The following is a 115,343-nucleotide window of genomic DNA, read 5'->3' as shown; positions in this document are numbered from 1 at the left end:
CCACGACGACGGTGTCCCCGATGCGGACCATGTCGCCGAAGGCGATCTGCAGCCCTGCGAAGAGGTTGCCCAGAGTGGACTGGGCGGCGACACCGGCGACGATGCCGAGCACGCCCGCGGAGGCCAGTAGCGAGGTCCCGGCGGTGCGCATCGCGGGGAAGGTCAGCAGCATCGCCGAGACGGCCACCGTCCCGACGATCGCCGTCACCACCCGCTGGATGAGCGTGACCTGGGTACGGACCCGCCGGAGCCTGGCCGGATCGCGGGTGGTGGCCGCGTAGCGGGCGTACGAGGAGTCGACGACCGCTGTGGCGATCCGCAGGGCCAGCCAGGCGGTGGAGCCGATCAGCACCAGGCTGAGGATCTGCCCGATACCGGTGGTGTGGTGCTCGACCGCTCTGAGCCGCACCTCCTGGTAGCTGCCGCGCAGCAACGCTGTGATCAGCACCGACTGCAGCGGTACCCGGCAGCGCCGCAGCAGTCCCCACAGCGGGGTCTCGTGGTGGCGTGCGTCGGTCCTCCTGAGCGCGCGGTCGACCAGCCAGCCCACCGCGAGCGTCAGCAGTACCGAACCACCGATGACGATCAAGGGACGCAACACGGTCTCCATGCTCCCGACCGTAGCTGGCACCATGGCCACGTGAACATCATCCTTTTCCATTCGACGTACGGGCTGCGGCCTGCCGTCCACGCGGCGGCCGACCGGCTGCGGGCAGCCGGTCATCAAGTCCGGGTGCCCGATCTTTTCGACGGCATTACTTTCGGGACCGTCGAGGAGGGCATGGACTTCAAGGAGGAGCTCGGCTCCGATGAGCTCCTCAAGCGCGCGGTCGCGGCCGCCGCTCCCCACTCGGACGAGGGCCTCGTCTACGCCGGGTTCTCGCTCGGCGGCTCGCTCGCGCAGAATCTGGCCATCGCCGACGACAAGGCGCGCGGCCTGCTGCTCCTGCACGGCACGTCGGACATCGCGGACGGTGCGTCGGTGGACGAGCTGCCCGTACAGCTGCACGTGGCCGACCCGGATCCGTTCGAGTCGGACGACTGGCTGAACGCCTGGTACCTGCGGATGCAGCGGATGGGCGCCGATGTGGAGGTCCACCGCTACGCGGGAGCGGGCCACCTCTACACCGACCCCGAGCTGCCCGACTACGACGCCGAGGCCGCCGAGCGGACCTGGCGGGTCGCACTCGGCTTCCTCGAATCGCTGTAGCGGTCCGCCGCACAGTGTCGTGTCGTGGGCCCGCTCGATCGTCCGGGTCCGGGTGCGGGTGCGACGCGCTGCAGCGTCCTCGATCATGTGTGCGGTGCTCGGGCTGCGTTGTTTCGTCGCCGGTATCCGGCGGATCCAACCCGCCCGCGTATCGCGGCACCGGCCGTCCGTCGCTGCCTCCAGGCCGGTCTGACCGCACCGGTCACGAGCGCGGTCTGTCCATCGCGCCGGGTGAGCGCACCGGCCGGGCGACCGCCGCTTCCAGTGGCGCGGCCCTGAGGTGGTCCGGGATGCTCCATTGCTCCTGGTGCGCACGGTCCGGTCACAACGGGTCACGAGGCGATACCGGGAAGGGCTCGTCCGGCTGACCGGCCTCGGGCGGCGGACCCGGGCCGCCTGCTCGGACGGCCGGGGCCTGCCTGTTCAGCTACGACTACTGGCTGTTTCGATCGTCGGGAACCTCATCCCCGAGTCCCGGCAGGGCCAGAGGTCAGAAGCACTCCTTGGGCGGGTGGACCAGCGATTCGAAGTGCCCGGAGTACACCCAGGCCGTCGGCTGCGAGTCGTAGATCCTGAACCACCGGGCCCCCGAGGCTGTCTTGGTGGTGGAGCATTCAATCCGTTCGACCGTCTTGTACTTGTCCGTGCGGTATTTCTTCGACGAAGAAACGGGCTGCGCGTATATGGGAGCGCCATGGACGTCAAGGACAGTCAAATTGACGTAGGCCGCTGCCGCTGTGTTCTCCTGCGCCTGGGCGGAGGTGGACGTGAGCCCGGCGAGGGCCAGGGCGGCAGTAACTACTGCGCACTTCGTCAGGATGCGTGCGGGGCTGGCCATTTGAATCCAATCATGAGTACGTATTGACGGTCCGTCAATGCAGCAAATATTACCAGCGCGCCCCGGGGGTGTGGCGGAATTCCGTGTGCACCAGGAACTCGACGCCGTAGCGGTGACTCGACGTCAGGTCACTCAGCGCGCCTGGGGGTTGATGAAGATGAATCGGAACCCATCGGTCCGGGGCGCTGGTCCGCTCGACCTTCTGTGTGCCGGTGTACGAGCGGTGCGAATGCTCCCCGGCACGGTCGCGTGGAGTGGTCCGTCTGCGCACGTGCGGCGGCAATGCCGATGACGCCGCAGCTGTGGGGTCGATGTCGGCCCAGGGGACGTGCCGTTGGTGGTACTGATGATCGGTGCTGCGATCGCGGAGCCGGCCCCGCCGGGGGCCCTCACGATGTCGTCGAGGCCGATCGGGATCACCGAGGTGACGAGGAACTCCGTAGCGGCCGAGGGTGACTGTGAGTACGTACCGACGTCCACCGGCAGGTCCTTGCCCGAACACCATGGGACGCCTCCGCCGAGAAGGACGGTGTTGCGGATCACGCCGGCCGGGTCCGTAGTCCGCGGTGGCCGGCGCCGGTGGGGCGTTGCAGTCGGCCGAGGGGCCGGAACGGGTGTGCGGTGGCCGGGTCCGGGTTGCGGACGTCGGCCCTCACGGCATGGCCGGAGACGAGAAAGTGAAGGCCCACTGGGAATTTCGTGGCGGCGAACGGGCTGACCGGTATGTGCGAGGGCGGGCGAACCCGGAAGGTTCGCCCGCCCTTTGTGCGGAGACTGGTTTCCCCGTTACCTCAGGCCTTGAGAGCCGCGCCCACCACCCTGTTGAAGTCGGCCACCGTCCGGATCGGGGTGTCCTTGCCGTCTGCGGTGAGCTGCTTGCCGTTCATGACCAGGCCCGGGGTGCCGGTCACGCCGTCCTTGTTGTTGTCGAAGGTCTTCGACATGGCCATCGCCCAGGCGTCGTAGGTGCCGTTCTTGACCGCGGCCTGGAATTTCGCGTTGCCCTTCAGCGCGGGCACGGTGTTCGCGACCTTGACGAGGTAAGCATCGTCCTTGAACGTGTCCGTCGTCTCGTCAGGGTGCCACTTCGTCGAGTACAGCGCGGTCTTGTACTCAAGGAACGCCTCGGGGCTGACGTTCAGCGCGGCACCCAGGGCGCTCAGCGCGTTCTTGGAGCCCTCGCCGTTGTCATGGTCGTCGATGAACGTGGCACCGATGTACTGGACCTTGAACTTGCCGTCGTCGATGTCCTTCTTCACGGTCGGGCCGACGACACGCTCGAAGTCTGCGCACACGGGGCAGCGCGAGTCCTCGTAGAGCTTGAGTGTCTTCTTGGCGGACGCCTTGCCGAGGACGACCGTGGTCCCCTTGGTGCCCGACGTGTTCTTCGGCGCGACGACCTTGTCGCCCTTGGCCGCCTCCCAGTGGGAGGGCTTGTTGAGCTGCATGACGCCGTAGCCGACGCCGGCGGCTATCGCGAGGACGACGACGATGGACCCGGCGACGACGACCTGGCGGCGGGTCTTGTCCTTCTTCGCCTGGCGCTCGCGCTCGGCGCGCAGCCGCTCGCGGGCCGCTGCCTTGTTGGACTGGTTGTTGCGTGCACTCATGGCGGTTCTCCGTGGGGGACGTGATCGGGCAGGGCGGAACTGCGTACTCAGCTCGGGAGGGGAGCCGGGTACGGAGGTCCGCGCAGTCCCACGGAGTGCGCGAGGAGGAGGGTGCGCGAGGCGCGCGGCCGGTGCACGGGGAGCGCCGCGCACCGTACGGAGGCGCGGAACGCACCGGCGACGGCCACCGCGACGAGCAGCGGCCGGAAGGCGAGGGCGCCGACCGAGCGGGCCACCGACGCCAGCGCGCTCTCGCCGCGCCGCAGCCAGAGCGCGGCCAGCAGCCCGACGGCCACATGCGCTCCGAGCAGCAGCCAGGGCAGCGCCGGTGCCGGGGAGTCGGGCAGCGTCATCGCACCCTTGCCCGGGCCGGTCATGGAGGCCAGCGGTGTGCCGACCTGGCCGCCGCAGAGCACGTCCACCCCGACCGAGCGCAGCGCGCCCGCGACGGGGCCGCCCGACGCGCCGTAACAGAGGTGCTGCCCCGTGGTGAAGACGGTGTCGGCGGCGAGCTCCAGCGGGATCAGCACACCCGCGATCGCGCCGAAACCGCGCTCGCGGCCGGCCAGCGCGAAGGCGGCGGCGAAGACGGCGCAGGCGAGTGCCGCCACCGTGACCGGTGGCAGGGGGACCCGCGAGAGCAGCACATGGGACGCAGTCGAGAGCGTCACGACCAGCGCTGTGAAAAGCGCCGCGCGTACCGCTCTGAGCTGCGTCCCTGATATGTCCATCGGCCCCGAGTTTGCCATGACCGCAGGTAAGGGACTCTTAAAGGTCCGTGAGACTGCGGGGACGCTACAGGCCCGGGATCCTGCCATTGCGGAACAATTCCACGAATATCGCGTGGTCGCGCCGGGTCTGCGCCCCGTAGGTGTGCGCGAAGTCCACCAGCATCCTGGCGAAGCCGTCCTCGTCGCCCGCGATGGCCGCGTCGATGGCCCGCTCCGTCGAGAACGGCACCAGCGAGTGGCCGCTCTCGTCGTCCGCGGCCGCGTGCATGGTGGCTGTGGCCCGCCCGAGGTCGGCGACGACAGCCGCGATCTCCCCGGGGTCGTCCAGATCCGACCAGTCGAGATCCACCGCGTACGGCGAGACCTCCGCCACCAGCTGTCCGGCCCCGTCCAGCTCGGTCCAGCCGAGCCACGGGTCGGCGTGCGCCTGCAGGGCGCGCTGGGAGATCACCGTGCGATGCCCCTCGTGCCGGAAGTACCCCCGGACCGCGGGGTCGGTGATGTGCCGGGAGACCGCGGGGGTCTGCCCCTGCTTCATGTAGATGACCACGTCGTTCTCCAGGGCGTCGCTGTGGCCCTCCAGGAGGATGTTGTACGAGGGCAGCCCGGCCGAGCCGATCCCGATGCCCCTGCGGCCGACCACGTCCTTCACCCGGTACGCGTCGGGGCGGCCCAGACTCTCCTCCGGCAGCGTCTCCAGATACCCGTCGAAGGCGGCGAGGATCTTGTACCGCGTCGCGGCGTCGAGCTCGACGGCGCTGCTGTCGGCGGTGAAGCGGCGCTCGTGGTCCCGGATCTCCGTCATCGAGTCCAGGAGCGCGAACCTGGTACGCGACCTGGCCACCCGCAGCGCCCCGAGCAGCGGCCCCTCCGCGGTGTCCAGCGTGAACGGCGGTACGTCGTCGTCCCGGGCGCCCGAGGCCAGGACCCGGACGCGCTCGCGGTACGCGGCGGCGTAGGTCTCCACCAGGCCGGTGATCTGGTCGTCACTGAGCGCCTTGGCGTGGCCGAGCAGGGCCAGCGAGGCGGCGAAGCGCTTGACGTCCCAGGTGAACGGGGCCACGTAGGCCTCGTCGAAGTCGTTGACGTTGAAGACCAGCCGGCCGTTGGCGTCCATGTAGGTGCCGAAGTTCTCCGCGTGCAGATCGCCGTGGACCCAGACACGGCTGGTCCGCTCGTCCAGATAGGGGCTGCCGTCCGCGGGCTCGTCCAGGTCCCGGTAGAAGAGGCAGGCCGCGCCGCGGTAGAAGGCGAAGGCCGAGGCGGCCATCTTCCGGAACTTGATCCGGAAGGCGGCCGGATCGGCGGCGAGGAGCTCGCCGAACGCGGTGCCGAAAACGGCGAGGATCTGCTCGCCGCGCTCTTCGGCGCTGGACTGCGGGACCGACATCGCGTGTGCCTCCAGGTGCATGACATATGGGACAGCTGTTCCACCGGGCTCAACGCACGGAGCCACCCCGGAGTGCCCCTCGGCTGTCGGTGGGCCGACGTAGACTCCAACGCTGTTCCCCCACTCGTCCCGCAGGAGGCATCCCCGTGACCAAGCCGCCTTTCACGCACCTTCACGTCCACACGCAGTACTCCATGCTGGACGGTGCCGCGCGGCTCAAGGACATGTTCGACGCCTGCAACGAGATGGGCATGTCGCACATCGCCATGTCCGACCACGGCAACCTCCACGGGGCGTACGACTTCTTCCATTCGGCGAAGAAGGCGGGTGTGACGCCGATCATCGGCATCGAGGCCTATGTGGCTCCCGAGTCGCGGCGGAACAAGCGCAAGGTCAAGTGGGGCCAGCCGCATCAGAAGCGCGATGACGTGTCCGGTTCGGGTGGATATACCCATAAGACGATCTGGGCGGCCAACAGCACCGGCCTGCACAACCTCTTCAAGCTGTCGTCCGACGCGTACGCCGAGGGCTGGCTGCAGAAGTGGCCGCGGATGGACAAGGAGACGATCTCCCAGTGGTCCGAGGGCCTGATCGCCTCCACCGGCTGTCCGTCCGGCGAGGTGCAGACCCGGCTGCGGCTCGGGCAGTTCGACGAGGCGGTGCAGGCGGCGTCCGACTACAAGGACATCTTCGGTGAGGGCCGGTACTTCCTGGAGCTGATGGACCACGGCATCGAGATCGAGCGCCGGGTCCGCGACGGCCTGGTGGAGATCGGCCGGAAGCTCGGCATCCCGCCCCTGGTGACGAACGACTCGCACTACACCTACGCGCACGAGGCCGGCGCGCACGACGCCCTGCTCTGCATCCAGACCGGCAAGAACCTCTCGGACCCGGACCGCTTCCGCTTCGACGGCACCGGCTACTACCTCAAGACGACCGACGAGATGTACGCCATCGACTCCTCGGACGCCTGGCAGCAGGGGTGTGCCAACACCCTGCTGGTCGCCGAGCAGATCGACACCTCCGGCATGTTCGAGAAGCGCGACCTGATGCCGAAGTTCGACATCCCGGAGGGCTACACCGAGATCACCTGGTTCCAGGAGGAGGTCCGGGTCGGCATGGAGCGCCGGTACCCGGGAGGTGTCCCCGAGGACCGCCAGAAGCAGGCGGAGTACGAGATGGACATCATCATCCAGATGGGGTTCCCGGGGTACTTCCTCGTCGTCGCCGACTTCATCATGTGGGCCAAGAACAACGGCATCGCGGTCGGCCCCGGCCGTGGCTCGGCGGCCGGTTCGATCGTCTCGTACGCCATGGGCATCACCGACCTCGACCCGATCACGCACGGGCTGATCTTCGAGCGGTTCCTCAACCCGGAGCGCGTCTCGATGCCCGATGTCGACATCGACTTCGACGAACGCAGGCGCGTCGAGGTCATCCGGTACGTGACCGAGAAGTACGGCGCCGACAAGGTCGCCATGATCGGCACCTACGGAAAGATCAAGGCCAAGAACGCGATCAAGGACTCGGCCCGCGTGCTGGGCTATCCGTACGCGATGGGCGACCGCCTCACCAAGGCGATGCCCGCCGACGTCCTCGGCAAGGGGATCGACCTCAGCGGCATCACCGACCCCAAGCATCCGCGCTACAGCGAGGCGGGCGAGATCCGGGGGATGTACGAGAACGAACCGGACGTGAAGAAGGTCATCGACACCGCCACCGGCGTCGAGGGCCTGGTCCGGCAGATGGGTGTGCACGCGGCCGGCGTGATCATGTCCAGCGAGCCCATCGTCGACCACGCCCCGGTCTGGGTCAGGCACACGGACAACGTCACCATCACGCAGTGGGACTACCCGCAGTGCGAGTCGCTCGGCCTGCTGAAGATGGACTTCCTGGGCCTGCGCAACCTGACGATCATGGACGACGCCGTCAAGATGGTGAAGGCCAACAAGGGCGTCGACCTGGAGATGCTGTCCCTCCCGCTGGACGACCCCAAGACCTTCGAACTGCTCTGCCGCGGCGACACGCTCGGGGTGTTCCAGTTCGACGGCGGTCCGATGCGCTCCCTGCTGCGCCAGATGCAGCCCGACAACTTCGAGGACATTTCCGCCGTCTCGGCCCTCTACCGGCCGGGCCCGATGGGCATGAACTCGCACACGAACTACGCGGAGCGCAAGAACAACCGCCAGGAGATCACCCCGATCCACCCGGAGCTTGAGGAGCCGCTCAAGGAGGTCCTCGGCCTCACCTACGGCCTCATCGTGTACCAGGAGCAGGTGCAGAAGGCCGCCCAGATCGTCGCCGGCTACTCGCTCGGCGAGGCCGACATCCTGCGCCGTGTGATGGGCAAGAAGAAGGCCGACGAACTGGCCAAGAACTTCGTGCTCTTCGAGGGCGGAGCCAAGAAGCAGGGCTTCTCGGACGCGGCGATCAAGGCGCTCTGGGACGTTCTGGTGCCGTTCGCCGGATACGCGTTCAACAAGGCGCACTCCTCCGCGTACGGCCTGGTCACCTACTGGACCGCGTACCTCAAGGCCAACTACCCGGCCGAGTACATGGCGGCGCTGCTCACCTCGGTGCGCGACGACAAGGACAAGTCGGCGATCTACCTCAACGAGTGCCGCCGCATGGGCATCAAGGTGCTGCCGCCCAATGTGAACGAGTCGGAGTCCAACTTCGCGGCCCAGGGCGACGACGTGATCCTCTTCGGCCTCTCCGCCGTCCGCAACGTCGGTACGAACGTGGTGGAGTCGATCATCCGTTCCCGCAAGGCCAAGGGAAAGTACAGCTCCTTCCCCGACTACCTCGACAAGGTCGAGGCCGTGGCCTGCAACAAGCGCACCACCGAATCGCTCATCAAGGCGGGCGCCTTCGACGAGATGGGCCACACCCGCAAGGGGCTCAGCGCGCACTTCGAGCCGATGATCGACAATGTGGTCGCGGTGAAGCGCAAGGAGGCCGAGGGGCAGTTCGACCTCTTCGGCGGCGGCGAGGAGGACAGCTCCGAACCGGGCTTCGGGCTCGATGTGGAGTTCTCCGACATCGAGTGGGAGAAGTCGTATCTGCTCGCGCAGGAGCGGGAGATGCTCGGGCTCTACGTCTCCGACCACCCGCTCTTCGGTCTGGAGCACGTGCTCTCGGACAAGAGCGACGCCGCCATCGCCCAGCTGACCGGCGGGGAGCACGCGGACGGCGCCGTGGTGACCATCGGCGGCATCATCTCCGGCCTCCAGCGGAAGATGACCAAGCAGGGCAACGCCTGGGCCATCGCGACCGTCGAGGACCTGGCGGGCACCATCGAGTGCATGTTCTTCCCGGCCACCTACCAGCTCGTCTCGACCCAGCTGGTCGAGGACACCGTGGTGTTCATCAAGGGCAGGCTCGACAAGCGCGAGGACATCCCCCGGCTGGTGGCGATGGAGATGCAGGTCCCCGACCTGTCGTCGGCCGGGACCAACGCCCCCGTGACGATCACCATTCCCACCGTGAAGGTCACCCCGCCGATGGTCAGCAGGCTCGGTGAGATCCTCTCGCACCACCGGGGCAACTCCGAGGTGCGGATCAAGCTCCAGGGTTCCCGCAAGACCACCGTGCTCCGGCTCGACCGGCACCGGGTGCAGCCCGATCCGGCGCTCTTCGGTGATCTGAAGGTGCTGCTCGGTCCGGCCTGCCTGGCGGGCTGACCGGCCGGCCGGGCTGCCCGGGGGCGTCCGGGTGCCGACCGAGGGGCGCGCCGTGCACGGTGCGCCCCTCGAACATCATTACGGTGAAGATCAGTTGTGACCGAAGCGCTTCTGGTGCTTGCGGGCAACATCGGACGGGCTGCCCGGCATCGACTGCGGCTGGGACTGATTCTGCGACTCGAACGAGCCGGACTGTGACTCCTCGCCGCTGCTCCTGGCAGCGGACGAACGGTCCTGCGGACTGTCGTGCTTGTTCCGGTTCTTGTGCTTGGCCATGGTGATGCCTCCTTGAGGGGGACTAGGGGCCAGGGCCGCGACCAGATTCACATATCGCACAAGCTGCCGCATTTTGGATCATTACCGTGCGTAATGAAGCCTTGTCCCACGGCACTTCGGACCAACTTCACGTTGCGCCACGCCGATGATCGAGTTCCGGCCGTTAACCCTCCTGCGGTCGGGCAGACTCGAAGGAACCCGAAGCACTTCCCCTTCTCCCGAGGTACCCGAAAGAGGGTGGATCGCGTGGACCGCTGCGTCGTCCTGGTGGACGCCGGATACCTGCTGGGCGCCGCCGCGAGTCTCCTCGCAGGAGAGCCGGCCCGCTCCCGCATCACTGTCGACCACGCGGCACTCATCCAGGGGCTGCGCGAGCGCGCCGAGAGCGACACGGAGCAGCCGCTGCTGCGGATCTACTGGTTCGACGGCGCCCCGGACCGGGTGCCGCAGCCGGAACACCGGCGGCTGCGGGTGATGCCGCGGGTGACCGTCCGGCTGGGCGCGCTGACCAGGAGCGACGGCCGCTGGGCGCAGAAGGGTGTCGACGCCGCGATGCACGCGGAGCTGACCGAGCTGGCCAGAAATCGCGCCTGCTCGGACATTGTGCTGGTCACCGGTGACGGGGATCTGCTGCCGGGGCTGATGTCCGCGAAGGAGCACGGCGTCGCCGTCCACCTGTGGGCCGTCCAGGCGGCCGACGGGGACTACAACCAGTCGGAGGACCTGGTCGCGGAGGCCGACGAGCGCCGGGTGCTGGACCGCGCCTGGATCACCAAGGCGGTACGGGCCAAGGAGGCCGGCGGGGTCTGTGCGCCGTCGCCCGCTCCCCGCCCGGAGATCGCCGCGATCCTCTCCGCCCCGCTGCCCGAGTCGGCGCTCGCCGCGTCCGCCGAGCGGGCGGCGCGGGCCGCCGCCGTGCACAGCATCGCGGCACAGGACGCCGCCGGGCAGCAGCAGGCCGACGAGGAGCACGAGCACGCGGCGGCCAAGGGGGCCGTGCCCACGCCCAAGGACCTCGCGGGCCTGCGCGGCCCCGGATCGCAGCCTGCCCAGCACCCGGCCGGCGCGACGCTGCGCTGGTCGTCGGAGCGCGGCTGGATCGAACGCCCCGGCGGCCAGGCCGGTGAGCCGGCGGAGACGGCGTCCCTGCCGACGCTCGCCCAGCTCACCACGGCGGAGCAGCGCTGGGCGGACCGCGAGGAGGACATCACCACCGTCGGCGGCGACCCCTTCGAGGTCGGGCAGGTCTTCGCCAGGCGGTGGATGGAGCGGCTTCCCGACCCGGGCCATGTGCAGAAGCTGTCGGCCATGTATCCGCGGATCCCGCACCGGATCGACGGTGAGGTGCTGCGGTACGCGGCACGGTTCGGGCTGCTCGCCCACAAGGACGACCAGATCGACGAGCACGACCGCTACGCGATCAGGGCCGGATTCTGGCGGGAGATCGACGTACGGGCCGCGGAGCCCGCGCCGGCCGGGGAGCAGCCGGGACGCTGACCCGTGCGGACGGCCGCCGCGGGAGGCGGCCCAACCGGCCCCGGCGCCCTCGGAAGCCGCTCAACCCCGTAGGCTCGTCCCTCGTGAGTACGGGCAATGTGTGCGTGGTGCGCGAGCTGGTGAAGACGTACCCGGCCGCGCGCGGCAGGCGGGGCACTCCCGGCACGCCCGAGGTGCGGGCCACCGACGGTATCTCGCTGACCGTCCGCCGGGGCGAGATCTTCGGACTGCTCGGACCGAACGGTGCGGGCAAGTCCACCCTCGTACGCCAGCTCACCGGACTGATGCGGCCCGACTCGGGCCGCGTCGAGGTGCTCGGCCACGACCTCGTACGCCACCCCGAACGCGCCGCCCGGCTGCTCGGGTACCTGGGCCAGGAGTCCAGCGCACTCGACGAACTGACCGTCTCCCTGGCCGCGGAGACCACCGGACGGCTGCGGGGCCTCTCCGTGCCGGACGCCCGCCGTGAGCGGGACGCCGTGCTGGAGGAGCTGGGGATCACCGAGCTCGCCGGACGGCCGCTCAGGAAGCTCTCCGGCGGTCAGCGCCGGCTCGCCTGCTTCGCCGCGACGCTCGTCGGCGACCGCTCGCTGCTCGTGCTCGACGAGCCCACCACCGGAATGGACCCCGTCGCACGGCGTGCGGTGTGGGCCGCGGTCGACCGGCGCCGGGCCGAACGCGGTGCGACCGTCCTGCTCGTCACCCACAACGTCATCGAGGCCGAGACCGTGCTCGACCGGGTCGCCGTCATCGAACGCGGCCGGGTGATCGCCTGCGACACCCCGGCCGGGCTGAAGGCCCAGGTCGCGGGAGAGGTCCGGGTCGAGCTGGTCTGGCGTGAGCGGGCGCCGCTCGACATCCCCGAGGTCGCGGCGCTGCGCGAGTCCGCGCAGGAGTCCGGACGCCGCTGGGTGCTGCGCCTGGCGCCCGACGAGGCGCGGGCCGCCGTCGCCGCGGTGACCGGCGGCCCCGCCTTCACCGCGCTCGACGACTTCACGCTGTCCACACCGAGCCTGGAGGACGTCTACATGGCGCTGGGCGGCCGTACGAAAGGGCTGGTGAAGGCGTGACCGCAGTGGTGTCCGCACAGTCGCAGCCGTATCCGGGGGCCCCGGCCCGCAGTGAGCCGGGCCTGCCCGGTTCCGGGAGCTCAGGCGAACCTTCGGGACCCGACGACGGTGCGGTCACGGTGGCCGAGCCGCTCGCGCCGCGGGCCCGGCTGCTGCCCGCGCTCGCGGCCGTCTACCGTGCCCAGCTCTCGCGGGCCAGGGTGGCGCGTATCCCGCTGCTCTTCGTGGCGACCTTCCAGTCCGTCGGGATCATGATCCTGATGCGCGGGGTCGTCGACGGGGGTGACGAGGCGCGCGCCGTGGTGGCGGGCTCGACCGTGCTCGTCGTGGCGTTCGTCGCGCTCAATCTGCTTGCGCAGTACTTCGGGCAGCTGCGCGCCAGCGGGGGACTCGACCACTACGCGACGCTGCCGGTGCCGCCCGCTTCCGTGGTGCTGGGAACCGCCGGTGCGTACGCCTCCTTCACCGTGCCCGGCACCGTGGTCACCGCCGTCGCCGGGTCCGTGCTCTTCCAGCTTCCGCTGGCGCACCTGTGGGTCCTCGCCGCCGTCGTCCCGCTCGCGGGAGCGGCGCTCGCCGGGCTCGGCGCGGCCCTGGGACTGCTCGCGCCGCGCCAGGAACTGGCCACCCTGCTCGGGCAGTTGGGCATGTCCGCGGCGCTGCTGCTGGGCGTGCTCCCGGCAGGCAGGCTGCCGGGCCCGATCGCGTACGCCCGTGATCTGCTGCCGTCCACCTACGGGGTCGAGGCGCTGGCCCGCACCTTCGGCGACCACCCCGACTGGTCCGCGGTCGGTATCGACCTCGCCGTCTGCGCGGCGGTCGGTGTCGTCTCGCTTGCCGTGGCGACCTGGGCCTACCGCCGGGCGGCGGTCCGGTGAGGCGGCACACAGGGCCGCCTGGCACGATGGCAGGGTGACCGCGCCACTGACACCTCCGCACCAGCCGCCGCCGAACGACGACCCGTGGCAGAAGGGCCCCTCGGGATCCACCCCCTGGCCGGGTCCCGACGGGACCGGTGACGAGGGCCCCGGGCTCAGGACCGAGCTGGTGCAGGCCGCCGTCGTCGCGGTGCTGACGGCGGTCGCCGGCGTACTGCTCGGCCTGCTGTGGATGTGGCTGGCGCCGCGCGTTCCGCTGATCTCCGACGGCAAGGCCGTCTACCTCAAGGACTCCGAGGGCGAGCAGGCCATCGGAGGCGACGGGACGTTCGCGCTGCTCGGTCTGGCCTTCGGCGCGGTGAGCGCGGCTGCCGTCTTCCTCTTCCGCAGGCGCGGCGGGGTGCCGCTGGTCCTGGCCCTCGCGGTCGGCGGCCTGCTCGGCTCGCTGCTCGCCTGGCGCGCCGGGATCTGGCTCGGCCCCTCGCAGGACGTGGTCGCGGCCGCGAAGCACGCGGGCAAGGGCGTCACCTTCGACGCGCCGCTGAAACTCTCCGCCAGGGGCGCACTGCTCGCCTGGCCGGTGGCGGCGATGATCGTGCACCTGGGAGTGACCGCGGTCTTCGGGCCGCGAGACCCCGAGCCGGTGTGGGCCCCGCAGGCCCCGCCGCCGTACGGGGGCGCCGCCCCTGCCCCGGAGCCGGGCGACGGGACGACGGGCCCGCGGCCGGACGACCGGGCGTAGTCCTCCGCGCCCCCTCCCGCAGCTCCCCATGCCGACAGGGCCGGCCCAGGACACCCTCCTGGGCCGGCCCTGTCGCTGCCGGTACGGCCCCGGGCGGGTCAGGTGCCCCCCCGGGCCCGCCGCTCTACTCCCGTCCCACCGCTGCCACCAGCGCCCCGGTGAGCCCGGCCAGGTCAGCCGGGGCCAGCTCCACCTCCAGGCCCCTGCGCCCGGCCGATACACAGATCGTCCCGTGCGCGGACGCCGACGCGTCCAGCACCGTGCGCAGCCGCTTGCGCTGGCCGAGCGGGGAGATGCCGCCCAGGACGTACCCCGTGGTGCGTTCCGCCACGGCCGGGTCCGCCATCGTGGCGCGCTTGCCGCCCACCGCGGCGGCCAGGGCCTTGAGGTCCAGGCTGCCCGCCACCGGGACGACGGCCACCGTCAGCTCACCGTCCACATCGGCTACCAGCGTCTTGAACACCCGGCCGGGGGCGACGCCGAGCGCCTCGGCGGCCTCTCCGCCGTAGGAGGTGGCGGCCGGGTCGTGTGCGTACGCGTGCAACGTGTAGGGCGTGCCCGCCGCGGTCAGTGCCGCCGTGGCGGGCGTGCCGCCCACCTGCTTCTTCGCCTTCTTCGCCACGGAGGCGCTCCTCGGGTCCTGTCGGGCCGGGCGTCCGGCCCGGGGGTCAGTTGAGGTGGGTCGGGGCCCGCGTCAGGTCGGTGGCGGGCAGCGAGGGCAGGTGCCGGATCACCGCGGTCTCCGCGCGCAGCAGCCTCAGCTCCTCGCGCAGCCGCGCCGTCACGTCCGTCGCCTCCAGCAGCCGCTGCTTGGCGGGTACGTCCAGCACGGCCGCCGCCGCGACCAGGTAGGAGACCACCGACGGCTCGTCGGGGAGCTCGGCACCGGTGGTGAGTGTGCGTTCGCGCGCACCGGCCAGCCGCTTCTGGTAGGAGCGGAAGGCGCGCAGCACGCCGTCGGCGAGGGCGCCCGCGTCGTCCCCTGCGTCCTCGGGCAGCTCCTCGACCTCGGCCGTCAGATACGGGCCGCTCGCGTCCAGCGAGTGGATCCTCACCCGCGCCGTACCGGTCGCCAGCACCTCGAAGCTGCCGTCGTCGCGCTGACGGATCGTCGCCGCGTCCGCGATGCAGCCGATGCTGTGCAGGGCCGTGGCCGGGTCGTCGCCGAAACCGGCGGCCGGGCCCGGTTCGGGCAGCTTGGCACCGCCCGGCAGCCCGGGCAGCGTCGGGGCGACTTCGAAACCGTCACGGATGGCGACGACGGCGAAGCGCCGGGGCTCGACCTCGTCGTCCACCGTGAGCAGGTCGCGCATCATGGCGCGATAACGCTCCTCGAAGATGTTCAGCGGCAGCACGAGGCCCGGGAACAGCACCGAGTTGAGCGGGAAGAGAGGGAGGCGCGCGGTGGTCACAGCGGTCAAGCGTAATGGCCGCGGCCACGGGCGCGCCCCGGCCGGTCGCGCCGCGCGCCTTCCGGGGCGGCCAGCGCGCGCGCCGCGCCGCGAAGTTCGAGGAAGCGGCCCAGCGGATCGTCACTCAGCCGGGCCCACGGGAACGAGGTCACAGCCGGTCCGATCAGCCGGAACTGCTCCAGCGCGTCGGCCCACCTCTCCCGGCTGATCAGCACGTACACCAGCAGGTTGCGGACCTCGGCGGGCAGCGCGTCGCCCGGCCCGTAGCCGGCGGACAGGGCGATGGCCCGGTCCGCCGCCGCGTCGATCCGCCCGGGGACGGCGGCGGGCTGTCCGCCGCCCAGCAGATACGCGAAAGCCGCCCGTACCGGCAGCGCCCGCACCAGCGAACCTGGCGGGGCGTCGTCGGCCGCCTGCTCGGCGAAGTCGAAGCACTCACGGTGCGAGCCGTGCCACTGCGCGGACAGGTACCGCAGGGCCGCCACATGGCAGCCGTAGTGCCAGCGGGAACGGCGCAGCGCCTGTTCCCAGAGGCTCTCGAAGGCGGTGTGCGTCGCGTGCACACCGCTCGCGTGGTCCAGGGCGATGCGCCACGGCACCGGGTCCCGTGGGTCGCCCGCGGCTGCCGCGCCGACCAGCGGGCCGACCTCCCGCAGCAGTTCGGCGCGGGCGGGGGAGTCCCAGGCCCTGAGGACGGCCAGGCCGGCCGCGACGAGCAGCGCGTCCGGGTCGCGGGGCGAGGACGCGAGCCAGCCGGAGAGCCAGTCGTCCCTGTTGAGGGCGAAGGCGGCGAGGCCGGTGAGGTAGCGGTCGCGGGCGTCCCACTCCGCCGTCGCACGGGTGGCGGACAGCAGTGCCGCCGCCGGCCCGTGGTCCCCGTCGGCCGCCGCGACGAGCACCGGCGCGAGCCGGGCGTCGGGGACGTCGAGGAGCACTTCGTCGTCACGGTGGCGGTCGGCCTGTCCGGCGGCGGGCCGGTTCGCGGGCCGGCGCGCCGTTCCGGTCAGGGAGCGCAGGGAGGGCATGGCGCGGAGGGAAGGCAGAGAAGTAAGGAGGGACATGGTGCAGACCATTGAAAACCGCAGGTGAGGACGGCGCCAGAGGCAGAACGTGAAGCTTTCGTATCGGGGTGATGGTTGTACGCGCTGTGGTCAAGGGGTGGCAAAGAGGTACGGGCGCGGACCGCCCGCCCGGACGCCCGGGCCCGCTCGCGAAACGGCGCGCCGCTGGCCGCGCCCGCGTCGCGTCCGTCAGCTCCTGCGCAGCAGCCGCGTGGCGCCCGTCGCGACCGTCGTGGCCAGGATCCAGCCGAGCACGATCAGGGCGGCGGCGGCCCACTGCCAGCCGCCGTACAGCTTCCAGTAGCCGTCCTGGCCGAGGTTGATCACCGGGATCAGCAGGTCCAGCGCGTACAGCGCCGCGTTCCACTGCGGATGCCCGTCCGGGCTGATCGGCTTCGGGTCGTACCGCGAGAAGGCGAACGCGCCCGCCGCCCACAGCACCGCCATCCACAGGGCGGCCCGGCCCGGCCGGTAGCCGTACGCCACCGTCCAGTCCTGGAGGTACCCCCAGGTCTTGGCGGCCAGCGGCAGCGTCTCGCGGCGTCTGCGCTGCTTCGCCAGCAGCACCTCGCGGGCGTCGGCGTCCTCGCCGCTGTTGCGCAGTACCGACGCCAGCCGTTCGTACGGCTCCGGCGCGTACTCGGGGGTCGCCGCCGTCACCCACTCCAGCCGCTGCTCCAGCGGGAAGCTGCCGACCGGGATGAGGTTCTCGTAGCTGAAGCCGCCCATCGCCAGACCGCCCGGGCCCGGCCAGCTGGCCGAGGCGTCGACCAGATTGACGACCTTGGCGCCGGAGAGCACCACCCGGCCCTGCTCCGGGCGGTCCCCGAGGAAGCGCAGTTCGGGGGTCTGGATGCGGCGCAGTGACAGCTCCTGGTCGCTGCGCATCCGGAACTTCGCACTCCGCAGATCCAGCGCGTCCCCGAACCGCCCGTCGTCCAGGCGTATCCCGCCGACGCACTCGAAAGGCTGGAGTCTCGTCCCGTACGGCGGGGTCGGTCCTGTGCCGTACGGGGGAGTGGCGCCGCCGCCGTCCGGCGCCACCCCGGCCGCCGACAGATAGAGCGTGCGCTCCACCGAGAGCTGCGGGGCGTTCAGCGCCCGCCGCCCGTCCGGATTGAGCAGCCGGCTCCCGTTGAAGCTCAGGGAGACACCGATCCGTGCCGAGCGCAGACTCACCTCGCCGTGCGACTCGATCATCTCGGCCTGCAGATCCTGCGCCACGTACAGCCCGTCGGCGGCGATGGAGCGGCCCTTGCGGTCCGGGTGCACCACGATCATGTTGATCAGCAGATCCGTGCCGATCTGCGCGTCGGTCAGCCGGATACCGCCCGCCACCCGGCAGCGCGGCAGATGCAGATCGCCCTCGCTGTGCAGCCTGGCCGCCTCCAGCCGCGGCATCGAGCAGCCGACCATCCGGACCGTGGTGACCCGGCACTCGGGGAGCAGCACCTCGTCCTCGAAGCGGCAGCCGGTCAGCTCCACGTACGGCGTGACCGTGCCGCCCGCGAGATCGAGCGCGCCGGTGATCTGCACCCCGGTCAGTTTGAGCGAGGAGACCCGGCCCGCCAGTGCCGGCGGGCCGCTGAGCAGCAGCAGGGCCACCACACGGGCACGGACCGTCCGCTCGGGGCCCCAGGTCCTGGCCGAGAGCGGATCGTCCATGACGGGGTTGCGGGTGCGCAGGTCGTACGTACTGCCGTTGCGGAAGGCCTCCCACATGCCCAGCTCGGCCCCGGTCAGCCAGTCGGGCGCATGCTCGTCGTGCTGCGCCTCTGTCACTGCCGCCCCTCCCTGCTCATGAGTGATGAAGTGAACGCTAGCGGTCACCATGAGGGGGCCGGTTGTGTATCAGCCACTGATACGGGCGTCCGACGGGCGTAACCGGTCTGAGAGAATTGGGCCCATGATCTCCCGAATCGATCTGCGCGGCGACGCCCTCCCCGAGGGTGGCGCCCTGCGCGACCTGCTGCCCCGTGCCGACTTCGACGTACAGGCCGCCCTGGAAAAGGTGCGGCCGATCTGCGAGGACGTGCACCATCGCGGCGACGCGGCGCTGATCGAGTACGCGGAGAAGTTCGACGGTGTGCAGCTGACGCGGGTGCGGGTGGACGCGCAGGCACTGGCCGACGCCCTGGCCGGGCTCGACCCGGCCGTCAGGGCCGCGCTGGAGGAGTCGGTCAGGCGGGCCAGGCTTGTCCACCGGGCCCAGCGCCGCACCGAGCACACCACTCAGGTCGTGCCCGGAGGCAAGGTGACCGAGAAGTGGGTACCGGTCGAGCGTGTCGGGCTGTACGCGCCCGGCGGGCGCTCCGTCTATCCCTCCTCCGTAGTGATGAACGTGGTCCCCGCCCAGGAGGCCGGGGTCGAGTCGATCGCCCTCGCGTCCCCCGGGCAGAAGGAGTTCGGCGGCCTGCCGCACCCGACGATCCTGGCCGCGTGCGCGCTGCTCGGTATCGACGAGGTGTACGCGGCGGGCGGCGCCACCGCCGTCGCGATGTTCGCCCACGGAACCGAGTCCTGCCCCCCGGTCAACATGGTCACGGGCCCGGGCAACATCTGGGTCGCTGCCGCCAAGCGGTACTTCACCGGCCGGATCGGCATCGACGCCGAGGCGGGCCCCACCGAGATCGCCGTCCTCGCCGACGCCACCGCGGACCCCGCACACGTCGCGGCGGACCTCATCAGCCAGGCCGAGCACGACCCGATGGCCGCAGCCGTCCTCGTCACCGACTCGGCCGAGCTCGCCGACGCGGTCGAGAAGGAGCTCGCTCCGCAGATCGCGGCCACCAAGCACGTGAACGACCGCATCGTGCCCGCCCTTGAGGGAAAGCAGTCCGCGATCGTCCTGGTCGACTCCGTCGACGACGGACTGAAGGTCGTGGACGCGTACGGCGCCGAACACCTGGAGATCCAGACCGCCGACGCCGCCGCGGTCGCCGCCCGGGTCCGCAACGCGGGCGCCGTCTTCGTCGGCCCGTGGGCCCCGGTCTCGCTCGGGGACTACTGCGCGGGTTCCAACCACGTCCTGCCCACCGGCGGCTGCGCCTGCCACTCCTCGGGCCTCTCGGTCCAGTCGTTCCTGCGCGGCATCCACATCGTCGACTACACGCGGGACGCGCTCGCCGACGTGACCCACCACGTGGTGACGCTCGCCGAGGCAGAGGACCTGCCCGCACACGGCGCGGCCCTCAAGGCCAGGTTCGGATGGCAGGTGCCCACCGCATGACCGGTATCGACGATCTGCCCGTCCGCGACGAGCTGCGCGGCAAGTCCCCCTACGGCGCGCCCCAGCTGGACGTCCCCGTCCGGCTGAACACCAACGAGAACCCGTACCCGCTGCCCGAGGCGCTGGTCGACCGGATCGCCGAGCGCGTACGGGAGGCGGCCCGCTCCCTCAACCGCTACCCCGACCGGGAGGCCGTGGAGCTCCGCACCGAGCTGGCCCGCTACCTCACCCGGACCGCCGGGCACCCCGTCGCCATGGCGAACGTCTGGGCGGCCAACGGCTCCAACGAGGTCATCCAGCAGCTGCTCCAGACCTTCGGCGGCCCCGGCCGCACGGCCATCGGCTTCGAGCCCTCGTACTCGATGCACGCTCTCATCGCGCGTTCCACCGGCACCGGCTGGATCTCCGGACCGCGCAACGAGGACTTCACCATCGACGTCGCCGCTGCCGAGCGGTCCATCGCCGAGAACCACCCGGACGTCGTCTTCATCACCTCGCCCAACAACCCGACGGGCACCGCGGTCGACACCGCGACCGTCCTCGCGCTGTACGAGGCGGCGCAGGCGGCGGGCCCCTCGATGGTCGTGGTGGACGAGGCGTACGGCGAGTTCAGCCACGCGCCCTCGCTGCTCCCGCTGATCGGGGGCCGCCCCCGCCTGGTCCTCTCGCGGACCATGTCCAAGGCGTTCGGCGCGGCCGGACTGCGGCTCGGCTACCTCGCGGCGGACCCCGCCGTCGTCGACGCCGTCCAGCTCGTCCGGCTGCCGTACCACCTGTCGTCCGTCACCCAGGCCACCGCGCTCGCCGCGCTGGAGCACACCGATACGCTGTTGCAGTACGTCGAACAGCTGAAGTCCGAACGCGACCGGCTCGTCGGTGAACTGCGCTCCATCGGGTACGACGTGACGCAGTCCGATGCCAACTTCATCCAGTTCGGCCGCTTCCAGGACGCCCCGGCGGCCTGGCGGGCGATCCTCGACCGCGGTGTCCTGATCAGGGACAACGGGGTCCCCGGATGGCTGCGGGTCTCCGTGGGCACTCCGGCCGAGAACGACGCGTTCCTCGAAGCGGCACGCGCACTGCACAAGGAGATCACCGCATGACTCGCGTGGGCCGCATCGGACGGGTGGAACGCACCACCAAGGAGACCTCGGTCGTCGTCGAGATCAATCTCGACGGCACCGGCAAGGTCGACGTGTCGACGGGGGTCGGCTTCTACGACCACATGCTCGACCAGCTGGGCCGCCACGGCCTCTTCGACCTCACGGTCAAGACCGACGGCGACCTGCACATCGACTCGCACCACACCATCGAGGACACCGCCCTGGCGATCGGCGCCGCCTTCAAGCAGGCGCTCGGCGACAAGGTGGGCATCTATCGCTTCGGCAACTGCACGGTGCCGCTGGACGAGTCGCTCGCCCAGGTCACCGTCGACCTCTCGGGCCGCCCCTATCTGGTGCACACCGAGCCGGAGAACATGGCGCCGATGATCGGCGAGTACGACACGACGATGACCCGGCACATCCTGGAGTCGTTCGTCGCACAGGCCCAGATCGCCCTGCACGTCCACGTGCCGTACGGGCGAAACGCCCACCACATCGTGGAGTGCCAGTTCAAGGCCCTGGCCCGCGCGCTGCGTTACGCGTCCGAGCACGACCCGCGGGCAGCGGGCATCCTTCCTTCGACCAAGGGCGCGCTGTAAGCATGACTGGCCTCAACACCATCCTCATCGTCGTCGGCCTGTTCCTCGCCGGCGGTGTCTACTCCTTCGCCAAGCAGAAGATGCCCGCGAGCCTCATCGTGCTGCTCTCCATCGGAGCCGTGATGTGCCTGGTGGCGGGCGTCATGCGCGTCCAGGGAATCTGGACATGACCGGCCGCAAGAAGGTCGTGGTCTTCGACTACGGCTTCGGCAACGTCCGGTCGGCAGAGCGGGCCCTCGCGCACGCCGGCGCCGACGTCGAGATCACCCGTGACTTCGACCGCGCCATGAACGCCGAAGGGCTGCTCGTCCCCGGCGTCGGTGCGTTCTCCGCCTGTATGAAGGGGCTCAAGGAGGCCCGCGGCGACTGGATCGTCGGCCGCAGGCTGGCCGGCGGCCGCCCGGTCATGGGCATCTGCGTCGGCATGCAGATCCTCTTCGAGCGGGGCATCGAGCACGGCGTGGAGACCGAGGGGCTCGACGAGTGGCCCGGCACGGTCGGCCCGCTCAAGGCCGACGTCGTCCCGCACATGGGGTGGAACACCGTGGAGGCGCCCGCGGACACCGAGCTCTTCGCCGGGCTCGACTCCGGGGCGCGCTTCTACTTCGTGCACTCCTACGCGGCGCACGACTGGTCGCTCGAAGTCACCAACGCCAACATCCGCGCCCCGCGCGTCACCTGGGCCACGCACGGCGAACGCTTCGTCGCGGCCGTCGAGAACGGTGCCCTTTCGGCCACCCAGTTCCACCCCGAGAAGTCCGGCGACGCCGGCGCCCAGCTGCTGACCAACTGGATCGGAACCCTCTGATGTCCGCCTTGCAGAAGAAGCTCGAACTCCTCCCCGCCGTCGACGTCCGGGACGGCCAGGCGGTCCGCCTCGTCCACGGCGAGTCCGGCTCCGAGACCTCCTACGGCTCACCCCTGGAAGCCGCGCTCGCCTGGCAGCGATCGGGCGCCGAGTGGCTGCACCTGGTCGACCTCGACGCCGCCTTCGGCACCGGCGACAACCGGAAGCTGATCGCCGAGGTGGCCTCGGCGATGGACATCAAGGTCGAACTCTCCGGCGGTATCCGCGACGACGCCTCACTGGCCGCCGCCCTCGCCACCGGCTGCACCCGGGTCAACCTCGGCACCGCCGCCCTGGAGACCCCCGAGTGGGTCGCGAAGATCATCGCCGAGCACGGCGACAAGATCGCGGTCGGTCTCGACGTACGCGGGACGACCCTGCGGGGCCGCGGCTGGACCCGGGACGGCGGCGACCTCTACGAGACGCTCGCCCGCCTCGACTCCGAGGGCTGCAGCCGTTACGTGGTCACCGACATCGCCAAGGACGGCACACTCCAGGGCCCCAACCTGGAGCTCCTGAAGAACGTCTGCGCGGCCACCGACAAGCCCGTCGTCGCCTCCGGGGGTGTCTCCTCGCTGGACGACCTGCGGGCCATCTCCTCGCTCGTCCCCTCCGGCGTGGAGGGTGCGATCGTGGGCAAGGCCCTGTACGCCGAGGCGTTCACGCTGGAAGAGGCCCTCGAAGCGGTGGCGGCATGAGCGAAGGCGCTGCGACGGGCGACGGCGTACGCCGTATCGCGTCAGGCGGTCCGCGGGAGGAGTCCATCGGCTGCTCCCGCGCCGTGGAACTGCCCAACGGCCTGGTCCTGGTCTCCGGCTGCACCTCGGTCGCCGGCGGACGGATCGCGGAGGGCGGCCCGTACACCCAGGCCGTCACCGCCTTCGGTGTCGCCGTCGACGCGCTCAAGGAGCTGGGTCTGGGCGCCGAGCACGTGGTCCGCACCCGGATGTACATCACGCACGCCCGTGACGTCGACGAGGTCGGCCGGGCGCACAAGGAGCTGTTCGGCGCGGTGCGCCCCGCCGCATCGATGATCATCGTCTCCGGATTCGCCGACCCCAGCCTGGTCGTCGAGGTCGAGGTCGAGGCGTACAGGGGGGAGCGCGCATGACACTCGCCGTACGGGTCATCCCCTGCCTGGACGTGGACAACGGCCGCGTCGTCAAAGGCATCAACTTCCAGAACCTGCGGGACGCGGGCGACCCCGTGGAGATGGCCAGGCTCTACGACGCCGAGGGCGCCGACGAGCTGACCTTCCTCGACATCACCGCGTCCTCCGGAAACCGCGAGACCACCTACGACGTGGTGCGCCGCACCGCCGAGCAGGTCTTCATCCCGCTCACGGTCGGCGGCGGTGTCCGGACCACCGAGGACGTCGACAAGCTGCTGCGGGCCGGCGCGGACAAGGTCGGCGTGAACACCGCGGCCATCGCCCGCCCGGAACTCATCAGCGAGATCGCGGAGCGCTTCGGACGCCAGGTGCTGGTCCTGTCCGTCGACGCCCGCCGCACCGCCGCCGGCACGTTCGAGGTCACCACCCACGGCGGCCGGCAGGGCACCGGCATCGACGCCGTCGAGTGGGCACAGCGGGCGGCCGGGCTGGGGGCGGGCGAGATCCTGCTCAACTCCATGGACGCCGACGGCACCAAGGACGGCTACGACACCGAGATGATCGCGGCGGTCCGCGCCCGCGTCACCGTCCCGGTCATCGCCAGCGGTGGCGCGGGCACCCTGGAGCACTTCCCGCCGGCCGTCGGCGCGGGTGCCGACGCCGTGCTCGCGGCCTCGGTCTTCCACTTCGGTGACCTGCGGATCTCCCAGGTCAAGGACGAGCTGCGGCAGGCCGGCCACCCGGTGCGGTAGGAGCGGCGGCCACGGACGGGACGGGGCGGGCGCCTCCACAGGGGACGCCCGCCCGGCCGCTCACATGCCGAGCTGCGCCTCGATCGCCCTGGCCGACGCCTCCGGGTCCCCGTCGACCTCCACCTTCGCCGCGTCCTGCCGGCCGGAGGCGAACATCGTCAGCTCACCGGGCTCCCCGGTGACGGTCACCACCGGCGTACCGCGGTGCGCGACCGCGGTCTGGCCGTCGGGCCGCCGCAGCACAAGACCCACCGGCGCCTTGCGCCCCATCAGCCTGGCCGCCTTCTCCAGCCGCCGCCACAGCGCCTCGGCGAAGACCGGGTCCACCTCGCGCGGTGACCAGTCGGGCTGCGCCCGCCGGACGTCCTCGGCGTGCACGAAGAACTCGACGGAGTTGGCGCCCTCGTCCACCTGCTTGAGCGAGTAGGGCGAGAACTTGGGCGGCCCCGTACGGATCAGCTGGATCAGCTCCTCGTACGGCTTCGCGGCGAATTCGGCCTGCACCCGGTCGAGGCGCCCCCTGAGCGCTCCGATCATGATCCCGCCCGCCGCGTCGAGCCGGCGCTCGCGTACGACCACATGGGCGGCGAGATCGCGGGTCTTCCAGCCCTCGCAGAGCGTCGGGGCGCCGGGGCCCGCTGCCTCCAACAGGTCGGCGAGGAGAAGTCGTTCGCGCTTGGCATGGGTCGACATGCCCGCCAGCGTACGACCGCGCGTGCCGTTCCGCCCAGTGGACGGCGGCCCGCGGGACCCCGGCCGGGCGGCACAATGGACCCATGAGCAGCACGCCGCAGTCCAGCAACCTCGACCCCGCGATCGCCGCACGCCTCAAGCGCGGCACGGACGGGCTGGTGCCGGCCATCGCCCAGCAGTTCGACACCGGCGAGGTACTGATGCTCGGCTGGATGGACGACGAGGCGCTGCACCGCACCCTCACCACCGGCCGCTGCACCTACTGGTCGCGCAGCCGCCAGGAGTACTGGGTCAAGGGCGACACGTCGGGTCACGTCCAGCACGTCAGGTCGGTCGCCCTCGACTGCGACGCCGACACGGTCCTGATCAAGGTGGACCAGATCGGCGCGGCCTGCCACACCGGCGAGCGGACCTGCTTCGACGCCGACGTCCTGCTGGGCTGAGCCCGCGCTCCCGGCGGGCGCCGGCCCAGCGGAACGGGCCCTGTGGGGGGCCGGAAATCCGTCCGCCGGCCGGTCTAAGCTTTCGGCCATGGACCTGGAGACCTTCCGCAAGCTCGCCGCCGACCGCCGCGTCATCCCCGTGAGCCGCACCCTGCTCGCCGACGGAGACACCCCGGTGGGTCTCTACCGCAAGCTCGCCGCGGAGCGCCCCGGCACCTTCCTCCTGGAGTCCGCCGAGAACGGGCGCACCTGGTCCCGCTACTCCTTCATCGGCGTACGCTCCGCGGCCACCCTCACCGAACGGAACGGCGCCACGCACTGGGAGGGCGCCCCGCCCGTCGGTGTCCCGCTCGACGGCGACCCGCTGCAGGCCCTGCGCGCCACCGTCGACGCGCTGCACACCCCGCGCGACCTGTCCGGCGGACTGCCGCCCTTCACCGGCGGCATGGTCGGCTACCTCGGCTACGACATCGTGCGCCGGCTGGAGAAGGTCGGACCCGGCGAGCGCGACGACCTGAAGCTCCCCGAGCTGACCATGCTGCTGACCTCGGACCTCGCGGTGCTCGACCACTGGGCCGGCACGGTCATGCTGATCGCCAACGCGATCAACCACAACGACCTCGACACCGGGGTGGACGAGGCGCACGCCGACGCCGTGGCCCGGCTCGACGCCATGGAGGCCGACCTCGCGCGCCCCTCCGGGACCGCACCCGCGCCGCTCCCCGCCTCCGAGCTGCCCGAGTACACGGCGCTCTGGGGCGGCAAGGACTACCAGGACGTCGTGGAGGACATCAAGGAGCGCATCAGGGCGGGCGAGGCCTTCCAGGTCGTCCCGTCCCAGCGCTTCGAGACGGCCTGCACGGCGAGCGCCCTGGACGTCTACCGGGTGCTGCGCGCCACCAACCCCTCGCCGTACATGTACCTGTTCCGCTTCGACGGGTTCGACGTCGTGGGCTCCAGCCCGGAGGCGCTGGTCAAGGTCGAGGACGGGCGCGCCATGGTCCACCCCATCGCCGGGACCCGGCACCGCGGCGCGACACCGCGCGAGGACCAGGACCTCGCCGACGAGCTGCTCGCCGACCCGAAGGAGCGCGCCGAGCACCTGATGCTGGTCGACCTCGGCCGCAACGACCTCGGGCGGGTCTGTGAGCCCGGCTCCGTGGAGGTCGTCGACTTCATGTCGGTCGAGAAGTACTCCCACGTCATGCACATCGTCTCGACCGTGACGGGCCGGGTCGCCGAAGGGCGCACCGCCTTCGACGTCCTCACCGCGTGCTTCCCCGCCGGCACCCTCTCCGGCGCGCCCAAGCCCCGCGCGATGCAGATCATCGACGAGCTGGAGCCGACCCGGCGCGGGCTCTACGGCGGCTGCGTGGGCTACCTCGACTTCGCGGGCGACTCCGACACCGCCATCGCCATCCGCACCGCCCTGCTGCGCGACGGCACCGCGTATGTGCAGGCCGGGGCCGGTGTGGTCGCCGACTCCGACCCGGTGTCCGAGGACAACGAGTGCCGCAACAAGGCGGCCGCCGTGCTCCGCGCCGTCGGTTCGGCCAACCGCCTGACCCGGCCGTCGCAGGCGTAGGGGATAGTGGAGGGCGTGAGTGCCGTACCCCAGCCCCGATCCGAAGCAGGACCGGCCGCAGCCTCCCCGGGCAGCCGCCGCAGTCTTGCCACCGCTCTGCTACTCGGCGCAGTCGGCGCTGCCGTCGTCCTCCTCGCCTCCGGGCAGACCTGGGCCCGGGGCAACGCCCCGGTCGGCGGTGGCGTGCTGCCGCTGACCGCTGACGGAGGCGATGTCACCGGAGTGCCCACGGCCCTCGCCATCGTCGGTCTCGCCGCTCTCGTCGCCGTCTTCGCGGTGCGCAGCGCGGGCCGGATCTTCGTCTCAGGGCTGCTCGCGCTCTGCGGGGCCGGCGCTGCCGCGGCGGCCTTCGCCGGAGCGGGCGACAGCTCGGCGCTGGACGAGAAGGCGGCCACCAGCGCCGGGAACACCGCGACCACCATCGAGGCGCTCTCCCACACGGCCTGGCCCTACGTGGCCGCGTTCGGCAGTCTGCTGATCCTCCTCGCGGGCCTGCTCGCCCTCCGCTACGGCAAGCAGTGGCCCGCCATGTCCAGCCGGTACGAGCGTGACGGCACCCCGCGGCCGCGCAAGCCCCGCACCGCCCCGGACCCGGAGCGCCCCGAGGAGATCTGGAAGGCGCTCGACCGCGGCGAGGACCCCACACGGGAAGCGTGACGGACAGCTCACCCCCCAGCTCACTTCCCGGCGCGGCGGTGCGCGACAATGGCTCTGAGCTTCCGGCGCCCGCCGAGCCACGGCTGGGACGGGCGACCGTGGAACACTCGGCCCGAATCAGGGCCTGGACACACACCAGCGAGGAGCAACTCATGGCGGGCACCAGCCACGGACACACCCCGGCCGCCTGGACCGGCGTCATCATCGCCTTCATCGGCTTCTGCGTCTCGGGCGCCTTCATGGTGATGGCCAGCCCGGTCGGGTTCGTCGCCGGACTCGTCGTCGTGGCTCTCGGCGGCGTCGTCGGTCTCGGTATGAAGGCCGCGGGGCTCGGCATGCCGAAGGAGTCCGAGGCCAGCATCGCGGCCAGGGCCCAGGCCGCCCAGGCTCAGGCGCACTGACGGCCCTCCCCGCGAGCACCGTCCTGTGGGGCGCAGTCCGGAATCCCGGGCTGCGCCCCCTTGTACGAGCTGCGCCTTCCCGTACGAACAGGGAGAATCGCCGGGTGGATCCCAACGCGGCCCCTGCCGCCCCCCGCTCCCCGGCCCCGGCTGCCGCCTGGCCGCCCGCCCCCGGACACCAGGGCCCCCCGGCCCCCGAGACGCGCGGGCGCAGGCTTCTCGTGCCGCTCGGCACCCTGGCCGCGGTGGGCGCCGCCTTCACCTACGTCGGGTCCGTCGACCCCAACCACCCCGGTCACTACCCGGTCTGCCCGCTGTACGCGCTCACCGGCGTCTACTGTCCGGCCTGCGGCGGACTGCGCAGCGCCCACGCCGTCGCGCACGGCGACTTCGTCACCGCCCTCGGTGACAACGCCCTCGCGGTCGCCGGGTACGGCGTCTTCGCCGTGGTGATGGTGGTATGGCTGATTCGCGCCGTGCGGGGGAGGCCCACGCGGTACACGATCCGCCCGGCCCTCTGGTGGGGGATCGGTACTGTCGCCCTGGTCTTCAGCGTGCTGCGCAACCTCCCCGTGGGGGCCTTCCTGGCGCCGTGAGCGTCCACGGACCGGAACTCGCACCGACCGGATGTGGGGCCCGGGGGCTTCTGCGGATAACATCGTCCTGGCTGATCCTGATCCATCCACACGTCCCGGAAGGGGGCCGCTCGCGTGAGTGTGCTCGACGAGATCATCGAAGGCGTACGCGCCGACCTCGCGGAGCGGCAGGCGAGCGTCAGCCTCGACGAGCTCAAGGACCGCGCCGCGAAGGCCTCCCCCGCCAAGGACGGAGTCGCCGCGCTGCGCGGCGACAGCGTCAAGGTCATCTGCGAGGTCAAGCGCTCCAGCCCCTCGAAGGGTGCGCTGGCCGCCATCGCCGACCCCGCCGCGCTCGCCGCCGACTACGAGGCGGGTGGTGCCTCGGTCATCTCCGTGCTGACCGAGCAGCGCCGCTTCGGCGGATCGCTGGCCGACCTGGAGGCCGTCCGCGCCAAGGTCGACATCCCGGTCCTGCGCAAGGACTTCATCGTCACCGCCTACCAGCTCTGGGAGGCGCGGGCGTACGGCGCCGACCTGGTGCTCCTGATCGTCGCCGCCCTGGAGCAGGAGGCGCTCGTCTCGCTGATCGAGCGCGCCGAGTCCATCGGGCTGACCCCGCTGGTCGAGGTCCACGACGAGGACGAGGCCGAGCGGGCTGCTGCCGCCGGGGCCCGGATCATCGGGGTCAACGCGCGCAACCTCAAGGACCTCAAGGTCGACCGCGGCACCTTCGAGCGCGTCGCACCCGAGATCCCCTCGCACATCGTCAAGGTCGCCGAGTCCGGTGTCCGCGGCCCGCACGACCTCATCGCCTACGCGAACGAGGGCGCCGACGCCGTACTGGTCGGCGAGTCCCTGGTCACCGGCCGCGACCCGAGGACGGCCGTCGCCGACCTGGTGGCTGCGGGCGCCCACCCGGCGCTGCGGCACGGGCGGGACTGACCTCCCATGGCCATAGCCGTCCGACTCGCACGCGGGTGCCGGCCCCGCGGGTGCCGCGCGCCCGCGCGGCGGGTGCACGGACGGCGGGTGCGGTACCACATCGGTTCCGAACCCGGTCAGACCAATGGCATGCGATGGCGGCGCTGAACAGCTGCCCAGCCATACCCTGCACTCCTGCGTACCACTACTTACGTACCTGCGGAGATCACGCATGTCTTCTGAGTTCTTCATCCCGGATCCGGACGGCCGGATCCCCAGCGCCGAGGGCTACTTCGGCGACTTCGGCGGCAAGTTCATCCCCGAGGCGCTCGTCGCCGCGGTGGACGAGGTCGCCGCCGAGTACGACAAGGCCAAGGCCGACCCGGCCTTCACGGCCGAGCTGAACGACCTCATGGTCAACTACACGGGCCGGCCGAGCGCCCTGACCGAGGTGCCGCGCTTCGCCGAACACGCGGGCGGCGCCCGGGTGTTCCTCAAGCGCGAGGACCTCAACCACACCGGCTCCCACAAGATCAACAATGTGCTGGGGCAGGCGCTGCTCACCAAGCGCATGGGCAAGACCCGGGTCATCGCGGAGACCGGGGCCGGCCAGCACGGCGTCGCCACGGCGACCGCCTGCGCCCTGTTCGGTCTCGAATGCACCGTCTACATGGGCGAGATCGACACCGAGCGCCAGGCACTCAACGTGGCCAGGATGCGGATGCTCGGTGCCGAGGTCGTCGCCGTGAAGTCCGGCAGCCGCACCCTCAAGGACGCCATCAACGAGGCGTTCCGCGACTGGGTCGCCAACGTGGACCGTACGCACTACCTCTTCGGTACGGTCGCCGGGCCGCACCCCTTCCCCGCCATGGTGCGCGACTTCCACCGGGTGATCGGTGTCGAGGCGCGCCGGCAGATCCTGGAGCGGGCCGGCCGGCTCCCCGACGCTGTCGCCGCGTGCGTCGGCGGCGGCTCGAACGCGATCGGGCTCTTCCACGCGTTCATCCCGGACGCCTCGGTCCGGCTGGTCGGCTTCGAGCCCGCAGGACACGGCATCGAGTCCGGCGAGCACGCGGCCACGCTCTCCGCGGGTGAGCCCGGGATCCTGCACGGCTCCCGCTCGTACGTGCTCCAGGACGAGGAGGGCCAGATCACCGAGCCCTACTCGATCTCCGCGGGGCTCGACTACCCGGGTATCGGCCCGGAGCACGCCTATCTGAAGGACACCGGGCGGGGCGAGTACCGCGCGGTGACCGACGACGAGGCCATGCAGGCGCTGCGGCTGCTGTCGCGTACCGAGGGGATCATCCCGGCCATCGAGTCCGCGCACGCGCTGGCCGGTGCGCTCGACCTCGGCAAGGAACTGGGCAAGGACGGGCTGATCGTGGTCAACCTGTCCGGCCGCGGCGACAAGGACATGGACACGGCTGCCCGTTACTTCGGGCTGTACAACGCGGACGCGGAGGTGGCAGCCAAGTGAGTGGCAACAGAACGCTCCTGAGTTCGGTCCTGGCCGGGGCGAAGGCGGAGAACCGGGCGGCGCTCATCGCGTACCTCCCGGCCGGTTTCCCCACGGTCGACGGCGGGATCGCCGCTGTGAAGGCCGTCGTCGCGGGCGGCGCCGACATCGTCGAGGTCGGGCTGCCGCACAGCGACCCGGTCCTCGACGGGCCCGTCATCCAGACCGCGGACGACATCGCGCTCAAGGGCGGGGTGAAGATCGCCGACGTGCTGCGCACGGTACGCGAGGCCCACGAGGCCACCGGCGCGCCCATCCTCGTCATGACGTACTGGAACCCCATCGACCGGTACGGCGTCGAGCGTTTCACCGCCGAGCTGGCCGAGGCGGGCGGCGCCGGCTGCATCCTGCCCGACCTGCCGGTCCAGGAGTCCGCGCTCTGGCGTGAGCACGCGGAGAAGCACGGTCTCGCGACCGTCTTCGTCGTCGCGCCGAGCAGCCGGGACGAGCGGCTGGCGACCATCACCGCGGCCGGTTCTGGCTTTGTCTACGCGGCCTCGCTGATGGGGGTCACCGGCACCAGGAACTCCGTGGGCGAGCAGGCTCAGGAGCTCGTACGGCGCACGCGCGCCACCACCGAGCTCCCGGTGTGCGTGGGGCTCGGGGTCTCCAACGCCGAACAGGCCGCCCAGGTCGCGGGATTCGCCGACGGAGTGATCGTCGGATCCGCCTTCGTCAAGCGGATGCTCGACGCGGAGGACGAAGCCGCCGGGCTGGAGGGAGTCCGCGAACTGGCGGGCGACCTGGCCAAGGGCGTACGCAGAAACTGACGCCGTCGCTCGTACGGGTGGATCTGGGACCGGGGAGGCACGCTCGTGCCTCCCCGGTTCGTTGCTGCGGGTGTGAGCGAGAAGAACCGAGACGCGAAGAGGGCCGCCCGAGAGCGGCTCATCGAAGAGCGCGACAAGCAGAAGGCCCGAGACCGGCGCAAGCGGGGAATGATCGTCGGCGGCTCCGTGGTGGGGGTGCTGGCGCTGGCCGCTGTGATCGGAGTGGTCGCGGCCAACTCCGGCAAGGACAGCGGCGATTCCCGTGCGAACAGCCCACTCACCGTGCCCAGTGGCGCGACCGGGAAGGACAGCCTGGCGGTCCCGGTGGGCGCGAGCGACGCACCGTCCACGCTCACCGTCTGGGAGGACTTCCGCTGCCCGGCGTGCGGCCAGTTCGAGAACGGCTTCCGGAGCACGATCCACGAGCTGGAGAAGTCAGGTCAGCTGAAGGTCGAGTACCACCTCGCCACGCTCATCGACGGCAACATGGGCGGCACGGGCTCGCTGCGTGCGGCCAACGCGGCCGCCTGCGCGCTGGACGAGAGGAAGTTCCCCGCCTACCACGACGTGCTCTACGAGAACCAGCCCGAGGAGACCCAGGACCCCTATGCGCAGAACAGCAAGCTGATCGAGCTGGCGGGGAAGGTCGAGGGGCTGAGGACCGCCGCCTTCACCTCCTGTGTGAACGACGGCAAGCACGACAGCTGGGTGAAGCGTTCGAACGCCGCGTTCCAGAAGGGCGGCTTCGGCGGCACCCCGACGGTCGAGCTCAACGGCTCGCCGGTCTTCCCGAAGAAGGGGAACGAGCAGATCTCGCCCGCCAATCTGAAGAAGTGGGTGACCGAGGCCAACCAGGGCAAGAAGGCGGGCACGGTCTCCCCGGCGCCCGCTGCCTGAGCCCCGCGGGGGCCGGCCTTGTTACGCATACGTTGCCGGGTGGGTGGGCCGAGGGCCCGCCCGGCCATGTAGCGTCGGCGGTGCCATGAACCTTGCCTTCATCCCCAGTCCGTCGACCGGCGTGATCCATCTCGGACCGATCCCGCTGCGCGGCTATGCGTTCTGCATCATCATCGGTGTCTTCGTCGCCGTCTGGTACGGCAACAAGCGCTGGATCGCCCGGGGCGGCAGCGCCGGCACCGTCGCCGACATCGCGGTCTGGGCCGTGCCGTTCGGCCTGGTCGGCGGGCGGCTCTACCACGTCATCACCGACTACGAGCTGTACTTCAGCAGTGGCCGGGACTGGGTGGACGCCTTCAAGATCTGGCAGGGCGGCCTCGGCATCTGGGGCGCGGTCGCGCTCGGCGCTGTCGGTGCCTGGATCGGCTGTCGCCGCCGCGGGATCCCGCTTCCCGCCTGGGCCGACACACTGGCACCGGGCCTCGCTTTCGCCCAGGCCATCGGCCGCTGGGGCAACTGGTTCAACCAGGAGCTGTACGGCAAGCCGACCGATCTGCCCTGGGCCCTGAAGATCAGCGAGGGCCCCGACCGGGTCGCAGGGACGTACCACCCGACCTTCCTCTACGAGTCGCTCTGGTGCGTCGGCGTCGCCCTCCTGGTCATCTGGGCCGACCGCCGCTTCAGGCTCGGCCACGGGCGGGCGTTCGCGCTGTACGTCGCGGCCTACTGCGTGGGCCGCGGCTGGATCGAGTACATGCGGGTCGACGACGCGCACCACATCCTGGGACTGCGGCTCAACGACTGGACCGCGCTGATCATGTTCCTGCTCGCCGTGACGTACTTCGTCGTATCGTCGAAGCTGCGGCCGGGGCGTGAGGAGATCGTCGAGCCCGCCGCTGTCGGGGCGGCCGGGGACGAGACCGGGGCCGATGGCACGTCCGATGCCGGATCCGGCGGGACCCGCACCGCGGACACAGCTGCGGACAGCGCGGACGACGGCGCGGACGGCGGCGAAGCGGCCGGAGCCGCGGAGCCGGACGGGCTCAAGGCCGAGGCCCAGGCCGACAAGGGCTGACCGGCCCGCTCCGTACCCCCCGTGCCGGGCGGGTACGGAGCGGAGGCCGTCAGCGCTGGTACCGGTCGAGGACCCGCTGGCCGTCGCCGGTCAGCTTGGAGCGCAGCGAGCCGAGACCGATCGAGCCGTTGTAGTACTCCTGGAACGCCGGGGTGGCGATCTTGTCCTTCCACTCCGCGTAGCCGCGCACCCCGAGCACCGGTGAGGGCACCAGGTCGCCTGCCATCCGGCTGCCGGTGCGCCAGCCGTTCACCGGAGTACGCAGCGCGGGATCCTTCAGAGCCGAGCGGCTGTTCGGCAGCAGCCAGTCGCCGCGTGCGAGGCGCGCGGCGTTCTTGCCCTGGGTCAGGAAGGCGATGAAGTCGACCGCCGCCTGTTTGTGCCGGGAGTCCTGCGACACGGAGAGGGTCTGGGGGACGACCCCCTGGGAGCTGCCGTGCGGCCCGTCCCCTGCGGGCATCGGCAGGACGGTCCAGCCGAAGCCCTTCGGCGCCTGCTGCTGGACCTGCTGCCGGAAGGAGAAGTTCAGCGGCACCATGGCGTACCTGCCCGCGAAGAAGCCGGGCAGGGTGTCCGAGCCCCCCATACCCAGACTGCTCCTCGGCGCGGTGTGCGCTTCGTTGATCTGCCGGCTGATGACCTGCGACACCGCGGAGTCGGCAGCGTCGAAGGTCACCTTGTTCTTCCCGCCGGACTGCCTGAAGATCTTGCCCCCGGTGGACGCCGCGCTGTTGACGGACTGGCTCACCGGCTCCTTCATCGACCAGGCGACGCCGTACCGCTCGGTGCGCCCGTCCGGCCCCCGGGCCGTGAGCTTCTTGGAGACCTGCTCGAACTCCGGCCAGCTCCAGGGGTGCGCGACGGTCGGGATCCGTACACCGGACGCCTTGAGCAGCTTGGTGCCGGCGACCAGGACCCGTGGTTCCTGGAGGAACGGCACACCGTAGACGCCCTTGCCGAAGGTGGCCATGGACCAGGACGCCCGGGGGATGTCGCGCTTGAGCGAGGCGGGCAGCAGTCCGCGTACATCGGCGAGGTAACCGCCGTACGCGAAATCCGTGAGGTCCGACGCGTCGTCGTGGATGATGTCCGGCGCCTGGCCGCCCTCGAAGGAGGTCAGCAGCTGGTCATGGATGCTGTCCCAGCTGCCCTGCACGTAGTTCACCCGGACGCCGGGGTGCTGCCTGTTCCACTGCGCGACCAGCGCCTTGTTGGCGGCCACGGACTCCTTCTGCCAGGCGAGGCTGAGGAATTGGAGCGTGACACGGCCCGGTGATTCGTCGCCCGGACCCTGGCCGCAGCCGGTGACGAGGACGAGCCCGGCGGCCGCGGCCAGCGCCGTCGCCGCGGTGCGGACGCGGGAAGGGGTGCGCATCAGCCCTTCACCGCCCCTGCCAGCATGCCGCCGACCAGCCTGCGCTGGAGCAGTGCGAAGAAGAGCAGGCTGGGGACGGTGGCCATCAGAGAGGCGGCGGCGAGCGGCCCGAGGTCGGCGGCGCCCTCGGCGCCGAGGAAGCGGGTCAGGATGACGGACATGGTCTGGTTCTCCGGGGACTTGAGCAGCACGAGGGCGAAGAAGAACTCGTTCCAGGCGGTGACGAAGGTGAACATCGCCGTCGCGACGAGTCCCGGGGCGAGCAGCGGGAGGACCACGCTGACCAGGGTCCGCAGCCGCCCCGCGCCGTCCATGGCCGCTGCCTCCTCCAGCGTGACCGGGACAGCCCTGACGTACCCCTGGAGCATCCAGAGCGAGAACGGCAGGTTCCAGACCACGTACACCGCGATCAGACCGCCGAGCGAGTCGATCAGGTGCAGATTCTTCAGCACCAGGAACAGCGGGATGATGATCAGTACGAACGGGAACATCTGGCTGACCAGGACCCAGCCGTTCGCGACCGTGGACATCCGGCTGCGGAAGCGCGCCAGGGCGTACGCGGCGGGCACCGCCAGCGCCACCGAGAGCACCGTCGCACTGCCCGCCACGATCAGGCTGTTGAGCGCCGAGTGCAGCAGCGGCTGCGCGTCGAAGGCAGCCCTGAAGTTGTCCAGGGTCGGGTGGACGGGCAGCCAGGCAGGATCGATCGATCCCAGCTCCCGGGGGGACTTGAACGCGGTGGACACCAGCCACACCAGCGGGAACGCGAGGAAGACCAGGTAGCACAGGAGAGCGAGGTACTGACCGGTCCGGCCTGCGGTCCGCCGGGCGCGGAGCCGTGCGGGGACACTCATACCGCCTCCTCCTTGAGCTTGTTGCGCAGGAACGCCGTGAGGAGCACAGCGATGAGAGCGACCATCACCAGGCCCATCGCCGCCGCGTAGCCGAACTGGCCGTAGGTGAAGGCCTCTTCGTACGCGAAGAGCATCGGCAGCCGGGTCGTGCCGCCGGGTCCGCCCTGCGTCAGCACGTAGACGAGGCCGAAGGAGTTGAAGTTCCAGATGAAGTTCAGCGCGGTCACGGCGTAGACCACAGGTCTGACGGCCGGCCAGGTGACGGTGGCGAAGCGGCGCCACATCCCGGCGCCGTCGAGCTGCGCTGCCTCCTTCAGCTCCACCGGTACGTTCTGCAGCCCGGCCAGCAGCACCACGGTGGTCTGCGGCATCCCCGCCCACACACCGACCACGATCACGGCCGGCAGCGCGAGCGGGAGGCTGGTGAGCCAGTCGACGTTGTCGCTGATCAGGTGCGCCTGCTTCAGGGTCTTGTCCAGGATGCCCGCGTCCGGGTGGTAGACGAGGCGCCACATGATGCCGACGACCACCTCGGGCATCGCCCACGGGACGAGCGCGAGCGTGCGCGCCACCCAGCGCAGGCGCAGGTTCTCGTTGAGCAGCAGGGCGAGTCCCAGGGCCAGGACGAACTGCAGCACGGTGACGCTGACCGCCCAGACGATGCCGATCCGGAACGACTCCCAGAACAGCGAGTCGTGCAGCAGATCGGCGAAGTTGGCGAGGCCGGTGAACCGCGTCGGCGTGGTGCGCCCGGCCTGTGCGTCGGTGAAGGCGAGCGAGACGCCGTACAGGAGCGGCCCGACGCTGAGCACCAGGACCGGGATCAGGGCGGGCGCCAGCAGGAACCAGGCCCCGCGGTCGAGGCCGAGCGCCCGTTTGCGCTGTGCCGGGGTGCGGGGCGGCGGGGTGCCCCGGTGGCCCGTGGCGTCCTTGCCACGGGCTGCGGTGAGACTCATGCGGACCTCGGGTTCTCCAGGTCGGGTCGCGGCGCGGTGGAGGCGCGTACGACGGTGCGGGGTACGGCGGGACCCGCTCTCCATGGCCGCGCCGGTGGGGGCGGACGCGAGGGATGCCCCGGGTGCCCGGCGAAATGTTTACAGATAGTGCGAACCCGCTTCCCCGCCGTCAATGCGCCCCCTGTGTGATCCATGTCTCGACGGCGCTCACGGGCGACCGTATCCGGGCTGGTCCCGGCCGTCCCCGCCCTTGGTAAGTACGGCCTTCCTTGCTGGCGGGGGCCATTTTTCGTGCGTACTTTCGAGTTGTTCCCGGGGTCCGCTGTGCGGCGCGGGGCACTGACGGAAGAGAGAGGGCGGGGACCGATGTCCATCATGGAGAACGAGGCGGCGCTGCACGAAGCGCACCGCGACAACCACACGCACCGCGATGTCAACGGAGGCTGGCTGCGCCCCGCCGTCTTCGGTGCGATGGACGGGCTCGTCTCCAACCTCGCCCTGATGACCGGGGTGGCGGGCGGCGACGTCTCGCACCGCACCATCGTGATCACAGGGCTGGTGGGCCTGGCGGCCGGTGCCTTCTCGATGGCCGCGGGCGAGTACACGTCGGTCGCCTCGCAGCGTGAGCTCGTCCAGGCCGAACTCGAAGTCGAGCGTGGCGAGTTGCGCAAGCACCCGCTTGACGAGATGAAGGAGCTCGCGGCGCTCTACGTCTCACGCGGGGTGGAGCCCGCGCTGGCCGCCGCCGTCGCCGAGCAGCTCTCCAGGGATCCCGAGCAGGCGCTGGAGATCCATGCCAGGGAGGAGCTGGGCATCGACCCGGACGACCTCCCGTCGCCGCTCGTCGCCGCTCTGTCGTCCTTCGGCGCTTTCGCGCTGGGCGCCCTGCTCCCGCTGCTGCCGTATCTGCTCGGCGCCACCGCGCTGTGGCCCGCGCTGCTGCTCGCGCTGATCGGGCTCTTCGGCTGCGGCGCCGTGGTGGCGAGGGTGACCGCACGGTCCTGGTGGTACAGCGGGCTCCGGCAGCTGGTGCTGGGAGGGGCGGCCGCCGGGATCACCTACGCGCTGGGCACGCTGTTCGGGACCGCGGTGGGCTGACGGGGGCGGGGTGGCCTTCCGGGCCGCGGGGTGAGACATTATGCGTCGCACGTCATAGGTATCGGTTACCGGGCGGTTTCGGGCCCCGGATCACCGGGCATAAGGCGGAAACGCCGCAGGCAACGTCGCCTGCTCCGTAAGTGGCCCACGGACGCCGATCCGGCCGTGTCGCCCCCACATCCACCGCTCTGCGGTGTCCGCATGCTGGAATGAAACATCCGCTTTTCGAGAAGCATTCCATCATGTAACCTGCTCGAAATTTCGCAGAGGGCCAACGTCGTCCCTATGCACTTGCATATGCCACGACGACGACGGGAGAGCCGATGCGCATCCACGCCTGGTCGCCCATGGAGGGTCGCCCCGCCCCGCAGGGGCTGTACGACCCCAGCAACGAACACGACGCCTGCGGTGTCGGGTTTGTGGCCACTCTGACCGGCGTGGCCGGTCACGAGATGGTCGAGCAGGCGCTGACCGTACTGCGCAACCTCGAACACCGCGGCGCCACCGGATCCGAGCCGGACTCCGGCGACGGAGCGGGCATCCTGCTGCAGGTGCCGGACGCCTTCCTCCGCGAGGTCACGGCTTTCGAGCTGCCCGAGGCAGGCGCCTACGCCGTCGGAATCGCCTTCCTGCCGCTCGACGACAGCCCCGCCGCCGTGTCGCGCATCGAGACGCTGGCCGCCGAAGAGGGGCTCACCGTCCTCGGCTGGCGGGAGGTTCCGGTCACCCCGGACCTCCTGGGCAGCGGCGCCCGCGCCACGATGCCCGAGTTCCGCCAGCTCTTCGTCGCCGACGCCCCCGAGGGCCAGGACGCCCCCGCCACGGGCATCGCGCTCGACCGCAAGGCCTTCGTCCTGCGCAAGCGCGCCGAGCGCGAGGCGGGTGTCTACTTCCCGTCGCTCTCCGCCCGCACGATCGTCTACAAGGGCATGCTCACGACGGGGCAGCTGGAGCCGTTCTTCCCGGACCTCTCCGACCGCCGCTTCGCCACCGCCGTCGCGCTGGTGCACTCGCGCTTCTCGACGAACACCTTCCCGAGCTGGCCGCTCGCCCACCCGTACCGGTTCGTCGCGCACAACGGCGAGATCAACACGGTCAAGGGCAACCGCAACTGGATGAAGGCCCGCGAGTCCCAGCTCGCGTCCGACCTCTTCGGACCGCAGAAGCTGGACCGGATCTTCCCCCTCTGCACCCCCGACGCCTCGGACTCCGCCTCCTTCGACGAGGTCCTGGAGCTCCTGCACCTCGGCGGCCGCTCGCTCCCGCACTCCGTGCTGATGATGGTCCCCGAGGCGTGGGAGAACCACGAGTCGATGGACCCGGCCCGCCGGGCCTTCTACCAGTACCACGCGACGATGATGGAGCCCTGGGACGGCCCCGCCTGTGTCACCTTCACCGACGGCACCCAGGTCGGCGCTGTTCTCGACCGCAACGGTCTGCGCCCCGGCCGCTACTGGGTGACCGACGACGGCCTCGTCGTGCTCTCGTCCGAGGTCGGTGTCCTGGACATCGACCCCGCGAAGGTCGTCCGCAAGGGCCGCCTGCAGCCCGGCCGGATGTTCCTCGTGGACACCGCCGAGCACCGCATCATCGAGGACGACGAGATCAAGGCCGGCCTCGCCGCCGAGCAGCCGTACGAGGAGTGGCTGGAGAGCGGTGAGATCGAGCTGGAGGACCTCCCCGAGCGCGAGCACATCGTGCACACCCACGCCTCGGTCACCCGCCGCCAGCAGACCTTCGGCTACACCGAGGAGGAGCTGCGCGTCATCCTCGCGCCGATGGCCCGCACCTCGGGCGAGCCGCTCGGCTCCATGGGCACGGACTCACCGATCGCCGCGCTCTCCGCACGCCCCCGGCTGCTCTTCGACTACTTCACCCAGCTCTTCGCCCAGGTGACCAACCCGCCGCTGGACGCCATCCGTGAGGAGCTCGTCACCTCGCTGCGCTCCACGCTCGGCCCGGCCGGCAACATCCTGGAGCCCACCGCGGCCGCCTGCCGCAGTGTGACGCTGCCCTTCCCGGTGATCGACAACGACGAGCTCGCCAAGCTGATACACATCAACGCCGACGGCGACATGCCGGGGATGAAGGCCGCGACGCTCGCCGGTCTCTACCGGGTCGGCGGCGGCGGCGACGCGCTGGCCGCCCGGCTCAAGGACATCTGCGACGAGACCGACGCCGCCATCGAGGCAGGCGCCCGGCTCATCGTCCTCTCCGACCGGCACTCCGACGCCGAGCACGCCCCGATCCCCTCGCTGCTGCTCACCTCGGCCGTCCACCACCACCTCATCCGCACCAAGCAGCGCACCCAGGTGGGGCTGCTCGTCGAGGCCGGTGACGTCCGCGAGGTGCACCACGTCGCGCTGCTCATCGGGTACGGCGCGGCCGCCGTCAACCCGTACCTCGCCATGGAGTCCGTCGAGGACCTGGTCCGCGCCGGCACCTTCATCGAGGGCCTGGAGCCCGAGCAGGCCATCCGCAACCTGATCTACGCCCTCGGCAAGGGCGTACTCAAGGTCATGTCCAAGATGGGTATCTCGACCGTCGCCTCCTACCGCGGCGCGCAGGTCTTCGAGGCCGTCGGGCTCGACCAGGCCTTCGTGGACACGTACTTCAACGGCACCGCGACCAAGATCGGCGGCGCCGGGCTCGGCGTCGTCGCCACCGAGGTCGCCGCCCGGCACGCCAAGGCCTACCCCGCCTCCGGTATCTCCGCCTCGCACCGCAAGCTGGAGATCGGCGGCGAGTACCAGTGGCGCCGCGAGGGCGAACCGCACCTCTTCGACCCGGACACGGTCTTCCGCCTCCAGCACGCGGCGCGCTCCGGCCGGTACGACATCTTCAAGAAGTACACGGACCGGGTGAACGAGCAGTCCGAGCGGCTGATGACGCTCCGCGGCCTGTTCGGCTTCGCCTCCGGCCGCGAGTCCATCCCGCTCGACGAGGTGGAGCCCGCATCCGAGATCGTCAAGCGCTTCTCCACCGGCGCCATGTCGTACGGCTCCATCTCCAAGGAGGCGCACGAGACCCTCGCCATCGCCATGAACCAGCTGGGCGGCAAGTCCAACACCGGTGAGGGCGGCGAGGACGCCGACCGGCTGTACGACCCGGCGCGCCGCTCGTCCATCAAGCAGGTCGCCTCCGGCCGCTTCGGTGTGACCAGCGAGTACCTGGTCAACGCGGACGACATCCAGATCAAGATGGCGCAGGGCGCGAAGCCCGGCGAGGGCGGTCAGCTGCCCGGCCACAAGGTCTACCCGTGGGTCGCCAAGACGCGTCACTCGACGCCCGGTGTCGGCCTCATCTCGCCGCCCCCGCACCACGACATCTACTCCATCGAGGATCTCGCCCAGCTGATCCACGACCTGAAGAACGCCAACCCGGCGGCCCGCATCCATGTGAAGCTGGTCTCCGAGGTCGGTGTCGGCACGGTCGCCGCGGGCGTCTCCAAGGCGCACGCGGACGTCGTCCTGATCTCCGGGCACGACGGCGGCACCGGCGCGTCCCCGCTCACCTCGCTCAAGCACGCGGGCGGCCCCTGGGAGCTCGGCCTGGCCGAGACCCAGCAGACGCTGCTGCTCAACGGCTTGCGCGACCGGATCGTCGTCCAGACCGACGGCCAGCTGAAGACCGGCCGCGATGTCGTCATCGCCGCGCTCCTCGGCGCCGAGGAGTTCGGTTTCGCGACCGCGCCGCTCGTCGTCTCCGGCTGCGTCATGATGCGCGTCTGCCACCTCGACACCTGCCCGGTCGGCATCGCCACCCAGAACCCGGTGCTGCGTGAGCGCTTCTCCGGCAAGGCCGAGTACATCGTGAACTTCTTCCGGTTCATCGCCGAAGAGGTCCGCGAGCTCCTCGCCGAGCTGGGCTTCCGCACGCTGGAGGAGGCAGTCGGCCACGCCGAGCTCCTCGACACCGCGCGGGCCGTGAACCACTGGAAGGCCCAGGGGCTCGACCTCAACCCGCTCTTCCACGTCCCGGAGCTGCCCGAAGGTGCGGCACGCCACCGGACCGCGTCTCAGGACCACGGTCTGGAGAAGGCGCTCGACAACCAGCTGATCAAGCTGGCGGCCGACGCGCTGGACGCCGACTCCGCCGAATCCGCCCAGCCCGTGCGCGCGCAGATCGCCATCCGGAACATCAACCGGACCGTCGGTACGATGCTCGGACACGAGGTGACGAAGAAGTTCGGCGGCGCGGGGCTGCCCGACGACACCATCGACATCACCTTCACCGGCTCCGCCGGCCAGTCCTTCGGCGCCTTCGCCCCGCGCGGCGTGACGCTCAGGCTGGAGGGTGACGCCAACGACTACGTCGGCAAGGGCCTCTCCGGCGGCCGGGTCGTCGTCCGCCCGGACCGCGGCGCCGACCACCTCGCCGAGTACTCGACCATCGCGGGCAACACCATCGCCTACGGTGCGACCGGCGGTGAGCTGTTCCTGCGCGGCCGCACCGGCGAGCGGTTCTGTGTCCGCAACTCCGGCGCGACGGTCGTCTCGGAAGGCGTGGGCGACCACGGCTGCGAGTACATGACCGGCGGCCACGCCGTGGTCATCGGCGAGACAGGACGGAACTTCGCCGCCGGTATGTCGGGCGGTGTCGCGTACGTCATCGACCTGGACCGCGACAACGTGAACGCCGGCAACCTGGGCGCGGTCGAGCCCGTCGACGACACGGACAAGCAGTGGCTGCACGACGTCGTGCGCCGTCACCAGGAGGAGACCGGCTCCACCGTGGCCGAGAAGCTCCTGGCGGACTGGAACGCCGCCGCAGACCGCTTCAGCAAGATCATCCCGTCCGCGTACAAGGCAGTGCTCGCCGCCAAGGAAGCCGCTGAGCTGGCAGGTCTCTCCGAGAACGAGACCACCGAGAAGATGATGGAGGCGGCGACCAATGGCTGACCCCAAGGGCTTTCTGACCACGGACCGCGAGGTCGCGCAGACCCGCCCCGTCGATGAGCGGGTGAAGGACTGGAACGAGGTCTACGTTCCCGGATCCCTGCTGCCGATCATCAGCAAGCAGGCAGGCCGCTGCATGGACTGCGGCATCCCTTTCTGCCACAGCGGCTGTCCGCTGGGGAACCTCATCCCCGAGTGGAACGACTACGCGTACCGGGAGGACTGGTCGGCGGCCTCCGAGCGCCTGCACGCCACCAACAACTTCCCGGAGTTCACCGGGCGCCTCTGCCCGGCGCCCTGCGAGTCGGCGTGCGTCCTCGGAATCAACCAGCCCGCCGTCACCATCAAGAACGTCGAAGTCTCGATCATCGACAAGGCGTGGGACAGCGGCGACGTCACCCCGCAGCCGCCCGAGCGGCTCTCCGGCAAGACCGTCGCGGTCATCGGCTCAGGACCGGCGGGTCTCGCCGCCGCCCAGCAGCTGACCCGCGCAGGGCACACGGTCGCCGTCTACGAGCGCGCGGACCGCATCGGGGGACTGCTCCGGTACGGCATCCCCGCGTTCAAGATGGAGAAGTCCCACATCAACCGGCGCATCGAGCAGATGCGGGCGGAAGGCACCAAGTTCCGTACCGAGACCGAGATCGGCCGTGACATCGACGCGGCCAAGCTCCGCCGCAGGTACGACGCCGTGGTCATCGCGGCCGGTGCCACGGTCTCCCGCGACCTGCCCGTACCGGGCCGCGAGCTGAACGGCATCCACTTCGCGATGGAGTACCTGCCGCTCGCCAACAAGGTGCAGGAGGGCGACCTCACGGTGGCCCCGATCACCGCCGAGGGCAAGCACGTCGTGGTCATCGGCGGCGGCGACACCGGCGCGGACTGCGTGGGCACCGCCCACCGCCAGGGCGCCGCATCGGTCACCCAGCTGGAGATCATGCCCCGGCCCGGCGACGAGCGGAATCCGGGCCAGCCCTGGCCGACCTTCCCCATGCTCTACAAGGTCACCTCGGCGCACGAGGAGGGCGGCGAGCGCGTCTACGCCGTCTCGACCACGCACTTCGAGGGCTCGGAGCCCGAGGAGGGGGAGACGGTCGGGAACGTCACGCACCTGCACCTCACCGAGGTGGAGTTCAAGGACGGCAAGCTGGAGCCGCAGCCCGGCACCGAGCGCCGGATCCCCGCCGAGCTGGTCACGCTGGCCATGGGCTTCACGGGAACCGACCAGGCCAACGGCCTCGTCGAGCAGTTCGGCCTTGAGCTCGACGCCCGCGGCAACATCGCCCGCGACGCCGACTACGCGACCAATGTTCCCGGCGTGTACGTTGCTGGTGACGCGGGCCGCGGCCAGTCGCTGATCGTCTGGGCGATCGCCGAGGGCCGCTCGGCGGCGCGCGGCGTGGACCGTTTCCTCACGGGCGCCAGCGAGCTGCACGCCCCGATCAAGCCGACGGACCGTGCACTGACGGTCTGACCCGGCCCACAGAACGTCCCGCACAATGGGGTGCGGAACTGAACGCGGCGCCTGCCTTGTCCCCGACCGGACACTGGGTGGGCGCCGTGGCGCGTCCGGTGGCCCGCGGAAGGCCGCGGAAGGCCGCGGACAGCGCCGCGGACGAGAGCGCAGCAAGCGAAGGGACACCGGTGACGGTACGGATTCTGCGGGCCGCCGGCCGGGCCGCCGCCCCCTGGAAGAACGGCGGCGGGGTCACCCGGGAGATCGCCGCAGCCCCCGAGGGCGCGGGAATGGACACCTTCGCCTGGCGGGTGAGCCTGGCCGATGTCGCCGCCGACGGGCCGTTCTCCGTCTTCCCCGGGGTCACCCGGGTGCTGACGGTGGCGGACGGGGCGGGGATGGAGCTGACGGCAGGCGGTCTCCCGGTGCGGGCCGGCGAGCGGTTCGTGCCGCACGAGTTCGCCGGTGACGTGCCGACCCGGGGGCGGCTGCTCGGCGGTCCCGTCGTGAACTTCAACGTGATGTACCGCGGGGCGCTCACCGAGGCGCTCGTCTCGGTCGTACGGGGCAGGCTCACCGTCGGTGTCCCGCCGGGCTCGACGGTCCTGGCGGTCGCGCTGGACGGTACCGCGGTGCTGGAGGACGCGGACGCCGTCCTGGAGCCGTACGACGCGGCGCTGGTGACCGGGGAGTCACCCGGTGTGCTGCGGGCCGACGGCCGTACCGCGCTCGTCACGCTGCGTGGACCGGCCCCCCGGGGCGCCTGAATTCCCTTGCGCCACAGGGGCGTTGCGGCATCATGTGATCATGACTTCCTTCGTACGCCATGTCACGGTCGACTGCGCCGACGCCTACCGGCTCGGCAGTTTCTGGGCCGGGGTCCTCGACATCCCGCTCACCGACGAGGACAAGCCCGGTGACCCCGAGGCCCTGATCCAGGCGACCGGCTTCGGGCTGCTCTTCATCCAGGTGCCCGAGGCGAAACAGATCAAGAACCGTCTGCACCTGGACCTCCAGCCGGCGGACCGCACCCGGGACGAGGAGGTCGAACGGGTGCTGGCGCTGGGCGCCACGCTCGTGGAGGACCACCGCAGGCCCGACGGCCGGGGGTGGGTGACCCTGGCCGACATCGAGGGCAACGAGTTCTGCGTCGAGCGGAGCGCCGGCGAGAGGTCCGGTGACTGACCGGACGCGCTCCGCCGGCGGCTGGGACCGGCCGTCCGCTCAGTGCCCGGCCAGGCAGAAGGGGTGCCCCGCGGGGTCGGCGTAGATACGCCAGCCCGGTGCGCTGTCGTCGAGGAGATGGGCGCCCGCGTCGAGCACCTCCACCTCGGCGCGGTCGAGGTCGGGCACGCCGAAGTCCAGGTGGAACTGCTGGGGCCGGGTCGGGTCGGGCCAGGCGGGCGCACGGTGGTTCTCGGCACGCTGGAAGGCCAGGACCAGCCCGGATGCCGTGTGGAGCGTCGACCAGTCGGGGCTGAGCACCCAGCGGGGGTCGGGCCGGTCGACGCTGCCGCCGAGGACCGCCCGGTAGAACGCGGCCAGCTCTGCGGGCTCGGGGCAGTCCAGCACTATGCACTGCAATTCGGCGATCATGCCCGGAATCCTAGGCTGCGGGCCGCCGGGCCCCGTACGCGGAGGGGGTGGACCGGACGGACCGGGGGCGCGGGTGAACGCTCGTCGAACAAGGGGGGGACCTGCTCACCCTCCCGGGGTGTGCCGCGCCACCCGCCACCTTTTCCGCACGGTGCGGCGGTTCGGGGCAACTCCGTTTGCGGCGCAGGCCAGTTGAGTGCCGGCAGGGACTCCGTGCAGGCCGGCGCCACCGGCCGGAGGGCCGGCGGAGATCATCCGGACCCCACCGCCTCCGGACATCCGGGCGACAGGCGTGCTAGGCTGACGTTGTTGCAGTTTTGGTACCCATGAACTTTATGTGCGCCTGACGGGAATGCTCCGACAGGCGCTTTATTGTTTTCCGGCTTTCTCCGGATGGGGTTCAATGCGGCGACGCGGAATTCGTAAAGTGCGAATTTCCGGCACTGCACCTGTTGAGGAGAATGTTATGGCCACCGGTACCGTGAAGTGGTTCAACTCGGAAAAGGGCTTCGGCTTCATCGAGCAGGACGGCGGCGGCGCCGACGTCTTCGCCCACTACTCGAACATCGCCACCCAGGGCTTCCGTGAGCTCCAGGAGGGCCAGAAGGTCTCCTTCGACGTCACGCAGGGCCAGAAGGGCCCGCAGGCGGAGAACATCGTCCCGGCCTAATTGTCGGACGCGTACCTCGCTGACCGGGGCCCGCACCTCCAAGGTGCGGGTCCCGGTTTGTGCTGTCCTACATCCGGCAGGAAGGCTTGAACCGCATGACCCGCTCCGCTGAACGCCCGGCACGCCCCGCACGCACCAGTCCGCCGAGGGGCCGCAGCAAGGCCCCCGCAAAGTCCCCGGCCCGCAAGGCAGCTCCCAGGCCTGCTGAATTCACCCTGCCGGAGACCATCACCCCCGCGCTGCCCGCCGTCGAGGCCTTCGCCGAGCTGGACATGCCCGCCGCACTCCTGAAGACCCTCGCGGCCCAGGGTGTGACCGACCCCTTCCCGATCCAGGCAGCGACCCTGCCGAACTCCCTCGCGGGCCGCGACCTGCTCGGCCGCGGACGCACCGGCTCCGGCAAGACGCTGGCCTTCGGGCTCGCGATGCTGGCCCGTATCGCCGGCCGCCGCGCCGAGCCGAAGGCGCCGCTGGCCCTCGTGCTGGTGCCCACCCGTGAGCTCGCGCAGCAGGTCACCGACGCGCTGACGCCGTACGCCACCTCGGTGCAGCTGCGGCTGACCACGGTCGTCGGCGGGATGTCGATCTCCAAGCAGACCGGCGCCCTGCGCCGCGGCGCGGAGGTGCTGGTCGCCACACCGGGCCGGCTCAAGGACCTCATCGAGCGCGGCGACTGCCGCCTCGACCAGGTCGGCATCACCGTGCTCGACGAGGCCGACCAGATGGCCGACATGGGCTTCATGCCGCAGGTCACCGCACTGCTCAAGCAGGTCGAGCCCGGCGGGCAGCGGATGCTCTTCTCGGCCACCCTGGACAAGAACATCGACCGGCTGGTCAAGATGTTCCTCACCGACCCCGTCGTGCACTCGGTGGACCCGTCGGCGGGCGCGGTGACCACGATGGACCACCACGTGCTCTACGTCGCGGACGAGACCGACAAGAAGGCCGTCACCACGCGCATCGCGGCCCGCGACGGCCGGGTGATCCTCTTCCTGGACACCAAGCGCTCCGTGGACCGCCTGGTGAAGCGGCTGCTGGCCAGCGGCGTACGGGCGGGCGGGCTGCACGGCGGCCGTTCCCAGCCGCAGCGCAACCGCACCCTCGACCAGTTCAAGACCGGTCAGGTCACCGCGCTGGTCGCGACCAATGTCGCGGCCCGTGGCATCCACATCGACGACCTCGACCTGGTCGTGAACGTGGACCCGCCCACCGACCACAAGGACTACGTCCACCGCGGCGGGCGCACCGCGCGGGCCGGCGAGTCGGGCAGCGTCGTCACGCTCGTGCTCCCGGAGCAGAAGCGCGACATGACCCGCCTGATGTCGGACGCGGGCATCACGCCCAGGACCGCCCGGGTCAAGTCCAGCGATGAGGAGCTCACCCGGATCACCGGGGCGCAGGAGCCCTCGGGTGTGGCGATCGTGGTCGACGTACCGCAGCAGGCCACCGCGCCGCAGCGCCGCTCCAGGCCCAGCAGGCCCGCGGCCGGGGCGGCCGCGACGGCCGGTCAGGCTCGCGGGAGCCGGGGCCGGCGAGGGGGCCAGGGCCGCGCCGGACAGGGCCAGGGTGCCCAGGGCGGTCAGGGCCGTGGCGGCGCGGGCCGTGGTGCCGGTGGCGGCGGTGGTCAGGGCCGCGGCGGCCAGGGAGGCCGCAGGGCAGCCGCCTGACCACGGAGCGGAGCCGGGCCCTCTCGCGGCCCGGTCCCGCTGACCGCGGGCGGCCTGACACGGCCGCGCGCACCGGCGGCCGGCCGGGGATGACCGGGCCGGCCCTCAGGTATCGCACTCCAGGACCGTGCGGCAGAGCCCGCAGCGAGCCCTGACCCTGCCCCGGACGGGTATCCGTATCCGCTGGTGGCAGATGGGGCAGTCGAAGCTGACGCGCAGTCCGTCAGGCGTCCGCGTGAAGTCGTACGGAAGGCCCGGGGCCGTGCGGCGGCCGTTCTCCAGCGCCTCCTTGCGGTGCTTGGCATAGGCCCTGCGGCCCGACCGGCCCGCCACGGTCAGCGGCGGGTGGGTGCTGTCCCGCGCGGCCCGCGTCCGCCCCTCGGTGTACGCGGTGTACGCCTGCGGGCTGGTGAACCAGACCGACGGGTCCTCGCCGAAGAGCCGCGCCCGCTCGGCCAGGACGTACCCGAACTCCTCCGGGGTGAGATAGCCGAGCTTCTGACGCGACAGGGCGTCCTCGCGGAACGCGTCCAGCAGCAGCCAGCCCGACCCCAGATAGGCGGCCGCGGTGTCGGTGAGGATCTCGTTGTCCCGGGTCCCGGTGAAGCCAAGCCCGAGCCGGTGCAGCAGCACGTGCGTGATCTCGTGGGCGAGAGCCGCCCCGATGTCGGCGCGGTGGGTGCGGAAACGGTCGTTGAGCTCGATGAAGTACTCCGGCCCCGCGGCCAGTTCGACCGACGCCGCGTGCTCCATCGTGCGGAAGGCGACGATCACGCGGGCGTCGGGCAGCCGCAGATGCTGTACCAGTGCACGGGCGACCCGCTGGGTGCCCAGATGCAGGTCGTCCTGGTCGGAGAAGGCGACATCGGCGGGGGCGACGCTCGGCGCGTAGCCGAGGACGCCGTCGTACGAGAGGCGCTTGTGGAGTGCCGTGATGGCCGCCCGCACGGTCCCCAGGTGCGGAAAGCCGTGTACGACCTCGCTGTCGTCCGTCACATCCCCACTCTACGGCCGGGCGGAAACGGCGGACAGCGGCCATTGTCGTGGGAACAGTCCTTTCCGGACCATCGGACCAGGTCCTGTCCGGAAGGGCTTGAGGACCCCTCAGCCCCCACGAGAGGAAGCCCGTTGAACCAGCCAGTGCGCACCATCGGACGGGGCGCCGCCGCCGGCGCCGCCGTACTCGCCGTCCTCAGCCTCCAGCCCGCCCCGGCCTCGGCCACCGCCCCCGAGCCTGTCGTCGGAGGCACCCGGGTGGCGGAGGGGCAGTACCCCTTTATGGTGCATCTCTCCCAGGGATGCGGAGGCTCCCTCTACGCCAAGGACATCGTGCTCACCGCGGCCCACTGCGTCACGGGATCCGGGGCCAACACCTCGATCACCGCGACCGCGGGCTCCGTCGACCTCCAGGGCCCGAACGCCGTCCACATCAAGTCCACCCAGGTCGTCCAGGCCCCCGGCTACGACGGCAAGGGCAAGGACTGGGCGCTGATCAAGCTGGCATCGCCCTTCGAGCTGCCGACGCTGCCCACCGTCACCGATACGGCGTACGACAAGGGCACCTTCACCATCGCGGGCTGGGGCTCGACCAGTGAGGACGGCGCCCAGCAGCGCTATCTGCGGCAGGCGACGGTCCCGTACGTGGCCGACGCGCAGTGCGGACAGGCGTACGGCACGCAGTTCCACGCCGAGGACGAGATCTGCGCCGGGGACGTGGACAAGGGAGGCGTCGACACCTGCCAGGGCGACTCCGGGGGCCCGATGTTCCGCAAGGACGACCAGGGAGCCTGGATCCAGGTCGGGATCGTGAGCTTCGGCCAGGGCTGCGCCGAGAAGGGCTACCCGGGCGTGTACAGCCAGGTGTCCGCGCTCTCGGCGGACATCAGGGCCGCCGCGGCCACGCTGAACTGAGGCCAGGACGGCGCCCGGCCCGCGGGCCGGGTAAAAGACCGGTCAAGGGCGTGGACGGGCGGCCCGGGCAAAGCGCCTGATATCGCTTTAGTCCAAGACCTGTCCCTCCTTTGTCCATAGGCGCACACGCTCCGCCCCTCCATCGTGACGTGCACGGATGATCGTCGCGATGGAGGAGCGAGCGTGCACGAAGAAGACCGAGGGCCCAGCCGCAGGACCGTTGTAGCCGCCACCGCGCTGGCCGGCGTCGGCGCGGCATTCGCCAGCCCGTCCGCCTTCGCGGCGGACGCAGCGACCACGGGCTCCGGGACCGCAGGCGGAGCCGAGGCCGTCCTGCGCTCCGGTGACCTCGACGTACGTGTCGACAGCGGCTTCCCGCGCATCGTGTCGTACACCGACCGCCGGACGGGGGCGCTGCTGCACGGGCAGGAGGACGCCGTCACGTCCGTGCTCATCGACGGAACCCCGCACACCCCTGAGGTGACGTCGAAGCCCGGCCGGGACCGGATCGCGTACACCCTCGCCTTCGACGGCGGTACCGAGATCGGCGTCGAGATCAAGGTCGACGGCTGGCGGACCGACTGGCGGGTCACCCGGATCGCGGACACCGCCGCGCTGCGCGTGGGAACGCTGGAGATCCCCGCCCTCGCCTTCCTCTCCGTGCGCAGCGACCAGCCCGGTGCCACCCTGCTGGCCGCCAAGCTCGACCTGGACAAGGCCAAGAGCGGCGACACCCTGGTGAAGGTCGCCGGGGACAGCGCGGCGGACGCGGCGCCCATCGGCTGCGCGTACGCCGTGGTGGCGCACGACGCGCTCGGCGGGGCAGTCGAGACCAACACGGTCTACGACAAGCCGGCCGACACCCCGGGCGCCACCTGGGAGAACGGCCGTATGTGGCGGCAGACCGTCAAGAAGGACGGCTACGTCAAGGCACAGCTGGCGTGCGGCCAGTGGACGCACCGCGCGGACACCTCGCCGGTGGACGCCACCGAGCCGCTCCCGTACGCGACCGTCATCCTCACCCGGGACCGCAACGGCGACGGCGTGGTCGACTGGCAGGACGCGGCCATCGCCTTCCGCGACATCATGGTGACCCCGCTGGGCGTCGACGACACCCACCTGCGGGTCGTTCCGCACATCCCCTTCAACTTCGCCTCGCAGGCCACCAATCCGTTCCTCGCGACGCTCGACAACGTCAAGCGGGTGTCGCTGGCCACGGACGGGCTGCGCCAGTACACGCTGCTCAAGGGATACCAGTCGGAGGGCCACGACTCCGCCCACCCCGACTACGCGGGCAACTACAACGAGCGGGCCGGCGGCCTCGCCGACATGAACACCCTCGTCGAGGAGGGGAGCAAGTGGAACAGCGACTTCAGCGTGCACGTCAACGCCACCGAGTCGTACCCCGTCGCCCACGCCTTCTCCGAGAAGCTCGTCGACAAGACCGACAAGCAGTGGGACTGGCTCGACCAGTCCTACCGCATCGACTCCCGGCGTGACCTGGTCTCCGGCGACATCATCAAGCGGCTGGGGGACCTGCGGAACGACGCCCATCCGGCGCTCAACGCCATCTACTTCGACGTCTTCCGCGAGTCCGGCTGGAACGGCGACCGGCTCCAGCGGGCGCTGCGCGAGCAGGGCTGGACGGTCAGCAGCGAGTGGGGCCACGGCCTGGAGCGCTCCTCGGTCTGGTCGCACTGGGCGAACGAGACCGACTACGGCGCCGACACCTCGCGCGGCATCAACTCCCAGCTGATCCGCTTCATCCGCAACCACCAGAAGGACGTCTTCTCCAACAAGTGGCCCACGCTGCTGGGCGCCGGACGGATGGGCAACTTCGAGGGCTGGGTCAACAAGACCGACTGGAACGCCTTCTACGACATCATCTGGACCGAGGCGCTGCCCGCGAAGTACCTCCAGGCCTACCCGGTGAAGCGGTGGACCGAGCACGAGATCACCTTCTTCGGCCCCACCGGGACCGTGGTCGGCGACACGGACGGCAACCGCCGCATCACCACCGACGGCCGCGTCGTCTACACCGGCGGCAGCTACCTGCTGCCCTGGGAGCCCCGCAGGGCGACCGACCCGGAGAAGCTCTACCACTACAACCCCAAGGGCGGCACGACCACCTGGCAGCTGCCGCGCGGCTGGGCGCACACCTCGCGCGTCGCGCTCTACCGCCTCACCGACCAGGGCCGGGTGCACACCGGTGACCTGGCGGTCCGCTCGGGCAAGGTCACCGTGGACGCGACCGCGGGCCAGCCCTACGTGCTGTACAGGTCCCGCGCGGGAGCGGTCGACGACCCGCACTGGGGGCAGGGCACGCCGGTGTACGACCCCGGCTTCAACTCCGGTTCCCTGAAGGGCTGGCAGATCCAGGGACCGGCGTCCGTGGCGCGCAACGCCATCGGCGACTACGAGCTGGTGATCGGCGCGGGAGCGGCCACCGCGGTCGGCCAGCGCCTGGGCCGGCTGCCGGCCGGCAGTTATGTGGCCTCGGTGCAGGTGGAGGTCGGCAAGAAGGCGGGGGAGCGGCGCCGGGCCGCCCTGGAGATCCGCACCGCCGACGGTGTCACCGCGGCCAACTGGACCGATACGTCCTGCGCGGGCAACTATGTCGCCGCCGACCGCAAGCACGACACCCGCTTCCAGCGGATGTTCACGTACTTCACCGTCCCGGAGAGCGGCGGCCGGGTCGATCTCACCCTGCGGGCCGCGGCCGGCGACGCGCAGGTGCGCTTCGACAACCTGCGGATCGCCGCGGCGAAGCCCACCCGGAAGGCCGGCGCGCTGGCCTTCGAGGACTTCGAGAACGTCCCGCAGGGCTGGGGCGTCTTCGTCAAGGGCGACGCGGGCGGCTCGACCGACCCGCGGACGCACATCGGGCAGCGGCACGCGCCGTTCACGCAGCGCGGCTGGAACGGCAAGGCGATCGACGACGTCATCGACGGCGGCCAGTCGCTCAAGTCACGCGGTGAGAACGACGGCCTGGTCTACCGGACCGTCCAGCACACCGTCCGCTTCGAGCCGTCCAAGCGGTACCGGGTCTCCTTCCGGTACGAGAACGACACGGCGGGCCAGTACGCCTGGATCACCGGGGTCGACGAGCCCGCCGCGCGCGAGCTGGACCGCAAGGCGCTGCCGGTCGCGACCGCACCCACGCAGCTGAGCTACGAGTTCACCGCGCCGGCCCAGGGTGACGCCTGGGTGGGGCTGCGCAAGGTCGGTGACGACGGCACCGCCGAATTCGCCCTCGACGCCTTCGAGGTGCGCGAGGTGTAGCGGCCGGGAGGCACCCACGGCAGCGGGCCGGTCCTCGGCGGAGGACCGGCCCGCTGTGCGTATCGGCTCAGACCGGCGCACCGGTTCGGCGGAGCGTGAGCCCCGGCTCGTCCTCGGTGGAGCCGTCAGCCCCGGCTCGTCCTCAGCGCAGCGTCAGCCCCGGCTCACCGGCATCCGCCGAGGCCCCCGCGAGTTCCAGCACCCACACCTCGTTCTCGCCCTCGCGCAGCACCGGCCCCGGCACGAACAGCGAGCCCTGGGGCCCCTGCGCCCAGTAGCGGCCCAGACCGAAACCGTTGACCCAGACGAAACCCCGTACCCAGCCGGTCAGCTCCAGCGTCGCGTCCCCCGCACCGCTCACCTGGAAGGTCCCCCGGTGCAGCCCCCGGGCGCCGGAGTCAGGTCCGCCCGGACGCACCGCGCGGAACGGCAGCCTCGCGACCGCAGCCGCGTCGTCGAACGCGTCGAGCCGCAGCCCCTGGGCCCGCACCCCGTGCAGATACTGCCGCTCGTGCAGCACTCCGCCCGTCAGCCCCTTCGGCTCACCCAGCCTGGGCCCGTAGTTGACCCGGCCGAGCGACTCCACCCACAGCTCCACCGACGCGGGCCCCGGCACGAGTGCGCCCAGCTCCGTGCGCACCCCGTCGACGTACAGCTGGGCCACGTCACGCAGCCCAGGCGCGGTCAGCGGGTACGGCTCGCGCGGACCCGGCACCCGTACCCGGTAGCGGACCAGCCCCCGGTCGACGTCCAGTTCCTCGAAGGACGGGGGCGCCCCGGTCACCTGCTCGGGCCCGCCCAGTTCGTCCGCCACCTCGCCGAGCGGCACCCACTCGGGGAGCACCGCCCTGCTGGGCGCCGCCAGGGCGGCCGGGGCGGGCGGCAGCTCCGGAAGCGGCCCGTCCGCGTACGGCGCGAGCACCTCGCGGAAGAGCCAGAACTTCTCCGTCGGCCGCCCGTACTCGTCGACGGGCGCGCCGTAGTCGTACGAGGTCACGGTCGGCTGCAGCTCTCCGTCGTGCAGTTCACCCGAGCGGTTGGCGCCCGCCCAGCCCGCGAAGTTCGTCCCGCCGTGCGCCATGTACAGGTTCACCGATGCCCCGCACTCCAGGATCTCCCGCAGCGCCCGCGCCGCGTCCGCGGGATCCCGTACGACGGGCTCGGCGCCCCAGTGGTCGAACCAGCCGCACCAGAACTCCATGCACATCAGCGGGCCCTTCGGCTGGTGCCGCCGCAGGACGTCGAAGCTCTCGCGCGCGCCCGCGCCGAAGTTGGCCGTGGCCAGCACCCCGGAGACCGAACCACCGGTCAGCATGTGGTCCTCGGGCCCGTCCGACGTGAACAGCGGCACACTTACGCCGAGCGTGCGGAGCAGCCCCGCCAGATGGCGCAGATATGCCTGGTCGGAGCCGTAACTCCCGTACTCGTTCTCGACCTGCACCATGATCACCGGGCCGCCCCGGTCGATCTGCCGGGGGACGACCTCGTGCAGCAGGTGGTGGAACCAGCGTTCCACCTCGCGCAGGTACCCGGCGTCCCGGGTACGCACCCGGGAGCCCAGCGTCCCGGTCAGCCAGTGCGGCAGCCCGCCGTTCTCCCACTCGGCGCAGATGTACGGACCCGGGCGGACGATCGCCCACAGGCCGGCCTCGTGCGCCGCGTCCAGGAACCGGCCGAGGGCCTGCACATCGTGGAAGCGGCCCTGGCGGGGCTCGTGCAGATTCCACGGGACGTACGTCTCCACGGTGTTGAGCCCCATCGCCCGGAGCATGGCCAGCCGGTGCCCCCACTGGTCCTCGTGCACCCGGAAGTAGTGCAGTGCCCCCGAGAGCAGCCGGACCGGCCGCCCGTCGATCCGGAAATCCTCGTCACCCACAGTGAAATCAGCCACGTCGTCACTCTCACCCCTGGCGGCGGCCCGGTCCATGGACAAAGATCAACGCTCATTGGACGCAATGGAACACACCGCCGCCGCGCGGAACGCAGCGTCACGGAGCGCGACAGGGCGCGACAGCACAACGGAACGCCGGAGCGGACAAGAGAACGCAGCGCACAGGAGAACGCAGCGAACAGCCCGTCATGGATCACCACACACCGCACAGGGAGGCCGGAAGAGCGATGTACCACACCTGGATGCGCTACTTCACCCCGAGCCCCGTGCACCACAAGCTCGGCCTCGTCTGCCTCGGCGTGGGCCTCCAGCACGGCACCCTGCCCGCGGTCGGCCCCCGGACCCTCGACCACCACGTCGCCGTCGTGGTCGGCGCGGGCAGCGGCTGGTACCGCGGCGCCGACGGACGCCTCACGACCGTCACGGCGCCCGCACTCATCTGGATCACCCCCGGCACCAGCCACCACTACGGAGCCGACCCGGCCACCGGCTGGGACGAGTCCTTCGTCGACTTCACCGGCCCCGCCACCACGACCTACACCGAACTCGGCTACATCGAACCCGACCGGCCCGTCGTCCCGCTCACCGATGTCGCGGGCGCCCGCGCCGCCGTGGGGCGCATCGTCAGGGCCGCGCGCCGCGGGAACCCGCTGCTCGAAGTGGAGAGCGGGGCCGCGGTACACGAACTGCTCGTCGCGCTGCGCCGCGCCCGCGCCGACACCGACGCAGAAGGCGCCCCCGTCCTCCAGGCGCTGGCCCGCGACGCCTTCCAGCCGCTGACCGTCGCCGAACACGCGGCCCGGCACGGCATGACCCCCGCCGAACTGCGCAACGCGGTACGGCAGGGAGCGGGCTGCAGCCCCAAGGACTACCTCCTGGGCATCCGCCTCGGCCGCGCCAAGGAGCTGCTCGCCGCCACCGATCTGCCGGTCGCCGCCGTTGCCAGACGGGTGGGCTACGACGACCCCGCGTACTTCTCCCGGCTCTTCACCCGCCGGGTCGGGAAAGCCCCCGTCGTCTTCCGCCAGCAGCAGGGCCACACCGTCCCCGGCGGCTGGAGTGACCAGATACCGGACCCCGACGACCCGCCGACGATCACGACGTAAGCTCGACGACCATGACCGAGACAGCCCCGTCCGTACAGGCCGAACTGGACCGCCTGCGCGGATCCATCGACAACATCGACGCCGCCGTCGTCCACATGCTCGCCGAGCGCTTCAAGGCCACCCAGCAGGTCGGCCTCCTGAAGGCGCGGAACCACCTCCCGCCGGCCGACCCGGCCCGCGAGGCCCGCCAGATCGCCCGGCTGCGCAGCCTCGCCGAGAGCGCCAGGCTCGACCCGGCCTTCGCCGAGAAGCTGCTCAACTTCATCGTCGCGGAAGTGATCAGACACCACGAGCGGATCGCGGACGGCTCCCCGGCCGACAGCTGAACCGGGCGCGCCGGACGGCCGGGCACCGGGCGGCGGGCGACGCTCACGCACCGCCCGACCCGCCCGCCCCGGGCACCCCGTGTGACCACTCCGGCACGCTCCCGTACCGACCCGCCCGCAGAACCCCCGACCCCGTGCGCCGGGCCGACGGCGTACGGCACGATGGGCCCATGTCCGTACTGACGCGCGACGAAGCGCAGCTCCGAGCCCAGCTCCTCGATGTCCAGCGGTACACGATCGCACTCGATCTGACCCAGGGCGACGACACCTTCGACTCCCACACCGTCATCGGCTTCACCGCGCGCGCGGCCGGTGACACCTTCGTGGAGATGAAGCCCGCCGAGCTGCGTTCCGTGACCCTCGACGGACAGCCCATCGACCCCGGGACGCTCTCCGGGAACCGGCTCCCGCTGACCGACCTGGCTCCCGGCACGCACGAGCTGCGGGTCGACGCCGCGATGCGCTACTCGCACACCGGCGAGGGCATGCACCGCTTCACCGACCCCACCGACGGCGAGACCTACGTCTACACGCAGCTCTTCATGGAAGACGTCCAGCGGGTGTTCGCAGCCTTCGACCAGCCCGACCTCAAAGCCGTCTTCGAGCTCGGCGTCACCGCCCCCGACGGGTGGAGCGTCCTCGCCAACTCCGTCACCCGGCAGACCCCGGACGGCCACTGGCAGGCCGCGCCCACCGCGCTGATCTCCACCTACCTCGTCGCCGTCACCGCGGGCCCCTGGCACTCCGTGACCACCGAGCACGCCGGGCTCCCCTTCGGCCTGCACTGCCGCCGCTCGCTCGCCCCGTACCTCGACGCGGACGCCGAGGAGATCTTCGGGATCACCCGCGCCTGCTTCGACCGCTACCACGAGAAGTTCGACGAGCCGTACCCCTTCGACTCCTACGACCAGGCCTTCGTACCGGAGTTCAACGCCGGAGCCATGGAGAACCCGGGCCTGGTCACCTTCCGCGACGAGTTCATCTACCGCTCCGCCGTCACCGACACCGAGCGCCAGACCCGCGGCATGGTCATCTCCCACGAGATGGCCCACATGTGGTTCGGCGACCTCGTCACCCTCCAGTGGTGGGACGACATCTGGCTGAACGAGTCGTTCGCCGAGTACATGGGCTACCAGACCCTCGCCGAGGCCACCCGCTTCACCGGCACCTGGGTCGACTTCGCCATCGCCCGCAAGTCCTGGGGCTACGACGCCGACCAGCGCCCCTCCACCCACCCCGTCGCCCCCGACCCGGCCCTCGTCCCCGACACCGCGTCCGCGATGCTCAACTTCGACGGGATCTCCTACGCCAAGGGCGCGTCCGCGCTGCGCCAGCTCGTCGCCTGGCTCGGCGAGAAGGACTTCCTCGCCGGGATCAACGTCCACTTCGCCCGGCACCGCTTCGGCAACGCCACCCTCGCCGACTTCATCGACAACCTGGCGTCCGCCACCGACCGCGACGTCCACGGCTGGGCCGCGCAGTGGCTGGGCACCACCGGAGTCGACACCCTCACCCCCACCATCACCGAGACCGACACCAGCTGGTCTCTGACGGTCGCCCGCACCGGCAGCCGCCCGCACCGCATCGCCGTCGGCGCCTACGACCACGACCCGGTCGACCCCGCCCACCTCGTGCTGCGCGAGCGCTTCGAGCTCGACGTGCCCGGCGACGCCGCCCCGAGGACCTTCCAGAGCCGCCGCCCCGACCTGCTCCTCCTCAACGACGGCGACCTCACGTACGCCAAGGTCCGCCTCGACCCGGCCTCCTGGGAGACCGCCGTACGCGCGCTCTCCGGCCTCCCCGACCCGCTGACCCGCGCCGTCGTCTGGAACGCCGCACGCGACATGGTCCGCGACGGCGAACTGCCGCCCGCCGCCTACCTCGACGCCGCCCTCGCCCACCTCCCGCACGAGTCGGACCTCGCCGTCGTCCAGGGCGTCCTCACCTTCGCCGCCACCCAGATCGCCGACCGCTACCTGCCGGCCGCCGAGCGGCCCGCCGCACTCGCGACCCTCAGTACCATCTGCCGCGCCCTCATCCGCCGCACCGAGGACGGGAACGACAGCGGACTGCGCCTCATCGCCGTACGGCACTTCATCGACGCGGCCACCCAGCCCGACGGCATCCAGGCCTGGCTCGCCGACGGCGGCGTCCCCGGCGGCCCCGAGCTCGACCCCGAGCTGCGCTGGCGCATCCTCCAGCGCCTCGCCGCCCTGGGCGCCGTCGAAGAGAGCGCCATCGACGCCGAACTCGACCGCGATCCCAGCGCGACCGGACAGGAGGGCGCCGCCCGCTGCCGGGCCGCGCTGCCCGCCCCGGAGGCCAAGGCCACAGCCTGGGAGCAGATGTTCACCACCGACGACCTCTCCAACTACCTGTTCACGGCCACCGCCCGGGGCTTCTGGCAGCCCGGACAGGCCGCACTCGTCGCGGAGTACACCGAACGCTTCTACCAGGACGCCATCGCCGTGGCAGACCGCCGCGGCCCGGCCATCGCCGATGCCGCGGGACGCTACGCCTTCCCCGCGTACGAGATCACGCCCGAGGCGCTCGCCCACGGCGAAGCCTGTCTCCGCGACGGCGACATGATCCCCGCCCTGCGCCGCAAGCTCACCGACCAGCTCGACGACCTGCGGCGCGCCCTGGCGGTCCGCGGGGACTGACCACGGGCACGGGGCGGCAGCCCCTTCTACCACTGCGGAGGGCTCCAACTTCCCCCCGCAGCCGGGCAATACCACTTTCGGGTTGAGCTCGTTGTGCTCTTCGGGCGCGCCGCCTGTCCCCCGTACAGGCTGGGGCGACAGCCCCGAGCGCACCGAAGGACACCCGTATGAGCACGCCGCCACTCGCCGGAGGGGCCGCAGGGCCGACCGCCCTGCGGCCCCTCGTCGGTACCGTCCTCGACGCGCTGCACGACGGGGCCGCCGACCGGATCGGACCCCTCCCGCCCGGCGGCCCGCAAGCCGTCGCCGCACGGGTGAGGACCACGGCGCACCCCGTACTGCCCGACAGTGGGACCGGCGCCGAAGAGGCCCTGCGCACCCTGGTCCACACCCTCACCGAAGGCGCCGCCGACCCCGCGGACCCCCGCTGCGCCGCCCATCTGCACTGCCCGCCGCTGGCGGTCGCCGCAGCCGCGGACCTCGCCGCCTCCGCCCTCAACCCCTCGATGGACTCCTGGGACCAGGCACCCGCGGCCTCCGAGCTCGAAGCTCTCGTCACCCGCGCCATCGCCGCCGAGATCTATCCCGCGGGCGAGGCGCTGATCACCACCGGCGGGAGCGAGTCCAACCAGCTCGCGCTGCTGCTCGCCCGGGAACGCCACGGCGCGGTGCGCATCGTCTGCGGCGCCAACGCCCACCACTCCCTGCACCGCGCCGCCTGGCTGCTCGGCCTCCCCGAGCCCCTGACCGTCCCGTCGCCCTCCGGGGTCATCGACCTCGCCGCGCTCGACGAAGCCCTCACCGCCACCCACGGCCCGGTCCTGGTCGCCGCCACCGCCGGCACCACCGACGCCGGGCTCATCGACCCGCTCCCGGAGATCGCCGACCTCTGCGAGCGGCACGGCGCCGAGCTCCACATCGACGCCGCGTACGGCGGCCCGCTCCTCTTCAGCGACCTCCACAGGCCGCTCCTCACCGGGCTCGAACGCGCCGACTCGGTAACCCTCGACCTGCACAAACTCGGCTGGCAGCCGGTCGCGGCCGGCATCCTCGCCGTACCCGGACCCGCCGCCCTGGACGCCCTCACCCACCAGGCCGACTACCTCAACGCCGACGACGACACCGAAGCCGGCCTCCCCGACCTGCTCGGACGCTCCCTGCGGACGACCCGGCGCCCCGACGTGTTCAAGATCGCCGTCACCTTCCGCGCCCTCGGCAGATCCGGCCTCGCCGCGCTCGTCGACCGCACCTGCGCCATCGCCGCAGAGCTCGCCGGTCTCGTGGAGGCCCACCCGGGCCTGGAACTCTACGACCGGCCCACCATCTCGACCGTGCTCTTCCGCCCCACCGGAGCGGACGACGCGACCGTGGCCGCCATCCGCCGCACCCTCCTCACCGGAGGCCACGCCGTCCTCGGCCGGGCCCGCGCGGATGACCGCCTCTGGCTGAAAGCCACCCTGCTCAACCCCCACGCCACCACCGGTGACCTGGAAGCTCTCCTCAAACTCCTGGAAGGCAGTACGCCCCGATGACGGACCAGCAGCCTCCCGAGATCCAGCCCCACGACCTCGTGGGGGTCGGCATCGGACCGTTCAACCTCTCCCTCGCGGCGCTCGCCCATCCCCTCACCGAACTCTCCACCGCCTTCTACGAACAGCGCCCCGCCTTCCAGTGGCACCCCGGGCTGCTCATCGAGGACGCCACCCTCCAAGTGCCCTTCCTCGCGGACCTGGTGACCCTCGCCGAGCCCGCCAGCCCCTGGTCGTTCCTCAGCTACCTCAAGGAGCGCGAGCGGCTCTACCCCTTCTACTTCGCCGAGCACTTCCACATCAGGCGCACCGAGTACGACGCGTACTGCCGCTGGGTCAGCGAGAGCCTGCCGGGCCTCCACTTCGGCCACCAGGTCGACGCCATCCGCTGGAACGCCGAACACGCCCTCTTCGAAGTCGACTTCACCAAGCTCGACGCCGACGGGGAGGCCGAGGCACTCGGCCGGGCACACACCCGCAACCTGGCACTCGGCGTCGGCACCGAGCCGTACATCCCGGAGACCCTCAAGCCGCTCGCCGAAGCGCCCTCGGTGCCCGTCGTGCACTCATCCGACTACCTCGCAAGCCGGGAACAGCTCCTCACCGCGGGGCACATCACCGTCATCGGCGCGGGCCAGTCCGGCGCAGAGATCTTCCTCGACCTGCTCCGGGCCCGCCCCGCGGGCCACGAGAAGATCACCTGGCTCGCCCGGACCGAAGCCTTCGCCCCCATGGAGTACTCCAAGCTCGGCCTGGAGCACTTCACACCCGACTACACCCGCTACTTCCACCGGCTGCCCGAGGCCGCCCGCGACTCACTCGCCCCCCAGCAGTGGCAACTCCACAAGGGCATCGACGCCGAGACCATCGCCGCCATCCACAGCGAGCTCTACCGCCGCACCCAGCACGGCGGCTGGCCCGACGCCGTCCTCACCCCGGGCGTCACCGTCCGCACCGCGGGGCGGGTCGCCACCACCAAGGTCGAACTCCACCTCGAACACATCCGGCAGGGCAGCCGCTCGCGCCTCACCACCGACGCCGTGGTCCTCGCCACCGGCTACCGGGAGCGCCCCGTCGACGGCATGCTCGCAGGACTCGACCCCTACATGCGGCGGGACGCATCCGAGCGCCCCCGCATCGACGACCAGTACCGGCTGCTCCTCGACCCCGCCGTCACCGGCTCCGTGTACGTACAGAACGCCGAACGCCACACCCACGGCGTCGGCGCCCCCGACCTCGGGCTCGCCGCCTGGCGCAGCGCGACGATCCTCAACTCCCTCACCGGCAAGGACCCCTACCCGCTGCCCCGCCGCACGGCCTTCACCAGCTTCGGCCTCGACCGCGAGCACGCACTGCCCCCGCAGCGCCGCCCCGGCCTGGTCCCGCTGGCCGAACGCGGCTGAGCACGGGCACCGGCCGGTCCCGCGGCGGTCCGGGCCACCCGGCCCGGCCCGCCCGCACGACCGGCGGTCCGGGCCCACCGGACAGACCAGGGCCGGACGCGCCGGACTAGAAGACCGGCGTACCGCCCCGCGTCAGCCTCCAGTCCACCGAGGCGAACTCCGACGCGTCCACCGTCCCCTTCGCCTGCACCCAGGCGATGATCGTGTTCCGGATCTCGTCCGAATTGGCCCACAGCTGCTTGGCCGCCGCCACATGCGGGAAGTTCCCGCCCCCGCTCGCCCGGTAGTTGTTCACGGCCAGCACGAACTGCGCCGCAGGATCGATCTCCTTGCCCCCGAAGGACAGCTTGGCGATCCGCGAGCCGGCCGCCCCTGCGATGTCGATCTCGTACGTCACACCCGACACCGCGTCGTAGTTGTAGTCCGGGGTGTCGTCCGCGTTCGTCAGCTTCGACGTGTCCACCGGCCCACCCGCCGGGGTCTGCACGTAGTAGCGCGCAGAGAACTCCAGATACTCCTTGATCTGCGCACCCGTCAGCAGCCGCGCCTCCAGCGTGTTCTCGAACGGGTAGAGACCCGCGGCATCCTTGATCGTGACGTTCCCCGCCGGGATCTGCGCCGTACGCGAGAAGCACGAGGCCTGCGAGAGCACCGGCAGCGCCGCGTACTCACCACCCGCAAGCGCCGCCTTCACCGTGTCGGTCTGGACCGCGTTGATCAGATCGATGATCGGCTCGTCCTTCCACGGCGCGTCGGCCGTGGTCATCGCCACGGCCGACGTACCGATCACCTGGTTGACGTACGCCACGACCTTCTTGTGCTCGTCCGTCAGCAGCTTGACGAGCTTCGGGTCCTCGGCCGCCGTGTTGGAGTTCAGCACGCGCGCACCGGCCTTCTCGACCGACCAGCGTCCCTTCTCCCACACCAGGTCGAAGTCGAAGACCGTGAGCCGCTCACCCCACATCAGCGGCTCGGAGAGCACGACCTGCTTCCCGGTCTTCTTGTTCTCCACGAACTTCTCGGGGATCTCCAGATGCGCGTGACCCACCAGGATCGCGTCGATCCCCGGCACCTGCTCCGCCACGAGAGCGGCCGCGTTCTCCACATACGGGATCTGGTCACCGTACGAGGAGGTGCCACTGGCACCCGAGTGCGCCGCCACGATCACCACATCGGCGCCCATGGAACGCAGCCGCGGAACGTACTTCGCCGCCTGCTCCTCAAGCCCCGGGAACACCATCTTGCCCTGGACGTTCGCCTTGTCCCAGATGGCGATACCCGGGTTCGTCAGACCGAGGACAGCGACCTTCACATCCCGGCCGTGCGGGGTACGCAGCGTCTTGAAGACATACGGGGCGAACGCGGGCTTCAGCGTCTTCGCATCCAGGGCATTGGCCCCCAGCAGCGGGAAGCGGCACTGCTCCTCGAACTTCCGCAGCACCGGAATGCCGTAGTTGAACTCGTGGTTGCCGAGCGCCGCCGCGTCATAGCCGATGTGGTTCATCGCCTGCGCCATGGGGTGCACCGGGCCGTGCTTCGCCGTGATCGGGTCGATCTTCGCGTAGTAGTAGGAGAGCTGGGTGCCCTGGATGGTGTCACCCGCGTCGATCATCAGGGTGTTGTGACGCCCCTTCTCCGCACGGATCCCGCTGACCAGCGTCGAGATCTTCGCCAGACCGACATCGTTGTGCGCCGCGTCGTCGAACTCCTTGTCCGTGAAGTAGTCCCAGTTGAAGACGTGGCCGTGCAGGTCGGTCGTCCCCATCACGGTGAACGAGTACCGCTGCTGCGGACGGCCGTGGCCATGGCCGCGGCCGTGGGCCCCGGCAGGCACCGCCGTGCCTCCGGCGATGGCCACACCGGCGCCCGCGGCGGCCGAAGTACCCAGGAACGTCCTACGGTTGAGCGGCATCTCGTCTCCCTAGTCACGAAGCACAACGCGCGTAGATGCGAACTGCACCCATACACAACGCGCGTAGATTCTGACCCGGGAGCCACGGTCCGCAACAGTCCCCGCACGTTTCGATCTGGTGACCGCCGACTGTCGTACCGGGGTGCGACAGTGGGGAACATGACCGACGAAGCCCCGCAGACAGCAGCCCCGTACGGCACTCCCGCCACACCCCGCATCGCCGTCCGCGGTGAGGCGGCCCTGGAAGTCGATCCCGAGACCGCCACCCTCACCGTCACCGCGAGCGCCCGCGGCAAGGACAGGCGGTCGGTCCTGCAGGACCTCACCCGGCGCAACGCCGCCCTGCTCGAACTGGCCAGGGGATACGGCGCAGCCGTCGAGAAGCTGGAGAGCGGAGCGCTCTCGGCCGGCCCCGAACCGGCCCCGCACGGCCGCGGCGAGCGGATCCGCGCCTACTCCGGCCACGTCCGCATCACCATGGTCCTCAACGACTTCACCGCACTCGGCGACCTCACCTCCCGCCTCACCGGCGTGGAGCTGACCCGCGTCGACGGCCCCTGGTGGGCGCTGCGCCCCGGCTCACCCGCCCACCGTGAGGCTCGCCGCCAGGCCGTGCAGGACGCCGTCACCCGCGCCCGTGAGTACGCGGAGGCGCTCGGCGCCGAGCTCTCCGCACTCGTCGAGCTCTCCGACCCGGGCGCGGAGGGGGCACGCCAGCCCGCCCCCGGATTCGCGGCCGGGCGCGCATTCGGTGCGCCGGCGCCCGGCGGGGCGGAAGAGCCGCCCGCCATCGACCTCGAACCACAGCGCCAGACCGTCCACGCGCAGGTGAATGCCCGTTTCACCATGACACCGCCCGCCCTCTGACCAGCCCGCCCGCCCCGTTCCCGGAATGCTGCCCGGGACGTCCGGAGGGGGCTCCCGGACGGGGCTTCCGGAATTGCTCATCAGAGCGCGCCTGCGCACAGTTCAACAGTTGTCAATACCCTTTCATGTAAAGGCGGTTGAGTCGTCATGTGCGACCCATCACTTACCCATCGGTAAGGCATACGCTCGAACCATGCGCCGAGCGAAAATCGTTTGTACCCTGGGCCCCGCGACCGACTCGTACGACCAGATCAAGGCACTGGTCGAGGCCGGAATGGACATGGCCCGATTCAATCTCAGCCATGGCAGTTACGCCGAGCACGAGGAGCGGTTCCACCGGGTGCGCAAGGCGGCCGAGGAGACCGGTCGCAGCGTCGGCATCCTCGCCGATCTTCAAGGCCCGAAGATCCGCCTCGGGCGTTTCGCCGAGGGGCCCGTACTCCTTGAACGCGGTGACGAGTTCACCATCACCGTGGCCCCCGGTGCGCGGGGCGACCGGAGCAGCTGCGGCACCACCTACGGCGGCCTCGCCGGTGATGTGGCCGCCGGCGAGCGCATCCTCGTCGACGACGGCAGGGTCGCGCTCGAAGTCACCTCGGTGGAGGGCCCCCGGGTCCACACCCTGGTCGTCGAGGGCGGCATGGTCTCCGACCACAAGGGGCTCAACCTGCCCGGAGTCGCGGTGTCCGTCCCCGCGATGTCCGACAAGGACGCCGAGGACCTCCGCTGGGCGCTGCGGACGGGCGCCGACGTCATCGCGCTCTCCTTCGTGCGCAGCGGTCAGGACATCGACGAGGTGCACCGCATCATGGCGGAGGAGGGGCGCACGCTCCCGGTCATCGCCAAGATCGAGAAGCCGCAGGCCGTCGAGAACATCGACGGCATCGTCGCGGCCTTCGACGGCATCATGGTCGCCCGCGGTGACCTCGGTGTCGAAATGCCCCTCGAACAGGTCCCGATCGTGCAGAAACGCGCCGTCAAGCTCGCCCGGCGCAATGCCAAGCCGGTCATCGTCGCCACCCAGATGCTCGACTCGATGATCGACAACTCCCGCCCCACCCGCGCCGAGGCCTCGGACGTCGCCAACGCGGTGATCGACGGCACCGACGCCGTGATGCTCTCCGGCGAGACCAGCGTCGGCAAGTACCCCGTCGAGACCGTCCGCACGATGGGCCGCATCGTCGAGGCCGCCGAGGAGGACATCCTCGCCCGGGGGCTGCCCCCGCTGAGCGACCACAACAAGCCCCGGACCCAGGGCGGCGCCGTGGCTCGCGCGGCGGCCGAGATGGGCGACTTCCTCGGCGCGAAGCTGCTCGTGGCCTTCACCCAGTCCGGCGACACCGCCAAGCGGCTTTCGCGCTACCGCTCACCGATCCCGCTGCTGGCCTTCACCCCGGACCCGGCGACCCGCGCCCAGCTCACCCTGTCCTGGGGCGTGGAGACCTACCTCGGCCCGCACGTGGATTCCACGGACGAGATGGTCGCCCAGGTCGACGAAATGCTCCTGGAGGCGGGGCGCTGTCGCAAGGGCGACATCGTGGTGATCACCGCGGGCTCCCCGCCCGGCGTCGCGGGCTCCACCAACCTGGTCCGCGTCCACCATGTCGGGGAGGACGACTCCCCGAAGTAACCGACGGGGCAGGAGAAGTGGGCCCCTCGGATGCGCTGCTCGAGGGGCCTCCGGGCTCAGTACTTGGGGCCCACATGTTCATCCATGAGCGCAACGGATCCGCGCTTGGCTACGGAGATATTGTACGGTCGGCCGCGGCGGTTGCAGCTTTTCCATTCGACCCCGAGAGTGTCGAGTGTGTCGGTGTACAGACGGCGAATGTCGTCGGACACGTTGGTGAACCAGTATCTGGGGTATTCGTAGCGCTTCCGCTCGCCGTCGACGATGCGGGTGGTCCAGTTCACGTTCCGGCATCCGTCCGAGTGGATCAAGCCGCGTACAAAGGACCACGGATGCGCATCGACTAAGACTTGCTGCCACGTCGCCAGGCGTATGAGGCGGTCGTGTTTCTTGCCGGGACCATGCTGCGGGAAGAAGCATGGCCAGTGTTTGCTATAGCTGGTGACGGCAACGCACCCCTCCTTCTGGATCACACAGAGGGAATCGCTTGGACTGATGGCGTTGATCGCGTTGCGGCACTCAGCGATCAGCCCAGGCCAGGAGTTGGAGCAGGCGACGCGTAAGTAATACCCGCCCTTGGAGTGAGGGCTGATGCAGCCATCGCCGAGGTACAGGCCTAGCAGGTATGAGTACGCGGCACTGTCGTCGGGGAGTCCGGGGCGGCATATTGCACACGGGACCAGCCAGTGGTGGGCAAGCGGTTCCGTCTGGGTTTGCCAGTCACGGATTGTCGACCGCGAGACCCCGGTTCGTTTACTGACAGCGTTGAGGCTGCCGCCCTGATCAACGAGTTCCAGTGCGAGCTTCCGTGTGCTGAGATCGTACATGGAAGCGAGACTGGCCCGGTCTTCGCTGCTGCGCATCGACTCGACGAGGAGTTCACTGGGGCGAGTGAAGATCGCCAATGGGTTGTGAAGCTTGGAATCGAAGGTAAAGTGCCCTGGGTGGGATTCGAACCCACGCTGTCGGTGGTTTGAGCACCGTGTCTCTTCCGCTGGACTACCAGGGCTTGCCTTGAGATCAAAGGTCAGCGGCGACCCGCCGTGACTCAAACATACAGGAGCTAGGTAGGCTCAGGTAGCAGCACCTGCCATGAATCGAGGAGCCCCCGTGACCGCCCCCGAGTCGCCCCAGCCCGTCGCCGACGACGACGACAAGTCGCACGTCCCGCCGCTGACGACCCGTGTCGTCATCGCCGAGGACGAGGCCCTCATCCGCCTCGACCTCAAAGAGATGCTCGAAGAAGAGGGCTACGCGGTCGTCGGTGAAGCCGGTGACGGTCAGCAGGCCATCGAGCTGGCCCGTGAGCACCGGCCCGATCTGGTGATCCTCGATGTGAAGATGCCCGTCCTCGACGGGATCTCCGCAGCCGAGAAGATCACCGAGGAGTCCATCGCACCGGTCCTGATGCTGACGGCGTTCTCGCAGCGCGACCTCGTGGAGCGGGCCCGGGACGCCGGAGCGATGGCGTACCTCGTGAAGCCGTTCTCGAAGAGCGACGTCGTCCCCGCCATCGAGATGGCCGTCTCCCGCTTCACCGAGCTGAAGGCCCTGGAGCAGGAGGTCGCGGACCTCTCGCAGCGGCTGGAGACGCGGAAGCTGGTGGACCGCGCCAAGTCGGTGCTGCAGACGCAGTACGGGCTGACCGAGCCCGCCGCTTTCCGGTGGATCCAGAAGACGTCGATGGACCGCCGGATGTCGATGCAGCAGGTCGCCGAGGCGGTCATCGAGGACGCCGAGGAGAAGAAGGCGGCCAAGGAGCAGTAGGCACCGCCGCGACGGTGAACAGCCGGACGGCCCGCCCCGGGAGATCGGGGTGGGCCGTCCGGCTGTGTGCTGCGGTGCCGAGCGCTTCGCGGCGCGTGCCGCTTCGGCCGTGTTCAGTCCTCGCCGAGGTACGCCTTGCGGACCGACTCGTCGTGCAGCAGGTCCTGCCCGGTTCCGGAGAGCGAGATCCTGCCGATCTCCATGACGTAGCCGTGGTCGGCCAGCGAGAGCGCAGCCTGTGCGTTCTGCTCGACGAGCAGGATCGTCATGCCCTGGGACTTGAGCTCGACGATCGTCTCCATGATCTTCTGCATCATGATCGGCGAGAGGCCCATGGAGGGCTCGTCGAGCATCAGCAGCTTGGGCTGCGACATCAGCGCCCGGCCCATGGCGAGCATCTGCTGCTCGCCGCCGGAGAGGGTGCCCGCTGCCTGCTTCCGGCGTTCGCCCAGGATCGGGAAGAGGTCGTAGGCGCGCTGGATGTCCTTCTCGATGCCTTCCTTGTCGTCCCTGAGGAACGCTCCGAGCTGGAGGTTCTCGAAGATCGTCAGGCGCGGGAAGATGTGCCGGCCCTCGGGGGAGTGGGCCAGGCCGAGGGCGACGACCTTGTGGGCAGGGACGCTCGCGAGCGGCTTCCCGTCGAAGGTGATCGTGCCGCCGGCCGGTTTGATCAGCCCGGACAGGGTGCGCAGGGTGGTGGTCTTGCCGGCGCCGTTGGTGCCGATCAGGGTGACGACCTGCCCGGCCTCGACGCTGAAGGAGATGCCCTTGACGGCCTCGATCTTGCCGTAGGCGACCCTGAGGTCCTGGACCTCCAGGAGAGCGGTCACTGGGTGTCTCCTTCGGAACCGGTGGTGCTGGTGGAGCTGGTGGCGCTTGCCGTGCTCTGTGCCTCGGCCGCTTCGACCTCGGCCACTTCCTCGTCCCCCGGCGCGCCCTCGAAGGGGGTGCCGAGATAGGCGGCGATGACGCGCTCGTCGCCCTGGACCACCTCCGACGTTCCCTCGACGAGTTTCTCGCCCTGGACGAGGACGGCGACGCGGTCGCAGAGATTGAAGATGAACCGCATGTCGTGCTCGATGACGAGGACGGCGATGCCCTGGTCACGGATGGCGAAGACGAGCTCCTCGGTGGCGCGGGTCTCCTGCGGGTTCATGCCCGCGGTCGGTTCGTCGAGCAGCAGCAGACCGGGTTCGCTGGCGAGGGCGCGGGCGATTTCGAGCTTGCGCTGCTCGCCGTACGGGAGGTTGCGGGCGAGGTGACCGGCCTTGTGGGCCAGGCCGATGAACTCCAGGAGTTCGGTGGCCCGTTCGCGTGACCTGGCCTCGGCGCGGTGGAAGCCCGGGCCGCGCAGGATGGCGGACCAGAGCCCCTCCTTGGTCCTGGTGTGGCGTCCGACGAGGACGTTCTCCAGGACCGTCATGTTGGCGAAGAGCCGGATGTTCTGGAAGGTACGGGCGATGCCTGCCTTGGTGACGAGGTGCGGCTTGGGCGGCAGGACGGTGCCCCGGTAGCTGACCTTCCCCTCGGTGGGGACGTAGAGACCGGTGAGGCAGTTGAAGAAGGTGGTCTTGCCGGCGCCGTTGGGGCCGATGAGACCGACGATCTCTCCGGCGTTGACGGTGAGATCGACGTCGCGTACGGCGGTGAGACCGCCGAAGCGCATGATGACGCCTTCGGCCTGGAGTACGGGTGGGCCGGCGGCTTCCGGGGCCGGCGCGGTCGTCTGGGTGGTCATGTCGTTCCTCACGCCCCTGCCTTGCCTGCGGGGACGGGTTCGTCGCCCGGTGTGCGTGGTCCTGGCAGGCCGGGTGCGCTGTCCTCGTGGAATTCGAGCTGACGCCGCCGGTTGGCGATGACGCCTTCGGGGCGGAACCGCATCAGCAGGACGAGTGCGATGCCGAAGGCGAGCAGTTCGTACTGCTTGAGGAAGCCGAGCTTCTCCGGGATGAGGTAGAGGAAGGTGGCACCGAGGATCGGGCCGCCGACCGTGCCCATCCCGCCGAGCACCACGGCAGCCAGCAGGAAGGCCGAGTTGGGCGGCGCTGCTCCGGCGAACTGGTACGGGGCGGGTGTGACGCTGTAGGTCACGTGCGCGCTGACCGTGCCGGCCAGGCCCGCGAGGGTGGCACCGAGGGCGAAGGCGATGAGCTTGACCCGGAAGCCGTTGATGCCCATGGCGGTGGCCGCTGTCTCGTCCTCCCGGATGGCGATCCAGGAGCGGCCGATACGGGAGTCCGCGGCGCGGTTGAAGACGAGGACCACGAGTCCGGTGATCACCAGCATGAGCAGGAAGTAGTTGGCGAACCGGCCGAGCGTGAAGCCCGCGATCTGGTGCGAGGCGCCGAGGTTGAATCCGAAGAGGTCGAGGTCCGGGATGGAGGGGATGCCGTTGGGGCCGTTGGTGATGTCGGGACCCGATGAGCCGTCGAGGCTGTTCACGGCGATCCGGAAGATCTCCCCGAAGCCCAGGGTGACGATCGCGAGATAGTCACCGCGCAGCCGCAGGGTGGGCGCGCCGATGAGGACGCCGAAGATCAGGGAGGCTGCCATCCCGGTCAGGGCGGCTGCCCAGAAGGGGAACTGGACGCCGGAGAAGGTGGAGAACTCGGAGCCGGAGACCAGCGCCGCGGCGTAGGCGCCGACGCCGAGGAAGGCGACGTACCCGAGGTCGAGGAGCCCGGTGAGGCCGACCACGATGTTGAGGCCGAGGGCGACGGTTCCGAAGATGAGGATGTTCACGCCGAGGTTGGCGTTGTGGTCCTCGCTCTGGGTGAACGGGAAGATCGCGGCGGCCAGGAACGCCATGGAGGTGGCGAAACCCTTGTGCCGGGCGTTGAGTTCGGAGAAGCGGTCGGTGAGCCCCGCGCCGAAGAGTGCCCAGGCGACGAAGACCACGAGCAGGACGAACGCCACGAAGACCTCGGGCTGTTCGTCGGGGACACCGATGCCGTAGGTGAAGACGATCAGGCCGAGCACGGTGGCCGCGGTGATCACCACGCGCTGTCCCCACGCCGGGAGCGGGTGGGCCGCGGGGATCGGGTCGGCCTTGGCGAAGTAGGACTTCGCCGTGGTGCCGGGCCGGGGCAGTGCGAGTGTGCCGGCGAGGCCGAGTGCCGTGCCGGCGGCGGCGATCCAGCCGCCCGGGTCGAGGTTGACGAGGCCGCCGAGTTCGAAGGCGATGGCGAGGACCACGTACCAGACGACGGCGAACGAGGCGAGCGCCGCGAGGAATACCGGGGCGGTCGCGCCGCTGGGGTTGAGCCAGCGCAGTCCGCGGAGGCGGGCGTGGCTGAGGATGAAGAGGAGGGTGACGATGCCGCTGATGACCGCGAGGATCTGGAGACCCGAGGGGTTTCCCGAGTAGGTCAGGTCGTCGGCGAAGTCGGACTTCCAGGTCCAGGAGAGGAAGGCGCTCACGATCGTCACGACGGCGCCTGCGGCGGTGAGGGCGCGGGCGGCGGTGAGGGGGATCGGGATCAGCGGCGTGGCGCCCGCGGGCGGAGTGTCCGCCGTGGGCTGTGCGGTCGCCGGGGCGGAGGCCGTGTTCCCGGCCGGGGCGGGGTTGGTCTCGTTGGTGTCCATGTCCGTCACGCCCTGTCCGCGACGCGTTCGCCCAGCAGACCTTGTGGTCGTAGGAGCAGCACCAGGATCAGCAGGACGAAGGCCCAGACGGCGGACCAGGCCTGGCCGCCGAGCTGCTGCATACCGGGCACCTGGTCGATGTAGGCGGTGGCCATCACTTCGGCGACGCCGAGGACGAGTCCGCCGAGCATGGCGCCGTAGATGTTGCCGATTCCGCCGAGCACGGCCGCGGTGAAGGCCTTGAGACCGGCCTGGAAGCCCATGCTGTAGTCGACGTTGCCGATCTTGAAGCCGTACGCGATGCCGGCGACGGCGGCGAAGAGGCCGCCGATGGCGAAGGCGATGACGATGATGCGGTTGGTGTCGATGCCCATGAGCTGGGCGGTGTCCGGGTCCTGAGCGGTGGCCTGCATGGCGCGGCCGGTGCGGGAGGTCCGGGTGAAGACGGCGAGCGCGGCCATGCAGAGGGGGGCCGCGATGATCAGGAAGAGGTCGCCGCTCTGGATGTCGATGGAGCCGAGGTGGTAGGGGCCGCCGGGCAGGGCCGGGAAGACGCGGGCGTTCTCCGCGCCCGGGTACCAGTTGAAGACGGCCTGCTGCAGCGCGAGGGAGAGGCCGATGGCGGTGATGAGTGGCGCGAGCCGTGGTGCACCGCGCAGCGGCCGGTAGGCGAAACGTTCCGCCCCGATGGCGACGAGTACGGCGACGATGGCGCCGCCCACCAGCATGGCCGGCACGGCGATCCACATGGAAGTGCCGTCCGGCAGCACGTACATGTAGACCGTCAGGGCGCCGAAGCCGCCGGTCATGAATATCTCGCCGTGGGCGAAGTTGATGAGCTGGACGATGCCGTACACCATCGTGTATCCGATGGCGATCAGCCCGTACATCGAGCCGAGGAACAGCCCGTTGGCCAGCTGTTGCGGCAGGGAGTTCACCGCATGGCCTCCATGTGGGTGGGAAGGGAGCGAAGGGAGACAGCGGGCCGCGCGGTGACTGGTGGTCGTGGCCGCGCGGCCCTGTGCACTGCGGTGTTCCTGGTCAGCCTGCGGGCGTGTACACGCCGCTCTTGACGGCCTTCCAGGCGCCGTTCTTGACCTGGTAGACGGTGAGCTGCTTGTTGGTGGTGTCGCCGTACTGGTCGAAGGAGACGTGGCCGGCGATGCCGTCGAAGTCCGTCTTCTGGACTGCGTCGACGATCTGCTGGCGGGCGTCGGACGGGACCTTGCCGTCCTTCACCACGGAACCGACCGCCTTGATGATGGCGGTGGCTGCGTCGTAGGCGTATCCGCCGTAAGTCCCGTAGTCACCGGTGTACTTGGCGGCCTTGTACTTCGCGATGAAGTCCTTGGCGGCCGGCAGCGACTCGACGGGGACGCCCACGGAGGTGGCGAGGTCGCCCTCCGCCGCCTTGCCCGCGGTCTTGATGTAGGTCGGGGAGAACATGCCGTCGCCGCCCATGAGCGGGATGTTGGCCCCGGCGTCCTTGAGCTGCTTGGTGATGATCTGCGACTCGTCGTACTGGCCGCCGTAGTAGAGGATGTCGGCGCCGGAGTTCTTGATCTTGGTGACGAGGGTGGAGAAGTCCTTGTCACCGGTGTTGACGTGGTCCTGGCCTGCCAGCTTGCCGCCGGCCTTCAGGAAGTTGGCCTTGAAGAGCTTGGCGAGACCGGCGCCGTAGGTCTGCTTGTCGTCGACGACGAAGACCTTCTTCTTCTTGAGGGTCTGCCCGGCGTACTGCGCGGCGAAGCCGCCCTGGAGGGCGTCCGTGGTCGCGGTGCGGAAGTACGTCTTGTACGGGCGGGCCTTCGCGGTCTGCCAGTTCTTGCCCTGGGTGAGCTCGGGGGCGGTGTTCGCCGGGGAGATCTCCACCAGGTTGGCGGTGGCGAAGACCTGCTGCATGGTCTGCGCGACACCGGAGTTGAGCGGCCCGACGACGCCCAGGACGTCCTTGTCCGCGACGAGCGCGGAGGCGTTCTGCTGACCGGTCGGCGGCAGGGCCTTGTCGTCGAGCGCCTTGATGCTGAACTTCACGCCGGGCACGGTGTTGTTCTTGTTCGCGTCATCGATGGCGACCCGGACGCCGCCCTGGATGCCGAGGCCGGTGGCGGAGTTCGCTCCGGTGAGGGGCGCGTCGACGCCGATGACGACCTCGGTCTTGCTGTCGCTGCTGCCCTTGTTGTCCTTGTTGTCGCGCGATCCACAAGCGGTGAGTGTCAGTGCGCCTGTGGTCAGCACGGTGGTGAGTATGAGCAACGAACGCTGTCGCACGATGAATCCTCTCCCTGGCGCCGCCGCCTCTGCTGAGGCGCCGTAGGTCTCGCCGGGCCGTACTGGATTTGGTGCAGGGCCGTGCTGCAGACGCGCCCGGCGGCGCGGTGACTGGGCGTGACTCTAAGCGCAGGTGGTGGAAGTGCGGACCGTTGAAGGTCAGGATGTGACTGTCTTGTTATGACCGGAGCCGGGAACCGTGGCCCCACTGTGGACAGTTGGGAGAAATGCGGTCACCACGTATCTGCCCGCATGATGAGAACGCGCAGTTCCGCTAAGGGGCTTGAGGCAATCTTGGTGCTGTCCGCATACGTGCGGTGCGGGTGGTGCGAAGCCTCCGGGGGAGCGGTCGGCGGCGGGGCGCCGACGGGTCACGGGATGGCTCATTCATTGCGTTTGTGTTACGCAGGGTTACGTGAAAACGCGACGGCCGGAGCCTGGGCGGATCCGGCCGTTCGAAGGGGCACCCGGGCGGGCGCCGGGCGGGCCGGTCAGCCCTCGGAGCCGCCGGGGGCGGCGTCGCGCAGCAGGCAGGTGAGCCGGGCCGTGCAGACCCGCTTGCCCTGGTCGTCGGTGATGACGATCTCGTACGTCGCGGTGGAGCGCCCGCGGTGGACCGGGGTGGCCACCCCGGTGACCAGCCCGCTGCGGGCGCCCCGGTGATGGGTGCAGTTGAGGTCGACGCCCACGGCCACCTTGGAGGGGCCGCCGTGCAGCATCGAGCCGACCGAACCGAGGGTCTCGGCGAGTACGGCGGACGCGCCGCCGTGCAGCAGGCCGTACGGCTGGGTGTTCCCCTCGACCGGCATGGTCCCGACAACGCGGTCGGCGGCGGCATCGGTGATCCGCACGTCCATCCGCTCACCGAGATGACCGGCGGAGAACAGCGCGGGCAGGTCGACGCCGAGCGCGGCGTACTCGTCGATGACCTCTTGCGGGAACTTCACAGTGGTCTGCTCGCCCATGGTGGTCCGGCTCCGATCGTCGTGGCGCTGCTGAACTGGGTACGGCCGCAGGCCTCTGCCGGGTCTGCGCTCCGGTGACCTGAGCGAACGCTCAGGCCGTGCCGGATTGTTCCAGACGGACGACCAGCGATTTGCTCACGGGGGTGTTGCTGACATCGGCGGTCGCGTCCAGCGGGACCAGGACGTTCGTCTCCGGGTAGTACGCGGCGGCGCAGCCGCGCGCGGTCGGGTAGTGCACCACCCGGAAGCCGGGCGCACGGCGCTCGACGCCGTCCTTCCACTCGCTGACCAGGTCGGTGTACGAGCCGTCTGCGAGGCCGAGGTCGCGGGCGTCGTCCGGGTTGACCAGGACGACGCGGCGACCGCCCTTGATACCGCGGTAGCGGTCGTCGAGACCGTAGATCGTGGTGTTGTACTGGTCGTGCGAGCGCATGGTCTGGAGCAGCAGCCGGCCCTCGGGGAGCTTCGGGTACTCGACCGGGGCGGCGGTGAAGTTCGCCTTGCCGGTGGCCGTGGGGAAGCGGCGCTCGTCACGCGGGGCGTGCGGGAGGGCGAAACCGCCGGGTGCGGCGATACGGGTGTTGAAGTCCTCGAAGCCCGGCACGACGCGCGATATCCGGTCCCGGATCGTGGCGTAGTCCTTCTCGAACTCCTCCCAGCCGATGGCGGACCCGGCGCCGAGGACCGCGCGCGCCATCCGGGCGACGATGGCCGGCTCCGAGAGGAGGCGGGGCCCCGCGGGGGTGAGGTTGCCCCGGGAGGCGTGGACGAGCCCCATGGAGTCCTCGACGGTGACGAACTGCTTCCCGCCCGCCTGCACGTCCTTGTCGGTGCGGCCCAGCGTGGGGAGGATCAGGGCGCGGGCCCCGGTGACGGTGTGCGAGCGGTTCAGCTTGGTCGACACCTGCACGGTGAGCGAGGCGCGGCGCATCGCGGCCTCGGTGACGTCGGTGTCGGGTGTCGCGCCGACGAAGTTCCCGCCCATGGCGAAGAAGACCTTGGCGTGGCCGTCGCGCAGCGCCTCGATGGCCCGGACCACGTCGAAGCCGTGGTGGCGGGGCGAGACGATCCCGAACTCCTTGTCCAGCGCGTCGAGGAATTCGGGGGCGGGCCGCTCGAAGATGCCCATCGTGCGGTCGCCCTGGACGTTGGAGTGCCCGCGGACGGGGCAGACACCGGCGCCGGTGCGGCCGATGTTCCCGCGCAGCAGGAGGAAGTTGACGACTTCGCGGATGGTCGGCACGGCGTGCTTGTGCTGGGTGAGGCCCATGGCCCAGCAGACGATGGTCCGCCGGGACGCGAGGACCATGTCGAGCGCCTGCTCGATCCCGGCCCGGGAGAGACCGGTGGCGGCGAGCGTCCCGGCCCAGTCGGCGGAGCGCGCGGCTGCGGCGAACTCCTCGTACCCATGCGTGTGTTCACGGACGAAGAGCTCGTCCGTCGCGCCCTCGGTCTCGATGATCAGTCTGTTCAGGAGACGGAAGAGCGCCTGGTCGCCGCCGATGCGGATCTGCAGGAAGAGGTCGGTGAGGGCGGCCCCTCGGATCATGCCCTGCGGGGTCTGCGGATTCTTGAACTTCTCCAGGCCCGCCTCGGGCAGCGGATTCACCGAGATGATCTTCGCGCCCGCCGCCTTGGCCTTCTCCAGGGCGGAGAGCATCCGCGGGTGGTTGGTGCCCGGGTTCTGCCCGGCGACGATGATCAGGTCCGCCTGGTGCATGTCGTCGAGGGAGACGCTCCCCTTGCCGACCCCGATGGTCTCCGAGAGCGCCGAGCCGGACGACTCGTGGCACATGTTGGAACAGTCGGGCAGGTTGTTGGTGCCGTAGGCGCGGGCGAAGAGCTGGAGCAGGAACGCCGCCTCGTTGCTGGTACGGCCCGAGGTGTAGAAGAGCGCCTCGTCGGGGGAGTCCAGAGCCCCCAGCTCCCCGGCGATGATCTCGAAGGCCCGCTCCCAGCTGACCGGCTCGTAGTGGTCGCCGCCCTCGGGCAGCAGCATCGGCTCGGTGATCCGGCCCTGCTGCCCCAGCCAGTAACCACTGCGCGAGGCGAGGTCGGCCACGGAGTGCTCGGCGAAGAAGGCAGGGGTGACCCGGCGCAGGGTCGCCTCCTCGGCGACGGCCTTGGCGCCGTTCTCGCAGAATTCCGCGGTGTGCCGCTTGTCGCCCTCCGGCCAGGCGCAGCCGGGGCAGTCGAAACCGCTCTTCTGATTGACCTTGAGCAGGGTCCGCGCGGTGCGCACCACGCCCATCTGCTGCTGTGCCATCTGCAGGGTGTGACCGATGGCGGGCAGCCCGGCGGCGGCATGCTGCGGGGCCGCGACCTGCGGCGCGTCCTGGACCGGGTCACCTGCGGGCGGCTTGGCAGCCATGGCGCTCCCCTTCGAGCGGGCGGAACCGACGTACGCACCCGATCCTGTCACGCGGCTCCGACAGCGGTCGGGGCGAGGTGTCCGGAGGTCTGCGTTGTCGGTGCTCCGTGGCAGGATCGGACCCGTGGCAAAGACAGCATCGAAGCAGACCGCAGACACCCGCCCCCGCCTGCTCCTCATGGACGGGCACTCTCTGGCGTACCGGGCGTTCTTCGCGCTGCCCGCGGAGAATTTCACGACCGCGAGCGGTCAGACGACGAACGCCGTCTACGGCTTCGCGTCGATGCTGGCGAACACCCTGCGTGACGAGGCGCCCACGCACTTCGCGGTCGCGTTCGACGTCTCGCGCAAGACCTGGCGCGCCGAGGAGTTCCCCGAGTACAAGGCGAACCGCTCGAAGACGCCCGACGAGTTCAAGGGCCAGGTCGAGCTGATCGGTGAAGTGCTGGACACGATGCGGGTGGACCGCTTCGCGATCGAGGGCTTCGAGGCCGACGACGTCATCGCGACGCTCGCGACCCAGGCCGAGGCGGCCGGTTTCGAGGTGCTGATCGTCACCGGTGACCGGGACTCGTTCCAGCTGATCACCGACCGCGTCACCGTGCTGTACCCGACCAAGGGCGTCTCGGAGCTGACCCGCTTCACGCCGGAGAAGGTCGAGGAGAAGTACGGGCTGACCCCGCAGCAGTACCCGGACTTCGCAGCCCTGCGGGGCGACCCGTCGGACAACCTCCCGGGCATCCCCGGCGTCGGCGAGAAGACGGCCGCGAAGTGGATCAACCAGTTCGGTTCCTTCGCCGAGCTGGTGGAGCGCGCCGACGAGGTCAAGGGCAAGGCCGGGCAGAATTTCCGCGACCACCTGGACTCGGTGCGGCTCAACCGCCGGCTCACCGAGATGGTCCGCGACGTCGAGCTTCCGAAGGGCCCCGCGGACCTGGAGCGCGCCGCGTACGACCGGGAGGCGTTCGCGCACGTGCTGGACGTGCTGGAGATCCGGAACCCGAGCCTGCGCGAGCGGCTGCTGGCCGTCGACCCGGGTGCGGCGGACGAGGCTCCGCAGGCCCCGGCCGCCGGGGTGGAGCTGGACGGCTCCGTGCTGTCCTCCGGAGAGCTGGCACCCTGGCTTGCCGAGCACGGCGGGCAGCCGCTGGGCGTCGCCACGGTCGAGAGCTGGGCCCTGGGCACCGGCAGTGTCACCGAGATCGCGCTCGCCGCGGCGGGCGGGCCCGCCGCCTGGTTCGACACCACGCAGCTGGACGAGGCCGATGAGCAGGCCTTCGCGGCGTGGATCGCGGACCCGGCCCGCCCCAAGGTCATGCACGACGCGAAGAACGCGATGCGGGTCTTCCCCGAGCACGGGTGGAGCGTCGGGGGCGTCGCGATGGACACCGCGCTCGCCGCCTATCTGGTGAAGCCCGGCCGGCGCTCCTTCGCGCTGGAGCCGCTCGCCGTGGAGTATCTCGGCCGTGAGCTCGCCCCGGCCGCCTCCGCCGACGGACAGCTCGCCTTCGGCACCGACGAACAGGCCGAGGCCGAGTCCCTGATGACGCAGGCCCGCGCCGTGCTCGACCTGGGCGACGCATTCGGCACGCGGCTGAAGGAAGTGGGTGCCACCGGGCTGCTGCACGATGTGGAGCTCCCGACATCGGTCCTCCTCGCCCGGATGGAGCGGCACGGCATCGCCGCCGACCGCGCCCATCTGGAAGGGATGGAGCAGCAGTTCGCCGGCGCGGTGCAGCAGGCCGTGAAGGAGGCGCACGCGGCGGTCGGGCACGAGTTCAACCTCGGCTCGCCCAAGCAGCTGCAGGAGGTCTTCTTCGCCGAGCTCGGGCTGCCGAAGACGAAGAAGACCAAGACCGGTTACACGACGGACGCGGACGCGCTGGCCTGGCTGGCCGCGCAGACCGAGCACGATCTGCCGGTGATCATGCTGCGCCACCGGGAGCAGGCCAAGCTGCGGGTGACCGTCGAGGGCCTGATCAAGATGGTGGCATCGGACGGCAGGATCCACACCACCTTCAACCAGACGGTGGCGGCGACGGGGCGGCTGTCCTCCACCGACCCCAATCTGCAGAACATCCCGGTGCGTACGGACGAGGGCCGGGCCATCCGCCGCGGCTTCGTCGTCGGCGAGGGGTACGAGACCCTGATGACCGCCGACTACAGCCAGATCGAGCTGCGGGTGATGGCGCATCTGTCGGAGGACGCCGGGCTGATCGAGGCGTTCACCTCCGGCGAGGACCTGCACACCACGGTCGCCTCGCAGGTGTTCGGGGTGGAGAAGACCGCGGTCGACCCGGAGATGCGGCGCAAGATCAAGGCCATGTCGTACGGACTCGCCTACGGGCTCTCGGCGTTCGGCCTCTCCCAGCAGCTGAACATCGAGGCCGGCGAGGCGCGCGGCCTGATGGACACGTTCTTCGAGCGGTTCGGCGGGGTGCGCGACTATCTGCAGCGTGTTGTCGAGGAGGCACGCGCCACCGGGTACACCCAGACGATGCTGGGCCGCCGCCGCTATCTGCCCGACCTCAACAGCGACAACCGCCAGCGCCGCGAGATGGCCGAGCGGATGGCGCTCAACGCCCCCATCCAGGGCACCGCGGCGGACATCGTCAAGGTCGCGATGCTCAAGGTCGACCTGGCGCTGACCGAGGCCGGGCTGACCTCGCGGATGCTGCTCCAGGTGCACGACGAAATCGTGCTGGAGATCGCCCCCGGCGAGCGCGAGCAGGTGGAGGAGATCCTCCGCAGGGAGATGGCAGCAGCGGCCCGACTGCGCGCACCGCTCGATGTGTCGGTGGGCGTCGGCGCGGACTGGGAGTCCGCCGCGCACTGACAACGCCCGGCCGCCGCACGGCGGCCGGCGCGCGGTGAACGTCAGGCCGGAGTCGGTCGGTATCCGTCCGAAGGATGCCTGTGTGCCAGGCTCCGGTCTGCGTACCGCTCCAGGAGGACACCGGCCGGCCGCTTGCTGAAGAAACGGTGAAAAGCGGTCAGTGACCGGTGCCGCAGGGGCAGTAGTTGTCGTAGTGTCACCGGAGTCCCGCGCTGGGGAGCGCGATCAGTCGACGGGGAGGGACTCATGGCACCGCATTTCAGCAGCCGGTTGCGCAAGGGGGCGACCGCTACCACGGTGGCCGCGCTCGCGGTGGCGGCGATGACCGCGTCGCAGGCTCCGTCCGCCGTGGGCAGCCAGTCCCCGCAGAGCAGCCGGCAGGCCGCCGACGCGACCCCGCCCGCCGGTACCCCGGTCAGCGGTGACTCCCCGTACTTCACCGACCTCCCGCCGCTGAACACCCCCGCCGAGCCCGCGACTCCCGTCACCACTCCGGCCGGAGCGGCGGCGGGGATACCGGCCTCGGTGCTCGCCGCCTACCGGAAGGCGGAGCAGACCGTCGCCTCCAGCGACCCCGGCTGCCGTCTCCCGTGGCAGCTCCTCGCGGCGATCGGGAAGGTCGAGTCCGGCCAGGCACGTGGTGGGCGGGTGGACTCCGAAGGCACCACGCTCAGCCCGATCCTCGGCCCCGTGCTCAACGGCGCGGGCTTCGCCGACATCTCCGACACCGATAACGGACAGTACGACGGGGACGCGACTCACGACCGTGCGGTCGGCCCCATGCAGTTCATCCCCTCCACCTGGGCCACCTGGGGGCAGGACGGGAACGGCGACGGCAAGAAGGACCCCAACAACATCTTCGACGCGTCACTCGCCACCGGGCGCTACCTCTGCGCCGACGGCCGCGACGTCGCCGTGCAGCACGATCTCGACCAGGCGATCCTGGGCTACAACCACTCGCAGGAGTACCTGAGTACGGTCCTGTCCTGGCTGGAGTTCTACAAGAAGGACACCCACGGGGTCCCGGACGGTACCGGAGTGCTGCCCGCCGGTACCGGTCCCGACGGCCAGGGATTCGGCAGCAGCGCACACGGCGATGCTTCCGGCGGTGGCAGCCCCGCCCGGAACACCCCGGACCCGGCCCCGTCCGCCAAGCCCCACCCCAAGCCGGCGAAGTCCGGCACGGGGACGATCTCGCCCGTCCCGAGCCCCAGCAGGAGCGGCAAGCCCTCGCCGTCCCCCTCCGGCAGCCCGAGCGGTTCTCCGTCACCGTCACCGAGCGGCTCCGGCTGCCCGTCCCACTCGCCCTCGCCCTCGCCGTCGGGCAGCGCGAGCCCGTCCCCCAGCCCCTCCGGCAGCCCCAGCCCCAGCCCTTCCCCGTCGGGCTCGGCGAGCGGATCGCCTTCGCCGTCCCCCTCCGGCAGCCCGAGCGGTTCGCCCTCTCCCTCGCCTTCGCCGGGCAAGGGCACCCCGCACCCCTGCACCACAGGCTGAGCGGGAAGCGCCCCGCGCCGCCCGCCGGGCAGCCGTACGCGGTCCGGCCGTACGGCGTCGCCCGGCCTTACGGCGTCGCCCGGCCGTGCCGCGGCGGTCCGTACAGCCGTGGCGGATCCGGACAGCAGAGCCCGGCCGCACCCCCGTGAGGGGCGTGCGGCCGGGCTCTGTCGTGCTGCCCGGCGCCCGGCCCGGAACAGGTCCGCGCAACGTGTTCTCATCTCGCCGCCGCGTTGCTACGGTGCCCCCTCCCTGACGATGCATCAGATCCAGTAGGAGGCCGTGGATGCGCGCCCTCATCGCCGCTGCCATCGGGCTGGCCGTGGCCTTCGCCCTCGTCCTCACCGTCTCGGCGGTCGGCTCGCCCACCGGGAAGACCTCACCCAGACCACTCCTCACGACCGTTCCCGGACCCAAGAACCAGTGAGGCAGGGCCCGGCGGGGCCGCGACCGCGACAGGCACGGCACCCGGTGAGCCGGATATCAGGCAGGACGGCTGTCAGGCAGGCCCCGGTATCCGGCACGCCGGACCCGGGACATCGGCGGGCCGAGGCGTCAGCAGGCCCCGAGACCATGCAGGAGGACGGCCATGCGCCGTAAAGCCAGTCTGGTGCTGATCGCCTTCGCGGTCTTCTGCGCCGCCATGTCCCCACTGCTGCGCTGGTATGCCTTCCCCCGGCTGGCGAAGATCCCGGCCGACCAGTACCAGGAGGAAGTCCTGCAGGCGAAGCCCGCGACCCTCCTGGACTACGGCACCATGCAGGCCAGGAAGGTCCCCCAGGTCACCATCGTGCAGACACTCCGGGGCAATGTGGCGGAGTCCGACCGCATCGAGCAGAGCGCCGGGCGCGACGTCGTCGTCTGGGACTCGCTCTCCTATGTCGCGGGCCCCGACGGCAAGATGGTCTCCGAGATCCCCGAGCGCTACATCTTCGACGCCCACACCCAGGCGCCGGTCCACGCGACCGGCGAGATGGTCGACGGCTCCCCGGTCAGCCGGGAGGGCATCGAGTTCAAGTGGCCCTTCCTCACCCAGAAGCGCGACTACGAGTACTTCGACGCACAGACCCGCACCTCGTCCCCGATCCACTACCGGGGCACCGTGAAATTCCACGGCCTGGACGTCTACTACTTCGAGCAGACCATCCCCTGGACGAAGGTGTCACTGCCCAAGAAGATGCCGGTCAAGGGCATCACCCCGGAATCCGTCGCGAAGACCGGCACCACCCGCTGGTACACCACCAAGCGGATGTTCTGGGTCGACCCCGTCACCGGCGCCCCCGTCAACGGCGAGGAGATCCACAAGGAGGAGCTGCGCGGCGGCACCCTGCTGGGCGGCCGGGCGAAGGTCACGGCGTTCGCCGGCCATGTGAGGATGCGCCCGGACTACGTCGAATACACGGTCGGCCTGGTCAAGTCGAACCGGCTGCTGGTGCTGCTGCTCACCTCGTATCTGCCCTGGGGGTTCCTGGGCCTCGGCAGCTGCCTGCTCGCCCTCGCCCTGCTGCTGGAGGCACGCAGCCGCCGCCCCCTGGAGCCCGGCCGGACGGACGCCCGGCTGCCCGGCCCCGAACCGGTCGACGCCTGATCCAGAAGCGCGGAACAGGCGGTGACCAGGGGCCTCACCCCCGGTTCTGCCGTGCCTTCGTGTACCGCGTCGGCGCCGCGTCCGACGGGTCCTCCGGCCAGGGATGCCGGGGGTAGCGCCCGCGCAGCTCCGCCCGCACCGAGCGGTAGCCCTCCCGCCAGAACGACGCCAGATCGGCGGTCACGGCGGCGGGGCGCCCTGCGGGGGAGAGCAGGTGCACCAGAACCGGCACACCGGCCACAGCCGGCGTCTCGGCCAGGCCGAACAGCTCCTGGAGCTTCACCGCGAGCACGGGCTGCGGGCCGCTGTAGTCCAGCCGGATCCGGGATCCGCTGGGCACCTCGTACCGCTCCGGCGCCAGCTCGTCCAGGTGCGCCGCCTCCCCGGTCGCCCAGGGCAGCAGCCTGCCGAGCGCCTGCCCCGCCTCGATCCGCGCCAGGTCGCTCCGCCGCCTTGCCCGCGACAGCTCGGGCTCCAGCCACTCGTCCGTCCGTGCCAGGAGCGCCTCGTCCGACACGTCCGGCCAGCCGCCGCCCGCCTCCCGGTGCAGGAAGGCGATCCGCTGCCGCAACTCCCGTGCGTGCGCGGTCCAGCGCAGCACCCCGGGCCCCTCGCGCCGCAGCCCGTCCAGCAGCGCCTCCCGTACGAGAGCGGCCGGCGGGTTCTTCAGTGGCCTCACCGCCAGTTCCACCGCGCCCAGCCGCTCCACGCGCCGGGCCAGCACATCGCCGTCCGCCCAGCGGACCTCGTCCGCGGTGCCGAGGAGATGCCCCGCCGCCAGCCGGGCGGTGTCCTCGTCGACGACCGCCGCGAGCCGTACCCGCGCCGACGCGGCCGTCGCCGGGCGGTCGGCCACCGCCACCGCGAGCCACGGCGCACTGCGCAGCCGTGACCCGGCTGCCGTCTCCGCCCCGGTCCCCGACACCATCAGGAACGCGCCCTCGCCCCTCGCCCGCGCCACCCGCTCGGGGAAGGCCAGGGCGGCCACCAGCCCTGCCACCGCGTCGTCCGTGTCGTGGCTGCCGCCACCGGCGCCGTTCTGTGTTTGTCCGGCCCGTGCGCCGTCCACCCCCGAGGCCAGCCTGCGGACCTCCTGGCGCCAGCGGCCCGCATAGCCGTCGCCCCCGGCGCGTGCGGTGCGCCAGGCAGCCGCGAGGTCGTCCCCGTACTCCCGTGGCGGCTCCTCGCTGAGCAGCGCCACCACCTCCGCGGCCCGGCGTGCGCCGACCTCGCGCGCGCCGTCAAGGAGCGCCCGCGCGAGCCGTGGATGCAGCCCGAGCCGCGCCATCCGGACGCCCCGCCCGGTGGCCCGGCCGTCCTGATCCACCGCGCCGATCGCGGCCAGCACCTCGCGCGCGGCGCCCATCGCCCCGGCGGGCGGCGGATCGAGCAGAGCGAGACCCGCCGCCGACGGATCGCCCCAGCAAGCCGCCTGGAGCGCGAACGCCGCCAGATCGGCCACCTTGATCTCGGGGGAGGGGAAGCGGGTGAGCCGGGCGTCCTCGGCCTCCGTCCAGCAGCGGTAGACGGCGCCGGGTGCCTCCCGGCCCGCCCGCCCCGCACGCTGACGGGCGCCGGCCTGCGAGACCCGCACCGTGGTGAGCGCGCTCAGCCCGCGCGCATGGTCGGTACGCGGCTCCCGCGCCAGTCCCGAGTCCACCACCACCCGTACCCCCGGCACGGTCAGCGACGACTCGGCCACCGACGTCGCGAGCACCACCCGGCGGGTCTGCGAGCCCGCGAGCACCGCGTCCTGCACGGCGGCCGGAGCGCGCCCGTGCACCTGGAGCACCTCCGCCCCCAGGCCCGACAGCAGTCCGGCCACCCTGGCGATCTCACCGACCCCCGGGAGGAAACAGAGCACATCGCCGGTCCGCTCGGCCAGCGCCCGGCGGACGACGGACGCGACATGCGTGAGCAGCGCCGGGTCCACCCGCATCCCGTGCGGCGGCCGTACCGGCCGGGCCGGCGGCGCCCACACCGTCTCCACCGGGTGACTGGACCCGTGCGCCTCCACCACGGGGGCGTCCCCGAGCAGCCGCGCCCACCCCTGGGCGTCCGTCGTCGCCGACGCCGCCACGAGACGCAGCTCGGGGCGGAGGGCGGCCCGTACATCGAGGAGGAAGGCGGCGACGGTGTCCGCGTCGAGATGGCGCTCATGGCATTCGTCGAGGATCACCACATCCACCCCGGCCAGCTCCTGGTCGCGCTGGAGCCGCTGGAGCAGCACCCCGGTGGTGACGACCTCCACCACGGTGCCCGGCCCCACGTTCCGCTCCCCGCGCACCGTGAACCCGACCCTGCCGCCGGCCTGCTCACCGAGCAGCCACGCCATCCGCCGGGCGGCGGCCCGTGCGGCGATCCGGCGCGGCTCGGCGACGATGACCCTCCGTGCCGGGCCGTCCCCCGCCCTGTCCCCGACGAGCCCCGCCAGCACCAGCGGCACCAGCGTGGTCTTGCCGGTGCCGGGCGGTGCGCAGAGGACGGCGGCGCCGTGCGTGTCGAGGGCCCGTTCGAGGGCGGGCACGGCGGTACGGACGGGGAGCACGTCGAGCGCGCCGGTACGGATCACCGGGTCAGTCTCGTACGTCGTCCCGTACGCAGACGAAAATCGCCGAGCCGGGAATCAGCTTCCCCCGCAGCGGTGACCAGCCGCCCCACTCCGACGTGTTCCACTCGGGCCACTGCGGCTCGACCAGGCCGGCCAGCCTGAACCCGCCCGCCAGTACGTCCTGCACCCGGTCGCCGAGCGTGCGGTGGTGCTCGACGTACACCGCGTTCCCGTGCTCGTCCTGCTCGACGTACGGGGTGCGGTCGAAGTAGGAGGACGTGGCCGTGAGGCCCTCGGGTCCCGGCTCGTCCGGGAACGCCCAGCGGATCGGGTGCGTGACGGAGAAGACCCAGCGCCCGCCGGGCCGCAGCACCCGGTGGACCTCGCGGAAGACCTTCACCGGGTCGGCGACGAAGGGAACAGCGCCGTACGCGGAGCAGGCCAGGTCGAAGGAGCCGTCGCGGAACGGCAGGACCGACGCGTCCGCCGCCACCAGCGGGACCCCGGCCACGCCCGGCCTGTTCTCACCGATGCGCAGCGCGTGCTGGAGCTGGCGGTGGGAGACGTCGAGGGCCACCGGGCGCGCGCCCTGCGCGGCCAGCCAGCGCGAGCACTGCGCTGCCCCCGCGCCGATCTCCAGGACGTCCAGGTCCTTCAGCCCCTCGGCGGGGCCCAGCAGCTCGGCCTCCACCTCGTCGAGGCCTTCGGGCCCCCAGACGAAACGGTCGTCGCCCAGGAAGGAGCCGTGCTCGGTCTGGTACTCGTCGGCGTTCCGGTCCCACCAGCCCCGGTTGGCCCGGCTGCTCTCGGTGTCCCCGGCGTCACGGCGCGTCGCCTCGGGCTCGTACTCGTACTCTTCGCTCATCGTGCCAGTCTGTATCGTCGGTGGCGGCGGCAGTCGCCGGCGGTACCGGAAAACACGGCGCCGGGCCGGAGCTGCGGCCGATGTGGCCTCGTACAACCGAAGTTGTGCCGGGATTGGTGCGATCCGCCCCGGGTGTGCGCCTTCGCGCATTGACCGTGTCCGGCCGTCCCCGTATGCTACAAGTTGCGCTGCGAGCCTGCGCTCCTCAGACCTAGCAGGCTGCGCTTGCATCTGTTGCATGTCCCTCGGTTATCGGGGCGCCACCGACGTGTTCGGCAACGAACATGGATCACCGGATCGGCGCTTCCTGGGCTGTCCGGCGTCTGCAGAGGCGATACGGGCTCCCGGCGTAGCAGTACCTACGACTTCAATGTCCGTACCGGAGCCCTTTCCCACATGACGAGCAGCACCGAGACCACCGCCACCACGCCGCAGGTTGCGGTCAACGACATCGGCGACGCGGACGCGTTCCTCGCGGCGATCGACGAGACGATCAAGTACTTCAACGATGGCGACATCGTTGACGGCGTCATCGTCAAGGTTGACCGGGACGAGGTTCTCCTCGACATCGGTTACAAGACCGAAGGCGTCATCCCGAGCCGCGAGCTCTCGATCAAGCACGACGTCGACCCCAATGAGGTCGTCAAGGTCGGCGACGAGATCGAGGCCCTGGTTCTCCAGAAGGAGGACAAGGAAGGCCGCCTGATCCTCTCGAAGAAGCGCGCTCAGTACGAGCGTGCCTGGGGCACCATCGAGAAGATCAAGGAAGAAGACGGGATCGTCACCGGCACCGTCATCGAGGTCGTCAAGGGTGGTCTCATCCTCGACATCGGCCTCCGTGGCTTCCTGCCGGCCTCCCTGGTCGAGATGCGTCGTGTCCGCGACCTCCAGCCCTACGTGGGCAAGGAGCTCGAGGCCAAGATCATCGAGCTGGACAAGAACCGCAACAACGTGGTCCTGTCCCGCCGTGCCTGGCTCGAGCAGACCCAGTCCGAGGTCCGCCAGACGTTCCTCACGACCCTGCAGAAGGGTCAGGTCCGCTCCGGCGTCGTCTCCTCGATCGTCAACTTCGGTGCCTTCGTGGACCTGGGTGGCGTCGACGGTCTCGTGCACGTCTCCGAGCTCTCCTGGAAGCACATCGACCACCCCTCCGAGGTTGTCGAGGTCGGCCAGGAAGTCACCGTCGAGGTTCTCGACGTGGACATGGACCGCGAGCGTGTCTCCCTCTCGCTCAAGGCGACGCAGGAAGACCCGTGGCAGCAGTTCGCCCGGACGCACCAGATCGGTCAGGTCGTCCCGGGTAAGGTCACGAAGCTCGTTCCGTTCGGTGCGTTCGTGCGCGTCGACGAGGGCATCGAGGGCCTGGTCCACATCTCCGAGCTGGCCGAGCGCCACGTGGAGATCCCGGAGCAGGTCGTCCAGGTCAACGACGAGATCTTCGTCAAGGTCATCGACATCGACCTTGAGCGCCGCCGCATCAGCCTCTCGCTGAAGCAGGCCAACGAGTCCTTCGGTTCGGACCCGGCCTCGGTCGAGTTCGACCCGACGCTGTACGGCATGGCCGCGTCGTACGACGACCAGGGGAACTACATCTACCCCGAGGGCTTCGACCCCGAGACGAACGACTGGCTCGAGGGCTTCGACACCCAGCGCGAGGCCTGGGAGGGCCAGTACGCCGAGGCGCAGACGCGCTTCGAGCAGCACCAGGCTCAGGTCATCAAGTCCCGCGAGGCCGACGAGGCCGCTGCTGCCGAGGGTGCTGCCGCTCCGGCCGCGACCAGCGGTGGCAACGCCGGTGCCGGTGCTTCGGGCGGTTCGTACTCCTCGGAGTCGGACGACAACTCCGGCGCCCTGGCGTCGGACGAGGCCCTGGCCGCGCTGCGCGAGAAGCTGGCCGGTGGCCAGAGCTGACGCTCGGGTCCCAGCTGGTGCATGACTGAAGTCGAGGCCCGCTCCCTCCGGGGGGGCGGGCCTCACTCATGTCCGCACGGGCCTGGCCCCGGGGCGGCCCGGGGCCGGGCTCACGGGGTGATCGCGATGTTGGCGAGCCCCTTGCCGCCGGTGACCGTGTTGCTGGCGTAGACGGTGGTGGGGCAGTCGCCCGCCGCGTAGTTGGTGATGTTGAAGGCGAGCGCGAGCGGGCCCGGATCGCCGCTCAGATCCGATGTGTTGGAGCGGAAGACGGTGCCGCAGCCCCACCCCGGCTGCTGGGTGTGTGTCTCGTAACCGGTGTTGGTGGTGTGCGTGCCGGTGTTGTTCTCGACGAGGACGTCATTGCCCTTCACGTCGACCCAGGAGTCGTCGTAGTTGGCCCCCGTCAGCCCGCTGCCGTCGAAGGTGTTCCCGGCGATGCGGGCGCCGGTGGTGCCCTCCTTGATGTCGACGTTCTCGCCTCCCACGCCGGGCCCGATGGTGTTGTCCAGGATCTGCACCCGGTCGCTGCGGTCGGAGAGGTCGCCGGCCGTGCCCACATAGACACCTTCGCCCATGCCGCGGCCGTCGTGGCCGGTGTCGTAGATCCGTGAATTCCTGATGACGCCGTCGCTGCTGGACCTGCGGAAGTGGACGCCCTCCATGTCCAGGCCGTGCACGGTCACCGAGTCGATGGTGACGCCGACCGAGGAGTCCAGCATGATCCCCTTCTGGCCGCCGGTGAGCGTCATGCCCTCGACGGTCCAGTACGAGGCGCCGTTCAGATAGAGGCCGTTGCCGCCGCCGGTGGTGGTGAGCACCGCCCTGGGCGAACCGGTGAGAGTGATGCGGGCAGCCGCGGTACCGGCCGCTGTCGTCTTGAAGTTCCCGGTGTACGTGCCGTCGGCGAGCTGGATGGTGTCGCCGGGCCGGACGGTGGTGAGCGCCGACTTCAGCTGAGCGGCGGTGGACACGTCGATGACCGTGGCCGCGCCGGCCGGGCCGGCCGCGGCGGCGGTGAGGGCCGGGCCGCCGGTGGCGAGAGCCACGGCGACCAGGGGGAGAAGGAGCGGGCGGGTACGCATGGGGCCTCCGCTTCGGCGTCCGGGAAACCTTCCCGAACGTTCTTCCATATGAACTGTGGGCGGATCCGTGAACGCCGCACTGCCCCGTGACGGTAGGGACGCCGCATGGGCGTGTCAAGGTCTGTACCAATGCCCGTGAGGACGGGCTCGTCCCGTGGCCGCCTGTGAAGGGCGGCTTCGGGGAATGCGCGGGCCGTACGGGACGTTCTCCCCGGTGAACACGAGGAGGAGCGGTAATCGTGCTTGATCCGCAAGATTTGTACGCATGGGAGCCGAAGGGCCTGGCAGTCGTCGATACGGCGCTTGCGCAGGAGTCGGCCGGGCTTGTCATGCTCTATCACTTCGACGGGTACATCGACGCGGGTGAGACCGGCGACCAGATCGTCGAGGGGCTGCTGGACACACTGCCCCACCAGGTGGTCGCCCGTTTCGACCACGACCGGCTCGTCGACTACCGTGCGCGCCGCCCCCTGTTGACGTTCAAGCGCGACCAGTGGGCGGACTACGAGACACCGACGCTCGATGTGCGTCTGGTCCAGGACGCCACCGGCGCGCCCTTCCTGCTGCTGTCGGGCCCGGAGCCCGACGTCGAGTGGGAGAGGTTCGCTGCCGCGGTCGGGCAGATCGTCGAACGGCTCGGCGTGCGTATCTCCGTGAACTTCCACGGGATCCCGATGGGCGTCCCGCACACCCGCCCGGTGGGGATCACCCCGCACGGCAACCGCACGGATCTGATGCCAGGACACAAGTCGCCGTTCGACGAGGCGCAGGTGCCCGGCAGCGCCGAGTCGCTGGTGGAGTTCAGGCTCGCGCAGTCGGGGCACGACGTGCTCGGTGTCGCCGCCCATGTACCGCACTACGTCGCGCGTTCCTCGTACCCCGATGCCGCGCTGACCGCGCTGGAGGCCGTCACCGCGGCAACGGGGCTCGTCCTGCCGAGCGTCGCGCACACACTGCGCACCGAGGCGCAGCGCACCCAGGACGAGATCGAGCGGCAGATCGGTGAGGGTGACGAGGAACTGACCGCTCTGGTCCAGGGACTTGAGCACCAGTACGACGCGCTGGCGGGATCGGAGACCCGGGGCAACCTGGTCGCCGAGGCGGTCGAGCTGCCGTCGGCCGACGAGATCGGCCGCGAATTCGAGCGCTTTCTCGCGGAGCGGGAGGGTGACGCCTGAGGCCCCGGCGCAAGGCCCTAGGCTCCAGGCCATGCTGAAAGTGGGATTGACCGGTGGAATCGGCGCCGGCAAGAGCGAAGTGTCCCGGCTGCTTGCCGGTTACGGAGCGGTACTGATCGATGCCGACCGGATTGCCCGCGAGGTGGTCGAGCCGGGGACTCCGGGGCTGGCCGCGGTCGTGGAGGCGTTCGGCACGTCCGTGCTCGCCGGGGACGGCACCCTCGACCGGCCCGCGCTGGGCTCGGTCGTCTTCGCCGACCCGGACCGCCTGGCCACGCTCAACTCGATCGTCCACCCGCTCGTGGGGGCCCGCTCCGCCGAGCTGGAGGGCCTGGCGCAGGACGGGTCGGTCGTCGTCCACGACGTGCCGCTGCTGACCGAGAACCGCCTCGCACCGCTCTACGACCTTGTGGTCGTGGTGGACGCGGCGCCCCGGACGCAGCTGGACCGGCTGGTACGGCTGCGCGGGATGCAGGAGTCCGAGGCACGTGCCCGGATGGCGGCCCAGGCCACCAGGGAGCAGCGCCGCGAGATCGCCGACATCCTGATCGACAACGACGGCCCGCTGGACGCCCTGGAGCCGCAGGTGCGCGCGGTCTGGGCCCGGCTGGCCGAGCGGGCCGGGAGCAGCTGACCCGCGGCTGCCGGAGCGCGCGGGGCGGGCGCGGTGGATCCGTCCGTGCGACGACAGGGCGTTCGCGACGTCCGGAGTGAAGACAGCGACTGAGAAGAAAGGCCAGGACCGATGTCCCCCAGCACCCCCGAGACCCACGTCATCGACTACCGCGCGGCCGAACAGCTGCTGGACGCCCGTGACCCGCGAGGCGCCGTGAAACTGCTGGACGAGGTCATCGCCGCCCACCCGGAGAACACCGCGGCCCGGCTGCTGCGCGCCCGTGCGTTCTTCGCCGCCGCGCAACTGCGCCCGGCCGAGCTGGAGTTCCAGCTGGTCCTGGAGCGGGAGCCCGACAACGCCTTCGCGCACTTCGCTCTCGCCAGGACCTTCGAACGGGCAGGCCGTCCCGAACAGGCCAGGCGCCACTTCAGGCTGGCCGCGGCGCTCGACCCGCAGCCCGAGTACCTGCGGGCCGCGCGCTTCGACTCCGGGGACTGAACCGGCCGTTCGGGACGTGCGGGAACGGCGGCCGCTGCGCGTTCGTTCCGCACGCATGAGCGTCCGGATGCGCGAGGGGTACGCAGGCGACGGCACCTGGGTACGGGCGCTGCCCGCACCATGAGCACCAGCGCCGGGTCGCCGGGGCGCGCCCCGGCGCGCGTACGGGCGGCGGCCGGCCGGGCAGCGCGGTCAGTGGACCAGGGTGTAGCTGCGCCAGGCCACGAGCGGCGGCGTCACCGTGTTGGTCAGTGTGGTCGCGTTGTACATCGTCGGCTTCCCTGTGCACCGGTCGCCGGGGTACAGCCACATGTCGACCAGCGTCTTGTTGGCGATGGAGGCGGCGCCCCCGCGCGGCAGCGGGTGGCAGCCCCGCACGGACGGATTCGAGACCGTGACGACCTTCGAATCCGGAGTGGTGTACGAGATCGTGCCGACCGCCGTGCGGCTGAGACCGGAACACCCGGCTACGGCGAGCGGCAGGAGCACTGCGCCGGCGATGAAGCCGAGGCGCCGGTGATCGGACATGCGCGGTCCCGTCTGTACGGAGAGTCACTGGTGGGAGCAACCCTGCCCGCTTCCGGGCCCCGCGGCATCCGGTGCTGGGCCGCGCGGGGGACCGCGACCGTTCCCCGCCGGCCGCCGGGGTGATGCCCACCGGCAGGTCCGGACACTGCCGGACCCTCCGGAATGCCTTTTCCCGGCCGTCACGTGCCGGGATCTTTACGGGAAGGCCGCGGCACGGTACCAGGGGGAGACGCCCGGCTCTGCTTCTTCTTCGGCAGCGGGACAGGGAGCGACGGGACCGTATCGGCGGGACCCGTATCGGAGAGCGGAGATCTGATGCAGATGGAACCGGTGTGCATGACCCGGCGGGGCGCCGTCCGCGGCCGGATGGACGGCGCGGGGGTGGCGTCCTTCCTGGGGATCCCTTATGCGGCGCCGCCCTTCGGCCCCCGCAGGTTCCGTGCGCCGGCGCCGCCGGCACCGTGGCAGGGCGTAAGGGACGCACGGGACCACGGTGCGACCGCGCCGAAAGTCCCGTACGCGCCCCCGTTCGACCTTCTCATCCCCGAGGACTCCGGGAGGGACGGCGAGAACTGCCTCAACCTCAGCGTCTGGACGCCCGAGCCGGGGCCCAACGGCGGCCTCCCCGTCATGGTGTGGCTGCACGGCGGGGCCTTCGCGAACGGTTCGGGGTCGGCGTCCGCCTACGACGGCAGGGCGTTCGCCCGCGACGGTGTGGTCTGTGTGACGGTCAACTACCGGCTGGGCGCGGACGGCTTCCTGAGTCTGGAGGGCGCGCCCGACAACCGCGGGCTGCTCGACCAGATCGCGGCCCTGGAGTGGGTGCGCGAGAACATCGCCTCCTTCGGCGGTGACCCCGATCGCGTCACGGTCTTCGGGGAGTCGGCCGGTGCCATGAGCATCGGACTGCTGCTGGGGATGGAGGCGGCCCGCGGCCTCTTCCGGCGGGCCATCCTGCAGAGCGGGGGCGCACACCACTTCCTGCGCCCCCGCTCCGCCCGGCTGATCGCCGGGCGGCTCGCCGGGCTGCTGGGCGTCGCTCCGACCGCGGAGGAGTTCGCCGCCCTGCCGCTCGCGACCCTGCTGCGTTCCCAGGGGGAGCTGCGCGCGGAGATCGGGAGCCGCCCCGATCCGGCCCTGTGGGGGGAGGCCGCGCTGAACGCGATGCCGTTCGAGCCGGTCGCTCCCGGCCTCACCCTGCCGGGCCCTGACTGCGGTGTCGGTCTGCTCGTCGGCAGCAACCGGGAGGAGAACCGCCTCTTCATGGTCCCCACCGGGCGGATGGACACCATCACGGAGGAGCGGCTGCGCAAGGCCGCCGCGGTGTACGGACTCGACCCGGACAGGGCACTCGCGGTCTACCGCGCGGACCGTACGGAGGCGAGCCCGGGCGAACTGCTCGACGCGCTGGCGACCGACTGGTTCTACCGGATCCCCGCGCTCCGGCTGGCGGAGGCCGTCCCCGGCTCGCATGTCTACGAATTCGCCTGGCGCTCACCGCAGTTCGACGGCAGACTCGGCGCCTGCCACGCGTGCGAGCTGGGCTTCGTCTTCGACAACCTGCACGATCCGGCGTACCTCCCGATGATCGGCGGCCACCCGCCCCAGGCGCTCGCCGACACCGTGCACGGCGCCTGGGTCGCCTTCGCCGGGACCGGGGACCCGGGGTGGCCGGCGTACGGACCCGCCGACCGCACCACGATGGTCTTCGCCGACAGGTCCGGACCCGTCGACGACCCGCGTCCCGCGGAGCGGACCCTGTGGGACGGGGTGCGCTGAGCCCTCTGCGCTGCTCAGCCCGGCGCCGGGCAGTGGCCCGCCCGCGGCCGTCGCCCGGCCGGCGCTGTCGGACCCCGCGCCTACACTCGCAGAGAGGCTGGGATCCAGGGCGGAGAGGCAGGTGAGCGGGGTGCGCGGGACAGCGGAGACACGGCGTGCGGGCGGCGCCGGGCCCGCGGCGCTCACCCGGCAGGCCGCCGTCTTCCTGCCCGCGCCCCTGCCCCGCGAGGGGCGGTTCGCCTTCTGGGACCCGGAGGGCGAGGCGGCCGGCCCCGACGAGCTCGTGGTCGTACGGAGACAGGGGACAGCGGTCCGGCGCCGTACGGTGTCCGCCGTGCTGCTGCCCCTTGCCGAGGCGCTGCCACTGCTGGTCGCCGCCCGGCACTCCCCGGTGGCCCACCCCGCGGCCCGCTGCTGGGGCGCGGCGGCGCTGCACGCGCTGCACCTCGCCGCGCGGGGGCGGTTCCTGCCCGGACTGACCGCCGACGACCAGGACGCCTGGCGGGCCGGGCCGCTGGACGCGGAGGACGTCGCGCATCTGCGGGCCGTGGCCGCCGCCATGCCTCCCGAGGCGCACGCGGTCCCGCTGCCCGGCCGCACTCCCCTGGAGCTCCCCGAGCCCGAAGGGCTGCTCCGTTCGTTCTGCGACGCCGTCGCCGACACCCTGCCCCGCACCCCGGCAGCGGCGCACGCGGCAGGGACGGCCTACGCCGCCCGTGCACCGCAGCGGCTGCCGGGGCTGCGCGAGTGGGCGGCCGAGGTGGCGGCCGGTGCGGACGCGGGCGTGGAGGTCTCCCTGCGGCTGGACCTCTCCGGATACGAGCTGTTCGACCGCGCGGACGACGCGCCCGATGCGGACAGCTCCGTGGCGGACGGCCGTCCCGCGGCCCCGGAGCGGCGGGCCGCCGCGGCCGTCGTCCAGGTGCACAGCCTCGCCGATCCGACGCTGGTGGCCGACGCGGGACGGCTCTGGGCGGGGGACGGCGACGAGCACTTCGGGCCGCGCGTCCGGGTCGAGGCCGTTCTGGCGCTGCGGCGCGCGGCACGGGTGTGGCCGCCGCTCGCCGGGCTCCTCGACCGGCCCGTGCCCGACGTACTGCCCCTGTCCGAGGACGAGTTGTACGAGCTGCTCGGGCCGGCGGCCGCGCGGCTCGCCGCGGCGGGTGTGGCCGTGCACTGGCCGCGGGACCTGGTCAGGTCGCTCACCGCTGCCGCCGTCGTCAGACCCGCGCCCGGATCGGCCACGGACGGCAGCCCCTTCTTCGACGCCGGGCAGCTCTTCTCCTTCAGCTGGCAACTGGCCGTCGGCGACGACCGGCTGACCGAATCCGAGATGGACATCCTGGCCGAGGCACACCGTCCGATCGTGCGGTTGCGCGACCAGTGGGTCGTCATCGACCCGGCTCTCGTGCGGAAGGCACGCAAGCGTGAACTGGGGCTGCTCACCCCCGTGGACGCGCTGTCGGTGGCGCTCACGGGGAGCGCCGACGTGGACGGCGAGACGGTCGAAGCGGTCCCGGTCGGCGCGCTCGCGGCCCTGCGCGCCAGGCTCACGTCGGAAACGGCGCCCCTGCCGCAGCCCGCGGGTCTCGATGCCACCCTGCGCGACTACCAGCTGAGGGGCCTCGGCTGGCTCGACCTGATGACCTCGCTCGGCCTCGGCGGCTGCCTCGCCGACGACATGGGCCTCGGCAAGACGATCACGCTCATCGCCCTCCATCTGCACCGCGCCCGTACCGAGCCCACCCTGGTGGTCTGCCCCGCGTCACTGCTCGGCAACTGGCAGCGTGAGATCACCCGCTTCGCCCCGGGTGTGCCGGTCCGCCGCTTCCACGGCACCGACCGCTCACTGGCCGGCGCCGAAGGAGGCTTCGTCCTCACGACGTACGGGACGATGCGCACCAGCGCCGCCGAGCTGGCCGGGCACTCCTGGGGCATGGTCGTCGCCGACGAGGCACAGCACATCAAGAACCCCCACGCGGCGACGGCCAGGGCCCTGCGCACCATCCCCGCCCCGGCACGGGTCGCGCTCACCGGCACACCCGTCGAGAACAACCTCTCGGAGCTGTGGGCTCTCCTCGACTGGACGACCCCGGGGCTGCTCGGGCCACTGAAGGCCTTCCGCGCCCGTCACGCCCGGATCGTCGAGAACGGTGAGGAGGACGGCGCCGTCGAGCGGCTGGCCCGGCTCGTCAGGCCCTTCCTGCTGCGGCGCAGGAAGTCCGACCCCGGTATCGCCCCCGAACTGCCGCCGAAGACGGAGACCGATCACCCCGTCCCGCTCACCAGGGAACAGGCCTCGCTCTACCAGGCAGTCGTCCGCGAGTCGATGGCGGTCATCGAAGCAGGTGAGGGGAGTGGCCGGCGCGCCCAGATCATGAAGCTGCTCACCGCGCTCAAGCAGATCTGCAACCACCCCGCCCAGTACCTGAAGGAAGGCCCCTCCCGCCTCGCCGGGCGCTCGGGGAAGCTGGCCCTCCTGGACGAACTGCTCGACACCATCCTCGCGGAGGGCGGTTCCGGCGGGGCCGTCCTGGTCTTCACCCAGTACGTGGCGATGGCGCGGCTGATCTCCGCACACCTCACCGCGCGCGGCATCCCCTCGCAGCTGCTGCACGGCGGGACGCCGGTGGCCCGGCGGGAGGAGATGGTGGACCGTTTCCAGGCGGGCGAGTGCCCGGTCTTCCTGCTCTCCCTCAAAGCGGCGGGGACCGGGCTGAACCTCACCAGGGCCGGTCATGTCGTCCACTTCGACCGCTGGTGGAACCCGGCCGTCGAGGAACAGGCGACCGACCGCGCCTACCGCATCGGCCAGACCCAGCCCGTGCAGGTCCACCGGCTGATCACGGAGGGCACCGTGGAGGACCGGATCGCCGAGATGCTGACGGCCAAGCGCGCGCTGGCCGACGCCGTGCTCGGCTCCGGTGAGAGCGCCCTCACCGAGCTGGGCGACGCGGAGCTGGCCGACCTGGTCTCCCTGCGGAGGCACGCATGAGCAGCTGGTGGGGGAACGCCTGGGTGGCCGCCCTCGAAGCACTGTCGCTCGACGCGGGACGCCTCGAACGGGGCAGGAGCTACGCGGACGGTGGCCATGTCGCCGCGGTGAACGTCACGCCGGGCCGCATCCTCGCCTACGTGCAGGGCAGCCGCCCACGCCCCTACCGGGCGGAACTGCGGCTGCACACGCTCTCCGGCGCCGACTGGGACCTCTTCCTGGAGGCGGCCGCCTCCCACCCCGGCCACATCGCCGCCCTGCTCGACAAGGACATGCCCCACTCGCTCGTCGACGCCGCTGCCGAGGCGGGCGTCGCCCTGCTCCCGGCACCGGGCGACCTCGTCCCCTCCTGTACCTGCCCGGACAGCGGACGCCCCTGCAAGCACGCCGCCGCCCTCTGCTACGAGACGGCCCGCCTGCTCGACGCCGATCCGTTCGTCCTGCTCCTGATGCGCGGCAGAACCGAGCGCGAACTCCTCGACGAGCTGGCCCGGCGCAACGCGGCCCGGTCCGCACGTGAGCAGCCCGCCGCGCCGCCCGCCCCCGGAGTCACCGCGCGGGAGGCGCTCGCCCCCCGGTTCCTGCCGCCGCTGCCCGCGCCACTGCCCACCGGGCCGTACCCCGGGCGCCCGCCCGCCTACCCCGGCGCGCCCGGGGCTCCGGACCCGTCGGCCCTCGACGACCTCGCCACCGACGCCGCCGCGCGCGCCCACACGCTCCTGACCACCGGCGCCGACCCCGTCAGCGGCCTCACCCCCTGGCAGGACGCGGTCCGGCTGGCAGCCGCCCGGCCCACCGCCGGGCTGACCGCCACCACCCGCACGCTCTACCGCGCCCTCGCTTCGGCCACCGGCCGCAGCCCGACCGACCTGGCCCGTGCGGTCGCCGCCTGGCGGCAGGGCGGGGTGGATGGCCTGGCCGTACTGGAAACGCCCTGGGACCCGCCCGCCGGTCCCTTCGACCGGGCCCGCCCGGCCCTTGCCGCCGCCGGGCTGCCGCGCTTCCAGCCGTCGCGGAACTGGCTGACCGTCCCCGGCGGCAGCCACCAGCTCCGCTTCGGCCGGGACAGCCGCTGGTACGCCTACGAATCAGACCCGGGCCGGGACGACTGGTGGCCCAGGAACACCCCGCACCCCGACCCGGTGGAGGCGCTCCGGCGCTAACCTTCACCGAGTGAATCGGTCACCGAGTGAAGGGGGCGCAGTGGACGCGGAGTTGACAGCGCTGGTCACGGCAGGGGCGACGGCGCTCGTACAGCAGATGGCGACCGACGCGTGGTCCAGGACACGGGACCGGGTGGCAGCCTTCCTGGCCCGCCGCGGCGGTGCGGATCCCGGCGCGCTCGCCGCCGAACTGGACGCGGCACGCGCCGAGCTGGCCGCCGCCCGGCGCGACGGCGACGAGGAGGCCGCGGCCGACGTGCGGGGCGAGTGGCGGCTGCGGATGCGCCGCGCCCTGCAGGCCGACCCGGAGGCCGCCGCGGAACTGCGCGCGCTGCTGGACGAATTGGCGCCCGCACGGTCCGCCCCGCAGATCGGCAGCGTCAGCAACAGCTTCACCGGGGTCGCGCACCACGGCATCGTGGTCCAGGCCGGGAACATCGAGAATCTGAGCTCCGGCGGCCAGGGCTGACGAGCCGGCTCGCCACCCCTCGGCCGCACACCCCCGGGCGCGGCGGACCGACCGGCCCGGGGACGCGGCGCCCCCGCGTCCCCGGCCCGTCAGCGCAGTTCCAGCACCCGCACCCCGTAGGGCTCCAGCGTGACCTCCGGCGTCTCCGTCTCCGTCTCCGCGCCCAGGCCGAAGAACCGGCCTCCGCCCGGCCGTACGGTCAGCGCGGACTGCGACTGGCTCACCAGCCAGACGAAGCGCCTGCCGTCCTCGTGGACCAGCACATCGGCGCTGACGTACGGGGTGTCCACCGTCACCGGGCGGGCCACTCCGGCGACGTCCGCGAGCGCTTCGTACAGCCGGTGCGTCTGCTCGGGGTTGACGCGCGCGGTGCGTGCGGCCATGTGTTCCAGCGGATAGGTGGCGAGCACGGTCCGGCCCTCCCCGGTCTCGTTCACCAGCAGCGCCGGCCGGCCGTGTGCGTCCGTGGCCACCACGCGGGCGCTCGTCGGTACGACGGGCAGATAGGCGATGCTGTCCTCGTTCCCCGCGACCGGGAAGCTCAGGGTCTCACCGGCCTTCAGCGGCCCGAAGTCCTCGGTGAAGGTCAGGTCGAGCACGGGGTCCTCGATCGGCTCGGTGACCCCGTACGACAGCTGGTGCTCCACGCCGAAGAGCCCGTCCAGATCGTGGAACCACGGCCCCCGGGTCGCCGGGTGCTCGCCCGAGCAGAACGACAGGTAGACCGTCGCCCCCTCGCGGGCCCGCCGCTCCAGGTCCCGCCGGGTCCTGGTCGTCAGCTGGCGGGTCGAAGGGAGCAGATACAGCTGCACGTCGTCGGCGAGACCGTCAGCCTCGCGGACGAACCCGACCGGCAGATCGGCGCCGTGTGCGGCGACGTAGCCCTGCTGCAGCGAGGAGAAGATCAGCGGACGGTCCGCGGGCCTGCTGTACGGATAGCCGCGCTCCAGGAAGGCGGGGACGACCAGCGCGGCGCCGGCGTCCGACCGCCGGCACCGGGCGAAGTCCACCTGTCCGAGGACGGCGGAGAAGGCGGCGAGCTCCCGCAGCGGCTCCTTCGCGCGCCCCTCGCTGTCCGTGATGCCGAAGTGCATCTCGAAGGGGTGATGGTCGTACGGCGACTGGTCCCACAGGTCGTCGTAGTCGGTGTTGTTCCAGGCGATCCAGCCCGTCGCCCCGCCCAGCAGCGAATTGTGCAGCGTCTGGCGGTAGTACACGCCCGCGTTGCGCGCCGACACGGTGTCCGTGGAGAGGCCGAACTCCTCCAGGACCACCGGCTGGCCGGTCACCGACGCCAGTTCGCACTCGAAGGCCGCGCGGTAGTGCTGGCGGACCATGTCGGTGTCGGAGCGGTAGACGTGCGGGCCGACGAAATCGACGTACTCGGCGGTCTCGCGCAGCGAGAACCCGTTGTCGCGCCCGGTCACCTCCTGCCCCCACGCGCCGTCGCCGAGCGAGACGGGCTGGGTGCCGCCCGCGGCCCGTACCGCGTTGCACATCGACTGCGCCCACGCGGTCACCACGTCCGACGACGGCGGGTCGACCTGGTAGATCCGCCCGTACCCCGGCATCTCATTGGTGATCAGCCACCCGGTGACGGCCGCGTGGTCCTTGAAGCGCCGGGTCATCTCACTCGCGAACCAGGCCTGCCGGCCGACCATCCACACGTCCTCGTAGAGGTCGCGTCCGGCGCGCCACACCGGGTCCCAGTTCTCTCCCGACATGTGGCCGACGATGAAGGTGGGGACCGTGCCCATCCCGTACTCGGTGTGCGCGTCGAGGAAGTCCCGGAAGCGGGCGCACAGTTCCTCGTCGATCCGGTGCGGCTCGGGGTGGAAGTCGGGCCAGTAGAAGAAGGAGCGGGTCATGTTGAGCCCGTGCTCGCGCAGCACGGCGAGCTCCTCGCGCACCACACGGGGATCGTAGTTCCGCCACATCAGGGGCCCGCCGGTGCGGGACCAGAAGTTGGCGCCGAGCCAGGGCAGAACGGCCGGGTCGTGGGCGAGCTTGGCGCTGTGGCGCTGCATGTCTCGTGCTCCAGAAAATCAGACGGGACCGGTCGACTCGCGTACCACGAGCCGGGGTTGTCCGGTGAGGGGTTCAGTGGGTACGTCCTCGCCGCACTGCGCGAGCAGCGCCCGGGCTGCGGCTGCGCCGGCCTGCTGGACGTACTGGTCGACCGTGGTCAGCCGGGGGTGGATCCAGCTGCCGACCGGCAGGTTGTCGTAGCCGATGACGGAGAGTCCGCCGGGGACGGAGAGTCCGGCGCGCTGCGCGGTGCCGATGCCGCACACCGCCATCGAGTCGTTGGCGTAGACGATGGCGGTCGGGCGCGGTTCGAGGGCGAGCAGCTGCTCGGTGGCGGCGGTCGCCGCCGCTTCGGTGAAGTCCGTGTGGACCACGGCGACCGGGGTCAGGTCCGCCGCGGCCAGGGTCTCCTCGAAGACCTGCCGGCGGAAGCGGGTGTGCAGCAGCCCGGTCGGGCCGGTGACGTAGGCGATGCGCCGGTGGCCCAGGTCCAGCAGATGACGGACGGCTTCGCTGACTCCGCTGCCGTGTGCCGTGCCCAGCAGCACGGCGGGCAGCCCGAGCCGTTCGAGGAGGGGCGGCCGGGGGTCGTCGGCGCGGTGCTCGGTCAGAACGGCCCCGTCGACCCGGCCCTCGGCCGCGAGCCGCTCGTAGAGCGCGGTCTCCTCGCGCACATCACCGGTCAGGTGCAGCAGCAGCCCGTATCCACGGGGCGACAGCTCGCTCTCCAGCCCCGTGATCAGCTCGGAGAAGTGCAGATCGGTACCCAGCACGTCGGTGGGCCGGCGTACGACCATCGCGATCGTGTGCGTACGGGACCGGCGCAGCGCGCTCGCCGACGCGCTGGGCGACCAGCCGAGCCGCCCGGCCGTCTCCAGGACCCGGCGCCGGGTGGGCTCGGAGATCCGGCCGGTGTTGTTGAAGACCTTGGACACCGCGGCGGTGGAGACTCCGGCCTCCGCGGCGACGTCCTTGATCGTGGGCCGGGGGCCGGCCTGCGGGCCCGGACTCACATCTTCACCGCGCCGCTGACCAGGGCCTGCTGCATCCGCCTCTGCAGCAGCGTGTACATGATCCAGACCGGGACGAGGGTCAGGATCGTGCCGGCCGTGAGGATGCCGTAGTCGGTGCCGATCTGCGACTTCAGGGTCGGCAGGGCGACCTGAATGGTCCGGAGGTCGGGGTCGGGGCCGATGATGATCAGGGAGTACAGGTACTCGTTCCAGAAGGTCAGGAAGTTCAGCAGCAGCACCGTCGCGATGCCCGGCATGCACATCGGGGTGTAGATGTGCCGCAGCACACCGAAGGTCGAGGCGCCGTCGATCCGCGCGGCCTCCTCCATCTCGTGCGGGATGGTGCGCATGAACTGGATGAGGATGACCACCGACAGCGGCATGGCGGTGGCGGGCAGGAACAGCACCATGAACAGCCGGGTGTGGAAGAGCCCGGTGGCCGCGGAGAGCAGGAAGGTGGGGAAGAGCGCGGCGAAGGTGGGGATGAGGAACCCGAGCGAGAAGATCCGCTCGATGGCGGCGCCGACCCGGCCCTGCGCCCGGGCCAGGGAGAACGCCGCGGGTATGGCGAGCCCCAGCGTCAGCGCCAGTGAGAACACCGTGACGATCCCGGAGTTGAGGATCGCCATCCCCAGATCGGCGCTCTCGAACGCCGTACGGAAGTTCCCGAAGCCGAACGAGGTCGGCGGGGCGAGCGGATGGGCGAAGATGGCCTCGTTGGACTTGAAGGCCGACGCCAGGAAGTAGTACAGCGGGATGGCGAGCAGCACGGCGTACGCCCACACCAGAATGTGTGCGGGGAGCCAGGACTTTCTGAACTTCACGGTGGCCATGGGGTCGGGCTCCTGTCAGTAGCTCTGGCGGAAGGCGCGGCGGATGGCGAGCAGCCCGGCGAGACCTGCGAGGAAGAGGACCACGCCGACGGCCTGGCTGTAGCCGAGGTCGCTCTCCATGAAGGCCTTCTCGTAGACGAGGAAGGACAGCGTGGTCGACGAGTTGGCCGGCCCGCCCTGGGTCAGCAGCAGCACCTGCTGCGCGGAGCCGAAGAGCGTCCAGAGGAACTGGAGCATCGTGACGACACCGACGTACTCCTTGATGACCGGGAAATGGATGCGCCACATGGCACGCCAGTGCCCGGCGCCGTCCAGCTGCGCCGCCTCACCGATCTCCTCGGGCACGCTGTCGAGGCGTGCGGCGAAGAGGACGGCGGTGAAGCCGATCCCGGCCCAGACGTCGAGCGCGATCAGGCAGTAGAGCGCGGTGTCGGGGTTGGCGAGCCAGGCGTCGGTCACCGATCCGAGGCCGGCGGACTTCAGGAAGCCGTTGACCAGGCCGTCCGGGGAGAGGGCGGCGTAGAAGACCATGGCCTTGGCCGGGGTGGAGATGAGCCCGGGGACGAACAGCAGATAGCGGATCACCCGGTGGCCCGGCGGTTTCTGGGCGACGTAGTACCCGACCATGTAGGCACAGACGATCATCACGGGAAGCGCGATGACCATCTGCAGACCGGTGTTGCGCACCGCCTGCCAGAAGACCGGATCGTCGAAGAGGGCACGGAAATTGTCGAAGCCGGCGAAGGACGTCGGCTGGAGCATCCCGGGCCAGTGCAGGGCGGCGATCACGAAGATCGCGACCATCGGCCCGACCATGAAGACCAGGTACCAGACGAGGGCGGGCAGCGCGAGGACGGTGGTGCGCGGACCTCGCTGCTTGCGCCGGGCGGCGGAGGGCGGGGCGGCCTGCTGGGAGGCGGGCCTGACGGATGAGGTCATCGTCACGGGGTTGCCTCCTCAGGCGTTGCGGTACGCGCCCTGGAGCGCGGAGACAATTCGGCGGGAGCTGACGCCCGGGGTGAAGGCGGTGCTGGTGGCCTGGATCATCGGCTGGACGGCCGACGGCGGTACGTAGAGGTCGGGCAGCACGACCTGGCTGACGCTGCTGCCGAGCTGCTGCGCCTTGGCGACCAGCGGGAACTGGTCGCTGAGGGTGTCCGTCCGCACCGCCATGTCCCGGCCGCCCTCCTTGATGAACCGGCTGACGATCTCCGGCCGGTACATGAAGCGGACGAACTTCTCGACGGTCTCGATCTTCTTGGTGCCGTTGGGGCTGACCCAGAATCCGGAGACCGTGAAGGTCCGCAGGATGGTCGGCTTGTCGTGCACCGCGCCGGGCGGCAAGGGCCAGCCGCCGACATCCGTATGGCTGGCAACGTTGTCGGGAACCCGGGCGAGGGCCGAGGACATGGCCGACTGCATGGCGGCGGCCCCGGTATTGAACTGCGTGGTCATCGAGTCGGTGGTGAGCCCCTGGGCCTTGTCGGTGAAGACCCCGGCGTCCCGCAGCTCGACGAAGTACTCGATGCCCTCGCGCGCGCCCCTGATCCCGCTGAAGTCACCTGTGGCATAGAGCTTCTTGGCCTGGTCGGCGGTGAGGAAGGACTGGATGATCTGGGCGAGGAGCTTCTGCCCCGTCCAGTCGTTGCCGCCGATGGTGACGGGGGCGGTGCCCTTGGCGCGGAGCTTCTTCGCCGCTGCGATCAGGGCGTCCCCGGTGAGCGGGATGTCCTCCACGCCGGCCTTGCGCATCACGCCGCGGTTGAAGGCGACCGGCCAGTTGCTCGCTATGTACGGGAGGGCGCGCAGCCGGCCCTTGTCGTCGGTCCACTCGGCGAGCGCGGCGGGCAGGATGCGCTTGCGCAGGTCCCAGTCGTCGAGGTAGCCGTTGACGGTCACCGTGGCGCCGAGCCCGGTCCAGGAGACGGTCTTGTCATAGAGGTTGACCATGACGACGTCGGCCTCTTTGTGCGCCAGCCGCGAGGTCTCGTAGACCTGCCCCAGCTCGTCCCCGTTGATCAGACTCTTGATCTTGATCCCGGGGTTCTCCTTGCGGAACGTGTCCAGCACGGCCCGGTAGGTCGCGGAGCCGGGCGCGGTGCCGCCCAGCGAACTGTGGATGACCAGGGTGTCGGGGTCGGACTCGTCCCCTCCGAGCATCCCGCACCCGGACAGTCCGGGAACGGAGACACCGGCGGCGACGGCCGCGCCCGCGGAGAGGAATCCACGGCGATTCAGCATGGAACGCACGGCGTGCGGCCTCCTACGGGGGAGCAGGGGAGCAGGGGTGCCGGGGAGGTGGTTAATCGATATACCTCCGGGGTGCGAGCACCGTACGAGGCCGCGGGGGAGCGGTCAACCCCCCGTTGCACATGGTGGAATGGGGTGACGGGGAGCGGGTGGATACGGGGCCTTCGGCTCGTTATGGGCGGTGTGCGGGGCCTGGTGCGCATCGCTCGGCCGGGGCCGGGATACGGGGTCCGGTGCGCGCGGTCACGGTCCGGCCGTCGCCGGGCGGTGCACCGGTACCCCGCCGGGCGTCACAGGGACCCGGCCCACTCCGTCAGCGTACGGAAGTCCGCTTCGCGCAGGCCGCGTCCGGGGTGGATGCGCAGCAGAAGCGACGGCGCGTCATGGTGCGCCGTCACATGGGCCGTGTCCAGGTCGGTGATGAGGTCGTCCACCCAGGCGAACGGGCGGCCCGCGGCCCACTCCAGGAGAGGGCGGGTCTTCCAGTAGAGGCCCTCGGGGTCCTTGGCGAAGAGTTCGGGCCATTCGATGACCGGGAGAGTGCCCGGCAGGCCGATGGACGGGGCGATCATCTCGTTCGCCTGGTGCATCCAGGTGGTGGCCCACGCCAGTTCGAAGGGGAGCGCGCTGAGGCGGGCGCCGTGTCCCGGGTGGAGACGGACGCGCAGACCGCGGCGGTGGGACCGTGAGCCCGGGGTCTGGCGGGCGAGCCAGACCGCCGGATGGAGGCGGTGTGTCTCGTAGCCGCGCAGCCGGGCGAACCTGGCGGCGTACGGGTTGAGGGGGCCATCCACGTCGATGAGGAGCAGCGGGCGATCCGTCATGGAGAGGTACTTCCCCCCTGGGCGGTGCCCCAATGTCATTGCCCCTGCATAGAGTTGACGTGTGGTCGATGAGACGCGGAACAGCGTGAGCGGGCAGGCCCGGGTGGACACGGTCGTCCAGACGGGGAGCGTGGGTGAACTGCACATCCATGGCGGTGCGGAGGCGGATCCCGGCATCACGGCGTCGCAGCTGCCGCCAGGGGCCGCGCACTTCGTCAACCGCGAGGGTGAACAGGCCGCCGTCGTCCGGGTGGCCGGCGAGCGCAGCGGAGCCGCAGGCGCCGGGGAGGGCCGCCCGCTCGTCGTAGCGGTCCACGGGATGCGTGGCGTCGGCAAGACGGCGCTCGGGGTCCGGCTCGCGCGGGCGCTGGCCGGCGAGTCCCCCGATGCCCTGCGCTTCGTCGATCTCGACGACCACCGCAGGGACGGGGGCGTCGAGACGGCCGAGGTGCTGGGGGAGCTGCTCCGCTCGCTCGGGGTGCGTCCTGAGTGGGTGGAAGCGGGGTACGCGGGGCGCCGGCGGCAGTACTGGGCCCGCACCGGGGACAGACGCCTGGTCCTCGTGGTCGACAACGTCCGGTTCGCCGTGGAGCTGGAGCAGTTGATGCCCGCGTCGGCCGGCTCCGTCGTGATCGCCATCAGCCAGGGGCGTCTGGACGACCTGAAGGGCGGCGCCGATCTGGAGATCCCGCTGGGGCCGCTCGGCGACGAGCACGCCGCGCAGCTGTTGCGCGCGATCGCGGACGACCCGCGTCTCTCCGGTGAACCCGCGGCAGCGGAGGCTCTGGCCCGGGTGTGCGGGGGCCTGCCCGCCGCGCTGGAGGTCGCCGGTGAGTGGCTCCGCAAGCACCGCAGGCGACGGCTGCTGCGACTGGTCGCGCAGCTGACCGACGAGTGGACCGAGAGGGGTATCCCCATGGTCGAGGCCGTCTGGGACGCGGCGTACGGCGATCTCGGGCCCGCCGCCGCCCGGCTGTACCGGCTGCTCGCGGTCCACCCGGGCCCGTACCCGGCGCCCGAGGCCGTCACCGCGCTGTTCGGCGAAGGCGCCGATGCTGCCGAGGACGCCCTGGAGGAGCTGGAGCGGGCCAGTCTGCTGCTGCCGGGGAGAGGCGGCCGGCCCGGCATGCACGATCTGCTCCGCGCCCACGCGGTGCGCTGTGTGCGCCGGGACGGTGGAGAAGCCGAGGCGGCCGGGGCGCGCGGGCGGCTGATCCGCTGGTATCTGCGACAGGCCCAGCGGGCGGACGCGCTGGCCGCGGGGCCGCGCATGCGGTTCGCCGGCGAGGTGTCCGCCGTCGAGGGAGCGCCCGACGTCGAGTTCGGGCCGGGCAAGCAGCGGGCCCTCCGGTGGATGGAGAGTGAGCGGCTCGCACTCTTCGGATGTGTCCGCGCCGCGTACGCGTGCGGGATGGACGCCGAGGCCTGGGCCCTCTGTGAACCCTTGTGGACGCACTTCCTCGACCACGCGCACTACGGCGAGGTGACCGAGGCCTTCCGCACGGGACGGGACGCCGCACAGCGGGCCGGGCACATCGCCGCCCTGGTGCGGATGCGCTGCCAGCTGGCCCGCCCGCTCTGGGAGCAGGGGCGGTACGAGGAGGCGGAGACCGAGGTGGGGCTGGCGGTGAGCGCGGCCCGGCTGAGCGGCGGCCCGGGCGGGAGCGAGACGGGCGAGACGGGCGGGACAGGCGACACCGGGGATACGGGCGGGCTGAAACTGTGGGCCTCCGCGCTGGAGTTCCGTGGCAAGGTCCGTTCCGTCCAGGGCGACTGGGCGGCCGCCGTGCCGGACTTCGAGGAGTCCCGGCGGATCCACACCCGGATCCGGAATCCGTACGGGGTGCTGCTCCAGACCCACCTGCTGGGCCAGGCCGCGGCGGCACTGGGCGAACCGGACCGGGCGGCAGCCCTGCTGGCCGGGGCCCACGCGATGGCGCGGGAACAGCGGCGCGAGCGGATGACCGCCAGGACCGGATTCGAGCTGGGCCGGGTGCTGCAGGGGCTCGCGCGCCGGGAGGAGGCGGCCGAGCTGTACGCCGCTGCCCTGGACGGGGCGCGCGAGCGCGGCTCAGGGACCGACGAGGTGCGGATCCTTGACGCCCTCGCCTCACTGGCCGCGGAGTCCGGTGACGCGGAACAGGCCTCGGCGCACCGGGAATCGGCCCGGGAGATCCGCGAACGGGAGGGCGGCCTCCCGTTCGCCTGAGGCTCCTGAACCGGGGCGCGCGCCGGCCGCGGATGGTGGCTCGTGAGGCTCCGCTCCGCCGGTGTGCGGCGGCTACAGCTCGTACGCCGCGTCGGCGTCGGTGGCGGGCGCCAGATGCGCGCGGTACGTCCGGCCCGCCACCCGGCAGCGCAGGGTGACGGGAGCGCCGGGGCAGGGGTTGTCGTGGAGCCACGCGTGCACACCGGACAGGACGGCGGCCGGATCGGTCCGTACCACCGCCCATCCGTCCGGTGATCCGTCGATGCACACGGTGAGCAGGGGCATCTGCGCCCTGCGGAGCAGCCAGCGGGAGGCGGAGAGCCCGGCCGCCGCGGTACGGCGTCCCGGGTGGCCGGCGAGGGCGTGAGCGGTCCAGCCGCCCGCCGTCCAGCTGACGGAGTGCGGAGCGCTGGTCCGGCCGGGCCGGGCGTGGCGGCGGAAGAGCAGGGCGGCGCTCTGGGCCTGAGCGACGGTGGCCCGGTCCGGTTCGACCGCGAGGTGGTGGGCCGGGAGTTCGGTGTGGGCGGGGCGGCGTTCGACGCGGACCTCATCGCCGTCCACTTCCGTACGGACCGCGAAGGCCGCCGGGGTGTGGTGAGCGGGAGCCGGCGAGGGGAGGGGGAGAGCGCTGATCGGGGCGCCCGGGGGAGCGATGCCCAGCAGTGCGTAGAGGCCGGTGCGCAGCCGCTCCAGGGACCTGCCCCGTTCGGCGAAGGCCGGCGCCGCCAGGGAGTGGATGGCCTGAGGGGTGGTGGCCGCCAGCGCGGGTTCCAGCCCGTCCGGAGTCTCCAGGGCCGCCACCCGGGAGAGGAGCCCGGCCATCGGCGAGCCGGGGATGAGCTCACTGCCGCCATCGCAGGCCGCCGCCACGGGAGTGCCCAGGGCCGCTGCGTACAAGGCTGTCGAGCCGTGGTCGGTGATGACGCCGTCGGCCGCCACGAGGACCGAGGCCCACTCCTGGTACGGCCGGGGCAGAAGCATCCCTGAGGCCAGCGCGGGGGCGAGGGCCTGTCGCAGGTCGTACGCGCCTGTCCTGCTGTGCTCGTTCGGATGCAGGATGAGTGCCAACTGGTAGGCGTCACAGTCGAGATGGGCAGCCAGCTCGGCGGGCAGCCCGGGGCGCCGCGCCAGCAGGGACTCGGGCCCCCATGTCGAAGTGAGGGCGATGAGTCTGCGGCCTCCGGTCCCGAGGGCGGTGCGGTAGGCGTCCCGGCGCGGAAGCGATGCCAGCATGCGGTCCAGGACGGGGTCCCCGATCACGGCCGCGCGGCCCGCGGCGGCCGGGGAGCCGGCCGCGAGCCGGGCGATCTGACCGGGGTGGGCGAGCCCGTGCAGATCGGCGAGGGGACGGCCGCCGTGCAGCAGCCAGGCGGGATCGAGCCCGGAGGCCGCGTCGGCTGAACCTTCCCCGGCGAGCGACTTGTTGAAGCCCGCACCGTGCGGGAGCAGAGCAAGGGGCCCGGTCAGCAGGTGGAGATCGCCCTTGGGACTTGCCGCGACTATCAAGTCGTACGGCCGGCGCAGGGCCTCCGCCCAGGGGACGGTGCGCGCACCCGCGTCCTCTATCGCGGTGAGTGCGTCGGCCCCGAAGTCCGAACCGGGCACCAGGGTGAATCTGCGGAGGCCGATGCGGTCGTCACCCGAAAAGACCGGAGCCACGTCGAGGAGGCGGTGCAGGGCTGCCGCCGAGCGTGCGGCGAAGAGGATCGACTTCCGAGCGGTTCCCGGCCTGCCTGCTGCCTGCTGCCTGCTGCCTGCTGCCTGCTGCCCGCTGCCCGCTGCCCGCTGCCCGCTGCCCGCTGCCCGCTGGGGGATTGTTCATCCTAGTCCGTGACGCACTGTCGTACGGGGTGTTTCCGTCATCCTCTGACAGGGGTGGCGGCTGGGGCAGTGACATGCCGGGATCCTACCGGGGAGCGCCGGAGCCGCTTCTCCCTCCGTGACTCGATTCCCGCCGCGGAGGTAATAACCCCTGGAACTCGGGGAGTTGCCGCTGCTACGTTCCATGCGTGGCGAAACTCAACCAGATCATCGCAGTCGAAAAGGGAATCAAGTCCAAGTCCCATCAGGACCTCACCGCGGCCCAGCAGGGATTGCAGAAGCCGGTCCTGCTGTCGGGAATTTCCCGCACCTACCAGCCGAAGGACGAAGAGGGCGAGCAGCTGCCGCCCGAGTCCACGCGGGTCCAGGTGCAGGCCGAGGACGTGCTGCGGGAGACTGCGGCGACCCTGACCAGGCTCTTCGATGTCACGGCCACCAAGGACTGGGCGAACTGCTCGGCCCGCGCCGATGTGAAGGTCGAAGGACGCACTCTGCTCACCGCTGTGCCCGTCTCGTATCTCCTTTTCCTGGAGAAGCAGCTCACCGAGCTCCACACTTTCGCACGGAGACTTCCGGTTCTCGACGCATCCGAATTCTGGGTACAGGACCCTTCTGCCGACGCTTGGAAGACGGAGCCGGTGCGCACGGTCCGCACCCGGAAAGTGCCCCGTAACCATGTGAAGGCCGAAGCGACGGAGAATCACCCGGCGCAGGTCGAGGTGTATTACGAGGATGTGCCGGTCGGCTACTGGACCACGGTGAAATTCTCCGGTGCACTGCCTGCCCGCCGGGTCAATGAGCTGGTGAGCAGGGTCGAGAAACTGCAGCAGGCCGTGAAATTCGCCCGCGAGGACGCGAACGGGGCCGATGTCACCGACGAGCACGTGGGCGACGCGGTGTTCGGCTACCTCTTCGGAGACGGGCGCGGGTAGCGGCAAAGACTCCCCGGGCCGCCTCGACGGTGGCCCGGGGTGCGCGAGGAGCGCAAGCTGAAACTGAAGTTCGTCGTGATGAAGCGGCTTGAGCCGCGTTTCGTCTCAGACTCTCGCTCCAGACTCAGCATTCGCCGCTCATCGCCGGTCCGACCGGGCACGGGCTTGGTCGTCGGTTGCCGGTTCGACCCCGGCCCGCCCCTCTCGCGGGGCGGTAGCTCAATGGCAGAGCGCGACGACGTAACAGCTGACCTGTGCCCTCAAGCGCTCCGGCGTGTGCAGTGGGGCGGCATCATCAGGGCCCGGGGGTTGGACATACCTCCGGGCCCGCTCCATGCCCCCCGGGCGTTCCCGGGGCTACTCCTCGACGGCGAGCACCGTCCCGTAAGCGCCGAAGCCGGCGATCACCAGGCCATCCCGGAAGGTCAGCACCTCATAGACCCGTCCGCCGATCTGATTGCGGTAGTCGATCACGAGCGAGTCGACCCCGGCCCGTACGTCCATGACATCGAAGTGCAGATCAGGGATGCGGGCAAGTCCCGTCCGCCAGTACGCCCGCAGCTCGTCCTTGCCGTGAACGGCCCCCGACGCGCTGCCGTTGAAGCGGGCGATCATCGGCGAACTGAAGGTCACGTCCTCGTGGTAATGCGCGAGAATGCGCTCCAGGTCGTGCGAGTTCCAGTCGCCCTGCCACTCCGTGGCGAACTTCTGCGCGAATTCCAGATCCATGCGGCCGATCGTAGAGGCCTGTTCGGTGATGATGGACGGGTGCGACTCGAAGCGATCTCCTGGGAACGGCTGACCGGCGCTCTGGTCCGGAGCGCCGACGGACTGAAGGCAGCGGACGGCGGGCCCTGGCCCAAGATCGCGGTGGACGGCGCCTCCGCTGCTCCCACCGGCGAGCTGGCGGCCTCCGTCGCCGACGGGCTGCGGGCCCGGGGCCGATCCGCGCTTGTGGTCAGTACACAGGGGTTTCTCCGGCCGGCCTCACTGCGGTACGAGTACGGGAAGCAGGATCCGGACACGTACTACAGCGGTTGGTTCGACACCGGCGCGCTCTGGCGCGAGGTCTTCGGTCCGCTGGAGGCCGGGGGCACCGGACGGGTACTGCCCGATCTCTGGGACCCGGTGACCGACCGCGCCACCCGCAGCCCGTATCAGGAGCTGCCCGAGGGCGCGGTCCTCATCGTGGAGGGGCCGTTTCTGTTCGGGCACTGGTTTCCCTTCGATCTGAGCATCCACATGAGGCTCTCGCCGGGCGCGCTCCGGCGCGGCACCGACCCGGCTGAACAGTGGACGCTGCCCGCCGTCCGGCGCTACGAGGAGGAGGCCGCCCCTGCTGGGGCCGCGGACGTCGTCGTACGGGCTGACCACCCCCGCCATCCGGCCTGGAGCGGACCACCGCCGGGCTGAGCGCCGCCCGCCCGCCGGGCTACACCAGGCGCTTTATCTCCCCCCGCACCCGGTAGAAGCCGCCCGGTGAGGAGTGCAGGGCGTCGACCACGTACCGGGCGCCGGCCTGGCGTATCCCGCGGGGGAACTGCACATGCCAGCCCGGCTGATAGCCCTCCGAGACCACCTGGACCCGCAGCCGGTTCCCGAGCTGGACGCACTCCACCACGATGCCGGCACCCGGCGCGGGCAGGGCGCTCACCGTGGCCACGTCGGCCAGCGGCGTGTAGGTGGGCAGCGCCGCGGCCTGCTTGACGTCCACCGCGACCGGCAGGCTCCCGCACTGGGCCGCGGTGATCGCCGCCTCACTCGCGTCGATGCACGCCAGCGAGCCGTCGGTGGTGACGAGGTAGAGCTTCTCGTCGTGGTACTGCATGGAGAGCGCCGCACCGCCGCCCGTCCCCAGCTTCCACAGCCGGGTGCCGTCCGCGGTGAAGCAGTAGACGGACGAAGCCAGGTCGCCCGCGAAGACGTACTCCCCGTCGGCAGAGGTGGCACAGGAGTACACGGCCGCGTCGCACTGGTAGCGCGCCTCGCTCCGGCCGGTCGCCTTGGAGAGCCGCTCGACGACCTGGCGGCCGGTGCCCGCGTACACCGATGTCTCCTCCTGCCAGCCGAAGAGCACACCGCCGAAGGTGTCCGTGTGCCACAACTCGCCGCTGCCGTCCGCCGCGTAGGCCGTCACGCCGTGTGTGTGCCCGTGGTAGACCGCGTGGTCGTCGGCCCGCACCATCCAGGCGTTACGCCCCTTCGAGCGGCGCGACCACTGGAACTCGTCCTCGTGGTCGATCACCGTGAGGCCGCCGTTGTGATCCGACACGTTCAGCACGCCCTCGTGGATGTCCAGCCAGAAGATGTCCACGTCCTCCGCGATCTCGTAAGCGGCGAAGGGCACCTTGGACGACAGGTCGTACACCTTTCCGTCGTCGCAGCCCGCGTAGATCCAGAAGTCGTCGGCCACCAGGCACTTGACCCCGTCGGGCAGCGAGAAGCGGGCCAGCACCTCGCCGTCGTGGCCCAGGGTGTACACGTCGCCTTGCTGATTGCCCACCCAGCAGTGGTCCTCGTCGATGTGGATCCCGAACGCGGACGCGCCGGTACGGAAACGCCAGAGAACGGGCGCCGTCGCCCGTGCCGTCGAGGGGGCGGACGTCACCTGGCGGCGCGTCACCGCTCGCGCGGCCCGCAACCCCCGCACCGCGGGGGCGTACCCCTTCCGGACCTTCTCGCCCACCTTCTTCGCCGCGGCGGCCTGCGCCTTGACCGCGGTCGGGAAGGACGAGACCTGGCGCTGGCCTTCCGCACCGATCCGCCCGTACCGCACGGCCACCGTCGTCCCGCTGACGGTCACTTCGTAGAACTTGTGCGCCCCCGCGCCCTCCTGGGACAGCTCCAGATACGTCGTCTCTCCCGACCCGCCAGCGGTCACGGCACACCCCTCCCCAGGGACCGGCCCTTCCGGCCGGTCTCCACTGGTTCAAAGCTAGATGCCACCACTGACAACCGGCCGGGCGAGCGCGGGCCGCCCGCCCGTGGCCGGCAGATCCCCGACCCGGACCACTGGCGTGCGCACCATGGGACAGGTCCGGCTCTGCTGCGACGGACCCGCCGGTCACGACACGGTGTACCCGGACCGCCGCTTCACGCGGATCGGCCCGCCCGCTCGGCGGACACCGGATTCTTCCCGCCGGCCCCGGTCGCTAAGGTTGCCCGCCATGACGACTAGTGATCAGACGACCGCCTCCTTCGCCGTGCACATACCCGACGCCGAGCTGGAGCCCGAACCGCTCGACCCCGCACAGATCGTCTCCGGTGACCCCGTGGTCACCGGCAAGGTCCTGTGGGAGTCCGCGGACGGCACGCAGCTTCGCGGGATCTGGCAGATCACCCCGGGAGTGGTGACCGACACCGAGGCCAACGAACTGTTCGTGGTGGTCAGCGGGCGGGCGACCGTGGCCGTCGAGGGCGGGGAGACGATGCGGATCGGCCCCGGTGACGCGTGTGTACTGCGGGAGGGCGACCGTACGACCTGGACCGTCCACGAGACGCTGCGCAAGGCGTACCACATCAGCCTCTGAACCGGCTCGCCGTCCCCGGCCCGCGAGCCGGGGAGGGCCGCGGGGAGTGCGTCAGAAGAGAGGCTCCGGGGTCAGATCCGGGGTCAGAACAGGGGCTCCGGGAGCACTCCCTCCAGCGCCAGGAGCCGGCGCTTCGTCTCCGGGCCTCCGCCGAATCCGCCCAGGCCGCCATTGCTCTCCACCACCCGGTGGCAGGGCACGACGACGGGCAGCGGGTTCGACGCCATCGCGACGCCCACCGCCTGCGCGGCCCCCGGCTGTCCCACCCGGCGGGCCAGATCGCCGTACCCCACGACGGAGCCGTACGGCACGCCGGCCGCCAGCTCGCGCAGCACCTGGCGGTTGAATCCCGACGTCAGCGTCCAGTCCAGCGGCAGGGTGAATTCCCGCAGGTCACCTTCGAAGTAGGCGGCCAGCTGGCGCACCGGCCCGGCCAGCCGGGCCGATTCCGGCGCCTCGACCGGCTCGGCCGCGAACCGCGCGGCCAGCCGCTCCAGGGCTCTGCGGCGCACCGCTGGAGTGGCGTGGAAGACCACACCGACCAGCCCCCTGCTGCTCGCGGCCAGCAGCAGCGGTCCGATGGCGCTGCCGGCCGTGGTCCACTCGACACTCTGCGTTTCGCTCTCCACGCACCCACCGTACGGCGGCCCGCCGACAGCCCGGCCGGACGGCGAAGTCGCCCGGTTGTCAGTGGGGGGTCGTACGGTGGTTCCATGCGGC

99 protein-coding genes and 1 tRNA gene (2 of these 100 cut by a window edge) are annotated in these 115,343 nt (G+C 71.1%); 59 read left to right on the top strand and 41 right to left on the bottom strand.

Annotation, left to right across the window (positions count from 1 at the left end):
* Positions 1-610, bottom strand: partial view of a mechanosensitive ion channel family protein gene (locus OG917_RS08780; RefSeq protein ID WP_328316987.1) — the 5' portion only. It extends 491 nt beyond the left edge of the window; only the first 610 of its 1,101 coding nucleotides appear in the window; it begins with the start codon at positions 608-610; the stop codon falls past the left edge of the window.
* Between the two features lie 30 nt (positions 611-640).
* Between OG917_RS08780 and OG917_RS08775 the strand changes: the two genes are divergently transcribed.
* The gene (locus tag OG917_RS08775) at positions 641-1,210 is read left to right on the top strand and encodes a dienelactone hydrolase family protein (RefSeq protein ID WP_328316986.1); all 570 of its coding nucleotides are present in this window, start codon (positions 641-643) and stop codon (positions 1,208-1,210) included.
* 490 nt (positions 1,211-1,700) lie between these two features.
* Here OG917_RS08775 and OG917_RS08770 read toward each other — a convergent pair whose 3' ends face one another.
* The 4 genes from OG917_RS08770 to OG917_RS08755 form a co-directional block, all read right to left on the bottom strand.
* Positions 1,701-2,048 carry a hypothetical protein gene (locus OG917_RS08770; protein WP_328316985.1) on the bottom strand — a complete coding sequence of 116 codons (348 nt, stop codon included), beginning with the start codon at positions 2,046-2,048 and terminating at the stop codon, positions 1,701-1,703.
* Between the two features lie 791 nt (positions 2,049-2,839).
* The gene (locus OG917_RS08765; protein WP_328316984.1) at positions 2,840-3,658 is read right to left on the bottom strand and encodes a thioredoxin domain-containing protein; all 819 of its coding nucleotides are present in this window, start codon (positions 3,656-3,658) and stop codon (positions 2,840-2,842) included.
* A 47-nt stretch (positions 3,659-3,705) separates the two neighbouring features.
* The gene (locus OG917_RS08760; RefSeq protein ID WP_328321753.1) at positions 3,706-4,389 is read right to left on the bottom strand and encodes a hypothetical protein; all 684 of its coding nucleotides are present in this window, start codon (positions 4,387-4,389) and stop codon (positions 3,706-3,708) included.
* A 64-nt stretch (positions 4,390-4,453) separates the two neighbouring features.
* Positions 4,454-5,779: a DUF2252 domain-containing protein gene (locus OG917_RS08755; RefSeq protein WP_328321751.1), complete on the bottom strand. Its 1,326-nt coding sequence runs from the start codon at positions 5,777-5,779 to the stop codon at positions 4,454-4,456.
* Between the two features lie 146 nt (positions 5,780-5,925).
* Between OG917_RS08755 and dnaE the strand changes: the two genes are divergently transcribed.
* On the top strand, positions 5,926-9,462 hold the full coding sequence (gene dnaE, locus OG917_RS08750) for a DNA polymerase III subunit alpha (RefSeq protein WP_328316983.1): 3,537 nt from the start codon (positions 5,926-5,928) through the stop codon (positions 9,460-9,462).
* 90 nt (positions 9,463-9,552) lie between these two features.
* Here the strand turns inward: dnaE and OG917_RS08745 are convergent, their stop codons facing one another.
* On the bottom strand, positions 9,553-9,738 hold the full coding sequence (locus OG917_RS08745; RefSeq protein WP_328316982.1) for a hypothetical protein: 186 nt from the start codon (positions 9,736-9,738) through the stop codon (positions 9,553-9,555).
* A 237-nt stretch (positions 9,739-9,975) separates the two neighbouring features.
* Here OG917_RS08745 and OG917_RS08740 point away from each other — a divergent pair, with 237 nt between their 5' ends.
* The 4 genes from OG917_RS08740 (at position 9,976) to OG917_RS08725 (ending at position 13,925) form a co-directional block, all read left to right on the top strand.
* Entirely contained in the window at positions 9,976-11,235 is a 1,260-nt protein-coding gene (locus tag OG917_RS08740; RefSeq protein WP_328316981.1) for an NYN domain-containing protein, read from the top strand.
* Positions 11,236-11,333: 98 nt separating this feature from the next.
* On the top strand, positions 11,334-12,305 hold the full coding sequence (locus OG917_RS08735; protein ID WP_328321749.1) for an ABC transporter ATP-binding protein: 972 nt from the start codon (positions 11,334-11,336) through the stop codon (positions 12,303-12,305).
* Between the two features lie 62 nt (positions 12,306-12,367).
* Positions 12,368-13,183 (top strand): ABC transporter permease, encoded by an 816-nt coding sequence (locus OG917_RS08730; RefSeq protein ID WP_443059063.1) that lies wholly within the window; start codon positions 12,368-12,370, stop codon positions 13,181-13,183.
* A gap of 34 nt (positions 13,184-13,217) precedes the next feature.
* Positions 13,218-13,925, top strand: a complete 708-nt coding sequence (locus OG917_RS08725) for a hypothetical protein (RefSeq protein WP_328316979.1) — start codon at positions 13,218-13,220, stop codon at positions 13,923-13,925.
* Between the two features lie 124 nt (positions 13,926-14,049).
* Here the strand turns inward: OG917_RS08725 and ybaK are convergent, their stop codons facing one another.
* From ybaK to OG917_RS08705, 4 genes are all read right to left on the bottom strand, one after another.
* Complete coding sequence (gene ybaK / locus OG917_RS08720; RefSeq protein WP_328316978.1) at positions 14,050-14,547, bottom strand: Cys-tRNA(Pro) deacylase; 498 nt, start codon at positions 14,545-14,547, stop codon at positions 14,050-14,052.
* A 46-nt stretch (positions 14,548-14,593) separates the two neighbouring features.
* Positions 14,594-15,337 carry an LON peptidase substrate-binding domain-containing protein gene (locus OG917_RS08715; protein ID WP_328316977.1) on the bottom strand — a complete coding sequence of 248 codons (744 nt, stop codon included), beginning with the start codon at positions 15,335-15,337 and terminating at the stop codon, positions 14,594-14,596.
* A gap of 5 nt (positions 15,338-15,342) precedes the next feature.
* Positions 15,343-16,362 (bottom strand): hypothetical protein, encoded by a 1,020-nt coding sequence (locus OG917_RS08710; protein ID WP_328316976.1) that lies wholly within the window; start codon positions 16,360-16,362, stop codon positions 15,343-15,345.
* A 225-nt stretch (positions 16,363-16,587) separates the two neighbouring features.
* Complete coding sequence (locus OG917_RS08705) at positions 16,588-18,180, bottom strand: oxidoreductase (protein WP_328316975.1); 1,593 nt, start codon at positions 18,178-18,180, stop codon at positions 16,588-16,590.
* Positions 18,181-18,304: 124 nt separating this feature from the next.
* Between OG917_RS08705 and hisD the strand changes: the two genes are divergently transcribed.
* Genes hisD through hisF form a run of 8 tightly spaced genes read left to right on the top strand, consistent with a single transcriptional unit; the run spans position 18,305 to position 24,039 of the window.
* Entirely contained in the window at positions 18,305-19,627 is a 1,323-nt protein-coding gene (gene hisD / locus OG917_RS08700; protein ID WP_328316974.1) for a histidinol dehydrogenase, read from the top strand.
* The gene (locus OG917_RS08695) at positions 19,624-20,730 is read left to right on the top strand and encodes a histidinol-phosphate transaminase (RefSeq protein ID WP_328316973.1); all 1,107 of its coding nucleotides are present in this window, start codon (positions 19,624-19,626) and stop codon (positions 20,728-20,730) included. Before hisD ends, OG917_RS08695 begins: the two co-directional genes overlap by 4 nt.
* 5 nt (positions 20,731-20,735) lie before the next feature.
* Positions 20,736-21,329: an imidazoleglycerol-phosphate dehydratase HisB gene (hisB, locus tag OG917_RS08690; RefSeq protein WP_266861158.1), complete on the top strand. Its 594-nt coding sequence runs from the start codon at positions 20,736-20,738 to the stop codon at positions 21,327-21,329.
* A 2-nt stretch (positions 21,330-21,331) separates the two neighbouring features.
* On the top strand, positions 21,332-21,499 hold the full coding sequence (locus OG917_RS08685; RefSeq protein WP_328316972.1) for a hypothetical protein: 168 nt from the start codon (positions 21,332-21,334) through the stop codon (positions 21,497-21,499).
* Complete coding sequence (gene hisH, locus OG917_RS08680; protein ID WP_443058927.1) at positions 21,496-22,137, top strand: imidazole glycerol phosphate synthase subunit HisH; 642 nt, start codon at positions 21,496-21,498, stop codon at positions 22,135-22,137. Before OG917_RS08685 ends, hisH begins: the two co-directional genes overlap by 4 nt.
* Positions 22,137-22,874, top strand: coding sequence for a bifunctional 1-(5-phosphoribosyl)-5-((5-phosphoribosylamino)methylideneamino)imidazole-4-carboxamide isomerase/phosphoribosylanthranilate isomerase PriA (gene priA / locus OG917_RS08675; protein WP_328316971.1), 738 nt, complete (start codon positions 22,137-22,139; stop codon positions 22,872-22,874). The genes hisH and priA overlap by 1 nt, the downstream gene beginning before the upstream one ends.
* On the top strand, positions 22,871-23,287 hold the full coding sequence (locus tag OG917_RS08670; RefSeq protein WP_328316970.1) for a Rid family hydrolase: 417 nt from the start codon (positions 22,871-22,873) through the stop codon (positions 23,285-23,287). Before priA ends, OG917_RS08670 begins: the two co-directional genes overlap by 4 nt.
* Positions 23,284-24,039: an imidazole glycerol phosphate synthase subunit HisF gene (gene hisF / locus OG917_RS08665; protein WP_328316969.1), complete on the top strand. Its 756-nt coding sequence runs from the start codon at positions 23,284-23,286 to the stop codon at positions 24,037-24,039. Before OG917_RS08670 ends, hisF begins: the two co-directional genes overlap by 4 nt.
* Before the next feature lie 60 nt (positions 24,040-24,099).
* Here hisF and OG917_RS08660 read toward each other — a convergent pair whose 3' ends face one another.
* Positions 24,100-24,732: a TIGR03085 family metal-binding protein gene (locus tag OG917_RS08660; RefSeq protein ID WP_328316968.1), complete on the bottom strand. Its 633-nt coding sequence runs from the start codon at positions 24,730-24,732 to the stop codon at positions 24,100-24,102.
* Positions 24,733-24,815: 83 nt separating this feature from the next.
* Between OG917_RS08660 and hisI the strand changes: the two genes are divergently transcribed.
* From hisI to lgt, 11 genes are all read left to right on the top strand, one after another.
* A complete protein-coding gene (gene hisI, locus OG917_RS08655) occupies positions 24,816-25,175 on the top strand; it encodes a phosphoribosyl-AMP cyclohydrolase (protein WP_328316967.1) in 360 nt (119 codons plus the stop codon).
* An 88-nt stretch (positions 25,176-25,263) separates the two neighbouring features.
* Positions 25,264-26,760, top strand: coding sequence for an anthranilate synthase component I (locus OG917_RS08650; RefSeq protein WP_328316966.1), 1,497 nt, complete (start codon positions 25,264-25,266; stop codon positions 26,758-26,760).
* A gap of 6 nt (positions 26,761-26,766) precedes the next feature.
* The gene (locus tag OG917_RS08645) at positions 26,767-27,417 is read left to right on the top strand and encodes a TIGR02234 family membrane protein (protein ID WP_328316965.1); all 651 of its coding nucleotides are present in this window, start codon (positions 26,767-26,769) and stop codon (positions 27,415-27,417) included.
* Positions 27,418-27,569: 152 nt separating this feature from the next.
* Positions 27,570-27,818, top strand: a complete 249-nt coding sequence (locus tag OG917_RS08640) for an HGxxPAAW family protein (protein WP_328316964.1) — start codon at positions 27,570-27,572, stop codon at positions 27,816-27,818.
* A gap of 104 nt (positions 27,819-27,922) precedes the next feature.
* Positions 27,923-28,414, top strand: a complete 492-nt coding sequence (locus tag OG917_RS08635) for a DUF2752 domain-containing protein (RefSeq protein WP_328316963.1) — start codon at positions 27,923-27,925, stop codon at positions 28,412-28,414.
* A gap of 114 nt (positions 28,415-28,528) precedes the next feature.
* Complete coding sequence (gene trpC, locus OG917_RS08630; protein ID WP_328316962.1) at positions 28,529-29,338, top strand: indole-3-glycerol phosphate synthase TrpC; 810 nt, start codon at positions 28,529-28,531, stop codon at positions 29,336-29,338.
* Between the two features lie 6 nt (positions 29,339-29,344).
* Positions 29,345-29,485, top strand: coding sequence for a tryptophan biosynthesis modulator TrpM (trpM, locus tag OG917_RS30615; RefSeq protein WP_443058926.1), 141 nt, complete (start codon positions 29,345-29,347; stop codon positions 29,483-29,485).
* A gap of 64 nt (positions 29,486-29,549) precedes the next feature.
* Positions 29,550-30,797, top strand: a complete 1,248-nt coding sequence (gene trpB / locus OG917_RS08625) for a tryptophan synthase subunit beta (protein WP_328316961.1) — start codon at positions 29,550-29,552, stop codon at positions 30,795-30,797.
* A complete protein-coding gene (trpA, locus tag OG917_RS08620; protein WP_328316960.1) occupies positions 30,794-31,606 on the top strand; it encodes a tryptophan synthase subunit alpha in 813 nt (270 codons plus the stop codon). The genes trpB and trpA overlap by 4 nt, the downstream gene beginning before the upstream one ends.
* Before the next feature lie 72 nt (positions 31,607-31,678).
* Positions 31,679-32,503 carry a DsbA family protein gene (locus OG917_RS08615; protein WP_328316959.1) on the top strand — a complete coding sequence of 275 codons (825 nt, stop codon included), beginning with the start codon at positions 31,679-31,681 and terminating at the stop codon, positions 32,501-32,503.
* An 85-nt stretch (positions 32,504-32,588) separates the two neighbouring features.
* On the top strand, positions 32,589-33,578 hold the full coding sequence (lgt, locus tag OG917_RS08610; protein WP_328316958.1) for a prolipoprotein diacylglyceryl transferase: 990 nt from the start codon (positions 32,589-32,591) through the stop codon (positions 33,576-33,578).
* A 49-nt stretch (positions 33,579-33,627) separates the two neighbouring features.
* On the opposite strand, the gene OG917_RS08605 is transcribed toward lgt, so the two are convergent.
* The 3 genes from OG917_RS08605 to OG917_RS08595 are packed head-to-tail and all read right to left on the bottom strand — an operon-like array spanning position 33,628 to position 36,763.
* Positions 33,628-34,953 carry an ABC transporter substrate-binding protein gene (locus tag OG917_RS08605; RefSeq protein WP_328316957.1) on the bottom strand — a complete coding sequence of 442 codons (1,326 nt, stop codon included), beginning with the start codon at positions 34,951-34,953 and terminating at the stop codon, positions 33,628-33,630.
* The gene (locus OG917_RS08600) at positions 34,953-35,807 is read right to left on the bottom strand and encodes a carbohydrate ABC transporter permease (RefSeq protein WP_328316956.1); all 855 of its coding nucleotides are present in this window, start codon (positions 35,805-35,807) and stop codon (positions 34,953-34,955) included. Before OG917_RS08600 ends, OG917_RS08605 begins: the two co-directional genes overlap by 1 nt.
* The gene (locus tag OG917_RS08595) at positions 35,804-36,763 is read right to left on the bottom strand and encodes a carbohydrate ABC transporter permease (RefSeq protein WP_328316955.1); all 960 of its coding nucleotides are present in this window, start codon (positions 36,761-36,763) and stop codon (positions 35,804-35,806) included. Before OG917_RS08595 ends, OG917_RS08600 begins: the two co-directional genes overlap by 4 nt.
* A 366-nt stretch (positions 36,764-37,129) precedes the next feature.
* Here OG917_RS08595 and OG917_RS08590 point away from each other — a divergent pair, with 366 nt between their 5' ends.
* The 5 genes from OG917_RS08590 (at position 37,130) to OG917_RS08570 (ending at position 45,400) form a co-directional block, all read left to right on the top strand.
* A complete protein-coding gene (locus OG917_RS08590) occupies positions 37,130-37,861 on the top strand; it encodes a VIT1/CCC1 transporter family protein (RefSeq protein WP_328316954.1) in 732 nt (243 codons plus the stop codon).
* Positions 37,862-38,184: 323 nt separating this feature from the next.
* Entirely contained in the window at positions 38,185-42,762 is a 4,578-nt protein-coding gene (gltB, locus tag OG917_RS08585) for a glutamate synthase large subunit (RefSeq protein ID WP_328316953.1), read from the top strand.
* Positions 42,755-44,233, top strand: coding sequence for a glutamate synthase subunit beta (locus OG917_RS08580; protein ID WP_328316952.1), 1,479 nt, complete (start codon positions 42,755-42,757; stop codon positions 44,231-44,233). Before gltB ends, OG917_RS08580 begins: the two co-directional genes overlap by 8 nt.
* A 170-nt stretch (positions 44,234-44,403) precedes the next feature.
* The gene (locus tag OG917_RS08575) at positions 44,404-44,982 is read left to right on the top strand and encodes a HutD/Ves family protein (protein ID WP_328316951.1); all 579 of its coding nucleotides are present in this window, start codon (positions 44,404-44,406) and stop codon (positions 44,980-44,982) included.
* A gap of 40 nt (positions 44,983-45,022) precedes the next feature.
* A complete protein-coding gene (locus tag OG917_RS08570; RefSeq protein WP_328316950.1) occupies positions 45,023-45,400 on the top strand; it encodes a VOC family protein in 378 nt (125 codons plus the stop codon).
* Between the two features lie 39 nt (positions 45,401-45,439).
* On the opposite strand, the gene OG917_RS08565 is transcribed toward OG917_RS08570, so the two are convergent.
* The gene (locus OG917_RS08565) at positions 45,440-45,811 is read right to left on the bottom strand and encodes a VOC family protein (protein ID WP_328316949.1); all 372 of its coding nucleotides are present in this window, start codon (positions 45,809-45,811) and stop codon (positions 45,440-45,442) included.
* 466 nt (positions 45,812-46,277) lie between these two features.
* Here OG917_RS08565 and OG917_RS08560 point away from each other — a divergent pair, with 466 nt between their 5' ends.
* Together OG917_RS08560 and OG917_RS08555 are read left to right on the top strand one after the other, a co-directional pair.
* Positions 46,278-46,481, top strand: coding sequence for a cold-shock protein (locus OG917_RS08560; RefSeq protein WP_015607926.1), 204 nt, complete (start codon positions 46,278-46,280; stop codon positions 46,479-46,481).
* A 95-nt stretch (positions 46,482-46,576) separates the two neighbouring features.
* Positions 46,577-48,148 (top strand): DEAD/DEAH box helicase, encoded by a 1,572-nt coding sequence (locus tag OG917_RS08555; protein WP_328316948.1) that lies wholly within the window; start codon positions 46,577-46,579, stop codon positions 48,146-48,148.
* A 105-nt stretch (positions 48,149-48,253) separates the two neighbouring features.
* Here the strand turns inward: OG917_RS08555 and OG917_RS08550 are convergent, their stop codons facing one another.
* Positions 48,254-49,144 carry a hypothetical protein gene (locus tag OG917_RS08550; protein WP_328316947.1) on the bottom strand — a complete coding sequence of 297 codons (891 nt, stop codon included), beginning with the start codon at positions 49,142-49,144 and terminating at the stop codon, positions 48,254-48,256.
* Between the two features lie 132 nt (positions 49,145-49,276).
* Between OG917_RS08550 and OG917_RS08545 the strand changes: the two genes are divergently transcribed.
* On the top strand, positions 49,277-50,059 hold the full coding sequence (locus tag OG917_RS08545) for a S1 family peptidase (protein WP_328316946.1): 783 nt from the start codon (positions 49,277-49,279) through the stop codon (positions 50,057-50,059).
* A 183-nt stretch (positions 50,060-50,242) separates the two neighbouring features.
* Positions 50,243-53,341: an endo-alpha-N-acetylgalactosaminidase family protein gene (locus OG917_RS08540; RefSeq protein WP_328316945.1), complete on the top strand. Its 3,099-nt coding sequence runs from the start codon at positions 50,243-50,245 to the stop codon at positions 53,339-53,341.
* Positions 53,342-53,483: 142 nt separating this feature from the next.
* Here the strand turns inward: OG917_RS08540 and OG917_RS08535 are convergent, their stop codons facing one another.
* Entirely contained in the window at positions 53,484-55,232 is a 1,749-nt protein-coding gene (locus tag OG917_RS08535) for a glycoside hydrolase family 35 protein (protein ID WP_328316944.1), read from the bottom strand.
* A gap of 227 nt (positions 55,233-55,459) precedes the next feature.
* Here OG917_RS08535 and OG917_RS08530 point away from each other — a divergent pair, with 227 nt between their 5' ends.
* The 5 genes from OG917_RS08530 to OG917_RS08510 all read left to right on the top strand — a co-directional run bounded on the left by OG917_RS08530 (position 55,460) and on the right by OG917_RS08510 (position 62,259).
* Positions 55,460-56,338, top strand: coding sequence for a helix-turn-helix domain-containing protein (locus tag OG917_RS08530; RefSeq protein WP_328316943.1), 879 nt, complete (start codon positions 55,460-55,462; stop codon positions 56,336-56,338).
* Between the two features lie 11 nt (positions 56,339-56,349).
* Positions 56,350-56,664 carry a chorismate mutase gene (locus OG917_RS08525; RefSeq protein WP_328316942.1) on the top strand — a complete coding sequence of 105 codons (315 nt, stop codon included), beginning with the start codon at positions 56,350-56,352 and terminating at the stop codon, positions 56,662-56,664.
* Positions 56,665-56,834: 170 nt separating this feature from the next.
* Positions 56,835-59,327, top strand: a complete 2,493-nt coding sequence (gene pepN, locus OG917_RS08520; protein ID WP_328316941.1) for an aminopeptidase N — start codon at positions 56,835-56,837, stop codon at positions 59,325-59,327.
* 167 nt (positions 59,328-59,494) lie between these two features.
* Positions 59,495-60,859 (top strand): pyridoxal phosphate-dependent decarboxylase family protein, encoded by a 1,365-nt coding sequence (locus OG917_RS08515; protein ID WP_328316940.1) that lies wholly within the window; start codon positions 59,495-59,497, stop codon positions 60,857-60,859.
* A complete protein-coding gene (locus OG917_RS08510; RefSeq protein WP_328316939.1) occupies positions 60,856-62,259 on the top strand; it encodes a lysine N(6)-hydroxylase/L-ornithine N(5)-oxygenase family protein in 1,404 nt (467 codons plus the stop codon). The genes OG917_RS08515 and OG917_RS08510 overlap by 4 nt, the downstream gene beginning before the upstream one ends.
* 106 nt (positions 62,260-62,365) lie before the next feature.
* On the opposite strand, the gene OG917_RS08505 is transcribed toward OG917_RS08510, so the two are convergent.
* Positions 62,366-64,171, bottom strand: coding sequence for a bifunctional metallophosphatase/5'-nucleotidase (locus tag OG917_RS08505; RefSeq protein WP_328316938.1), 1,806 nt, complete (start codon positions 64,169-64,171; stop codon positions 62,366-62,368).
* Between the two features lie 159 nt (positions 64,172-64,330).
* On the opposite strand from OG917_RS08505, the gene OG917_RS08500 reads away from it, so the two are divergent.
* Together OG917_RS08500 and pyk are read left to right on the top strand one after the other, a co-directional pair.
* Positions 64,331-65,038, top strand: coding sequence for an SIMPL domain-containing protein (locus tag OG917_RS08500; protein WP_328316937.1), 708 nt, complete (start codon positions 64,331-64,333; stop codon positions 65,036-65,038).
* 193 nt (positions 65,039-65,231) lie between these two features.
* Positions 65,232-66,668: a pyruvate kinase gene (gene pyk, locus OG917_RS08495; RefSeq protein ID WP_328316936.1), complete on the top strand. Its 1,437-nt coding sequence runs from the start codon at positions 65,232-65,234 to the stop codon at positions 66,666-66,668.
* Between the two features lie 56 nt (positions 66,669-66,724).
* Here pyk and OG917_RS08490 read toward each other — a convergent pair whose 3' ends face one another.
* The gene (locus tag OG917_RS08490) at positions 66,725-67,495 is read right to left on the bottom strand and encodes a helix-turn-helix domain-containing protein (RefSeq protein ID WP_328316935.1); all 771 of its coding nucleotides are present in this window, start codon (positions 67,493-67,495) and stop codon (positions 66,725-66,727) included.
* A gap of 109 nt (positions 67,496-67,604) precedes the next feature.
* Positions 67,605-67,677, bottom strand: a tRNA-Leu gene (locus OG917_RS08485).
* A gap of 101 nt (positions 67,678-67,778) precedes the next feature.
* On the opposite strand from OG917_RS08485, the gene OG917_RS08480 reads away from it, so the two are divergent.
* Positions 67,779-68,435, top strand: coding sequence for an ANTAR domain-containing response regulator (locus tag OG917_RS08480; RefSeq protein ID WP_328316934.1), 657 nt, complete (start codon positions 67,779-67,781; stop codon positions 68,433-68,435).
* Positions 68,436-68,548: 113 nt separating this feature from the next.
* On the opposite strand, the gene OG917_RS08475 is transcribed toward OG917_RS08480, so the two are convergent.
* The 7 genes from OG917_RS08475 to OG917_RS08445 form a co-directional block, all read right to left on the bottom strand.
* Entirely contained in the window at positions 68,549-69,265 is a 717-nt protein-coding gene (locus OG917_RS08475; protein WP_328316933.1) for an ABC transporter ATP-binding protein, read from the bottom strand.
* Complete coding sequence (locus tag OG917_RS08470) at positions 69,262-70,173, bottom strand: ABC transporter ATP-binding protein (protein ID WP_328316932.1); 912 nt, start codon at positions 70,171-70,173, stop codon at positions 69,262-69,264. Before OG917_RS08470 ends, OG917_RS08475 begins: the two co-directional genes overlap by 4 nt.
* A gap of 8 nt (positions 70,174-70,181) precedes the next feature.
* Positions 70,182-72,020: a branched-chain amino acid ABC transporter permease gene (locus OG917_RS08465; protein ID WP_328316931.1), complete on the bottom strand. Its 1,839-nt coding sequence runs from the start codon at positions 72,018-72,020 to the stop codon at positions 70,182-70,184.
* A 5-nt stretch (positions 72,021-72,025) separates the two neighbouring features.
* Positions 72,026-72,958: a branched-chain amino acid ABC transporter permease gene (locus OG917_RS08460; protein WP_328316930.1), complete on the bottom strand. Its 933-nt coding sequence runs from the start codon at positions 72,956-72,958 to the stop codon at positions 72,026-72,028.
* Between the two features lie 103 nt (positions 72,959-73,061).
* The gene (locus tag OG917_RS08455; RefSeq protein ID WP_328316929.1) at positions 73,062-74,291 is read right to left on the bottom strand and encodes a branched-chain amino acid ABC transporter substrate-binding protein; all 1,230 of its coding nucleotides are present in this window, start codon (positions 74,289-74,291) and stop codon (positions 73,062-73,064) included.
* A gap of 491 nt (positions 74,292-74,782) precedes the next feature.
* Positions 74,783-75,256, bottom strand: a complete 474-nt coding sequence (locus tag OG917_RS08450; protein ID WP_328316928.1) for a PaaI family thioesterase — start codon at positions 75,254-75,256, stop codon at positions 74,783-74,785.
* A gap of 91 nt (positions 75,257-75,347) precedes the next feature.
* On the bottom strand, positions 75,348-77,627 hold the full coding sequence (locus OG917_RS08445) for an FdhF/YdeP family oxidoreductase (RefSeq protein WP_328316927.1): 2,280 nt from the start codon (positions 77,625-77,627) through the stop codon (positions 75,348-75,350).
* 124 nt (positions 77,628-77,751) lie between these two features.
* On the opposite strand from OG917_RS08445, the gene polA reads away from it, so the two are divergent.
* From polA to OG917_RS08425, 4 genes are all read left to right on the top strand, one after another.
* Complete coding sequence (gene polA, locus OG917_RS08440) at positions 77,752-80,463, top strand: DNA polymerase I (protein ID WP_328316926.1); 2,712 nt, start codon at positions 77,752-77,754, stop codon at positions 80,461-80,463.
* Between the two features lie 246 nt (positions 80,464-80,709).
* Positions 80,710-81,957: a lytic transglycosylase domain-containing protein gene (locus tag OG917_RS08435; RefSeq protein WP_443058925.1), complete on the top strand. Its 1,248-nt coding sequence runs from the start codon at positions 80,710-80,712 to the stop codon at positions 81,955-81,957.
* Between the two features lie 286 nt (positions 81,958-82,243).
* Positions 82,244-82,384 carry an SPW_0924 family protein gene (locus OG917_RS08430; RefSeq protein WP_328316925.1) on the top strand — a complete coding sequence of 47 codons (141 nt, stop codon included), beginning with the start codon at positions 82,244-82,246 and terminating at the stop codon, positions 82,382-82,384.
* Positions 82,385-82,546: 162 nt separating this feature from the next.
* Positions 82,547-83,545 carry a DUF3068 domain-containing protein gene (locus tag OG917_RS08425; RefSeq protein WP_328316924.1) on the top strand — a complete coding sequence of 333 codons (999 nt, stop codon included), beginning with the start codon at positions 82,547-82,549 and terminating at the stop codon, positions 83,543-83,545.
* A 34-nt stretch (positions 83,546-83,579) separates the two neighbouring features.
* Here the strand turns inward: OG917_RS08425 and hrpB are convergent, their stop codons facing one another.
* Entirely contained in the window at positions 83,580-86,117 is a 2,538-nt protein-coding gene (gene hrpB / locus OG917_RS08420) for an ATP-dependent helicase HrpB (protein ID WP_328316923.1), read from the bottom strand.
* 4 nt (positions 86,118-86,121) lie between these two features.
* Positions 86,122-86,961, bottom strand: coding sequence for a class I SAM-dependent methyltransferase (locus OG917_RS08415; protein ID WP_328316922.1), 840 nt, complete (start codon positions 86,959-86,961; stop codon positions 86,122-86,124).
* A gap of 396 nt (positions 86,962-87,357) precedes the next feature.
* Between OG917_RS08415 and rpsA the strand changes: the two genes are divergently transcribed.
* Positions 87,358-88,872, top strand: a complete 1,515-nt coding sequence (rpsA, locus tag OG917_RS08410; protein WP_328316921.1) for a 30S ribosomal protein S1 — start codon at positions 87,358-87,360, stop codon at positions 88,870-88,872.
* Between the two features lie 110 nt (positions 88,873-88,982).
* Here the strand turns inward: rpsA and OG917_RS08405 are convergent, their stop codons facing one another.
* A complete protein-coding gene (locus OG917_RS08405; protein ID WP_328316920.1) occupies positions 88,983-89,957 on the bottom strand; it encodes a right-handed parallel beta-helix repeat-containing protein in 975 nt (324 codons plus the stop codon).
* Positions 89,958-90,196: 239 nt separating this feature from the next.
* Here OG917_RS08405 and OG917_RS08400 point away from each other — a divergent pair, with 239 nt between their 5' ends.
* The 3 genes from OG917_RS08400 (at position 90,197) to OG917_RS08390 (ending at position 92,249) form a co-directional block, all read left to right on the top strand.
* Complete coding sequence (locus tag OG917_RS08400) at positions 90,197-91,135, top strand: PAC2 family protein (protein WP_328316919.1); 939 nt, start codon at positions 90,197-90,199, stop codon at positions 91,133-91,135.
* A gap of 31 nt (positions 91,136-91,166) precedes the next feature.
* A complete protein-coding gene (gene coaE, locus OG917_RS08395; RefSeq protein ID WP_328316918.1) occupies positions 91,167-91,769 on the top strand; it encodes a dephospho-CoA kinase in 603 nt (200 codons plus the stop codon).
* A 111-nt stretch (positions 91,770-91,880) separates the two neighbouring features.
* On the top strand, positions 91,881-92,249 hold the full coding sequence (locus tag OG917_RS08390) for a tetratricopeptide repeat protein (protein ID WP_328316917.1): 369 nt from the start codon (positions 91,881-91,883) through the stop codon (positions 92,247-92,249).
* Between the two features lie 192 nt (positions 92,250-92,441).
* Here the strand turns inward: OG917_RS08390 and OG917_RS08385 are convergent, their stop codons facing one another.
* Positions 92,442-92,777 carry a hypothetical protein gene (locus OG917_RS08385; protein ID WP_328316916.1) on the bottom strand — a complete coding sequence of 112 codons (336 nt, stop codon included), beginning with the start codon at positions 92,775-92,777 and terminating at the stop codon, positions 92,442-92,444.
* A 315-nt stretch (positions 92,778-93,092) separates the two neighbouring features.
* Between OG917_RS08385 and OG917_RS08380 the strand changes: the two genes are divergently transcribed.
* From OG917_RS08380 to OG917_RS08365, 4 genes are all read left to right on the top strand, one after another.
* Positions 93,093-94,556 (top strand): carboxylesterase/lipase family protein, encoded by a 1,464-nt coding sequence (locus OG917_RS08380; RefSeq protein ID WP_328316915.1) that lies wholly within the window; start codon positions 93,093-93,095, stop codon positions 94,554-94,556.
* A 121-nt stretch (positions 94,557-94,677) separates the two neighbouring features.
* A complete protein-coding gene (locus OG917_RS08375; protein WP_443058924.1) occupies positions 94,678-97,551 on the top strand; it encodes a DEAD/DEAH box helicase in 2,874 nt (957 codons plus the stop codon).
* Positions 97,548-98,714 (top strand): SWIM zinc finger family protein, encoded by a 1,167-nt coding sequence (locus OG917_RS08370; protein ID WP_328316913.1) that lies wholly within the window; start codon positions 97,548-97,550, stop codon positions 98,712-98,714. Before OG917_RS08375 ends, OG917_RS08370 begins: the two co-directional genes overlap by 4 nt.
* A 40-nt stretch (positions 98,715-98,754) precedes the next feature.
* A complete protein-coding gene (locus tag OG917_RS08365; protein WP_328316912.1) occupies positions 98,755-99,183 on the top strand; it encodes a hypothetical protein in 429 nt (142 codons plus the stop codon).
* An 89-nt stretch (positions 99,184-99,272) separates the two neighbouring features.
* On the opposite strand, the gene OG917_RS08360 is transcribed toward OG917_RS08365, so the two are convergent.
* The 6 genes from OG917_RS08360 to OG917_RS08335 all read right to left on the bottom strand — a co-directional run bounded on the left by OG917_RS08360 (position 99,273) and on the right by OG917_RS08335 (position 106,131).
* Entirely contained in the window at positions 99,273-101,210 is a 1,938-nt protein-coding gene (locus OG917_RS08360) for a cellulase family glycosylhydrolase (protein WP_328316911.1), read from the bottom strand.
* Positions 101,211-101,228: 18 nt separating this feature from the next.
* Complete coding sequence (locus OG917_RS08355; protein WP_328316910.1) at positions 101,229-102,224, bottom strand: LacI family DNA-binding transcriptional regulator; 996 nt, start codon at positions 102,222-102,224, stop codon at positions 101,229-101,231.
* Positions 102,221-103,048 (bottom strand): carbohydrate ABC transporter permease, encoded by an 828-nt coding sequence (locus OG917_RS08350; protein ID WP_328321743.1) that lies wholly within the window; start codon positions 103,046-103,048, stop codon positions 102,221-102,223. The genes OG917_RS08355 and OG917_RS08350 overlap by 4 nt, the downstream gene beginning before the upstream one ends.
* Before the next feature lie 24 nt (positions 103,049-103,072).
* On the bottom strand, positions 103,073-103,996 hold the full coding sequence (locus tag OG917_RS08345; protein ID WP_328321741.1) for a carbohydrate ABC transporter permease: 924 nt from the start codon (positions 103,994-103,996) through the stop codon (positions 103,073-103,075).
* A gap of 18 nt (positions 103,997-104,014) precedes the next feature.
* Positions 104,015-105,307: an ABC transporter substrate-binding protein gene (locus tag OG917_RS08340; protein ID WP_328316909.1), complete on the bottom strand. Its 1,293-nt coding sequence runs from the start codon at positions 105,305-105,307 to the stop codon at positions 104,015-104,017.
* 290 nt (positions 105,308-105,597) lie between these two features.
* Positions 105,598-106,131 (bottom strand): hypothetical protein, encoded by a 534-nt coding sequence (locus OG917_RS08335; RefSeq protein ID WP_328316908.1) that lies wholly within the window; start codon positions 106,129-106,131, stop codon positions 105,598-105,600.
* Positions 106,132-106,192: 61 nt separating this feature from the next.
* Between OG917_RS08335 and OG917_RS08330 the strand changes: the two genes are divergently transcribed.
* A complete protein-coding gene (locus OG917_RS08330) occupies positions 106,193-108,340 on the top strand; it encodes an NB-ARC domain-containing protein (protein WP_328316907.1) in 2,148 nt (715 codons plus the stop codon).
* 72 nt (positions 108,341-108,412) lie between these two features.
* Here OG917_RS08330 and OG917_RS08325 read toward each other — a convergent pair whose 3' ends face one another.
* The gene (locus OG917_RS08325; protein WP_328316906.1) at positions 108,413-109,999 is read right to left on the bottom strand and encodes a translation initiation factor 2; all 1,587 of its coding nucleotides are present in this window, start codon (positions 109,997-109,999) and stop codon (positions 108,413-108,415) included.
* Between the two features lie 350 nt (positions 110,000-110,349).
* Here OG917_RS08325 and OG917_RS08320 point away from each other — a divergent pair, with 350 nt between their 5' ends.
* A complete protein-coding gene (locus tag OG917_RS08320; RefSeq protein ID WP_328316905.1) occupies positions 110,350-111,093 on the top strand; it encodes a DUF7873 family protein in 744 nt (247 codons plus the stop codon).
* Between the two features lie 357 nt (positions 111,094-111,450).
* Here the strand turns inward: OG917_RS08320 and OG917_RS08315 are convergent, their stop codons facing one another.
* Positions 111,451-111,822, bottom strand: coding sequence for a nuclear transport factor 2 family protein (locus OG917_RS08315; protein WP_328316904.1), 372 nt, complete (start codon positions 111,820-111,822; stop codon positions 111,451-111,453).
* 39 nt (positions 111,823-111,861) lie between these two features.
* Between OG917_RS08315 and OG917_RS08310 the strand changes: the two genes are divergently transcribed.
* Complete coding sequence (locus tag OG917_RS08310; RefSeq protein WP_328316903.1) at positions 111,862-112,506, top strand: uridine kinase; 645 nt, start codon at positions 111,862-111,864, stop codon at positions 112,504-112,506.
* Positions 112,507-112,525: 19 nt separating this feature from the next.
* Here OG917_RS08310 and OG917_RS08305 read toward each other — a convergent pair whose 3' ends face one another.
* Positions 112,526-113,974 carry a WGR domain-containing protein gene (locus tag OG917_RS08305; RefSeq protein WP_328316902.1) on the bottom strand — a complete coding sequence of 483 codons (1,449 nt, stop codon included), beginning with the start codon at positions 113,972-113,974 and terminating at the stop codon, positions 112,526-112,528.
* A 286-nt stretch (positions 113,975-114,260) separates the two neighbouring features.
* Here OG917_RS08305 and OG917_RS08300 point away from each other — a divergent pair, with 286 nt between their 5' ends.
* On the top strand, positions 114,261-114,623 hold the full coding sequence (locus OG917_RS08300) for a cupin domain-containing protein (protein WP_328316901.1): 363 nt from the start codon (positions 114,261-114,263) through the stop codon (positions 114,621-114,623).
* Between the two features lie 83 nt (positions 114,624-114,706).
* Here the strand turns inward: OG917_RS08300 and OG917_RS08295 are convergent, their stop codons facing one another.
* Positions 114,707-115,252, bottom strand: coding sequence for a methylated-DNA--[protein]-cysteine S-methyltransferase (locus tag OG917_RS08295; protein WP_328316900.1), 546 nt, complete (start codon positions 115,250-115,252; stop codon positions 114,707-114,709).
* 84 nt (positions 115,253-115,336) lie between these two features.
* On the opposite strand from OG917_RS08295, the gene uvrB reads away from it, so the two are divergent.
* Positions 115,337-115,343: the 5' end (the start) of an excinuclease ABC subunit UvrB gene (gene uvrB, locus OG917_RS08290; RefSeq protein ID WP_328316899.1), read on the top strand. It continues 2,126 nt past the right edge of the window; only the first 7 of its 2,133 coding nucleotides appear in the window; it begins with the start codon at positions 115,337-115,339; its stop codon lies off the right edge, out of view.

Origin of the sequence: Streptomyces sp. NBC_00388 (assembly GCF_036061255.1) — a bacterium.
GTDB lineage: Bacteria > Actinomycetota > Actinomycetes > Streptomycetales > Streptomycetaceae > Streptomyces.
Note: the sequence above shows the minus strand (reverse complement) of the source record. Positions and strands in the feature narration are given on the sequence as shown.

Excerpts from the sequence above, each read along its gene's own strand:
- OG917_RS08570 (WP_328316950.1), top strand. The coding sequence starts at position 45,023 with ATGACTTCCTTCGTACGCCATGTCACGGTCGACTGCGCCGACGCCTAC.
- hisH (WP_443058927.1), top strand. The coding sequence starts at position 21,496 with ATGACCGGCCGCAAGAAGGTCGTGGTCTTCGACTACGGCTTCGGCAAC.
- OG917_RS08405 (WP_328316920.1), bottom strand. The coding sequence starts at position 89,957 with ATGCGTACCCGCCCGCTCCTTCTCCCCCTGGTCGCCGTGGCTCTCGCC.
- OG917_RS08450 (WP_328316928.1), bottom strand. The coding sequence starts at position 75,256 with ATGGGCGAGCAGACCACTGTGAAGTTCCCGCAAGAGGTCATCGACGAG.
- OG917_RS08760 (WP_328321753.1), bottom strand. The coding sequence starts at position 4,389 with ATGGACATATCAGGGACGCAGCTCAGAGCGGTACGCGCGGCGCTTTTC.
- OG917_RS08605 (WP_328316957.1), bottom strand. The coding sequence starts at position 34,953 with ATGCGCACCCCTTCCCGCGTCCGCACCGCGGCGACGGCGCTGGCCGCG.
- OG917_RS08525 (WP_328316942.1), top strand. The coding sequence starts at position 56,350 with ATGACCGAGACAGCCCCGTCCGTACAGGCCGAACTGGACCGCCTGCGC.
- hisD (WP_328316974.1), top strand. The coding sequence starts at position 18,305 with ATGATCTCCCGAATCGATCTGCGCGGCGACGCCCTCCCCGAGGGTGGC.
- OG917_RS08560 (WP_015607926.1), top strand. The coding sequence starts at position 46,278 with ATGGCCACCGGTACCGTGAAGTGGTTCAACTCGGAAAAGGGCTTCGGC.
- lgt (WP_328316958.1), top strand. The coding sequence starts at position 32,589 with ATGAACCTTGCCTTCATCCCCAGTCCGTCGACCGGCGTGATCCATCTC.
- OG917_RS08515 (WP_328316940.1), top strand. The coding sequence starts at position 59,495 with ATGAGCACGCCGCCACTCGCCGGAGGGGCCGCAGGGCCGACCGCCCTG.
- OG917_RS08505 (WP_328316938.1), bottom strand. The coding sequence starts at position 64,171 with ATGCCGCTCAACCGTAGGACGTTCCTGGGTACTTCGGCCGCCGCGGGC.
- OG917_RS08425 (WP_328316924.1), top strand. The coding sequence starts at position 82,547 with ATGCGCCGTAAAGCCAGTCTGGTGCTGATCGCCTTCGCGGTCTTCTGC.
- OG917_RS08500 (WP_328316937.1), top strand. The coding sequence starts at position 64,331 with ATGACCGACGAAGCCCCGCAGACAGCAGCCCCGTACGGCACTCCCGCC.
- OG917_RS08765 (WP_328316984.1), bottom strand. The coding sequence starts at position 3,658 with ATGAGTGCACGCAACAACCAGTCCAACAAGGCAGCGGCCCGCGAGCGG.
- gltB (WP_328316953.1), top strand. The coding sequence starts at position 38,185 with ATGCGCATCCACGCCTGGTCGCCCATGGAGGGTCGCCCCGCCCCGCAG.
- OG917_RS08640 (WP_328316964.1), top strand. The coding sequence starts at position 27,570 with ATGGCGGGCACCAGCCACGGACACACCCCGGCCGCCTGGACCGGCGTC.
- OG917_RS08755 (WP_328321751.1), bottom strand. The coding sequence starts at position 5,779 with ATGTCGGTCCCGCAGTCCAGCGCCGAAGAGCGCGGCGAGCAGATCCTC.
- OG917_RS08360 (WP_328316911.1), bottom strand. The coding sequence starts at position 101,210 with ATGCAGCGCCACAGCGCCAAGCTCGCCCACGACCCGGCCGTTCTGCCC.
- OG917_RS08770 (WP_328316985.1), bottom strand. The coding sequence starts at position 2,048 with ATGGCCAGCCCCGCACGCATCCTGACGAAGTGCGCAGTAGTTACTGCC.
- OG917_RS08580 (WP_328316952.1), top strand. The coding sequence starts at position 42,755 with ATGGCTGACCCCAAGGGCTTTCTGACCACGGACCGCGAGGTCGCGCAG.
- OG917_RS08510 (WP_328316939.1), top strand. The coding sequence starts at position 60,856 with ATGACGGACCAGCAGCCTCCCGAGATCCAGCCCCACGACCTCGTGGGG.
- OG917_RS08415 (WP_328316922.1), bottom strand. The coding sequence starts at position 86,961 with ATGAGCGAAGAGTACGAGTACGAGCCCGAGGCGACGCGCCGTGACGCC.
- OG917_RS08335 (WP_328316908.1), bottom strand. The coding sequence starts at position 106,131 with ATGACGGATCGCCCGCTGCTCCTCATCGACGTGGATGGCCCCCTCAAC.
- rpsA (WP_328316921.1), top strand. The coding sequence starts at position 87,358 with ATGACGAGCAGCACCGAGACCACCGCCACCACGCCGCAGGTTGCGGTC.
- OG917_RS08435 (WP_443058925.1), top strand. The coding sequence starts at position 80,710 with ATGGCACCGCATTTCAGCAGCCGGTTGCGCAAGGGGGCGACCGCTACC.
- OG917_RS08380 (WP_328316915.1), top strand. The coding sequence starts at position 93,093 with ATGCAGATGGAACCGGTGTGCATGACCCGGCGGGGCGCCGTCCGCGGC.
- OG917_RS08670 (WP_328316970.1), top strand. The coding sequence starts at position 22,871 with ATGAGCGAAGGCGCTGCGACGGGCGACGGCGTACGCCGTATCGCGTCA.
- OG917_RS08660 (WP_328316968.1), bottom strand. The coding sequence starts at position 24,732 with ATGTCGACCCATGCCAAGCGCGAACGACTTCTCCTCGCCGACCTGTTG.
- OG917_RS08590 (WP_328316954.1), top strand. The coding sequence starts at position 37,130 with ATGTCCATCATGGAGAACGAGGCGGCGCTGCACGAAGCGCACCGCGAC.
- OG917_RS08490 (WP_328316935.1), bottom strand. The coding sequence starts at position 67,495 with ATGTACGATCTCAGCACACGGAAGCTCGCACTGGAACTCGTTGATCAG.
- OG917_RS08710 (WP_328316976.1), bottom strand. The coding sequence starts at position 16,362 with ATGCCCTCCCTGCGCTCCCTGACCGGAACGGCGCGCCGGCCCGCGAAC.
- OG917_RS08390 (WP_328316917.1), top strand. The coding sequence starts at position 91,881 with ATGTCCCCCAGCACCCCCGAGACCCACGTCATCGACTACCGCGCGGCC.
- hisF (WP_328316969.1), top strand. The coding sequence starts at position 23,284 with ATGACACTCGCCGTACGGGTCATCCCCTGCCTGGACGTGGACAACGGC.
- coaE (WP_328316918.1), top strand. The coding sequence starts at position 91,167 with ATGCTGAAAGTGGGATTGACCGGTGGAATCGGCGCCGGCAAGAGCGAA.
- priA (WP_328316971.1), top strand. The coding sequence starts at position 22,137 with ATGTCCGCCTTGCAGAAGAAGCTCGAACTCCTCCCCGCCGTCGACGTC.
- OG917_RS08745 (WP_328316982.1), bottom strand. The coding sequence starts at position 9,738 with ATGGCCAAGCACAAGAACCGGAACAAGCACGACAGTCCGCAGGACCGT.
- trpM (WP_443058926.1), top strand. The coding sequence starts at position 29,345 with ATGGCCATAGCCGTCCGACTCGCACGCGGGTGCCGGCCCCGCGGGTGC.
- OG917_RS08600 (WP_328316956.1), bottom strand. The coding sequence starts at position 35,807 with ATGAGTGTCCCCGCACGGCTCCGCGCCCGGCGGACCGCAGGCCGGACC.
- trpB (WP_328316961.1), top strand. The coding sequence starts at position 29,550 with ATGTCTTCTGAGTTCTTCATCCCGGATCCGGACGGCCGGATCCCCAGC.
- hisI (WP_328316967.1), top strand. The coding sequence starts at position 24,816 with ATGAGCAGCACGCCGCAGTCCAGCAACCTCGACCCCGCGATCGCCGCA.
- pyk (WP_328316936.1), top strand. The coding sequence starts at position 65,232 with ATGCGCCGAGCGAAAATCGTTTGTACCCTGGGCCCCGCGACCGACTCG.
- OG917_RS08370 (WP_328316913.1), top strand. The coding sequence starts at position 97,548 with ATGAGCAGCTGGTGGGGGAACGCCTGGGTGGCCGCCCTCGAAGCACTG.
- OG917_RS08685 (WP_328316972.1), top strand. The coding sequence starts at position 21,332 with ATGACTGGCCTCAACACCATCCTCATCGTCGTCGGCCTGTTCCTCGCC.
- OG917_RS08300 (WP_328316901.1), top strand. The coding sequence starts at position 114,261 with ATGACGACTAGTGATCAGACGACCGCCTCCTTCGCCGTGCACATACCC.
- OG917_RS08530 (WP_328316943.1), top strand. The coding sequence starts at position 55,460 with ATGTACCACACCTGGATGCGCTACTTCACCCCGAGCCCCGTGCACCAC.
- OG917_RS08345 (WP_328321741.1), bottom strand. The coding sequence starts at position 103,996 with ATGACCTCATCCGTCAGGCCCGCCTCCCAGCAGGCCGCCCCGCCCTCC.
- OG917_RS08470 (WP_328316932.1), bottom strand. The coding sequence starts at position 70,173 with ATGACCACCCAGACGACCGCGCCGGCCCCGGAAGCCGCCGGCCCACCC.
- OG917_RS08695 (WP_328316973.1), top strand. The coding sequence starts at position 19,624 with ATGACCGGTATCGACGATCTGCCCGTCCGCGACGAGCTGCGCGGCAAG.
- OG917_RS08385 (WP_328316916.1), bottom strand. The coding sequence starts at position 92,777 with ATGTCCGATCACCGGCGCCTCGGCTTCATCGCCGGCGCAGTGCTCCTG.
- OG917_RS08650 (WP_328316966.1), top strand. The coding sequence starts at position 25,264 with ATGGACCTGGAGACCTTCCGCAAGCTCGCCGCCGACCGCCGCGTCATC.
- OG917_RS08315 (WP_328316904.1), bottom strand. The coding sequence starts at position 111,822 with ATGGATCTGGAATTCGCGCAGAAGTTCGCCACGGAGTGGCAGGGCGAC.
- pepN (WP_328316941.1), top strand. The coding sequence starts at position 56,835 with ATGTCCGTACTGACGCGCGACGAAGCGCAGCTCCGAGCCCAGCTCCTC.
- OG917_RS08445 (WP_328316927.1), bottom strand. The coding sequence starts at position 77,627 with ATGGCTGCCAAGCCGCCCGCAGGTGACCCGGTCCAGGACGCGCCGCAG.
- OG917_RS08555 (WP_328316948.1), top strand. The coding sequence starts at position 46,577 with ATGACCCGCTCCGCTGAACGCCCGGCACGCCCCGCACGCACCAGTCCG.
- OG917_RS08465 (WP_328316931.1), bottom strand. The coding sequence starts at position 72,020 with ATGGACACCAACGAGACCAACCCCGCCCCGGCCGGGAACACGGCCTCC.
- OG917_RS08565 (WP_328316949.1), bottom strand. The coding sequence starts at position 45,811 with ATGATCGCCGAATTGCAGTGCATAGTGCTGGACTGCCCCGAGCCCGCA.
- OG917_RS08595 (WP_328316955.1), bottom strand. The coding sequence starts at position 36,763 with ATGAGTCTCACCGCAGCCCGTGGCAAGGACGCCACGGGCCACCGGGGC.
- OG917_RS08430 (WP_328316925.1), top strand. The coding sequence starts at position 82,244 with ATGCGCGCCCTCATCGCCGCTGCCATCGGGCTGGCCGTGGCCTTCGCC.